General features: G+C 69.3%; 107 protein-coding genes (2 of these 107 running past the window's edge). 44 read left to right on the top strand and 63 right to left on the bottom strand.

The annotated features are described in order from the left end of the window. The 5 genes in view from O3I_RS15585 to O3I_RS15565 are tightly spaced (at most 31 nt apart) and all read right to left on the bottom strand, a layout consistent with a single transcriptional unit that may run on beyond the window. On the bottom strand, positions 1-676 hold the 5' portion of the coding sequence (locus tag O3I_RS15585; RefSeq protein WP_014983894.1) for a daunorubicin resistance protein DrrA family ABC transporter ATP-binding protein. It extends 293 nt beyond the left edge of the window; 676 of the gene's 969 nt are visible here — the first part of the coding sequence; it begins with the start codon at positions 674-676; the stop codon falls past the left edge of the window. Next, on the bottom strand, positions 673-1,917 hold the full coding sequence (locus O3I_RS15580; protein WP_014983893.1) for a glycosyltransferase: 1,245 nt from the start codon (positions 1,915-1,917) through the stop codon (positions 673-675). Before O3I_RS15580 ends, O3I_RS15585 begins: the two co-directional genes overlap by 4 nt. Positions 1,918-1,948: 31 nt before the next feature. Beyond that, on the bottom strand, positions 1,949-3,295 hold the full coding sequence (locus O3I_RS15575) for a hypothetical protein (protein WP_014983892.1): 1,347 nt from the start codon (positions 3,293-3,295) through the stop codon (positions 1,949-1,951). A 31-nt stretch (positions 3,296-3,326) separates the two neighbouring features. Further along, positions 3,327-4,751, bottom strand: a complete 1,425-nt coding sequence (locus O3I_RS15570; RefSeq protein WP_014983891.1) for a condensation domain-containing protein — start codon at positions 4,749-4,751, stop codon at positions 3,327-3,329. Beyond that, the gene (locus O3I_RS15565) at positions 4,748-6,178 is read right to left on the bottom strand and encodes a condensation domain-containing protein (RefSeq protein WP_014983890.1); all 1,431 of its coding nucleotides are present in this window, start codon (positions 6,176-6,178) and stop codon (positions 4,748-4,750) included. Before O3I_RS15565 ends, O3I_RS15570 begins: the two co-directional genes overlap by 4 nt. A gap of 354 nt (positions 6,179-6,532) precedes the next feature. Here O3I_RS15565 and O3I_RS44490 point away from each other — a divergent pair, with 354 nt between their 5' ends. Together O3I_RS44490 and O3I_RS15560 are read left to right on the top strand one after the other, a co-directional pair. After that, complete coding sequence (locus O3I_RS44490; protein ID WP_014983889.1) at positions 6,533-6,673, top strand: hypothetical protein; 141 nt, start codon at positions 6,533-6,535, stop codon at positions 6,671-6,673. Next, on the top strand, positions 6,674-7,342 hold the full coding sequence (locus O3I_RS15560) for a DNA alkylation repair protein (protein WP_014983888.1): 669 nt from the start codon (positions 6,674-6,676) through the stop codon (positions 7,340-7,342). Positions 7,343-7,349: 7 nt separating this feature from the next. Here O3I_RS15560 and O3I_RS15555 read toward each other — a convergent pair whose 3' ends face one another. Together O3I_RS15555 and O3I_RS15550 are read right to left on the bottom strand one after the other, a co-directional pair. Then, complete coding sequence (locus O3I_RS15555) at positions 7,350-8,219, bottom strand: cyclase family protein (RefSeq protein WP_041563858.1); 870 nt, start codon at positions 8,217-8,219, stop codon at positions 7,350-7,352. Positions 8,220-8,233: 14 nt separating this feature from the next. After that, positions 8,234-9,934 carry a protein-arginine deiminase family protein gene (locus tag O3I_RS15550; RefSeq protein ID WP_014983886.1) on the bottom strand — a complete coding sequence of 567 codons (1,701 nt, stop codon included), beginning with the start codon at positions 9,932-9,934 and terminating at the stop codon, positions 8,234-8,236. Between the two features lie 397 nt (positions 9,935-10,331). Between O3I_RS15550 and O3I_RS45535 the strand changes: the two genes are divergently transcribed. From O3I_RS45535 to O3I_RS15535, 3 genes are read left to right on the top strand one after another with little or no spacing between them, the layout of a single operon-like run. Further along, entirely contained in the window at positions 10,332-10,949 is a 618-nt protein-coding gene (locus O3I_RS45535) for a PepSY domain-containing protein (RefSeq protein WP_014983885.1), read from the top strand. 56 nt (positions 10,950-11,005) lie between these two features. Further along, a complete protein-coding gene (locus O3I_RS15540; protein ID WP_014983884.1) occupies positions 11,006-12,385 on the top strand; it encodes an acyl-CoA dehydrogenase family protein in 1,380 nt (459 codons plus the stop codon). A gap of 10 nt (positions 12,386-12,395) precedes the next feature. Further along, on the top strand, positions 12,396-13,025 hold the full coding sequence (locus tag O3I_RS15535) for a hypothetical protein (RefSeq protein WP_014983883.1): 630 nt from the start codon (positions 12,396-12,398) through the stop codon (positions 13,023-13,025). A 3-nt stretch (positions 13,026-13,028) separates the two neighbouring features. On the opposite strand, the gene O3I_RS15530 is transcribed toward O3I_RS15535, so the two are convergent. The 3 genes from O3I_RS15530 to O3I_RS15520 all read right to left on the bottom strand — a co-directional run bounded on the left by O3I_RS15530 (position 13,029) and on the right by O3I_RS15520 (position 16,003). Then, complete coding sequence (locus O3I_RS15530; protein ID WP_041562635.1) at positions 13,029-14,588, bottom strand: FAD-binding oxidoreductase; 1,560 nt, start codon at positions 14,586-14,588, stop codon at positions 13,029-13,031. A gap of 36 nt (positions 14,589-14,624) precedes the next feature. Beyond that, positions 14,625-14,909: a hypothetical protein gene (locus tag O3I_RS15525; protein ID WP_014983881.1), complete on the bottom strand. Its 285-nt coding sequence runs from the start codon at positions 14,907-14,909 to the stop codon at positions 14,625-14,627. A gap of 89 nt (positions 14,910-14,998) precedes the next feature. After that, complete coding sequence (locus O3I_RS15520) at positions 14,999-16,003, bottom strand: LacI family DNA-binding transcriptional regulator (protein ID WP_014983880.1); 1,005 nt, start codon at positions 16,001-16,003, stop codon at positions 14,999-15,001. Positions 16,004-16,144: 141 nt separating this feature from the next. Between O3I_RS15520 and O3I_RS15515 the strand changes: the two genes are divergently transcribed. The 5 genes from O3I_RS15515 to rbsD are packed head-to-tail and all read left to right on the top strand — an operon-like array spanning position 16,145 to position 20,277. Then, positions 16,145-17,161, top strand: a complete 1,017-nt coding sequence (locus O3I_RS15515) for a substrate-binding domain-containing protein (protein WP_014983879.1) — start codon at positions 16,145-16,147, stop codon at positions 17,159-17,161. Beyond that, positions 17,158-18,123, top strand: coding sequence for an ABC transporter permease (locus O3I_RS15510; protein ID WP_014983878.1), 966 nt, complete (start codon positions 17,158-17,160; stop codon positions 18,121-18,123). The genes O3I_RS15515 and O3I_RS15510 overlap by 4 nt, the downstream gene beginning before the upstream one ends. Before the next feature lie 8 nt (positions 18,124-18,131). Further along, positions 18,132-18,917 carry an ATP-binding cassette domain-containing protein gene (locus O3I_RS15505; protein WP_014983877.1) on the top strand — a complete coding sequence of 262 codons (786 nt, stop codon included), beginning with the start codon at positions 18,132-18,134 and terminating at the stop codon, positions 18,915-18,917. Continuing rightward, positions 18,914-19,873 carry a ribokinase gene (locus O3I_RS15500; protein ID WP_014983876.1) on the top strand — a complete coding sequence of 320 codons (960 nt, stop codon included), beginning with the start codon at positions 18,914-18,916 and terminating at the stop codon, positions 19,871-19,873. Before O3I_RS15505 ends, O3I_RS15500 begins: the two co-directional genes overlap by 4 nt. Positions 19,874-19,890: 17 nt before the next feature. After that, on the top strand, positions 19,891-20,277 hold the full coding sequence (gene rbsD, locus O3I_RS15495; RefSeq protein WP_014983875.1) for a D-ribose pyranase: 387 nt from the start codon (positions 19,891-19,893) through the stop codon (positions 20,275-20,277). A 9-nt stretch (positions 20,278-20,286) separates the two neighbouring features. Here rbsD and O3I_RS15490 read toward each other — a convergent pair whose 3' ends face one another. Continuing rightward, positions 20,287-20,736: an SRPBCC family protein gene (locus tag O3I_RS15490; RefSeq protein ID WP_014983874.1), complete on the bottom strand. Its 450-nt coding sequence runs from the start codon at positions 20,734-20,736 to the stop codon at positions 20,287-20,289. Positions 20,737-20,958: 222 nt separating this feature from the next. Between O3I_RS15490 and O3I_RS15485 the strand changes: the two genes are divergently transcribed. Beyond that, entirely contained in the window at positions 20,959-23,481 is a 2,523-nt protein-coding gene (locus tag O3I_RS15485; protein ID WP_014983873.1) for a molybdopterin-dependent oxidoreductase, read from the top strand. 8 nt (positions 23,482-23,489) lie between these two features. Here O3I_RS15485 and O3I_RS15480 read toward each other — a convergent pair whose 3' ends face one another. Together O3I_RS15480 and O3I_RS15475 are read right to left on the bottom strand one after the other, a co-directional pair. Further along, complete coding sequence (locus tag O3I_RS15480) at positions 23,490-25,454, bottom strand: cutinase family protein (RefSeq protein WP_014983872.1); 1,965 nt, start codon at positions 25,452-25,454, stop codon at positions 23,490-23,492. A gap of 181 nt (positions 25,455-25,635) precedes the next feature. Then, positions 25,636-26,289, bottom strand: coding sequence for a TetR/AcrR family transcriptional regulator (locus O3I_RS15475; protein ID WP_014983871.1), 654 nt, complete (start codon positions 26,287-26,289; stop codon positions 25,636-25,638). A gap of 120 nt (positions 26,290-26,409) precedes the next feature. Between O3I_RS15475 and O3I_RS15470 the strand changes: the two genes are divergently transcribed. Both O3I_RS15470 and O3I_RS15465 read left to right on the top strand, forming a co-directional pair. Beyond that, positions 26,410-27,291 (top strand): alpha/beta fold hydrolase, encoded by an 882-nt coding sequence (locus O3I_RS15470; RefSeq protein ID WP_014983870.1) that lies wholly within the window; start codon positions 26,410-26,412, stop codon positions 27,289-27,291. Positions 27,292-27,388: 97 nt separating this feature from the next. Next, positions 27,389-28,264: an alpha/beta fold hydrolase gene (locus tag O3I_RS15465; RefSeq protein WP_014983869.1), complete on the top strand. Its 876-nt coding sequence runs from the start codon at positions 27,389-27,391 to the stop codon at positions 28,262-28,264. Positions 28,265-28,275: 11 nt separating this feature from the next. Here the strand turns inward: O3I_RS15465 and O3I_RS15460 are convergent, their stop codons facing one another. Both O3I_RS15460 and O3I_RS15455 read right to left on the bottom strand, forming a co-directional pair. Continuing rightward, positions 28,276-29,271: a quinone oxidoreductase family protein gene (locus O3I_RS15460; RefSeq protein WP_014983868.1), complete on the bottom strand. Its 996-nt coding sequence runs from the start codon at positions 29,269-29,271 to the stop codon at positions 28,276-28,278. Positions 29,272-29,291: 20 nt separating this feature from the next. Next, complete coding sequence (locus O3I_RS15455) at positions 29,292-29,933, bottom strand: dTDP-4-dehydrorhamnose 3,5-epimerase family protein (protein WP_014983867.1); 642 nt, start codon at positions 29,931-29,933, stop codon at positions 29,292-29,294. A 121-nt stretch (positions 29,934-30,054) separates the two neighbouring features. Here O3I_RS15455 and O3I_RS15450 point away from each other — a divergent pair, with 121 nt between their 5' ends. The 3 genes from O3I_RS15450 to O3I_RS15440 are packed head-to-tail and all read left to right on the top strand — an operon-like array spanning position 30,055 to position 33,406. After that, positions 30,055-31,494: an NDP-hexose 2,3-dehydratase family protein gene (locus tag O3I_RS15450; protein WP_014983866.1), complete on the top strand. Its 1,440-nt coding sequence runs from the start codon at positions 30,055-30,057 to the stop codon at positions 31,492-31,494. Positions 31,495-31,499: 5 nt separating this feature from the next. Further along, complete coding sequence (locus O3I_RS15445; RefSeq protein WP_014983865.1) at positions 31,500-32,474, top strand: Gfo/Idh/MocA family protein; 975 nt, start codon at positions 31,500-31,502, stop codon at positions 32,472-32,474. After that, positions 32,471-33,406, top strand: coding sequence for an NAD-dependent epimerase/dehydratase family protein (locus O3I_RS15440; RefSeq protein ID WP_014983864.1), 936 nt, complete (start codon positions 32,471-32,473; stop codon positions 33,404-33,406). The genes O3I_RS15445 and O3I_RS15440 overlap by 4 nt, the downstream gene beginning before the upstream one ends. A gap of 9 nt (positions 33,407-33,415) precedes the next feature. Here the strand turns inward: O3I_RS15440 and O3I_RS15435 are convergent, their stop codons facing one another. From O3I_RS15435 to O3I_RS42645, 4 genes are all read right to left on the bottom strand, one after another. After that, positions 33,416-34,021, bottom strand: coding sequence for a response regulator transcription factor (locus O3I_RS15435; RefSeq protein WP_014983863.1), 606 nt, complete (start codon positions 34,019-34,021; stop codon positions 33,416-33,418). Then, a complete protein-coding gene (locus O3I_RS15430) occupies positions 34,018-35,172 on the bottom strand; it encodes a sensor histidine kinase (RefSeq protein WP_014983862.1) in 1,155 nt (384 codons plus the stop codon). The genes O3I_RS15435 and O3I_RS15430 overlap by 4 nt, the downstream gene beginning before the upstream one ends. Before the next feature lie 279 nt (positions 35,173-35,451). Beyond that, positions 35,452-36,777, bottom strand: coding sequence for a lipopolysaccharide biosynthesis protein RfbH (gene rfbH / locus O3I_RS15425; RefSeq protein ID WP_051066621.1), 1,326 nt, complete (start codon positions 36,775-36,777; stop codon positions 35,452-35,454). 3 nt (positions 36,778-36,780) lie between these two features. After that, positions 36,781-37,689, bottom strand: a complete 909-nt coding sequence (locus O3I_RS42645) for an NAD-dependent epimerase/dehydratase family protein (RefSeq protein ID WP_014983860.1) — start codon at positions 37,687-37,689, stop codon at positions 36,781-36,783. 120 nt (positions 37,690-37,809) lie between these two features. Between O3I_RS42645 and O3I_RS15415 the strand changes: the two genes are divergently transcribed. The 3 genes from O3I_RS15415 to O3I_RS15405 are packed head-to-tail and all read left to right on the top strand — an operon-like array spanning position 37,810 to position 40,063. After that, entirely contained in the window at positions 37,810-38,265 is a 456-nt protein-coding gene (locus tag O3I_RS15415; protein WP_201773642.1) for a DUF1772 domain-containing protein, read from the top strand. Then, positions 38,262-39,287 carry a methyltransferase gene (locus O3I_RS15410; protein ID WP_014983858.1) on the top strand — a complete coding sequence of 342 codons (1,026 nt, stop codon included), beginning with the start codon at positions 38,262-38,264 and terminating at the stop codon, positions 39,285-39,287. Before O3I_RS15415 ends, O3I_RS15410 begins: the two co-directional genes overlap by 4 nt. Next, on the top strand, positions 39,284-40,063 hold the full coding sequence (locus O3I_RS15405) for a tyrosine-protein phosphatase (protein WP_014983857.1): 780 nt from the start codon (positions 39,284-39,286) through the stop codon (positions 40,061-40,063). The genes O3I_RS15410 and O3I_RS15405 overlap by 4 nt, the downstream gene beginning before the upstream one ends. On the opposite strand, the gene O3I_RS15400 is transcribed toward O3I_RS15405, so the two are convergent. Next, positions 40,049-40,516: a hypothetical protein gene (locus tag O3I_RS15400; protein ID WP_014983856.1), complete on the bottom strand. Its 468-nt coding sequence runs from the start codon at positions 40,514-40,516 to the stop codon at positions 40,049-40,051. The two genes, O3I_RS15405 and O3I_RS15400, sit on opposite strands and share 15 nt — an antisense overlap. A gap of 339 nt (positions 40,517-40,855) precedes the next feature. Further along, positions 40,856-42,295 (bottom strand): HNH endonuclease signature motif containing protein, encoded by a 1,440-nt coding sequence (locus O3I_RS15395; RefSeq protein ID WP_237748372.1) that lies wholly within the window; start codon positions 42,293-42,295, stop codon positions 40,856-40,858. Positions 42,296-42,554: 259 nt separating this feature from the next. On the opposite strand from O3I_RS15395, the gene O3I_RS15390 reads away from it, so the two are divergent. Further along, entirely contained in the window at positions 42,555-42,992 is a 438-nt protein-coding gene (locus O3I_RS15390) for a VOC family protein (RefSeq protein WP_014983854.1), read from the top strand. A 135-nt stretch (positions 42,993-43,127) separates the two neighbouring features. Here O3I_RS15390 and O3I_RS15385 read toward each other — a convergent pair whose 3' ends face one another. The 18 genes from O3I_RS15385 to O3I_RS15300 all read right to left on the bottom strand — a co-directional run bounded on the left by O3I_RS15385 (position 43,128) and on the right by O3I_RS15300 (position 58,608). Beyond that, on the bottom strand, positions 43,128-43,547 hold the full coding sequence (locus O3I_RS15385) for a hypothetical protein (protein WP_014983853.1): 420 nt from the start codon (positions 43,545-43,547) through the stop codon (positions 43,128-43,130). A gap of 139 nt (positions 43,548-43,686) precedes the next feature. Further along, positions 43,687-44,889 carry an aminotransferase class I/II-fold pyridoxal phosphate-dependent enzyme gene (locus tag O3I_RS15380; RefSeq protein ID WP_014983852.1) on the bottom strand — a complete coding sequence of 401 codons (1,203 nt, stop codon included), beginning with the start codon at positions 44,887-44,889 and terminating at the stop codon, positions 43,687-43,689. After that, positions 44,886-46,067 (bottom strand): glycosyltransferase, encoded by a 1,182-nt coding sequence (locus tag O3I_RS15375; protein WP_014983851.1) that lies wholly within the window; start codon positions 46,065-46,067, stop codon positions 44,886-44,888. Before O3I_RS15375 ends, O3I_RS15380 begins: the two co-directional genes overlap by 4 nt. Beyond that, complete coding sequence (locus tag O3I_RS15370; RefSeq protein ID WP_014983850.1) at positions 46,067-47,230, bottom strand: nucleotide disphospho-sugar-binding domain-containing protein; 1,164 nt, start codon at positions 47,228-47,230, stop codon at positions 46,067-46,069. The genes O3I_RS15375 and O3I_RS15370 overlap by 1 nt, the downstream gene beginning before the upstream one ends. Positions 47,231-47,242: 12 nt before the next feature. Beyond that, positions 47,243-47,974, bottom strand: coding sequence for a VC0807 family protein (locus tag O3I_RS15365; protein ID WP_014983849.1), 732 nt, complete (start codon positions 47,972-47,974; stop codon positions 47,243-47,245). Next, entirely contained in the window at positions 47,971-49,176 is a 1,206-nt protein-coding gene (locus O3I_RS15360) for an FAD-dependent oxidoreductase (RefSeq protein WP_014983848.1), read from the bottom strand. Before O3I_RS15360 ends, O3I_RS15365 begins: the two co-directional genes overlap by 4 nt. A 48-nt stretch (positions 49,177-49,224) precedes the next feature. Next, positions 49,225-50,181, bottom strand: coding sequence for an amidohydrolase family protein (locus O3I_RS15355; RefSeq protein ID WP_014983847.1), 957 nt, complete (start codon positions 50,179-50,181; stop codon positions 49,225-49,227). Next, complete coding sequence (locus O3I_RS15350; RefSeq protein WP_014983846.1) at positions 50,178-52,619, bottom strand: PEP/pyruvate-binding domain-containing protein; 2,442 nt, start codon at positions 52,617-52,619, stop codon at positions 50,178-50,180. The genes O3I_RS15355 and O3I_RS15350 overlap by 4 nt, the downstream gene beginning before the upstream one ends. A 2-nt stretch (positions 52,620-52,621) precedes the next feature. Continuing rightward, positions 52,622-52,942, bottom strand: a complete 321-nt coding sequence (locus O3I_RS15345) for an antibiotic biosynthesis monooxygenase family protein (protein ID WP_041562632.1) — start codon at positions 52,940-52,942, stop codon at positions 52,622-52,624. Continuing rightward, on the bottom strand, positions 52,939-53,289 hold the full coding sequence (locus O3I_RS15340) for an antibiotic biosynthesis monooxygenase family protein (protein WP_014983844.1): 351 nt from the start codon (positions 53,287-53,289) through the stop codon (positions 52,939-52,941). Before O3I_RS15340 ends, O3I_RS15345 begins: the two co-directional genes overlap by 4 nt. Continuing rightward, positions 53,289-54,020 carry an SDR family NAD(P)-dependent oxidoreductase gene (locus O3I_RS15335; RefSeq protein ID WP_014983843.1) on the bottom strand — a complete coding sequence of 244 codons (732 nt, stop codon included), beginning with the start codon at positions 54,018-54,020 and terminating at the stop codon, positions 53,289-53,291. The genes O3I_RS15340 and O3I_RS15335 overlap by 1 nt, the downstream gene beginning before the upstream one ends. Positions 54,021-54,048: 28 nt before the next feature. After that, the gene (locus tag O3I_RS15330) at positions 54,049-54,534 is read right to left on the bottom strand and encodes a DUF1772 domain-containing protein (protein WP_014983842.1); all 486 of its coding nucleotides are present in this window, start codon (positions 54,532-54,534) and stop codon (positions 54,049-54,051) included. Beyond that, the gene (locus O3I_RS15325; protein WP_014983841.1) at positions 54,534-55,049 is read right to left on the bottom strand and encodes an SRPBCC family protein; all 516 of its coding nucleotides are present in this window, start codon (positions 55,047-55,049) and stop codon (positions 54,534-54,536) included. Before O3I_RS15325 ends, O3I_RS15330 begins: the two co-directional genes overlap by 1 nt. After that, a complete protein-coding gene (locus tag O3I_RS15320; RefSeq protein ID WP_014983840.1) occupies positions 55,046-55,324 on the bottom strand; it encodes an acyl carrier protein in 279 nt (92 codons plus the stop codon). The genes O3I_RS15325 and O3I_RS15320 overlap by 4 nt, the downstream gene beginning before the upstream one ends. A 50-nt stretch (positions 55,325-55,374) precedes the next feature. Continuing rightward, the gene (locus O3I_RS15315) at positions 55,375-56,613 is read right to left on the bottom strand and encodes a beta-ketoacyl synthase N-terminal-like domain-containing protein (RefSeq protein WP_014983839.1); all 1,239 of its coding nucleotides are present in this window, start codon (positions 56,611-56,613) and stop codon (positions 55,375-55,377) included. Further along, entirely contained in the window at positions 56,610-57,875 is a 1,266-nt protein-coding gene (locus tag O3I_RS15310) for a beta-ketoacyl-[acyl-carrier-protein] synthase family protein (RefSeq protein WP_014983838.1), read from the bottom strand. The genes O3I_RS15315 and O3I_RS15310 overlap by 4 nt, the downstream gene beginning before the upstream one ends. 2 nt (positions 57,876-57,877) lie before the next feature. Beyond that, a complete protein-coding gene (locus O3I_RS15305) occupies positions 57,878-58,288 on the bottom strand; it encodes a cupin domain-containing protein (protein ID WP_202804938.1) in 411 nt (136 codons plus the stop codon). Beyond that, positions 58,285-58,608, bottom strand: a complete 324-nt coding sequence (locus tag O3I_RS15300; RefSeq protein ID WP_014983836.1) for a TcmI family type II polyketide cyclase — start codon at positions 58,606-58,608, stop codon at positions 58,285-58,287. The genes O3I_RS15305 and O3I_RS15300 overlap by 4 nt, the downstream gene beginning before the upstream one ends. Positions 58,609-58,706: 98 nt before the next feature. Between O3I_RS15300 and O3I_RS15295 the strand changes: the two genes are divergently transcribed. The 7 genes from O3I_RS15295 (at position 58,707) to O3I_RS15265 (ending at position 65,572) form a co-directional block, all read left to right on the top strand. Next, positions 58,707-59,810, top strand: a complete 1,104-nt coding sequence (locus tag O3I_RS15295) for a methyltransferase (protein WP_014983835.1) — start codon at positions 58,707-58,709, stop codon at positions 59,808-59,810. Next, complete coding sequence (locus O3I_RS15290; protein WP_014983834.1) at positions 59,807-60,946, top strand: cytochrome P450; 1,140 nt, start codon at positions 59,807-59,809, stop codon at positions 60,944-60,946. The genes O3I_RS15295 and O3I_RS15290 overlap by 4 nt, the downstream gene beginning before the upstream one ends. A gap of 17 nt (positions 60,947-60,963) precedes the next feature. Next, entirely contained in the window at positions 60,964-62,160 is a 1,197-nt protein-coding gene (locus tag O3I_RS15285; RefSeq protein ID WP_014983833.1) for a cytochrome P450, read from the top strand. Position 62,161: 1 nt separating this feature from the next. Continuing rightward, positions 62,162-63,319, top strand: coding sequence for a glycosyltransferase (locus tag O3I_RS15280; protein WP_014983832.1), 1,158 nt, complete (start codon positions 62,162-62,164; stop codon positions 63,317-63,319). Further along, positions 63,316-63,762, top strand: coding sequence for a pyridoxamine 5'-phosphate oxidase family protein (locus O3I_RS15275; protein WP_014983831.1), 447 nt, complete (start codon positions 63,316-63,318; stop codon positions 63,760-63,762). Before O3I_RS15280 ends, O3I_RS15275 begins: the two co-directional genes overlap by 4 nt. Positions 63,763-63,876: 114 nt before the next feature. Then, complete coding sequence (locus tag O3I_RS15270) at positions 63,877-64,578, top strand: VC0807 family protein (RefSeq protein ID WP_014983830.1); 702 nt, start codon at positions 63,877-63,879, stop codon at positions 64,576-64,578. A 61-nt stretch (positions 64,579-64,639) separates the two neighbouring features. Continuing rightward, entirely contained in the window at positions 64,640-65,572 is a 933-nt protein-coding gene (locus O3I_RS15265) for a phosphotransferase (protein ID WP_014983829.1), read from the top strand. 11 nt (positions 65,573-65,583) lie between these two features. On the opposite strand, the gene O3I_RS15260 is transcribed toward O3I_RS15265, so the two are convergent. From O3I_RS15260 to O3I_RS15250, 3 genes are read right to left on the bottom strand one after another with little or no spacing between them, the layout of a single operon-like run. Continuing rightward, the gene (locus tag O3I_RS15260; protein ID WP_014983828.1) at positions 65,584-66,762 is read right to left on the bottom strand and encodes a cytochrome P450; all 1,179 of its coding nucleotides are present in this window, start codon (positions 66,760-66,762) and stop codon (positions 65,584-65,586) included. After that, positions 66,759-68,741, bottom strand: coding sequence for a non-ribosomal peptide synthetase (locus O3I_RS15255; protein WP_014983827.1), 1,983 nt, complete (start codon positions 68,739-68,741; stop codon positions 66,759-66,761). The genes O3I_RS15260 and O3I_RS15255 overlap by 4 nt, the downstream gene beginning before the upstream one ends. Continuing rightward, positions 68,738-69,772, bottom strand: coding sequence for an LLM class flavin-dependent oxidoreductase (locus O3I_RS15250; RefSeq protein ID WP_014983826.1), 1,035 nt, complete (start codon positions 69,770-69,772; stop codon positions 68,738-68,740). Before O3I_RS15250 ends, O3I_RS15255 begins: the two co-directional genes overlap by 4 nt. Before the next feature lie 190 nt (positions 69,773-69,962). Between O3I_RS15250 and O3I_RS15245 the strand changes: the two genes are divergently transcribed. From O3I_RS15245 to O3I_RS15230, 4 genes are read left to right on the top strand one after another with little or no spacing between them, the layout of a single operon-like run. Next, on the top strand, positions 69,963-71,174 hold the full coding sequence (locus tag O3I_RS15245) for a nucleotide disphospho-sugar-binding domain-containing protein (RefSeq protein WP_014983825.1): 1,212 nt from the start codon (positions 69,963-69,965) through the stop codon (positions 71,172-71,174). After that, a complete protein-coding gene (locus tag O3I_RS15240; protein WP_014983824.1) occupies positions 71,171-72,466 on the top strand; it encodes a condensation domain-containing protein in 1,296 nt (431 codons plus the stop codon). The genes O3I_RS15245 and O3I_RS15240 overlap by 4 nt, the downstream gene beginning before the upstream one ends. Continuing rightward, a complete protein-coding gene (locus O3I_RS42640; RefSeq protein WP_014983823.1) occupies positions 72,450-73,355 on the top strand; it encodes an arylamine N-acetyltransferase family protein in 906 nt (301 codons plus the stop codon). Before O3I_RS15240 ends, O3I_RS42640 begins: the two co-directional genes overlap by 17 nt. Beyond that, positions 73,352-77,032, top strand: a complete 3,681-nt coding sequence (locus O3I_RS15230) for an SDR family NAD(P)-dependent oxidoreductase (protein WP_014983822.1) — start codon at positions 73,352-73,354, stop codon at positions 77,030-77,032. Before O3I_RS42640 ends, O3I_RS15230 begins: the two co-directional genes overlap by 4 nt. On the opposite strand, the gene O3I_RS15225 is transcribed toward O3I_RS15230, so the two are convergent. The 13 genes from O3I_RS15225 to O3I_RS15165 all read right to left on the bottom strand — a co-directional run bounded on the left by O3I_RS15225 (position 76,990) and on the right by O3I_RS15165 (position 92,737). Next, positions 76,990-78,774 (bottom strand): AfsR/SARP family transcriptional regulator, encoded by a 1,785-nt coding sequence (locus O3I_RS15225; protein WP_014983821.1) that lies wholly within the window; start codon positions 78,772-78,774, stop codon positions 76,990-76,992. The two genes, O3I_RS15230 and O3I_RS15225, sit on opposite strands and share 43 nt — an antisense overlap. Before the next feature lie 241 nt (positions 78,775-79,015). Next, positions 79,016-80,173, bottom strand: a complete 1,158-nt coding sequence (locus O3I_RS15220) for a glycosyltransferase (RefSeq protein ID WP_014983820.1) — start codon at positions 80,171-80,173, stop codon at positions 79,016-79,018. Then, positions 80,170-81,534 (bottom strand): glutamate-1-semialdehyde 2,1-aminomutase, encoded by a 1,365-nt coding sequence (locus O3I_RS15215; RefSeq protein WP_014983819.1) that lies wholly within the window; start codon positions 81,532-81,534, stop codon positions 80,170-80,172. Before O3I_RS15215 ends, O3I_RS15220 begins: the two co-directional genes overlap by 4 nt. 17 nt (positions 81,535-81,551) lie before the next feature. Next, positions 81,552-82,142, bottom strand: coding sequence for a YdcF family protein (locus tag O3I_RS15210; protein WP_167829141.1), 591 nt, complete (start codon positions 82,140-82,142; stop codon positions 81,552-81,554). Positions 82,143-82,146: 4 nt separating this feature from the next. Next, complete coding sequence (locus tag O3I_RS15205) at positions 82,147-83,502, bottom strand: glycosyl hydrolase family 28-related protein (RefSeq protein ID WP_014983817.1); 1,356 nt, start codon at positions 83,500-83,502, stop codon at positions 82,147-82,149. Continuing rightward, positions 83,499-84,839, bottom strand: coding sequence for a polysaccharide biosynthesis tyrosine autokinase (locus O3I_RS15200; RefSeq protein ID WP_014983816.1), 1,341 nt, complete (start codon positions 84,837-84,839; stop codon positions 83,499-83,501). The genes O3I_RS15205 and O3I_RS15200 overlap by 4 nt, the downstream gene beginning before the upstream one ends. Further along, complete coding sequence (locus O3I_RS15195; RefSeq protein ID WP_014983815.1) at positions 84,830-86,218, bottom strand: hypothetical protein; 1,389 nt, start codon at positions 86,216-86,218, stop codon at positions 84,830-84,832. Before O3I_RS15195 ends, O3I_RS15200 begins: the two co-directional genes overlap by 10 nt. Before the next feature lie 36 nt (positions 86,219-86,254). Further along, on the bottom strand, positions 86,255-87,259 hold the full coding sequence (locus O3I_RS15190; RefSeq protein ID WP_014983814.1) for a CgeB family protein: 1,005 nt from the start codon (positions 87,257-87,259) through the stop codon (positions 86,255-86,257). Then, complete coding sequence (locus O3I_RS15185; RefSeq protein ID WP_014983813.1) at positions 87,256-88,557, bottom strand: lipopolysaccharide biosynthesis protein; 1,302 nt, start codon at positions 88,555-88,557, stop codon at positions 87,256-87,258. The genes O3I_RS15190 and O3I_RS15185 overlap by 4 nt, the downstream gene beginning before the upstream one ends. Next, on the bottom strand, positions 88,550-89,701 hold the full coding sequence (locus O3I_RS15180; protein WP_014983812.1) for a glycosyltransferase family 4 protein: 1,152 nt from the start codon (positions 89,699-89,701) through the stop codon (positions 88,550-88,552). Before O3I_RS15180 ends, O3I_RS15185 begins: the two co-directional genes overlap by 8 nt. Continuing rightward, positions 89,698-90,765, bottom strand: a complete 1,068-nt coding sequence (locus O3I_RS15175; protein WP_041563835.1) for a glycosyltransferase family 4 protein — start codon at positions 90,763-90,765, stop codon at positions 89,698-89,700. Before O3I_RS15175 ends, O3I_RS15180 begins: the two co-directional genes overlap by 4 nt. A 29-nt stretch (positions 90,766-90,794) precedes the next feature. Continuing rightward, positions 90,795-91,643: a glycosyltransferase family 2 protein gene (locus tag O3I_RS15170; RefSeq protein ID WP_014983810.1), complete on the bottom strand. Its 849-nt coding sequence runs from the start codon at positions 91,641-91,643 to the stop codon at positions 90,795-90,797. After that, the gene (locus O3I_RS15165) at positions 91,643-92,737 is read right to left on the bottom strand and encodes a methyltransferase domain-containing protein (RefSeq protein ID WP_014983809.1); all 1,095 of its coding nucleotides are present in this window, start codon (positions 92,735-92,737) and stop codon (positions 91,643-91,645) included. Before O3I_RS15165 ends, O3I_RS15170 begins: the two co-directional genes overlap by 1 nt. A 74-nt stretch (positions 92,738-92,811) precedes the next feature. Here O3I_RS15165 and rfbC point away from each other — a divergent pair, with 74 nt between their 5' ends. Next, positions 92,812-93,384, top strand: a complete 573-nt coding sequence (gene rfbC / locus O3I_RS15160; RefSeq protein WP_014983808.1) for a dTDP-4-dehydrorhamnose 3,5-epimerase — start codon at positions 92,812-92,814, stop codon at positions 93,382-93,384. Here rfbC and O3I_RS15155 read toward each other — a convergent pair. Genes O3I_RS15155 through O3I_RS15140 form a run of 4 tightly spaced genes read right to left on the bottom strand, consistent with a single transcriptional unit; the run spans position 93,368 to position 97,063 of the window. Beyond that, entirely contained in the window at positions 93,368-94,396 is a 1,029-nt protein-coding gene (locus O3I_RS15155) for an NAD-dependent epimerase/dehydratase family protein (RefSeq protein WP_041562631.1), read from the bottom strand. The genes rfbC and O3I_RS15155 overlap by 17 nt on opposite strands. 2 nt (positions 94,397-94,398) lie before the next feature. Continuing rightward, on the bottom strand, positions 94,399-95,049 hold the full coding sequence (locus O3I_RS15150; RefSeq protein WP_014983806.1) for a PIG-L deacetylase family protein: 651 nt from the start codon (positions 95,047-95,049) through the stop codon (positions 94,399-94,401). Then, entirely contained in the window at positions 95,046-95,843 is a 798-nt protein-coding gene (locus tag O3I_RS15145; protein ID WP_014983805.1) for a sugar phosphate nucleotidyltransferase, read from the bottom strand. The genes O3I_RS15150 and O3I_RS15145 overlap by 4 nt, the downstream gene beginning before the upstream one ends. After that, a complete protein-coding gene (locus tag O3I_RS15140; RefSeq protein ID WP_041562630.1) occupies positions 95,840-97,063 on the bottom strand; it encodes a class I SAM-dependent methyltransferase in 1,224 nt (407 codons plus the stop codon). Before O3I_RS15140 ends, O3I_RS15145 begins: the two co-directional genes overlap by 4 nt. Before the next feature lie 509 nt (positions 97,064-97,572). Between O3I_RS15140 and O3I_RS15135 the strand changes: the two genes are divergently transcribed. Both O3I_RS15135 and O3I_RS15130 read left to right on the top strand, forming a co-directional pair. Further along, on the top strand, positions 97,573-98,865 hold the full coding sequence (locus O3I_RS15135) for a sugar transferase (RefSeq protein WP_141692317.1): 1,293 nt from the start codon (positions 97,573-97,575) through the stop codon (positions 98,863-98,865). Positions 98,866-98,867: 2 nt separating this feature from the next. Then, complete coding sequence (locus O3I_RS15130) at positions 98,868-100,205, top strand: polysaccharide pyruvyl transferase family protein (RefSeq protein ID WP_014983802.1); 1,338 nt, start codon at positions 98,868-98,870, stop codon at positions 100,203-100,205. 11 nt (positions 100,206-100,216) lie between these two features. Here the strand turns inward: O3I_RS15130 and O3I_RS15125 are convergent, their stop codons facing one another. Further along, positions 100,217-100,678, bottom strand: coding sequence for an SRPBCC family protein (locus O3I_RS15125; protein WP_014983801.1), 462 nt, complete (start codon positions 100,676-100,678; stop codon positions 100,217-100,219). A 130-nt stretch (positions 100,679-100,808) separates the two neighbouring features. On the opposite strand from O3I_RS15125, the gene O3I_RS15120 reads away from it, so the two are divergent. Beyond that, on the top strand, positions 100,809-101,840 hold the full coding sequence (locus O3I_RS15120) for an LLM class flavin-dependent oxidoreductase (RefSeq protein WP_014983800.1): 1,032 nt from the start codon (positions 100,809-100,811) through the stop codon (positions 101,838-101,840). On the opposite strand, the gene O3I_RS15115 is transcribed toward O3I_RS15120, so the two are convergent. Continuing rightward, the gene (locus O3I_RS15115; protein WP_014983799.1) at positions 101,830-103,290 is read right to left on the bottom strand and encodes a carboxylesterase/lipase family protein; all 1,461 of its coding nucleotides are present in this window, start codon (positions 103,288-103,290) and stop codon (positions 101,830-101,832) included. The genes O3I_RS15120 and O3I_RS15115 overlap by 11 nt on opposite strands. A 105-nt stretch (positions 103,291-103,395) precedes the next feature. Then, positions 103,396-105,189, bottom strand: a complete 1,794-nt coding sequence (locus O3I_RS15110) for a sugar-binding protein (RefSeq protein WP_202804937.1) — start codon at positions 105,187-105,189, stop codon at positions 103,396-103,398. A gap of 330 nt (positions 105,190-105,519) precedes the next feature. Between O3I_RS15110 and O3I_RS15105 the strand changes: the two genes are divergently transcribed. Both O3I_RS15105 and O3I_RS15100 read left to right on the top strand, forming a co-directional pair. Then, on the top strand, positions 105,520-106,179 hold the full coding sequence (locus tag O3I_RS15105) for an MspA family porin (RefSeq protein ID WP_041562628.1): 660 nt from the start codon (positions 105,520-105,522) through the stop codon (positions 106,177-106,179). A 143-nt stretch (positions 106,180-106,322) separates the two neighbouring features. Beyond that, positions 106,323-106,856 carry a hypothetical protein gene (locus O3I_RS15100; RefSeq protein ID WP_141692316.1) on the top strand — a complete coding sequence of 178 codons (534 nt, stop codon included), beginning with the start codon at positions 106,323-106,325 and terminating at the stop codon, positions 106,854-106,856. A gap of 7 nt (positions 106,857-106,863) precedes the next feature. Here O3I_RS15100 and prcB read toward each other — a convergent pair whose 3' ends face one another. Then, positions 106,864-107,682, bottom strand: coding sequence for a proteasome subunit beta (gene prcB / locus O3I_RS15095; protein WP_014983795.1), 819 nt, complete (start codon positions 107,680-107,682; stop codon positions 106,864-106,866). A 442-nt stretch (positions 107,683-108,124) separates the two neighbouring features. Between prcB and O3I_RS15090 the strand changes: the two genes are divergently transcribed. The 7 genes from O3I_RS15090 to O3I_RS15060 form a co-directional block, all read left to right on the top strand. Then, the gene (locus tag O3I_RS15090; RefSeq protein ID WP_086006278.1) at positions 108,125-108,604 is read left to right on the top strand and encodes a hypothetical protein; all 480 of its coding nucleotides are present in this window, start codon (positions 108,125-108,127) and stop codon (positions 108,602-108,604) included. Positions 108,605-108,789: 185 nt separating this feature from the next. Then, positions 108,790-109,935 (top strand): GGDEF domain-containing protein, encoded by a 1,146-nt coding sequence (locus O3I_RS15085; RefSeq protein ID WP_014983793.1) that lies wholly within the window; start codon positions 108,790-108,792, stop codon positions 109,933-109,935. A gap of 92 nt (positions 109,936-110,027) precedes the next feature. Then, on the top strand, positions 110,028-111,620 hold the full coding sequence (locus O3I_RS15080) for an AMP-binding protein (RefSeq protein WP_014983792.1): 1,593 nt from the start codon (positions 110,028-110,030) through the stop codon (positions 111,618-111,620). Between the two features lie 168 nt (positions 111,621-111,788). Next, positions 111,789-113,099, top strand: a complete 1,311-nt coding sequence (locus O3I_RS15075; protein WP_014983791.1) for an FAD-binding oxidoreductase — start codon at positions 111,789-111,791, stop codon at positions 113,097-113,099. 273 nt (positions 113,100-113,372) lie between these two features. Then, on the top strand, positions 113,373-114,614 hold the full coding sequence (locus O3I_RS15070; protein ID WP_041562627.1) for an oxygenase MpaB family protein: 1,242 nt from the start codon (positions 113,373-113,375) through the stop codon (positions 114,612-114,614). Between the two features lie 103 nt (positions 114,615-114,717). Next, complete coding sequence (locus tag O3I_RS15065) at positions 114,718-114,939, top strand: hypothetical protein (RefSeq protein WP_014983789.1); 222 nt, start codon at positions 114,718-114,720, stop codon at positions 114,937-114,939. Between the two features lie 111 nt (positions 114,940-115,050). Further along, positions 115,051-115,343 carry the 5' portion of a PepSY domain-containing protein gene (locus tag O3I_RS15060; RefSeq protein ID WP_014983788.1) on the top strand. The gene runs 13 nt beyond the window's last position, so only the first 293 of its 306 coding nucleotides appear in the window; the start codon lies at positions 115,051-115,053; its stop codon lies off the right edge, out of view.

Genomic DNA, 115,343 nt, shown 5'->3' with positions numbered 1-115,343 from the left:
GATCGTCGGCACTGCCCTCGGCGACCACGGTGCCGTTGTCGATGACGGCGATCCGGTCCGACAGCATGTCGGCTTCCTCGAGGTATTGCGTGGTGAGCAGCACCGTCACGCCCTCGGCGACCAGCGCGCGGATGGTGTCCCACATCCGCATCCTGGTGTGCGGGTCGAGGCCGGTGGTCGGCTCGTCGAGAAACAGCAGCGGCGGCGGAATGATCAGGGAGGCAGCCAGATCCAGCCTGCGCCGGGTGCCGCCGGACAGGGTGCGCGCGGGCCGGTTCTGCGCCGCCGTCAGCTGGAACTGCTCGATCAGTTCCGTGGCCCGCGCGTTCGCCGCCCGCCGGGACAGGCCGAGCAACCGGCCGAAGATCTGAAGATTCTCTGTGGCGGAGAGGCTTTCGTCCACCGAGGCGTACTGCCCGGTGAGCCCGATCATGGACCGCACCGCGGTCGCGTCGGCGGCCACGTCGTAGCCGAAGATGCGGGCGCTGCCCCGATCGGGCCGCAGCTGGGTCGCCAGCATCCGCACGATGGTCGTCTTCCCCGCGCCGTTGGGTCCGAGCAGCGCGAACACCGTGCCGCTGGGCACCCGCAGGTCGATCGCGTCGACCGCGCGCACGCCGCCGAAAGACTTGCCGAGCCCCTGCGTTTCGATCGCGATATCGGTGGCCGCGGTCATCGGAGTCCCCCTGCGTTCGCGATGTCGGACGATCGGACGGGTAGCGCCTCGATCAGGTCGGCCGCCACATGCACACCCGCTCCGCGAAATCCGGTGGCGAACCGGGCGGCGCGCGCCGTGACGCCGGGACCCGTCACCTGATCCAGCGCGGCCGCCAGCTTCGCGGCGGACAGGCGCGAAAACGGCAGTGCTACACCGAGACCCAGCGCCTGCACCCGCTGGCCCCAGTACGGCTGATCGGCCATGAACGAGCACACCACCGCGGGCACGCCCGCCCGCAGTGCCGCCGCGGTGGTGCCCGCCCCGCCGTGGTGCACCACGGCCGCGCAGCGCGGCAGCACCGTCGCATGGTCGACGCTGCGGAGCAGGGCGTACTCCGCGGAATACTCGCTCGCGGCGGCGGTGGCGCCCGAAACGAACAGCAGCCGCCGGCCGGCCTCGCGGCACGCGACCCGCACCTGTTCGATCGTCGCGTCGATATCCGGAACCGGCATCGAACCGAACCCCACGTAAACCGGCGCAGGCCCGGCCGCAAGCCAATTCGTCAGCTGCGGATCTTCCTCGGCCGCATCGCCGGGTGGCTGGGTGAAGAAGCCGGTGAACGGCCGGTCCGGGCCCCACTCGTCGCGCAACCCGGGAAACAGCCGATCGTCGTAGGCCTGAATCGCGATGTCCGGCAGCGCCGATGCCCGCGGCGTCGCGCCGTACAGCTGCTCGATATCCGGCGCGATCGCCCATGCCCGCGCCGCGCCCAACGCCGACCAGCAGCGTCGATTCAGCGCACCGGGCAGCTTCGCGCCGAATCCGTTCGGCACCACGGGAACCGCTCGGTTGGGCCGGATCGGGAAGTAGTGCACCGCCGCGAACGGGACTCCGGCGCGCGCGGCCACACCGCGCGCCACCTCCTCGTTCGCCATCGCACCGACGATCAGGTCCACTCCGGCCGCGGCCGCGAGCAGGTCCGCGGCCATCTCGGCGAAGCCCTGCCGGTTCACCGCTCGCAACGCGCGCACGCGGGCGATCGGCCCACCCGCCCCGGCGTTCTCGAACTGGGCGCGCAGCAACTCGTCGGTGTCCAAGCCGAAAGGTGTTGCGGGCACTCCACTCTCGGCCGCGAGCCGGACCAGGTTCGGCGACACGGTGAGCCGCACGTCGTGTCCGCGCCCGATCAGCTCGCGCGCCAACGCGATACCGGGCTGCGCGTCACCCCGGCTGCCGCCGAAGGCCAGCAGTGCTTTCATCGACTCACCTCGTGTTCTGGGACAGAGCCCGTTACAGGAAGACCGGGGCGAGCCCGTAGCCGTCCAAAACCGATCCGACCGCAGCCGAGAGCTGCTGCCGGTCGAGTGGGTGCGGCGGATGCAGCCCTTGGATCCGCAGGCAGATGGCGTCGTTCGACGCGACGAAGCCGCCGAACAGGTAGCCGCCGCACCGGTGGACCTCGTCGAGCGCCTCGAGCCGCTGGGTGATCAGCCCGAGGCTGAAGATGCTCGCGGGAACGCCGGCCACCGTGCGCACCGACGGATCCGGGCAGGTGACGTACGAACAGCCGGTGGTGACCTGATCCTTCGTCAGGTCCCGCGCCAGCTTCCGGAACACCGAAGGCGGCAGTACCAGGGCCAGTTTCAGGAGCGCGTCGTAGGCTCGCCCATCCGCCTCGCGGCGTTGCAGCTTTCGTTTGACCTCGGCCCGGATCTCGGTGAGGTCGTCGCTCGCGCCGGTCCGGTCGACGACGAGATCGATGGCGCCGAGCGCGTTGCCCCGGGTGTCGTGCTGCGGCTGCCGGATGCTGACCGGCATCGCGATCCGGGCACGACCCTGCGCGTCGGTGCGACCGACCCGTGTCGCCAGCTCTGCCATCACCGCGACCGCCAGCGACGCGTCGTTGCCGCCGCGCGCCTCGGCCTGTTTGCGCCACTGCTCGGCGGGCACCACCGCGAGCACGAACGGCAAGGTGAAATCGGTTGGCGGCGTTGCGGTCAGCGGCACCGGCGGGGGTGCCACCGAGCCGTGGTGCGGCTGCTGCCGGGACTCCCGGATGAACCGCGCGACCGTCGGCACGGCGGGCGCCAGGGCCACCAGGCGGCGTACCGCGGCGAACAGGTCGGAGACGAAGAGCCGGAACCGGCCGACCCGGTCCGATTCGAACGACCACGCCCGCGGCGAGGACGCGGCGGCTTCCTCGAGCGCCCGGATCAGTGCCAGCCCGTCGGTCAGGGTGTGCGAAACCAACAGGGACACAGCGGATCCGCCGTCGTCCAGGGCGGTCACGGAGAGCCGCCAAGCCGGGCCGCCGTAGGTGTCCAGCTCGCCGCGCGCCTGCTCGGCGATCCAGTCGGTCACGTGCTCTCTGGGCAGCGCGCCCGCATAACGCTGCACCGGCGCGAACGCGTGCGCGCGCACCCAGCGGTCGCCCGCGGTGCCGATGAACGGGGTCGCGGCCACCCGGCCGAGCACGCCGCGCTGCAAGAGCCGGTGGAACCGGTCGAGCGTCGCATCGCTGACTGCGGTGTCGAACAGCCAGATCGCGTGGATCGACACGGTGTCCGAGCGAACCTGCGTGCGCGCGCTCGCACAGTCCAGATCCGCCATGCGGTGCGGCACGATCACTCCGACCATCGCGGTGCTCCTTCCGATCGATGTGCCCGCGTCACTGCCAGATGCCGGATATCGCGGCGAGCGGACACGCGCTGCGGTAATCCCCGGTCTCCGCGATCGAGACCAGGATCCGGCGTAGCCGCTGCACGTAATCCCCGGCCTGTTCCCAGGTTTCCGGCAGGTCCGGCGCTCCGATGCAGACGAAGTATTCGGTGTTGTTGCGCCCCAACCAGATCGACACCGTCGAAGTGGTGCCGTCGGCGGTCAGGATGCGGGTGTCGGCCTCCGCGCCCAGCGCCTCGTCCACGGTGCGCAGATCGAGCAGGGTGACGAAACTCGGCTCCCGGGTGACCAGGTCGGCGCCGTACCCGCGGGCGAACAACTGCGCGATCGCACCGTGTGCGGGCAACCGCGACATCTGCCTGCCGCGCTCGAGCGCGTCCCGCGCGATCGGCAGCGTCGCGGCGAAGCTCGGCACCGGCGGCAGCTCGAACGAGACCGGGACGAAGTTGCAGAACCAGCCCTGCGCGGTGCGGAAGCGCGCACCGAAACGGGTGGACAGCACGTTCAGCGACCAGTAGAACTCGCTGCCCGTGGTTTCGAAATCGGCCAGCGCCAGCACGCTGAACATGGCCGCGGCGACGCTCGCGCCGGTGCGCGCGAGCGCCTGATCGAACGCCTGGACCAGTTCGGCGTCGAGCAGTACCGAGCCTTCGACCCGGCGGCGATGCCGTTTCGGCGCGGGACCGCCGCGTTCGATCGGCGACACCGGCAGCCGAAAGTCGTTCTCTGCCAGCGCGTCCTGCCAGAACGGATACAGATCCGCCGCGAGCGCGTCCGAGGCACGGGCCCGTTCGTCGGTCGCGTAGTCGGCACTCGACCCGCCCGGACCGGGCCAGGCCGCGGCTCGCCCCGCCGTCCTGGCCCGATAACGCTCGGTGAGTTCGAGCGCCGCCAAGGCCTGCGACATGCCGTCGCTGAAGGCGTGATCGACAGCGAAGACCACCTCGAACCCGTCCTCGCCCGGCAGGACGGCGAAGGCCGCGCTCGGCCACTGCAGCGGCGAGGACACGGCGTCGAAGTAGTCGGTCAGCGCTACGGCCCAGTCACCTTCGGCCCCGGCCAGTTCCCGCGTCCCGAACCGCACCTCTTCCGGCGCGAGGATATGGCGGACACAGCCCAGCGCGGTCGGCTCGAACCAGGTGCGCAGACCGTCGTGCGCCCGCACGAAATCGGTGATCACCACCGTGAGCGCCGCCAGATCCAGCGCACCGGAGATCCGCGTGACCATGCCCAGATACACGCCGTCGGACACGCCGCCCAGCACACCGTCCAAGTGGTCCTGCTGCAAGAACGAGGGCGGCACCGCGGAGGCCGGCGCGGATTTCGCGGCTCTGGCGGTCGCGGCGGTGGGCGCCACGATGATCGGGCGGCGCGTCGGCCGCAGCGCGAAATCCACGCCGCCGATGCGGATCACGCGGCCCCGCAGCCGACCGCGGCGTCGATCACCTCGAGCGCCGGGACCGCACCGCCGGCGAATTCGCGCAAACTGCCGACGAATTCGCCGATGAACCGGTCCATCTCGCTGAGCGGGAACGAGGCCGGGAAACGCGTCGAGATGTTCAATCCGTCCACGGTGCGCCCGACCCAGAAGTAGACCTCGTCCGGCGAATACGACTCGGCCCGCAGCAGGCGGTGGCGCAGACTGCCGATCGTGTCGACACCGGGCACCCGCCGCATGTCGACGAACGACACACCGAAGCGTGGCGTGTCCGCGATCTCCAGCAGTTCACAGACCGGCCCCGCGGGCACCAGGATCAGCGGCCGGACCGCCTTCAGCGAAGCCGCGGCATCGTGCAGCGCGGAGTCGAAACTCCGGTCCGGGCCCACCGTGATCGAGAGCGGCACGATGTTGACGAACCAACCCATCGACTCCGCCCACTGCGCGCTCGGCCGGGTGGCCACCGGCATGATCGTCCGGAATTCGCTGGTGCCCGACACGCGATACGACGCATAGGCCAACGCCGCGAATATCACGGCGGTGAGCCGGTAGCCGCGGGCGGTCGCCGCCGCCTCGATCAGATCCGATTCGGGATTGTCGAGCAACCAGCGAGAAAAGCTGTGCTGCTCGGTTTCCCGGGCCGTGTCGTGCACCGTCGCCGGCAAGGGCGGGAAACTCGGAAACTTTCCGTCGCTGGAATCGAAGAAATTCCGCCACGCCAGCGTCGCCGGGCAGTCCGCGGTGACCGTTGCCGCGGCCTGACGCTCCAGCACGGCGTAATCCGCAGAACTCGCGCACGTGGTCAGGGCTTCGATGCGCGAACCGTCGAGCAGCGCCCGGTACAGCGCGCGGAACTCGTTGATGATCAGCGCCTGCCCGTAGGCGTCCATGACCGAGTGGTCGGCGGCGACCAGCACCGTGAAATCGTCGGTGTCGCGGTGCTCGACGGTCGCGACCAGGCAGTGCGGCCAGGCCGCCGGGGACAGCCGCCGTTCGAACTCGGCCGACAGGTACGGGCCGAGCTCCTCGCCGTCGGAGACCGTGTCGACCACTTCACGAATGACCTTGACCCCCAACGCCGAACAGGTGAACCGCGCCGGGCGGGCACCGGGCGCCGCCACCCGCGCCGTGGTGCGCAGGCCCTCGTGCCTGGCGTGCCAGACCCAGATGAGATCGCGTACCGCCCGCCGATCCAACGGCGCGTCCATCTCGAATATCGTCCCGATCCACTTGCCGCGCCCGGGCCGTTCGTCGAGCGAATCGAATTCCCCGCAATACTTCTCGTGCTGACTCGTCAGCGGCCGATTATCCAATTCCCAGGCCTCGGCGGTTTCCGCCTCCGTACGCCACAGGGTGAGATTTCCCGATCGGATGGGAAAATCGGACAGGCAGGTATATTCCATTTCGCCCTCATCTATCGATCATCCTCGGACAACTTCGCCGGGCCGAGGAGGGTGGCAGATTCAGAGATGATCACGCGTGAAATGCAATTCTTGGTACCGCTCGATGAGGATATAGCACGATCCGACGGCCCAGCAGCGTGATGCCCGTCACCCGTTTGCCCTGCGGAAACGCATTCGAAACCATTTTTCAGCAATGTTTCAGCTCATTCGGATATGCCGGACGCTTGCGACTAATTGGACATTTCCGCAGACCCCATTGCACACCCGAAGTTGAATCACACCTCCACCAGGTTAATTCTGGATGAAAGGATTGGTTTCCGGTCGCCGTGGCCCGCGGTCAGCAGCGACCCCTACATGGCCTCGCCGACCGACTTCCCCACGATGATCCCGCACGCCATCGGCACCGCGGGCGGCCCGTGCGAGATCATGGGTATCTCCGTCCGCTACGCCGGGCGCGGACGACGCACTGATCCCCTGGACGAACGGGAGGCCTAGGTGGGCGAGACAGCGGTGGCCGACGTGCTGGCCGAGTTGGCCGGCCTGGAAGATCCGAAGATCCGGGCCGTCAACGAGAAACACGGCGACGAGCACGGGGTGAATCTCAGTCAGTTGCGCGCGGTGGCGAAGCGGCTGAAGACGCAACAGGAGCTCGCCCGCGAGCTGTGGACCACCGGGGACACCACCGCCCGGCTGCTGGCGACCTTGATCTGCCGTCCCAAAGCGTTCGAGCGCGACGAGCTGGACCGCATGCTGCGCGCGGCGCGCACCCCCAAGGTGCACGACTGGCTGGTGAACTATGTGGTGAAGAAGAACCCGCACGCCGAAGAACTACGCCGGTCCTGGCTCGCCGACCCGGACCCGGTGGTGGCGAGCGCGGGCTGGGCGCTGACCACCGAACGCGTCGCGAAAAAGCCTGACGGCCTGGACCTTTCGGGACTGCTGGACGTGATCGAGGCGGACATGCAGGACGCGCCCGAGCGCCTGCAGTGGGCGATGAACCATTGCCTGGCCCAGATCGGCATCGAGCACGCCGCGCACCGCGCCCGGGCGATCGACATCGGCGAACGCCTGAAGGTGCTCGAGGACTACCCGACACCGCCGAACTGCACGTCGCCGTTCGCCCCGATCTGGATCACCGAGATGGTCCGGCGGCAGGGCGGTTGACCACTCGTCAGAAGATCGCGACGGGGTTGACCGGCACTCCCGTCATACCGTGGATGCGCGGCGGCGCGACCGAGAGCAAGAAACTGTAGCGACCGAGTTCGGCACAGACCGTGGCGAGCTCGTCGGCGTCGACCGCATCGATCAACGGCAGCCCCAGCCGCGGCAAAGCCACTCCGTGCATGGCGGGCGGTCCGCCGGGCAAGGCCGGGTAGGCGTCGGCGAGGTCACCGGCGTACAGCGAAACACCGCGTTCGTGCAGCCAGCGCACCGCGTCGATGGTCAGACCCGGCATCGGATCACCCCGATAGCGCTGCGCCACCCAGCCGAACCGCACGACCAGCGCGTCCCCGGATTCGAGCCGGACGCCGTCGCGCTGCTCGGTGGCTTCGAGATCCTGTGCGGTGATTCCGCGGTCCGCCGGCACCGGGCCGTCGATCGCGAGATCGAGCAGCACTCCCCTGGTCACGATCCCGGCGGCGAAGGCGGTGGTCGAGCCGTGCCGGACACCGGCCATGGTGACGCTCTCGTGCGCGGGCCGGCCCGGATACACCTGCCCGTCCACCGCGATGTGGGACAGCGCGTCCAGGTGGGTGGACTTGGTGTGATGGTTGGTGACCAGCATGACGTCGGCGTGCGCGAACGCCGGAGATCCGGTGTAGGCCATGATGAGCCGCACCGGCGACACTTCGGCCGTCAACGGCGCGAACGGCCCGCTGACCACCGGCTCGGCGTGGATCGGCACCGCGAGCGAGACCGCGCGGCCGGTGCGCACCTCGCAGGCGGCTCGTGCCCGCACCTCGTCGGTGATCAGGTTCAGCGTGCCGAGTTCGTCGTCCGCGCCCCACCGGCCCCAATTGCTCGGCAGCTCGACCGACATCGCTTTCTCCTTCGCTACGGTGCGGTCCACCGCTGCTCGATTTGTCGTAGAACGTTTGATCCGCAATGGATTTCGCCGCCACCCAGGTGGAGGGACTCCCAGTCGTCCACGTAACGCACCGTCAGGCCCACCGATCGGTATGCCTCGGTGACCGCGGCTTCGAAGACATCGCGACCGTCGACGATCGGGCCCCACTGGCGGGGAGCGACGTAGTTCGAGGCGTTCATCAGCACGCCGTTGATGGCGCCCGGGTAGAAGGCAACCAGACCCTCGGGCGCTTCCGGAATACCACCGGATTCGTAGAGCCCAGGGATCCGGACGAACTCTTCCGGCCGGAAGCCGACCTCACGGACCAGGCGCTCGACGTTCTCGTCGATCTTGCGGGCGGCGACTTCGTTTCGGGCGACGAACTTTTCGTCCGCGAGCACCTCGTCGATGGTGCGCTCGGAGACATCCGGCCGCGACAGTGCCCGTTCGCCGCCGTGCCCGCCGCGCTGCAGTTCGCGCAGGATCTCCAGCCCGCGCCGGGGGTCGGAGACGGCGGGCCGCCAACCGCGACCGCCGGTCGCCGGCAGGAACTGGACGAACTCGTCGACGTGGCCGACCACCAGCCATCCGGCGTCCAGCAGCACCGGCGTCTGAACCTGCTGCGCGGCAAAGAATTTCTCCAGTTCCCCGCTGCGCACGGCAGGATCGTCCGCGTTGCCGGTGCCGATGATCACCCGGCCGGTGGGAAACTCGCGCCCGTTGTGGATATGCGGCGGTATCGTTTCCACGTTTCCGAACGCGTCCACCAGCCGGTTGTCGAAGCCGCCGAGCTGAATCGCGCCCACGCCGGGGCCTTTGAGGTCGAACACGGCGCGGCCGCCCTCGCGCTCTGGCTGCGGCGAGCGGATCGCGATGCGCAGCGAGACGTTCTTGCCGCCGGGTCCGGGCATCGACACGTAGCCGATCTCCACGAAGTCCTGACCCCAGGTATCGGTGGTGCGCATTCGGACCAGTGGCGCGTCGATCCCCGAAGCCTTTGCGGCCGCGCCGAATTCGCTCACGAACTGCTCGTGCGATCGATCGTCGCCGCTCTCGGGCACCAGCACCGACTGTGCGGGCTGGGTGTGGTTGTGCAGGACGACGGGCGCGACGCGGAGCACGACATCGTCGGTCTCTGTGCGAGCGCCCCGTCGAACGGTGAACCGCACCGTGACCGTGCCATCCCAGATCGTCTTGTCACGCACCACGTCTCGGGCGTCTACACCGAGGGTCGCCCCATTTCGCAGCTCGATCTCGGTCAGGTTCGTGTCGGGTCGCAGCGGTACCCACGTGTCCTGTCGTTTGACGAATATCCGGATCTTGTCCGCCCCGGCGCCTACTGCCGCCACCTGTCCCGTCGCGTCCGCCGGGTCGCCGATCGGCAGCGTCACCAGTGGCGCCAGATATTCCGGTGCGCGGGCCACCTCGTCGGCGGCGTCGTGACAGGCCGCCAGCTCCGCATCGGGGAGCTGACTCGTGCTCGACGGGCAACGCCGCGCGACATCGCCGATATTCGGCAGGATTATCGCGCCGTTCATCTCGGCACCGGCATCCTTGTCGTCGACGACCCCGTCCCGATTGCTGTCGGCCCGGATCTCCGCGACGAGCCGCTCCGCGGTGGGCGCCGAACAGCCGGACAGTGCCACCGCCGCGACGCCGGCGAGCAGGCAGAACCTGCGATATGCCATGACAACTCACTTTCGGTGTCCGCCGAGGGCGTCCGCCGGCCTCGACCGGTATCGGTCGGCCCGGTGCGTCGCCACCGAGGGAGCGCTGTGGCATCCGAGGCCGGCGGACGGAAGTGAACGGCCGTGCCGCGCACGGCGAAACCCGAGGGGGGATAGCTGGTTTCGCCGCCCTGATATGCAGGGTCCCGGCCGATCACTGGTTCCCACAGTAGGGCGCGCGCGCCCGCCCCCACACCCGCCGACCGGGTGTTTCGACCAGCCGACCGGCTGGTGCGGGATCCGCCGCCCGCGGGTTTACCACCGCGAATGCCGGGCAATCGAGTGCTGTCGTGGCGCCACCGCCACCGATTCTCGGCGCATTCCGATGTTGACTTGTTCGAGCAGGAGGAATAGCGAAATGAAAGCAGTACTGATCATCCCGTTCGCGGCCGCCGTGGCCGTGGCGACCGTGGCCTGCGACGACGACGGGTCGCCGGCCGCCACCGGTACGACGACTGCCGTACCGGCCGTGAGCAGCTCGGCGCCCGCGGGCACCGATACCGCGCGAGTGGACCTCGCGACCCACAAGTTCCCGATCAGCGCGCAGAACGCCCTGGAGGCGGCCCGCAAGAAGTTCGACGGCACGTTGACCGGCCTGGAGCTGGAACCCGAGGGCGTCAACACCCGCGACACCTACGTGTACAAGGTGAAACTGACCTCCGACACCGAGAAATACACCGTGCAGCTGACCGCCGACGCAGGCACGGTCGTGACCGAACATCGGGAGAACCTCGACGCGGACGAGCAGCGCACCGAGCGCACGCGCGAGGCGATCAACCTCGACGCCGCCGTGCCGCTGAACCACGCGATGGCCACCGCGACGAAGGCCCGGTCCGGCCGGGTCGAGAAGTGGAAGATCGAGGGCAAGGACAACGCGGCCCAGTACGAATTCGACATCCAGGCCCCCGGCGACACCGACGAGGACTACGAGGTCCAGGTCGACGCGTACACCGGGCAGCTCAAGACGGCAGGATAGCGCGCCGGGGTCGTGTCCGCGCGAGTCGACGGGCGTCGGCTGGGTATCACCCACTCGTGACCTTCGACCTGACGCCCACGGCCGCCCAGCACGACCTGGCCAAACGTGCACACGAATTCGCGCGGGACTGCATCAGGCCGGTGGCCGCGCACTATGACAAAGCCCAAGAGTTTCCGTGGCCGGTACTCGAAGAGGCCGCCGAACGCGGGTTCTACAGCCCGCTGTTCTACCGCGACCTGATCGGCGACCCCACGGGGCTGTCCCTCCCCATGTTCATGGAGGAGGTGTTCTGGGGTTGCGCCGGGATCGGGCTCGCGGTGGTGATGCCCGCGCTGGCCCTGTCGGCGATCGGCAAGGCCGCCACGCCCGAGCAGATGTTGCGGTGGGCCCCCGAGTGTTTCGGAACGCCCGGCGATCTGAAGCTGGCGGCGCTCGCGATCTCGGAACCGGAGGGCGGCAGCGACGTCCGTAATCTGCGCACCCGGGCGACCCGCGACGGCGACGACTGGATCATCGACGGCCACAAGATGTGGATCGGCAACGGCGGCATCGCCGACGTGCACGTGGTCAACGCGGTGGTGGACGAGGAACTCGGGCATCGCGGCCAGGCGCTGTTCGTGATCCCCGGCGGCACAACGGGTTTGGAGCTGGTCCGCAAGCTCGACAAACTCGGTTGCCGGGCCTCGCACACGGCGGAGCTGAAATTCGATCGGGTGCGGATCCCCGGGGACCATCTGCTCGGCGGCCTGGACAAGCTCGAACACACGTTGGCCGCGCGCCGGGCCGCGGCCCGCGGCAACGGGCGTTCCGGCTCGGTCACGCTGGGGACGTTCGAGCAGACCCGCCCGATGGTGGCGGCGCAGGCGCTGGGGATCGCCAGGGCGGCTTTGGAATACATGACCGGGTACGCGAAAGAACGGGAAGCGTTCGGCGCGCCGATCATCGACAACCAGGGCATCGCCTTCCCGATCGCCGATCTGGCCACCCAGCTCGACGCCGCGCGGCTGCTGACCTGGCGTGCCTCCTGGATGGCGGCCAACGGGGTGCCGTTCGAACGCGGCGAAGGATCGATGTCGAAGCTGGCGGCCAGCGAGGTCGCGGTGCGCGCCACCGAACGCGCGATCCAGACCCTCGGCGGCTGGGGCTACATCACCGATCACCCGGTGGAGAAGTGGTACCGAGATGCCAAGCTGTACACCATCTTCGAGGGCACCAGCGAGATCCAGCGGATCGTGATCTCGCACGCACTCGGCGCGGCCGAGGGTCGGCCGCCGCTGCACGTCGACCTCGCCCCCTCCGGCGGACCCCTCAGCAAGGTCTTCGGCCGCGGCACCGCCACCAGAACCAAAGCCGCAGCAGCAGCCCTGAACCTCAAAGACCGCGTCCCCCAACCCATAGTCCAGGCCGCGATGCGCCTACTCCGCCCGCCTCGCTGAGGCGGCCGCCGTGCTCGACCCAGCCCAGATCACCGCGTTCATCCAGGACGGATTCCTCCGCATACCGTCGGCGTTGTCGCCGGAACTCGCCCGGCAGTGCCGGAAGGTCATCTGGCCCGACACGGGTTGCGATCCCGCAGACCCGGCAACCTGGACCGAGCCGCTGGTACGGGTGCCTGAGCACACTACCGAGCCGTTTCGCAGGGCGGTCCGAATGCCTTTGCTGGAGCAAGCTTTCGACCAGTTGGTCGGCCCCGGCCGCTGGGTCCGCGGATCCGGGCTCGGCAGCATACCGATCCGATTCCCCCATGCCGACCCGCCGGCCGACGACTACTGGCACTTCGAGGGCAGTTACCTGCCCGACGGCGAAGCGGGTATCGACGCCACGCGGATCGAGGAGACCGGCGTCCTGGCGGCCACTGCCGACCTCCCGCTCGCCTATGCCACCGGCAGCGCCGGCGATGTCTATCTGTGCCATCCGTTCTTGATCCACGCGGCCCAGGCGCATCGTGGCACGACGCCGCGCTTCCTGGCACAACCCGCACTGGCGCCCGCGGTACCGCTGGAAGTCGACCGTGCCGACGGCGCGTACTCCCCCGTCGAACGCGCCATCAGGATCGGGCTCGGCAGACCGAGCTGAAGCCTACGGCTCGATGGCCAAGGGGTGGTGGAAGATGTTGTGCGGGTCCCACTGTGCTTTGGCGCGTTGGAGGCGGGGGTAGTTGTCGCGGTAGTAGAGGGTGTGCCAGGGGGTGCCGGAGGTGTTCCAGTGGGGGTCGCACAGGTCCGGGTCCGGGTAGTTGATGTAGGCGCCGCCGTCGGTTTCGCCGGGTACGGGGACGCCGCCGGTCGCGGCGTAGACGTCGCGGTACATTTCGCGGGCCCAGCGCAGGTAGGCGGCATCGTCGGCCGCGTTGCGCCAGGCCGCGTGGATGAGCATCTTCATGAACGAGTCACGCACCGGCATGGCGGTGGCCGTGGCGGGTCTGGCGTTGATCGCGCCGCCGAAAGGCAGGAATTCCAGCTGGGATTCGCCCAGGAAGCGCAGGTCGGTCAGGTACCGGTACAGCGTCCGAACTTGCTCGGAGGTGTACGGCCGACGCAGGTACGCCGCTTTCACTTTCACGCGCGGCGGCAACGGACCTTTGGCGTAGTACACCTGAGATACCGTGTCCAAGTACGACTTTCCTTCGAGTGGTGGAACGAGCGGCGGCGGCCACACCCCGTCCCCGACGGCCGCGACGAACTCGTCGTAGCGCGCCGCGGCGTCGTCGGGTGCACCGTCGAGCAGCACCAGAATGTCGCACGCACCACCGGGTTTGACGTGCAACGGCGCGTAGAGACCCGTGAAAGGACTGTCCGGCGCGCTGTTTCGCGCGAAGAAGTCCAGATAGTTGCCGACGAACCGCACGAACGACCCCTCGCTCGTGATCGGTAGCACCAGCCGGGCGTGCAGCATGCTCGCGGGCGGCCGGGGCAGCGGCCGAGCCGGATCCGCATCGGGTGAGCGCAGCAGAAACCGCGTCACCACACCGAAATTGCCGCCCCCGCCGCCGGTGTGCGCCCACCACAGATCCGGGTGCGGACCGTCCGCGGTGGCGGTCCGCACCGACGCCGTGCCGGACGCGTCGACCGTCACCACCTCGATGCCGTACAGGTGATCGGCGGTGAGCCCGAGCCGCCGCGACAGCGGACCATACCCGCCGCCGCACAGAAACCCGCCCGCGCCGACGCCGAGGCAGATCCCGGCCGGCACGGTCACCTCCCAGCCGCGCGCCAACCGCTCGTACATCGTGCCGAGTTCCACACCGGCGCCGACGGAATAAGCATGGTGCCGCTCGTCGAACGTCACGGCGTCGAGCCGGCTCAGATCGATGAGCGCCTGGGTTTCCGGATTGTCGACCAGGCCGTCGAAGCAGTGCCCGCCCGAGCGCACCGCGATCCGCAGCCCTTCGGCGACCGCCTGCTGTACCGCGTCGCGCACCTGCGCCGCGTCGACCGGCACGAAGATCTTGCGTGGCGCGGCGACGAATCTGCGGTTGTATCCGCGCATCGTGAGCCGCGCGTATTCCGCATCACCGGGCACGACGATCTCAGGCCCAGCCGCCTCCGCGTGCGCGGCACCCGCCAGCGCACCGCCGACCACGATCCCCCCGGCCCCAGCTCCCGCCGCGCCGAGGAATCGCCGCCGCGACCATGGCATCCGCACACCCTCTCGTTCGAGCCGAGCGACGGACGTTCAGTCGTTGCGGAAGCCTTCCGCACGATGCGACAGCCGTTCAGCGAATGTTTCCGACCATGCCACCGATTCCAGTTCGTCGGCCACGCGCGGCGTGCGCCGTACCGCGGGCGCGCGCACGGCGGAATGGTGCCGTGCGGCACCCTCCGGCCTGGATTCCAGCGCCAGCAGCCGCACACCCCAGCAGACGTACGCCTCCAGGCTCATCCCCGCACACTCGGCCGCATACTTCAGAGCGCGCCACTCGCTCTTGTCCACGGTCACCGTGATATCCCTGGTTGCCATGCGCAACCACGGTAGTCCGACAAGGCCGCGCGCAAGGCGGTTCGCGCTTTTGTCGCCGGACGCTAGGCGTGTCCGCATGGGCTGATCTGCTAAAACGCGTCGGGGCAGCCGCACGAGCCGCGGGTCTCGAGTTCCGCGGCCAGGCTCACGACGCCGGGCTCGGCCGCCCCGGTGTCGATCTGGCGCAGCAGCAGTTCGACCGCGAGTTCGCCCATCTTCCTGGTCGGCTGCACCATGGTGGTCAGGCCCGGCCTGGTGTATCGGGAGTACTCGATGCCGTCGAAGGCGACGACCGCGAGATCGTCCGGGACGCGCAGGCCGGCGTCGTAGGCCGCCCGCAGCATGCCCATCGCCTGCAGATCGCTCGTCACGAAGACCGCCGTCGGCGCGGGCCTGCCCGCCATCAGCCTGCCGAGCGCGTGGTAACCCGCCGCGCCGCCGAATTCGGTACGCACGATGACACTTTCGGGCAGCCCGGCCCGGTGCAACGCCTCGCGATACCCGGCGACGCGCTCTTCCGCGGTGGATACGTGCGGCCCACTGAGACAGGCGATGTCGCGGTGCCCGTGCGCGATCAGGTGCTCGACCGCGGTGCGCGCGCCCGCGACGGAATCGCACATGACATGCGCGCACCGGAGCGGGTCGATGATCCGGTCCACCGCGATCAGCGCCATGTCCGCCGCCGCGCACGCCTCGGCGACGCCGGATTTCCAGGACGACGAAATCGCGAGCAGCCCTTCGACTCTGCGGTCGATGAACGAGCTCACGTACGCGCGCTCGCGCGCCTCGTCGCCCGCGGCGTTGCCGACGATGAGCGGGTAGCCCCGGGCGAACGCCGCCGCCTCGATCACGGCGGACAGTTCGGCGAAGAACGGGTTCGCGCCGTCGGGGATGACCATCCCGAGCGCGTGCCCGCGGTTCATCCGCAGGCTGCGCGCGGACAGGTTGGGCCGGTAGCCCAGTTCCTCGATGGCGGCCTCGATCCGCGCGCGGGTGGCGGGCGCGACCTGGCGCGGACCGCCGTTGATCACATAGCTGACCAAGGCGGGTGAGGTGCCCGCCCGCCGGGCGACATCGGCTCGGGTGACTGCCATCGCGATTTCTCCTGTCTGCCTTGCCATTCTCGCGAACTGGCCGGAAGACCCTTGACAGCTCGTGACACAGGTCACACACTACACATCAACACGTGTTGTCAACACGAGTTGAGAATGAGCCCAGGATAGGTCGAACACCAGATGAACTCACGATTCAGGTACGCGGTCGCCGGCATGGCCCTCGTCAGCGCGGTCGCGCTCACCGCAGGCTGCGGCCGTGGCGATAACGCGTCGTCCGATTTCAAGATCGCGGTCGTCACGCGCAACTTCACCAACCCCTACTGGGCCGCGCTGCGCGACGGCGCGAAGGCCGAGGGGGCGCGGCTCGGGGTCGATGTCGCGGTGCAGGCGGGGCAATCCGAGACCGATGCCGACGGCGAGAACGCCCAGATCTCCACCCTCGCGGCCCAGGGCTACGACTGCTTCGCGGTCGTGCCGGTGAACGGCACCAACGTGATCACGCCGCTGGTCCCGGTGGCCCGCAAGAACATTCCGATCCTCAACCTGGACACCCAGATCGACGCCGAAGCCTCGAAGCAGGCGGGTGTCGAGTACGCGAGTTTCATCGGCTCCGACAATCTGGCCGCGGGCCGGATCGCGGCGGAGAAAATGCTGGAGGCACTCGGCGGCACCGGGAAAGTCGTTGTGCTGCAGGGCATCGCCGGTGAGCAGAACGGCATCAATCGAGACAAGGGCTTCAGCGACGCGGTCGCCGGCAAGCTGGAGATCGTGCAGCGCACCCCCGCCGACTACGAGCAGGACAAAGGCCTCACGGTCACCGAGGCGATCCTGAAGGCGCACCCCGACATCACCGGCATCTTCGCCGCCAACGACACGATGGGCCTCGGCGCCGCCCAGGCGATCAAGAACGCCGGCCGCACCGGCCAGATCAAGGTGATCTCGGTGGACGGCATCCAAGCCGCCCTCGAGGCGGTCAAGGCGGGCACGCTGTACGGCACGGTGACCCAATATCCTTACGCCGAGGGCGAACTCGCGGTGCAGGCGTGCCTCGCCAAGCACCAGGGGAAGGACATTCCGGCGCGCGTGGTCGCCCCGATCGCGTTCATCGGCAAGGACAACGTCGAGCAGCAGATCGCCGCATTCCCCAGGCCCATCACCGCATTCGACAATCCGCTCGCCGGACTGGTGCACAAGTGAGCGCTGTCGCCGCCGTCGCACCCGATCGGGGTGGGGACCGGCGCGTCTCCGCCCGGCTCGCCGAGTTCGCGGCGCCCATCGCCCTGGTCCTGGTGTGGGTGGCGTTCTTCATCGCCACCCCGAACTTCTTGACCGCCAGTAACATCGATGATCTGCTCGTCGCCTCGACGATTCTGACGGTGCTCGCGCTCGGCCAGCAGTTCGCCGTGGTCGTCGGCGGCATCGATCTCTCGGTCGGCGCGACGCTGCCGTGGTCGGCGGCCCTGCTCGGTTATCTGACCAGTCACGGGTATCCGGTGACCGTCGGCATCGTGGCCGCGATCGCCGGCGGGCTGGTCGTCGGGGTGGTCAACGGCGTGCTGATCGGCCGGTTCCAGATGACCGATTTCGTGGTCACGCTCGGCACACTGAGCGTGCTCAGCGGCTGCACCCTCCTGCTCACCAACGGCAACAGCGTCGCCGTGAATTCACCCTTCCTGCAAAGCCTCGCGCTCGACGGAGCGGGCCCGTTCCGCTGGTTCTGGCTGCTGGCACTGGTCGCGGCGCTCGGCGTGGCGGGCATCCTGTTCCGGACGCGGCTGGGCACCCACCTGCTCGCCACCGGCGGCAATATCGACTCCGCGCGCGAGACCGGCATTCCGGTGCAACGCATCCGGTTGATCGCCTACCTCGCGTGCGGGCTGCTGTGCGGCGTCGCCGGCGTCATGCTCGTCGCGCGCAACGGCGGCGCGGACCCCTCGCTGCAGACCACCTATCTGCTGAGTTCCATTGCGGCCGTGGTGCTCGGCGGTTCCTCGCTCAGCGGCGGCAAGGCCTCGGTCCTCGGCACCGTGTGTGGCGCGATTCTTTTCACGTCGCTGATCAACGGGTTCACCATTCTCGGGATCTCGCAGTACTACCAACCGGTCGCGGTGGGCGCGGTACTGCTGCTCGCAGCGGCGATCTCGCGCTTCCGAAAGTAGTTGATGTGATGACCAAGCCGATGTTGGAGGCGCACGGCCTCACCAAGTCGTTCGATTCCGTCCGTGCACTCGACGGCGTCAGCCTGACCATCCCCGAGGGCGAGGTCACCGCACTGGTCGGGGACAACGGCGCGGGCAAGTCCACCCTGGTGCGCTGCCTCACCGGCGTGCACCCGCCCGATAGCGGGGAGATCCTGTTCCGCGGTGCGCCGGTGCGACTCGGGTCGCCGGAGGACGCCAGGAGGATGGGCATCGAGACGGTCTACCAGGACCTCGCGCTCATCGACGATCTGGCGGTCTGGCAGAACCTGTTCCTGAATCGTGAACTCGTGCACCGGATCTGGCCTTTGAAGATCCTCAACCGCACGGCGATGATCGCGCAGAGCGTGGATATCCTGCGCGACCTCGATGTGGACGTCCCCTCCGTCCGGACCACGGTGCGCCGAATGAGCGGCGGTCAGCGCCAGAGCATCGCGATCGCGCGAGCGGTCGCCTGGGGTAAAGCCATGGTGATCATGGACGAGCCGACTGCGGCGCTCGGCGTGCGGGAGACCGCCGCGGTGGAGAAACTGGTGCGCGGACTGCGCGACCGCGGGGTCACCGTGCTGATCATCAGTCACGACCTCGCGCAGGTCATGCGGGTCTGCGACAACGTCGTCGTGCTGCGCCGCGGCCGCTCGGTGGCCGCGCATCCGGTGCGGGAGATCGACGGCGACCGGCTGGTCGCGCTGATCACCGGTGCCGCACAGGGCAATCTGGAGGCGAGCGCCGCCACGAAGACGGAGGTGCCGTGACGGGGCAGGTCGCCGTGATCGGCTCGATCAATCAGGACATCGTCTGCGAAGTGCCCGCGCTGCCGGGCCCGGGCGAGACCGTTCTGGCCGTCGCCGCACGAACCAACTTGGGCGGCAAGGGATCCAATCAGGCGGTAGCCGCGGCGAAGGCCGGCGCGACGGTGCAGTTCGTCGGGCGGATCGGCGGTGACTCGGCCCTGTCGCGCTGCCGCGAAGCCCTGACCGGCATCGAATCGGCCACGCTGCGTGAGGTTCCGGGAGCCCGGACCGGGACGGCCTACATCACGGTGGCGGCGGGCGAGAACCAGATCGTGGTGGACCCCGCGGCCAACTACCACTGGGAGCCCGCGGCCGTCCTGGACACCATGCCGGAGGCCGCGCTGCTGACCGGCGCCGCTGTCGTGGTCGCGCAACTGGAGATCCCGCTCGCCGTGGTCGCCTGGGCGGCGAGCCGCGCGCGCCGATTCGTGCTCAATGCCGCTCCGGCCGCGGCTCTCGACGACGCGTTGCTGCGCCGGTGCGACCCGCTGGTGGTGAACGAGCACGAGCTGGCACTGATCAGCGGGCTACCGACCGGCGACCGGGACCGGTCCGCCCGGGCCGCGCGCTCGCTGTGCCTGCGGGGCGCGCGGTCGGTGGTCGCGACCTTGGGTGCCGCCGGTTCCGTCGCCGCACACGCCGACTCCAGCGTCATGTACCACGAAGCGCCACAGGTGGACTCGGTGGACTCCACCGGTGCCGGCGATGCCTTCGTCGGCGCCCTCTGCGCCGCCCTCGCCGATGGGCTCGACCTCGATGCCGCCGTCACCTACGCCACCGCCGCCGCGGCGCTGTCGGTCCGGTCGCCCGGAACGCACGCGTCCTATCCGACCCGACCGCAGATCCTCGCCGCGCTGGCCACCGTGCCACGCCCCGTTCCGCTCGACCTGCCGGACCCGGCCGCGAGCCCCCTTTAGCCCAGATTGGAATCCGCATGCGCACAAGCGGTCTGGTCCACGCCGAGCTGATCTCGGCCCTGGTCGCCCTACGCCACACCGACACCTTCGCGGTGAGCGACTCCGGACTTCCGGTGCCACCGGGTGTCCGTGTCATCGATCTCGGAATCAGCTACGGGCTGCCACGTTTCGCCCAGGTGGTAGAGCTGATCCTGGACGAGGTCACCGTCGAAGCGGCGTGGGGCAGCGCCGAGGTCACCGCGACCAACCGGGAAGCCGCGGATCTGCTCGCGCGGCTCGACGCCGAACTGCTCGACCACGAGACGTTCAAGCAACGAATCGGGCAGTGCCGCTTCGTGGTTCGCACCGGCGAGGCCCTCCCCTACGCCAACGTCCTGTTCCGCGCGGGTGTGCCCTGGCTGTAACCGCGTCGCTCACTGCGGTGCGAGCCGCGCGGCATGTGCGGCGAGGCCGTCGGCCATCTGCTGCATCACCCGCGGCATCGTGCTCTTCATCAGCCAGCCCATGCCCCATCTGGGGGTGTAGGTGCCGTGCCAGTGGATGGTCGTGTGGCCCTCGGGGGTGCCGGTCAGGTCGATGACCGCGCGGTAGTCGCGGATGGCCGGATTGAACGCGTCCTCGTAGGTCAGCTGCTTCTCCTCGACCAGGCCGGTCAGCCGTTCCCCGGTCACGACGCGCCCGGTGCGGAACGCCCGCACCGCTCCGACCGGATCGTGGCCGTCACGGTCGAGCCCGCGGGAACGTTCGACTTCCAGGCGGTCCACTGTCGACCAGACCGGCCAGGTCCGGGCGTCGATCAGCAGGGCCCAGACCACGGCGGGCGGTGCGGCCGCGGTCGCGACCGCATCGTAGCTCTGCTTCATGAGGCTCCTTCCGCCTGCGCGAGTTGTGGCACCGGCTCGAACCTATCGCCGCGGTGGTACCGGGAACGATGCGCGGAATTGCCCGGTCTCGATCAGTTCTTGCGCCCAGCGAACGGACGTACGCGTTACCGCTTGTAACAAGCAGATTCCTAGTAGTACGATCGGTCTATTCATGCTCCGGCAGCTAGCAATCGTGTACGAGGCCCATCGCAGGAGGAATCCGTGTCCGCAGAGCAGACGCGTCGCCCAGAGCCCGAGCAGCCCGCCGGTCCCGCCGCGGACGACTGGCACAAGTCCGCCTGCATCCTGTGCGAGTGCAACTGCGGTATCGAGATCAAACTCGACGACCGCAAGCTCAGCCGGATCCGCGGCGACAAGGACCACCCCGCCTCCGGCGGCTATACCTGCGAAAAGGCCCTGCGCCTGGACTTCTATCAGAACGGCAGGCACCGGCTCACCACTCCCCTGCGCCGCCGCGACGACGGCACCTACGAGGAAATCACCTGGGAGACGGCGATTTCCGAGATCGCCGCGAAACTGCTGGCGGTCCGGCACGAGCACGGCGGCGACAAGATCTTCTTCTACGGCGGTGGCGGACAGGGCAATCACCTCGGCGGCGCGTACGGCAAGTCGCTGATGGCGGCGCTCGGCGCGAAGTACTACTCGAACGCGCTGGCACAGGAGAAGACCGGCGAGATGTGGGTGGACGGCAAGCTGTACGGCGGCCACACCAAGGGCGACTTCGAGCACTCCGAGGTGGTGCTCTTCCTCGGTAAGAATCCGTGGCAGTCGCACAGTTTCCCGCGGGCGCGCCCCACCCTGAAGGCCATCGTCGCCGATCCGCAGCGGGCGATGATCGTCATCGATCCGCGACGCAGCGAGACCGCGGAGATGGCGGATTTCCATCTCCAGGTGCGGCCGGGCACCGACGCGTGGTGCGTCTCGGCCATGCTGGCGGTCCTGGTCGAAGAGGATCTGCTCGATCACGAATTCCTGCGCGAGCACACCCGCGACGTCGCGCCGGTGCTCGCCGCGCTGGCCACCATCCCGGTGGCCGAGTTCGCCGCGCACTGCGGCGTACCGGAAGACCTGCTGCGCAACGCGACTCGGCGCTTCGCCGCGGCCCGCAGTGCCACCACCTACGAGGACCTCGGCATCCAACAGGCCCCGCACAGCACGCTGGTGTCGTATCTGAACAAGCTGCTCTGGATCCTCACCGGCAACTTCGGCCGCCCCGGCACGATGTATCTGCATTCGACCTTCGCCGCGGTCGCGGGCACCGGCGGTGCACCGAAGGGCAAACCCGCCTCCGGTGTCCGCAAGCAGCTGAAAAAAGCGACGTCCGAAACGATGTCACGCGGCGCGTCCGCACTGTCCGCGCTGCTGCCCACCCTCGCTTCGGCCCCCGTGACGGCCGTGCCGACCCGGCGACTCACTCGCACGCTGCTGCGCACCGCCGTGCCGGCCCTCGCGGCCGGACTCGGCGGACTTCCCGGTGGCAGCGCCGCGGGCGGCAAGACCACGCCGGTCACCGGCGCCCGCATCATCGCCGGGCTGGTACCCGCCAACTCGATCACCGAGGAGATCCTCACCGAGCACCCGGACCGCTTCCGGGCGATCTGGATCGACAGCTCCAATCCGGTGCACTCACTGGCCGATTCGGAGCGGATGCGCGCGGCCATGCGCAGCCTCGAGCTGTCGGTGGTGATCGACGTGGCGATGACGGAGACCGCGCGGGTCGCCGACTACGTGCTGCCCGCGAGCAGTCAGTTCGAGAAGTGGGAGTCGACCTTCTTCAATGTCGAGTTCCCGCACAACACTTTTCAGCTGCGCCCACCGGTGCTCACCCCGCTGCCGGGCACGCGGGCCGAATCCGATATCTACACCGGTGTCGTGCGCGCACTGGGATTGGTCGATCCGGCGCTGGTCGACCGTCTCGTCCGGGCGCGCAAGGTCGGCAAGGACGAATTCGCCCTGACCTTCTTCAGCGCCGTCGCGGGGAACCCCGCCCTGATGAATCTCGCGCCCTATCTGCTGCACGAGGCGCTCGGCCCGCACCTGCCCTCGGGCGCGGCCAACGCGGCGACGCTGTGGGGGGCCGCGCACCTGTGCGCGTTCGCCAACCCCGCCGCGGTGCGCCGCGCGGGATTCACCGGCACCGGAATCGAGCCCGGCGAGAAGCTGTTCGAGGCCGTGCTGACCCAGCACGCCGGTGTCACGTTCACCGTCGACACCTGGGACGACGTCTGGGCCTACGTCAAACGGCGGGACCGGCGGTTCACCGTGCACATTCCGGAGCTGCTCGCCGAACTCGATCAATTGCGTACCACGCCACCGGATTTCACCACTGCGGAGTATCCGTTCACGCTGTCGGCGGGCGAGCGGCGCTCCTTCACCGCCAACACCATCATCCGCAATCCGGAATGGCGGCGCCGCGGTGGCGCGGGCGAACTACGGATAAGTCCCGGCGACGCCCGGGAACTCGCCCTCGACGACGGAGCGCGCGTCGCCGTCGTCACCGAAACCGGCCGGGCGACAGCGATCGTCGAGATCAGCGCCATGATGCAGCAGGGCCATATCTCGCTGCCCAACGGCATGGGCCTGGACACCACCGACGGCAGCGGGCAGCCGATCCGAACCGGTGTCGCCGCAAACGAATTGACCTCCGTGGAGCGCCGCGACCGGTTCGCGGGCACGCCCTGGCACAAGAACGTGCCCGCCCGGATCGAGCCGATACGGGACTGACTCGCGTCCTACTTGACCCGGCCGATGCGCTGGTTCATCCAGTCACCGAGCCACTGCACGGCGTTGCGGCCGGAGTCGTCGACGATCAGCGCGCCATAGTTGGTGTGCGCGCCGGACGCGACAAAGCTTGCGGCACTGAGCCCGTCGCGGATGAGCGTGCCCAGGTTCAGGTCACGGAAGCCCAGCAGTCTGGTGAACGGCGCGATCGGGTCGTCGGTGACGGTGTCCGGCGCGGCGATGGAGCGGGCCGGGACATCGGCGCGCCGGCCCAGTACGTTCGGCGGCTGCTGCCGCGGCTTGGGCCGGAGCAGATCAGCGGCCGCCGCGGCCAAGTCCTGCCCGATCGGCAGCAGGCCCGACAGCGCGACGCCCGCGCCCACCAGATCCGGGGCCTGCCCCGGTGCCGGGACCAACCGCTGCAGCACCGACCACGCGACGTCCTGAATCCGGCCCACGAGCTCCGCGAGCCGCTTGATATCCACCCCGGCCAGGATCGAGGTCACCGTCGCGGCGACTCCGCTGAAGCCGAGCGCGTCCGGCAGCACCGCCAGCACCTGCGAGATCCAGCCGAGATCGACGGCGCCGACGAGCCGGACCAGCGGCTGCAACTGGCCGCTCAACGCGCCGGCGACCTGATGCACGCCCTCGGCGTCCATCGCGATCACCCGCTGGGGCAACAGGGCCAGGTTGGCGATGATCGCGGGGAGATCGAAGCCGGTGACCGCGGCGGCGACCTCGAGGGCTTGATCGACGAGCACAGTGGGTTTGAGCAGCGACAGGGGTCGCGTCGCCGCGCCGAGCACCTCGGGTGGCGTGGCTGCCAGCGGCGTGATGCGGTCACTGACCGCCGTGGCCGCGGCCCGCAGTGCCCGCGCTTTCGGATCGCCCGGCCGGAGTTCGCCCACGCCGCGGCTCAGCATCTTGTCCGCGATCTCGGCGACCTTCGCGACCACAGCGGCGACACCGGGCAGGTTGGACTGCGCCGCCCGGGACAGCACCTCGCCCGCCTGCCGGTCCGCGGTGCCCTCCGGCGCCGCCGACAATGCGGCCGTGGCAGCGGGATTCGCCGCACCCGAGCCGAGCAGATCGACGAGCGGAGTGAGGGTGTGCAGCACCGTGCCCGCGCTGGTGCGCACCCGTGCCACGTCGACGCCCGCCGGGGCGCTCAGCGCCGCGGTCAGTCCGGCGATCGCCGGCGCCAGGCCCGGCAGATCGGCCCGTGCGAAGTCCGCGGTCAACGCCGAGGCCAGCGGGAATCCGGCGTCGGCGGGCAAGGTGCCGCTCAACGCCTTGCTCAGGATCGAGCCCAGCGCGCCGAGCAGCGGGTTGTTCCCCTTCTGAATCGAGCAGTACAGGTCCTTCGGATCGCAGATCGAGGTGACGCGCCCGGTCAGTTTGCCCATGCCCTGCGGGCGCGGGTCGGCGATCCCCGTGCCGCCCGCACCGGGGCCGACGGCGATCTCCCCGTTGGTGCCCGCGCCGGGATCGGAGAGCAGTCCGACCGCCAGTACCCGATCGGCCGGGATCGGCCCCCGATCGTTGCCGATATCGGCCGCGATATCACCGGCCGCGTCGGCGCCCTGGCTGTAGCCGTTGATGGTGAATCGCGCGGCGGGGCAGCGTGTTCCATAGTCGAGCAGCACGGAACGCGCATTGTTCAGGGCGGTGCTCTTGCTGTCGGCGTAGGTGTAACCGTTGTCGAAGGCCCGGGCCATATAGGGCGTGAAATAGATCGCCGAATTCGCGCCTTGCCGTTGCTGGATCGCCTCCGCGATCGGCGCGAGCATGCCGACCGGGCGCGCCGGATCGGCGTCCTCGTCGGTTTCCCAGGTGCCCGGAATGAACAGATTCATGGTCGCCACGCAGGGGATCGGCTCCGCCCGCGCGAGCCCGGGGTCGGCGACCACGGCCGAGCCGACGGCGACGCCTACGGTCATCAACATGGTGGTCACATACCGTTTCGACGAACGCATGACAGGTGTCTGCCCCTCACTACAGTGCTGATCGATGCTTGTTTCCGCTGGCCGGACCGGCACCACGGTAAAACAATTCGCAACGATTCGAGGGTTGGGCAGTGCCCCACTTACTGTGCTTAAGAAGCACTTTCAGAAACAGCGGCGCAATTCTTAAGGCGCGGCTACAGTCCGGGACGACTCAGTCCCGCTCGAGCATCGGTGCGAGATAGCGTCGCGCGAATGCCCTGGCCTGTTCCGCGGTGTCGAGTTCGATGACCGTTTGCGGCGTCAGCATCAGCGACAGTGTGATCCGGATGTGCAGTTCCGCGACGGTCCGCAGATGCTGTTCTCTGTCTGCCGAAATCGGTGCATCACCGTAGAGTTCGCGTTTCCACAGGGCGAGGCAGAATTCGCGGAAGGCTTCGAGCAGCAAACCCGCGTCAGTGGTGAGTGCGGGCAGGATGGCGTCCGGCTCGGTTTCGAGCAGCCGCCGCACCAGCGGATGGTTCCGCAGGTATTCGACTGTGTAGGCGGTGCTTTCGGCCATCCGATCGGCGATATCGGTGCGTCGGGCGACGGCCGCGGTGCTGCCCGCGAGATAGTTGCGGAACTCGCTGTGCAGCACCGCCTCGGTGAGCGCCGCTTTCGACGGGAACCGCCGGTAGACCGTCGCGCGCCCCAGCCCGGCGCGTTTGGCCACGTCCTCGACGGTCGAGCGGCGCCAGCCCGCGACCCGCATCTGCTCGATCGCGGCGGCGAGGATCCGCTCGGTGATCTGATCCGCGTCGTCCAGCAGGCGCAGCACCGCCGCGTCGGGCGCGGTCAGTTTGCTGAGCAGCGTGTCCTCGGTCACTCGCAGCACAGGCCTCCTTGTCCGGGTCTCGACCTCACTATATCGTCGGGATACAAGGAGACGAAATTTGTCTCACATGTATCGAAGCTCTCTGAGCAATGCAGCTGGAGGCAATGCGTCATGACCACGTTCGCGAACATCCAACCGTCCCGGATCGTCACCGCCACCGACGGTGTGCAACTTGCCGTGTACGAATCCGGGACCGCCGAGCTGCCCACCGCGCTGCTCGTGCACGGCTGGCCCGACGATCACCGGGTGTGGGACGGTGTCGGCGCGCTGCTCGCCGATCGCTTCCGGGTGATCACCTACGACGTGCGCGGCGCGGGCAACTCCGGGCGGCCCGATTCGACTGCCGCCTACCGTATTCCGCAGCTGGTGGCCGATCTCGCCGCCGTGCTCGACGCGGTCGCGCCCGACGGCGCGCACCTGCTCGCGCACGACTGGGGATCCATCTTCGCCTGGGACGCGATCGCCGACCCGGAAATCGCCTCCCGGACAAAGTCGTTCACCAGCATCTCGGGTCCGTCGCTGGACATGATCGGCACCTGGCTGCGCGGTATCCGCCGTAACCCACGCGACGTGCTGACCCAGATGCGGCACTCCTTCTACGCCTTGCCGTTCCAGCTGCCCGCGCTGCCCGAGTTCGCCGTGCGGCGCGGCCTCGTGTCGCGCATCGTCGCGGCGTCGAGCGTGCGGGGCGAGCCCGAAGCCACTACCCCGCACACCATCGCGCTGGCCGACACGCTCGACGGCATCGCGCTCTATCGGGCCAATATGGCTCGGCGCGTGCTGTTTCCGAAGCCCCGCCCGGTCACCGTCCCCGTCCAGGTGCTCGCACCGCGCGACGATATCCACGTCTCGGTGGCCTGCCAGACCGAGGCGCCACGACCGTTCGCGACGAACCTGCGGACCCACGAGATCGACGGAAACCACTGGGTCCTCGCGCAACGTCCGGCCGTGATAGCCCGCTGGTTCAGCGAATTCGCCGACGCACACCGGTGATCCGCCGACCCGCGCACTGCCAAATCTCCTGACATGATCGCGATCCCCGGAGAGCTAGGGCCCCGCTGCGGCCCTCCTTCCGAGAGAATGCCATCCGATGACTGACATCGACCGACACACGCAGGGGATCGCGGACCGGGTCACCACCCGGGACGGGCGGCAGCTGTACGCCATGTGGCTGCCCGGCCCGGAGACCGCCGACCGGACCACACCGACAGTCGTATTCGAGGCCGGCGCCGGCGCCAGCCGATCCAGCTGGGCCCTGGTGCAGCCGGCGGTCGCCCGGCACGCCCGGGCGATCGTCTACGACCGTTCCGGATTGGGCAACAGCGCACCCGACCCGGGCGCCCGCACCTTGAGCGCCATGGCCGACGACCTGAACGACGTGCTCGACCACTTCGCGCCCGGCCCGTTCCTGCTCGTCGGCCACAGCGCGGGCGGACCCATCGTCCGGCTCGCCGCTGCCCGGCGCCCCGACCGGATCGCCGGGCTGGTGCTGGTCGACCCGACCGACGAGGCCGCCGCATCACTGTTCGGCGCCGGCTTCCGCCGCACCGAACGCAGGATGATCGCCACCGCCGCCGTCCTGGCCCGGCTCGGTCTGCTCAAAGTGCTGTACCGCAAACAGATCCGCGCCTCGCCGCCCGACGTGGGCCGCGACTTGAAGCGGGAGGGCTTCGGCCCCGGCGTGGCCCGCACCATGCGCCAGCAGGCCCGCACTTTCCTGGACGAACTCGCCGCCTGGCGCGACAACCCGCCCGACGACGCCGCCATCCCGGTCACCGTCATCTCGGGCGGTCAGGCGGGCGACGGCATGAACGCGACGTGGCGCGCCGAGGCCAATGCCGCGCACGCCCACCGCGCCGCCCGCGCGCGGCACGGCCGCTACGTCGTCGCCGAACGCTCGGCGCACGTCGTCCCGCTCACCGAGCCGGAGGTCATCGTCCGCGAAATCACCGACCTGCTGCCGTAAAGCGTTCGCGGTCAAGAAATCTGGAAGACGATCTTGCCCGCGACACTCGCGCCGAGCATCGCCCGGAAACCCGTTGCGGCGTCCCGCAGCGTGAACTCGTGGGCGATGCTCGGGCGCAGGCCCGTGCGCACGAGAAAACTCATCAGTGCCGCCAGATCCTCCGCGGTACCCATGCCGGAGCCGACCAGGCGATGCTCGGCGAAGATCAAGGTGTGCAACGCTCGCGCGGCGGCAACGGTATCGAAGCCGGTGATCGCGCCCGCCCGGTAGCCGGAGCAGACGATGGGCGCGCCGGGGCGCAGCACCTCGATCGGCCACCACCAGTCCGCGACGTCGATGCCCGCGTCGAACGCGGCGTCCAGGCCGCTCGGCAGCGGCTGGTCGGCGGTTGTCACGACGGCTGCGCCGCTGCGCCGCGCCAACGCGTGATCGGCGGCGTCGGCCCGGACGCAGACCTCGACGCCCGCCGCGGCGGCGAGCGCGATGAGCGCCGTCGCGATGCTGCCCAGACCGCGGCGGCCGCGCACCACGATCGTCTGGCCCGCACGAACCCCCGCGGTGACGAACAACATTCGATAGGCCGTCAACCACGCGGTCGGCAGGCACGCGGCCTCGGCGAAGGAGAGTTCGGGCGGTTTGGGCACCGCGTTGCGGCGCGGAATCGTGGCGCTGCCCGCGAACGTGCCCTGGTGGTAGGAGCCGAGCACCATCCGGTCCGGGTCGCGCGCCTCGGGTCCGGTCCATCCCGCCGACCCCACCGACGCGTGCACCACCACTTCCGAGCCGTCGGCGAGAACGCCCGCGCCGTCGTTGCCGAGGATGAGCGGATAGGCGTGCGCGGGCACGCCGATACCGCGCAGCGTCGCGATATCGCGCATGTTCAGCGACGCGGCGCGCATCCGCACCGTCGTCCACCCGACCGGCTGCGCGGGCTGCGGGCGTTCCCCGAACCGCAGCGCGGCCAGCGGGTCGGCGGGGTCGGGGCGCTGACAATAGACGGCGTCCATCACGGCGGTCTCCTCCGGCCTCAGCGTGGGCGGTAGTGCGGCAGCAGATCCTGGTCCAGCAGTTCGGCCAGCGTCGCCGCGCCGCGGTCGTTCTCGGAAAGGATGGGTTCGAATCCGGTGGTCAACGGCAGACCGAGGGCTGGATCGAGCACGTTCACCGCGAGTTCGCTGCCCGGCGTGTACAGCGTCGAACACTGATAGAGCACGCGGGTGTCCTCGGCGGTGGCGACGAACGCGTGGCCCACCCCGGGTCCGAGATAGACCCCGGCCGCCATCCGCTCGTCCAGCGCGACCAGCTCGAACTGCCCGAAGGTCGGCGAACCGACGCGCAGATCGACGGCGATATCGATGATCGAGCCGCGGACACAGGTCACCAGCTTCGACTGTCCCGGTGCCCGAGCCACCACGTGGATACCGCGGATCACCCCGCGGTGCGAGACCGAGATGTTCACCTGCTCCAGCCGGACCGGGTAACCGGTGATCTCTTCGAGCACATCGGTGCGGCTGAGTTCCTGAAAGTGCCCGCGCTCGTCCGGAAACCGGCGCGACCGCAGCAGATAGACATCCGGCAACCCGAGCGCGGTCGCGACGATCGTCGCCGGTCGTGCGGCGCCGCGCGGCCCGGCGTCCGGCGCCGCGGTGTCACCGTCTCGGTGGGGCATGGCGGCGAGGCTAGGGTGGCGCGCTCGAGGATCTTTCGGGGCGCGCTCCAGCCGCGCCGAGCGCCGCCGGGCCCCATCCGCGTCCCAGTGGTTCTCGAACGACCGGCCGGACCCTGTCCGCATGGGGAATGCCGCACAGGTCGAGCAGCAGTCGGTGGCCACCTTCGACGACGAGCTGGCCTGGCGGTTCGCCCGCTCGGCCGCGGTCACCGCGACACCGCTGTGCTCGGCCGAGGGCTTCCGGGACTGGTTCGCCGCCTGCCGCCGCGCCGATCAGCTGGCGGTCGAGCGGATACCGTTCGCGGACCTGGTCGGCTGGCAGTTCGACGACGACGGGAATCTGCGCCACGACAGCGGCCGGTTCTTCACCATCGAAGGGCTGGACGTGCACACCGATTTCGGTTTCGTCGAGCACTGGCAGCAGCCCATCATCAACCAACCCGAGATCGGCGTGCTCGGCATCGTCGTCAAGGAGTTCGACGGGGTGCTGCATTTCCTGATGCAGGCCAAGGCCGAACCGGGAAATATCGGCGGCGTGCAGCTCTCGCCGACCGTGCAGGCGACGCGGAGCAACTACCTGCGGGTGCACCAGGGGCGCGGGGTGCCCTACCTCGAGCATTTCCTCGACGCGAAGCCCGAGGCGGTCCTCGTCGATGTGCTGCAATCCGAGCAGGGCGCGTGGTTCCTGCGCAAACGCAATCGGAACATCGTGGTGGAGGCGACCGGTCCGGTCGAGACGCTACCCGGCTTCTGCTGGCTCACCCTCGGCGTGCTGCGTGAACTGCTGCGCCAGGACAACACCGTCAACATGGACGCGCGCACGGTGCTGTCCTGTGTGCCGTGGCGCATCAGCCCGGCGCAGGCCGCCGCCGGTGACGAGTTCACCCGCGCGTTGGCGCGCGGCCTCGATCCCGGCGCCGCCGCGCGGCACGGCGCCGCCGAAATCCTGCACTGGCTCACCGATTTGAAGGCCCGGCACGAGTTGCGCCAGCGTCTCATACCGCTGGCCGCGGTCGCCGGCTGGCAGCGCGGCGCGGACGAGATCGCCCATGCCGATGGCAAATACTTCCGGGTGATCGCCGCCCGGGTGAGTGCCGGTCAGCGCGAGGTGGATTCGTGGACCCAGCCACTGCTCGCCCCGGTCGGCCAGGGCGTCGCCGTCTTCCTCGCGACCGCGATCGACGGCGTGCTGCACCTGCTGGTGAACGCCAAACTCGAAGCAGGCGTGCTGGATGTCGCGGAGCTCGCCCCGTCGGTGCAGTGCCAGCCGGCCAATCATGAAGACCTGCCCGTACCTCGGCAGCCCGCATTCCTGCGCGACGTGCTCGACGACGGACTCGGCACGGTGCGCTACAGCGGGTTGCAGTCCGAGGAGGGCGGCCGCTTCCAGCACGCCGACAATCTCTATCAGATCCGCTTGCTTCCTGCGGATTTCCCGATCGCCGAGCCGCCGGGGTTCCGCTGGATGACGCCCGCGCAGATCACGAACCTGCTCATCCACAGCAACTACGCGAATGTGCAGGCGCGCAGCCTGATGGCCTGCCTGCTGGCGAGTTGGTGAGCCCGATGCTGCGCTGGGGAATCCTGGGTACCGCACAGATCGCCGAACGTCGCATGATGCCCGCGCTGTCCCGGCACCCGGCCGCCGAACTGGTCGCGATCGGCAGCCGCGATCCGCTGCGCGCCGCGCAGTGGGCGACCCAGCACGGGCTGCGCATCTGCGGCGGCTATCAGCGGATACTCGACGACGACGCGGTCGACGCGGTCTACCTGCCGCTGCCGAACGCGCTGCACGGCGACTGGATCGAACAGTCCCTGCGGGCGGGCAAAGATGTCCTGGTCGAGAAGCCGATGCTGCCGCCCCGGCTGGACGGAACCGAAATCGCCACGGCACGCAGGCTTTTCGCCCTAGCCGCCGACCAGGGCCGGACGCTGATGGAGTGCATGACCTTTCCCCGGCACCGCCAGCACACCGCGGTGCGCGAGCTGGTCGCGGCGGGCGCGATCGGCGAGTTGCGGCAGCTCACCGTGCGCTTCACCATCCCGGAGCGGGCCCCGGACGATTTCCGGTATCGGGCGGACCTGGGCGGCGGCGCGCTCGCCGATCTAGGTTGCTACGCCTTACGGGCCGCGCAGTTCTTTCTGGGATCGGAGCTGCGCGTAGAACATTCGCGGATGCGACGGGACGACCGTTTCCCCGGTGTCGATCTGTCGGGTTCGGCGCGGTTACGCGACGCGGCGGGCGCACTGGCCGATCTGGAGTTCGCGATCGGCGCTCCCTACCGCTGCGAATACCACCTCGCGGGCACCGCGGGCTCCCTGTCGGTGGAGCGCGCGTTCACCCTGCCGCACGATCTCGCGCCGCGCGTGTTTCTGGATCGAGCCGGTGACATCCGGCAACTCGACCTGGCGCCCGACGACCAGTTCGGCAACATCCTCACCGATTTCACCGCCGCCCACGACGGCGAACAGCCCGACGCCGCAGCGACATTGCGCACGATGGAGCTCGCCGCGGCCGTCCTCGGCCTGGGTTCGCGATGAGCGAGTACACGCCGCGGCGCACCGCCCTCGTGCTCGGCGGCACCGGGTTCGTCGGCGGGCATATCGCGAACGCGCTGCGGGACAACGGCTATCGCACCGTCACGGTATCGCGCCGACCGGCGTCGACCGGCACCGCGCACTGCGCGCTCGACCTCGAAACGGGTGACGCGCAACCTTTGATCGAGGTGCTACGCGCCCACGAACCGGCCCTCGTGGTGAACGCCGCCGGGTCCTACTGGGGCCTGGACGAACCGCAGTTGCACCGATCGTTCGTCACCGCCACCGAGACCGCACTCGCCGCGTTGGCCGCGCTGCCCGACCGGCGCCCGCGCTACGTCCACCTGGGCAGCGTGATGGAGTACGGTCCGCTACCCGAGCTGGGCGCGGTCGACGAATCCGTGCCGACCGAGCCCGAATCCGCCTACGGGCGGACGAAACTGGCGGCGACCGAGCTGGTCCGCGCGGCGATCGCGGCGGGCACCGTGGACGGCGTCGTGCTGCGCGCGACCAACAGCATCGGCCCCGGCGTGCATCCGGGCAGCCTGATCGGCAAGGTCGGCTCGGCACTGGCCGCGAACCGCGACGGACGCGCCCGGATCGAACTGTCGCCGCTGGCCGCCCACCGCGACTACCTCGACGTGCGCGACCTGGCCGAGGCGGTGCTCGCCGCGGCGCGCACCCGCGACACCGTCGATGTGGTGAACATCGGTCGCGGCCAAGCCCTCTCGGTGCGCGAGCTGGTCGATCGGCTGGTCACCATCAGCGAGGTGCCGGTCGATATCGTCGAGTCCGCGGCCGCACCGACCGCACCGGGCACCAGCTCGATCTGGCTGGAGGTGGCCACCGAAACCGCCGCGCGGACACTGGGTTGGCGGGTGACCCGCAGCGTCGACCAAGCGCTGCACGACTATTGGCGCACGCTCACCCGCTGAGCGCAGCGCTCACAGCCAGCCGTTGTCCTCGGCGAACCGGATGGCCTCGATCCGGTTGCGCGAGCCCGTCTTCGAGATCGCCGCGGTGATGTAGTTGCTGACCGTGCTGACCGACAGATGCAGATGCGCCGCGATCTCCGCGACCGTGTCGTGCGAGCGCGCGGCCACCAGCACGTCGCGTTCCCGTTCGGTCAGCGGGTTCTGTCCCACCGACATGGCGGCGCGCAGCTGCTGGTCCTCGATCAGCATGCGGCCCGCGACGACCTCGCGGATCGCCTGCGCGATATCCCCGACCGGCGTGTTCTTGGTGAGGTAGGCCCGCACGCCCGCCTCCAGCGCGCGGCGCACATAACCGGGACGCTCGAAGGTGGTCAGGATCATCAGCAGCGGCGGTTCGGGCCGCCTGGCCAGTTCTTCGGCGAGCGCGAGCCCGCTCTCCTCGCCCATCTCGATATCGAGCAGCACGACGTCTGGCTCGGTCTCGTCGACCATCTCCGGCACGCCTGCCGACGACCCGAGGTCAGCGACGACCGTGAGATCGGGTTCCAGCTCGAGCAGCGTGCGGATGGCCCCTCGCAACGTTGCCTGGTCCTCGACCAGCGCCACACGAATCATGCCGACGATTCTGCCGGTCGGGTCGCGGGCAGCGGCACCGACACCGCGAGCCGGAAGCCGCCGTTCGCCGTCGGTCCCGCGGTCACCGTGCCGCCGAGGCCGCGGGCCCGCTCGGCCAGGCCGAGCAAACCGTGCCCGCCCCCGGTGGACGCGCGGCCGAACAGCTCGTCGTTGTCCACCGTCAACTCGACCGAGCGCGGCTCGTCGTGCACCCGGACCGTGATGGCGCACCGGCTCGCGTCGGCGTGCCGCAGCACATTGGTCACCGCCTCGCGCACCACCCAGCCGAGCAACGTGTCCACCCGTTCGTCCCACACCCGTTCCGGAATGCGCACGGTGAGTCCGTCGCGCAGCAGGGCAAGGCTCTGCTTGGCGCGCGCCACCTCGTCGGCGAGGGTGGTGGCCCGGTAGCCGCGCACCGCCTCCTGGACCTCCAGCATGGTCTGCCGGCCCACCTGCTGCACCTCCGCGGAGGCCGCCGCCGCGGCATCCGGATCGATATGCGCGAGCCGTTGCGCCAGTTCGGCTTTCACCAGCATGGTGGCCAGGCTGTTGCCGAGCAGATCGTGCAGGTCCCGCGCGATCCGCAACCGTTCGTCGCCGACCGCGGCCGCGGCCATCGCCTGCCGGGTGGCCCGCGACTGCACGATCTCCAGCAGCAGCCGGCCACGCAGCACCGCGATCATGCCCGCGCCGAACACCACCAGCGCCGCCCCGCCCTGGCCGAGGACCGCCCAGGTGAGGCTGCCGACCGCGATCACGCCCAGTACCGAACCGAACACCAGCGGCAGCAGATTGACGCACGCGACCGCGGTGAGCATCAACGCGACCACCCAGGACGTGCCGAACACGGCGGTACCCGCACCCGCCACCGCGGCCATCGCCGCGAGCAGTCCCACCCGGAAGCCCATCGGACGCCCCGCCATATCCGACTGACTCCAGACGAACAGCGCGCCGAATCCGGCGACCGCGGCACCGGACGCCGCCAAGCGGCCCACCGGCCACGTGCTCGCCTCCCACAGCGGCAACGCGAGCGCGATCAGCAGCACATACATGCCGCCGGGCCCGGTGTCGCCCACGCCGACACCCAGGTTCCAGATCCGGCGACGTACCTGGACGACCACTGCTTTCGCGCGATCAATCGGTCGCATACCGCGAATCTACCGGCCGCGTTCGTCCCGATGCAGGACCGAGAGCGCCGATAGGAGAAAACTCCGCCCCGATTGCGGATCTTCCTCCATTGTCGAGCACCGCCCGCGCCGCCGATACTTTCCGGAGTCGATCATGTTGTCCAGCAGGAGGTACGGATATGAGCGGGCCGATGCAGGGGCTGATTCTGGCCATTATTCTGATCACCTTGTTCGTCATTTCCCAGATCATTCAGCGGCGGCGGAAGCAGAACCGCAAGGACTGAGCTCGCAGACCCCGCGTCAGCGGACCCGATGGACCGGGCGGGTGGCGAATTCCCGGATGACGGTGACCATATAGTCGATCATCTCGTCGGTCAGCCCGGGATAGACGCCGACCCAGAAGGTGCGCTCGGTGACGATGTCGCTGTTGGTCAGGCGGTCCGCGATGCGATGCGGCGCGTGCCGATAAGCGGGCTGGCGCAACAGGTTTCCGGCGAAGAGGAATCTGGTGTGGATATTGCGGGCGAGCAGGTGGTCCACGATCGCGCGCCGGTCGAACGGCGCGTCCTCGGCCACCGTCAGCACGAACCCGAACCAGCTCGGATCGCTGCCCGGCGTCGCGTGCGGCAGCAACAGCCAGGGGACACCGGCGAGCCCGTCGCGCAACCGAGCCCAATTGCGCCGCCGCGCCGCCACGAATTCCGGCAATTTACGCAATTGACTCAGGCCGAGACCGGCCTGGATATCGGTGGTCTTCAAGTTGTAGCCGATATGGGAGAACACATATTTGTGGTCGTAACCCGAAGGCAGCGCGCCGAAATCCTGGTCGAACCGCTTACGGCACCGGTTGTCCTCCCCCGGCTCGCACCAGCAGTCCCGCCCCCAGTCCCGCATTGATTCGACGAGTTTTGCCAGCACCAGGCTGTCGGTGAGCACACAACCGCCCTCGCCCATGGTGAGGTGGTGCGCGGGATAGAAGCTGACCGTCGCGAAATCACCGAACGTCCCGGTGGTCTGGCCTTGATAGGTGGACAGCACCGCGTCGCAGTTGTCCTCGATCAGGAAGAGTTCGTGCTCCGCCGCCAACTCGGCGATCTCCGCGACCGGGAAGGGATTACCGAGCGTGTGCGCCATCATGATCGCCTTGGTGCGCGGGCCGATCGCGGCGCGCACCCGGTCCACCGTCGTGTTGTAGGTGCCCAGTTCGATATCGACGAACACCGGGACCATGCCGTGCTGCAGGATCGGGTTCACCGTGGTCGGGAAGCTCGCCGCCACGGTGATCACCTCGTCGCCGGGTTTGAGCGCGCGCTCCTCCAATTCCGGGGTGGTGAGCGTCGCGAGGGCGAGCAGGTTCGCCGACGAACCCGAGTTGGTCAGGTGCGCGCGACGCACGCCGATGGCTTTCGCGAACAACCGCTCGAAACGCAGCGCGGTTGCCCCGGACGCGATGCGCAGTTCCAGTGCCTGCTCCACCAATGCGACCCGATCGTCGGCGTCCAGCACGGCCCCTGAACTGAAGATCGGGGTCACGCCGGGCTCGAAGGCCGGCGGCCTGCGCCGGTGGTGCAGTGCGCGCACCAGTTCCAGGACATCGTCATCCGCCGGTATCGGCTCACTAGGCACAACTCATGTGTTACTCGCACCGGTTCGAGCCTCACTGGTGTAGCGCCAGAGCGCCCGCAGCGCGTCATCGAGACCGAAACGCGGCGCCCAGCCCAGATACCGACGGGCCTTCTCGATCGAGATCGGCGGCGCACCGCTCGCCGCGCGCGGCGAGCCACCGCCGCCGGTGCACACCACCTGGACAGCCACACCGCTGACCTCGATCAACCGGCGTACCGCGAACTCGATCGGCACCGCAGCGCCCGAGGCGATATTGACCACCTCGACGCCCGGCGCCGCGGCCGGCACGTTCGCCGCCGCGAGCACCGCCGCACCGAGATCGCGCAGATCCAGCACGTCGACCGTGCCACGCAGCGTGGGCAGTTCGAGCACCTGCGGCGCGGCCGGGTCCGCGGGCGGCGTGGCCAGCCGATGCGCCACCGAGCCGAGCAGACCGGCCCGCGGTGCGCGCGCCCCGACCACCGTCGAGCAGCGCAGCACGACACCGGAACCCGGCCAGTGCCGCATGGCTTCGGTGGCGGCGAGTTTGGTTCGGCCGTAGACGGTTTCCGGATGCTCCGGCGTCGACTCGCGCACCGGGCCCGCATGTCCCGGGCCGTATTCATACACCGAGCCGAGCTGCACGACCCGGGCGGGCCGCGCCTGCCTGCGCACCGCCTCGAGCAGGCGTTGCACCAGCACGGCATTGGCGGCCGCCATCTGCTCGTCGGTCACCTGCCACAGCGCGCCGGCGGCGTTGACCACGACGTCGGCGCCGGACAGCAGCTCGGTCAGCGCCGCGATCGGCTGGGCGAGCACATCGAATTCCGTGCGCCCGAGCGGCACCACCTGGAACTCGTGCGCGGCGAGCAACTCACCGATGCCCTGGCCGAGATACCCCGTGCCGCCGAGCACCACCGCCGTTCGTGTCACCGCCGCCTCCGCTCCTGGTCTGCGGTGATCGTGTCCGCCCGCGATCGAGAACGATCGGAGCGCGAATCCAGTGGCGCTCGAGACGCCCCTGTCATGGTGTGGTCTGCGAAAGGAGAAACCGTGGTCAGGGTTGTGGCGACTGTCGTGGTGGTGCTCGGCAACGGGGTGCTCGCCGGGGTGCTCGTGGCGGTGGCGATCGGGTTGGTCCCGATGTTCGCCGCGTTACCGGCGCCGGATTATGTGCGGGTGCACACGCTCGCCGGACGATATTTCGACCGGATCATGCCGCCGATGGTGGTGTGCAGCATCGCCGCGGACATCCTGCTCGCCGTCGACACCGATTCGGCCGCGGCCAGGCCGCTGTTCGCCGGTGCCGCGCTGACCCAGCTGGGCGTCTCACTCGTCTCGCAGTTCGGCAACGTGCCGCTGAACCACCGGACCCGCGCCACCGACCCGGCCGCCATCCCGCCCGGGTGGGACGATCCACGGGCACGCTGGCGCACCCTGCATCTGCTGCGCACCGTGCTCGCCCTCGTCGCCCTGCTCGCCAACGCGATCGCGGTGGCAGTGCGATGACGCTGCCCGAACTGCGCGACGCCGCCGCCATCAAACAACTCGCCAACGCCTTCTGCCACGCCAAACTGCTGCTCACCGCGCACGAGGTCGGCGTGTTCGACTGGCTGGCCACCAACGGGCCCGCCGACGCGGATCGGATCGCCGCGGGCACCGCGCTGCACCCGCGCGGCGTCGGCGACCTGCTCCGTGGCCTGACACTGCTCGGCTTGCTGGTGGAAGACCCTGCGGGATACCGGAATTCGCCGCTCGCCGCGCGCACCCTGGTGCCCGGCACACCCGAGTACCTCGGCGGCTTCCTGCGCCGCGCCGACCACATGCTGTATCCGACTTGGGGATCGCTCGACGCCGCGCTGCGCACCGGAGCGCCCCAGGCCGCCGGAGCCGGACCGGAAGCCTTCCTGCGCATGCTCGGCGATCCGAAACAGCGGGCCCAGTACCTGCGCATGATGGATTCGGCCTCGACGCCGGTGGCGCACCGGCTCGCCGAGGTGGTGGACTGGTCGCGGTACCGGACGGTCGCCGATATCGGTGGCTGCCGGGGCAACCTCGCGGGCATCCTGCTCGCGCACCACCCCCATTTGCGGGCAACGGTTTTCGACCTCGCACCGATGGGCCCGGAACTCGACGCTCACCTTTCCGCGCAGGGCGTCGCCGACCGCGCGGCCTTCGTCGCCGGTGACTTCTTCGCCGATCCGCTGCCGGAGGCCGACGTGCTGGTCCTCGGTCACGTGCTGCACAACTGGTCGAGTGCCGAACGAGCGAAGCTGGTCGACAAGGCTTTTCAGGCCGTGCGGCCGGGCGGGGCGCTGCTCGTCTACGACGCCATGTACACCGGCGAGTCCGCCGATCTGGCGCGGGTGCTGGTGAGCCTCAACATGCTTCTGGTCACCGAGGGCGGCTCCGAGTATCCGGTCGCCGCGGCCGTCGGCTGGCTCACCGCCGCAGGGTGCACCCGCCATACCGCGGTGCCGCTCGGTGCCGCGGACACGTTGGTGATCGCGCACAAGGACATCGAGCGATGATCGAGAACGGCGGCGGGCCGCTACTGAACCGGCGAACGGCGTTGCGGCTCTTCGCTGCCGCGGGCCTCGCCACCGCGGTCGCCCGCACACCCGCCCAGGCGGCCCCGGAATCGTTCCTCGATATCTCGCTGAATCTCCGGGACATCGGCGGATATTCGGGTGCCGACGGTAGGCGCATCGTCACCGGCTCCGTATACCGTTCCGCCGCACTGTCCCAGGTGACCGATCAGCAGTTCGCGGTGTTGACCGAGCTGCGACCACATTCGGTCGCCGATCTGCGCTCCACCCAGTCCCGCGCCATCCACGGTCCCGACCGGTTGCCGCCCGGCGCCGTCCCGATTCTCGCGCCCGTCGGTGATCCCGATCCCGCACCGCTGAAGAACAAACTCGCCCAACCGGATTCGGACACCCTCGCGGAGTTCCGGAGCTACGTGACCTCCGCGTCCAACCGGGCAGCCTTCGGCCGGGTACTGAACACACTGTCGGCCAGTGGACGGTCCGGCTATCTCTACCACTGCAATTCCGGCACCTACGTCACAGGTTGGACCACCGCCATCCTCATGACCCTGCTCGGTGTCGCCCGCTCCGCCGTCGACAGCGAATTCCAGCTGTCCAACGAGGCGTACGGCGCGATCGTCGCGCGCACCGAATACCTCGACGCCGCCTTCGACCAAATCCGCGTCACCTACCAGAGTTTCGACAACTACATCGCCGACGGACTGGGCGTGCCCGGCCCCGCGGTAGCGCGCCTGCGTGACGTGCTACTCGTCCGCTGAGCGCTTCTGGATCCGCCTGCCCGCCGCCGCCCGAACGCGGCGCGTCCGTCCCCGGTCGGCGAGCAGCATGCGAACCGGGAGACAAGCGGCGACCTCGGCGGCTTTGCGCTGAAACCAGTCCGAGGCGTCGAGGATCTCCTCTTCGGTCCACGCCTGCCCGGTACTGATCGCCCGTAGCAGGGTCCATTCACGAAGACGCCGGGCCATGAAGGCGCGTCCATCGATGACCTCAGCGACGCGTGCGGCCCAGTCCGGAAACGTTTCGTCGGTGAGCAACTGCGCAGCCCTGCGGTCGATGTGGTGGACGATCGCAGCCTCCGCCATGACAGTGTCCGGATCTTCGAGAACCACGCCCATCGTCGCCATCTCGGTCTGTGCAGACGTCAGCGCCAGCTCGTTCAGGTAGCGGACGTATCGGAGGTGCTCCGCCGGTTCTGGCTCATCCGCCGCCACTGGACCGTTCACACCGGCCCTCCGCGGAGCCGCGCACCAACTACCGGCCGCGCTCGAAGTCGCGAAGTCGCGAAGTGATTCTAGTAAAGATCGATTCGTTTGGCTGCACAGCGATCCAGTTCCCCGTGTGACATCTGGACTCCAGCAATACCACGTCCCCGCCGATCCGCACCATCACTTTTCGGACTTGCCAGCATGCTCCGCATCACCGCGGTGATGCGGGTGGAAGTGTGCTCGGGTTTGCCACGGGCCGTCTGCGCGAATTCGGCGGTACAGGAGGCGAATTCGGGCCGCGTTACCGCGGGAGCGTTCCGAGGTAACGCGGCCTGGGCAGCGTTTCTACACCACGGCCGGGTGTGACGTGGTGTGGGCAGCCGATAACAGGCGCTCTCGGCGGGACAGCCAGGCGCGGTGGTCGCGGCGTTGCCGGGTGTCGCGGTCGTGGATGTGGGACAGGGCTTGGGCGAGGAGTTCGCCGGGGTGGTGGCGGTGGTTGACGCGCGGGGTGCGGGTCGGGTCGATGTGGGCCGGGGCGATCCAGGCGGTGCGGCCGGCGTGTGCCGAATCGCTGCCCAGCACAACCGTTTTCCAGCCGTTTCGGCCGTCGTTGACCATGGCGTGGCAGCGGTCGCAGGCGAGTGTCAGGTTGTCGATATCGGTCGCGCCGCCTTTGGCGTATTCGGTGACGTGGTGGATCGCGCACAGCGAGGCGGGCGCGTCACAACCGGGGCGCGAGCAGCCGCGTACGGACGCGATCAGTGCCATCCGCTGTGCCGGAGTCGCAAGGCGTTTCGCGCGTCCTACGTGCAGCGGCATCCCCTTGTGGTCGAACACCATCAGAAATGGTTGTGCTTGTTCGGCCAGCGCGAGCGCCTCCGACATCGGCACGAGGCCACCCGTCGCCGTGGTCGCCACTCCAGCGGCTTTTTCGACGTCGTCGACGCTCATGGTCAGGATCGCCGCGACGGGCAGACCGCGGTGCGAGCCGAGCGCGTCGACTCGAACGCCGGGGCTGAGCAGGGCGAGCAGACCGTCGTGGGTGCGTTGCGCGGCGGTTCTGGTGTCCCGCGCCGCGGCGGCGACCATCGCGTTCCGGTCGACGTATTCGCAGTCACCGGAGGGGCTTTCGGGATCTTCGGGGTTGTTCATGCCGGGCCGCGCACACTTGGCCATGACGGCGTCGAGGAGCCCGCGCAGGGTCGGTGTGATTTCACCGTGGATGGTGGACATGCCGTCCGGGCGCTGCGAACCTATGGTGATGCCGCGCATACGCTGGCGGTCGCGGTCGGCGGTGAGGTTTCCGTCGGGGTCGAGGTGCGCGAGAATCGCTTCACCCACGGCCGGAATATCGTCGGGGGAACCGGTGCGTGCGAAATCCGCCAGAATCTTTTCTGCCGCTTCCCGTTCGGTGCCGGTAGCCCCATATGGGATACGCTTCATCACCGCCGCAATACGAGTAGCGTGTTCGCTGGAAATCTCACCATCGGATTGCGCTGCCGCAGTATGGAACAGTTGTGGGTCGTACGAACCACCGTTGAGATCGTGCCAGGTGCCGAGACTGCGCGCCGCAGCGTAACGGCGGGCGGCCTCTCGGCTGGACAACCGCAGGGTCTGCATCAAGAATCGCTTCGTATCTCCCGCACCGACATTCGCGGGTATCGACCGCTCGGCAGTCTCGACGATAACCCGATTCTGCACCGCCGCGAGCTTGCGCGTCACACACTCGAGACCACCAAGCAAATCAGTGATCTCATTGTCACTCAACACCGTCAAACGCATACCGAGCAAATCGGAAACGGCATCCAGCAGTGGCTGCACCACCCGCGTCGCCGGAACTTCCCCCTCCGATTTCATAACTAAATTCTACCCCATCCACCCCCAACCTCTAATCCCAAATCTCTGCCAAATCCGCCCCATCTCCAATTCGTCCTCACACGCATTCTTCAGCGCCACAACGAATTCGAATACATCGAGCCCGAGTCACCAGCCCCGGCTCACCCCCAGAGCCACTCTCCCTCAACTCAGTACCATGCACCGCATGCCCATCAAACTCGAGAACATCGGCATCACCGTTCGCGACCTCGAAGCAGCAATCGCCTTCTTCACCGACCTAGGCCTCACAGTCGTCCACCGCGACACAGTCAGCGGCGAGTGGACCGACACCGCCGTCGACCTCGACAACAACCACGCCAACATCGCCATGCTCCAAACCCCGGACGGCAACAACCGCCTCGAACTCTTCGAGTACCTCCACCCCGAAGCGATCGAAACCCAGCCCACCCGCCCCAACGACATCGGCATGCACCGCGTCGCCTTCTCCGTAGACGACATCGACAAAGCCCTCGAGACAGCCGCAAAACACGGCTGCCATCCACTCCGCGGCGTAGCGACCTACGAGGACCTCTACAAACTCACCTACGTCCGCGGCCCCAGCGGCATAATCGTGATGCTCGCCGAGGAACTGAAGAAGAACTGACGTCCGATCGGACCAAATCAGAAGCGCCGAACCCGCCCCGGCCTGCCCTGGCTGCGGGCAACGCCGGCCTGCGCCGCCACACCCAGGCCGTCACCCGACCGACCTGACCGCCGCCCTGGGTCCGACCCGCTCCCATCAATTCTTCACGGTGATCGGAACCAGACGCTCGTTGACAAACCACTCACAAGCCGATTCCCCGCACTGCTTGGCTTTGATCTTCGTCGACCCGGAATATTGTGGGCTCCAGACGACATCCGCGACGTAACGCCCACCATGAGCGTTGATTCGCGCGCCTCCCCCACCGATCTCCTGCCCATACGTGCTGTCGAACATATTGAAGAAGAACACGAACCCATAGGTGGTCAGCTGCCCACCCATTACTGCCCTGACGATATAGTTCCCGCCTACCCGAAGGTCGTTGGGATCGACCGCATTCCCCGCGAAGTCCGAGAACTCGATCCCTTGGACCTCTGCCTGTGCAACAGGCGTCCCGACCGATATGGCCGCCGCTACAGAGATCGCCAAGATCCCCAGAACGCGCAATACCTTCTTCATCGAATACCCCCCAGAGCTCGGCACCCAACCACACGAGGAACGAATCACCCTCGCGGACAGTTGATTTCACCTGGCAACAACGGTACCGAAATATCGACCTTTCAGTCAAGGACCGGAACCGGACGCCGACGCAGCGCACCTACGCCGCTCGCCCACTGCTCCCCATCGCCGCGCGGATGTCGAAACCGTTGGCGGCGATGAAAATCAGCAGTTCGCAGATGCGGGTGATGTCGCGGGGTTCCAGGTCGGTGCCGGTGGGGAGGACGAAGGTGTCGCGGGCGACGCGGTCGGTGCCGGGAAAGGCGCGCTCGGTTCGGTACGGTGCCATGCGGTGGCAGCCGGGGTAGAAATACCTTCTGGTGTAGACGTTTTCGGCAGCCAGGAGGGCGAGGATGTCGTCGCGTGTGACGCCGATCCGTGCGGTGTCGCAGTCGACGACGAGATACTGGTAGTTGCTGCGCTGAGACTCGTCGATGTCCAATAGGGTGAGCCCGTCGATGCCGCGCAACCCCTGCCGGTACCGGTGGTAGTTCTCCCGGTTCCGGGCGACGAAGTAGTCCATCGAGTCCAGCGAGGTCAGTCCCATCGCCGCCGCGGCTTCGCTCAGCTTCGCGTTGGTGCCGACCGACACCACGTTGTCGCCACTGGAGATGCCGAAATTTCTTAGACGGCTCGCCTTTTCGGCCAGTTCCGGATCATCGGTGACCAAAGCTCCACCCTCGAAGGTGTTCACGAATTTGGTCGAGTGGAAGCTGAACACCTCGGCGGTGCCGAAACCACCGATCGGCCTGCCCGCGTATCCGCAGCCGAACGCGTGCGCCGAGTCGTAGATGAGCGCGAGTCCGTGCCGGTCGGCGACGTCCTGCATCGCTTCCAACGCCCTGGGCCTGCCCCAGATGTGCACGCCCAGAATGCCGGTGGTGTCCGCGGTGATCAGTTCTTCGACGCTGCGCGGGTCGGCGCTGCCGGTGCACGGGTCCACGTCACAGAACACCGGCGTCACGCCGAGCCAGGCGGCGGCGTGCGCGGTGGCGGCGAAGGTGAAGGCGGGCACGATGACCTCGCCACGCAATCCCGCTGCCTGCACAGCCAGTTGGAGCGCGGAGGTGGCGTTGCACGTGGCGACGCAGTAGCGGGTGCCGGCGAGTTCGGCGACGCGGCGTTCGAATTCGCGGCTGAGTTCGCCGCCGTTGGACAGCCATTTGGCGTCGAGCATCCGATCGAAGCGATCGAACAGCACGGCCCGGTTGCCGATATTGGGCCTGCCGAACACGACGGGCGACTCGAAAGCCGGTGTGCCGCCGAACATCGCGAGATCGGCGCGGCGCTGTTTGGTCGTCACAGGAGGGCCTCCAGATCGTCGAGCAACACATCGACCCCGGGCAGGGCATGGATCTGGCGTTGCAGGCGGCGCGCCGAGCGGCGAAAGCCCGGCTCGGTCAGTGTTCGAGTGCAGGCGAGCGTTATCGCGTCGACCGAGAGTTGTTCCAGGGGAACCACGGTCGTGGTTCCGGTGGCCGCCGCCTGCACGGCGTTGTGCCGATGGTCGTCGAGCACCGGGATGTTCACCATCGGCACGCCGAGCCGCATCGCCTCTTTCATGCTGTTCAGCCCGCCGTGCGTGACGAAAAGGTCGGCGCCTTCGAGCATCAGCGGCTGATCCACGAACTCCACCAGCCGGACGTTCGACGGCAGCGCACCGAAGGCCTCGGTCTTCCCGCCCGCGCCGACGGCGAGGACCGCGGTGCAGTCGACCCGTCCCAGGGCCTCGATCACCGTGCGGACGAACGTATCCGCGCCGGGCAGGCCGTAGACGATGGTGCCGAACCCGGCGAACACGAACGGGCGATCCAGGTCGAGTTCGGCGAGCCAGCCGGGCAGCCGGTCGCTCTGGAATCCCGCGTTGGGATGTCGATAGCACCGAGTGTTGGGCAGGATCATCTCCGCGGCGGAGTATTCCGGCGGCAGGAAATTGGCGTGCAGGTAGTGGTAGAGCCGCGCTCCGGACGGGTCGGGCGGCAGACCGAACCGAATCCGCCCCTTGTCCAGCGGCGCGGCCAACTCGGCACCGGTCATCGCCTCGACGCCGCCGAACGAGGCGACCGAAACATGGGGAATGCCCAGCACTTCCGCGGCCAGGTAGCCGCCCAGCTCGTCCAGTTCGCGGATCACCAGATCCGGTTTCCACTGCTCGGCGACTGCCAGCAGATCCGCACAGGTGGCCTGCCCCATATGGCCCGCGAAACCCTGAGACATGCGGCGGCCGAGAGCCCGGAACACGTCGGCGGCCGCGGGGAATTCCAGTTCGCCGAGGTTCGCGGGCAGCCAGCTCGCCACCTCAGCGCGCCAGTCGTAGCCGCCGACCAGCTGGGGCAGCCCGTAGGCGTCGATCTCGGCGGCCTGTGGCTGCGGCGCGAGCACGGCCACGTCGTGACCCCGGACGCGCGCGGCCCTGGCGATCGGCACGAGGGGACGCAGATGCCCGCTGGCCGGTTGGGTGGTGAAGACGATGCGTGCCATCAGCGGGCTCCGGCCAGCTCGGCCAGTGCGTCGACCACATGCGCGACCGGGGGCTGCGCCCGCATCTCGGCACGCAGCCGCTCGGCCCGCACCCGGAACTCCTTGTCTTCCAGCAACTGCCGGACCTCCTTGCGTACCGCGTCCGGTTCCAGCGCCCCGCCGAACAGCCACCGGCAGGCACCGGCCGCCGCGAGCTGCTCGGCGTTGGCGACGTGGTCGGTGAACAACGGTGTGAGCAGTTGCGGCAGCCCGTAGTACAGCGTGGTCATGAGCGCACCGCCGCCACCCTGATGGATGACCAGCGCGCAATCGGCGAGCAATAGATGCAGCGGAGTGGGGCCGAGGAAGGTGACCGTCTCGCCGTCCTCGGTGAACGCCGGTGCGGCAGCGGGATTCGCCAGCACCAGCGTCTCCACCCCGAGTCCCGTCAGCCCGGGCAGGACCTGGTCGACGAACGGGATCGCCCGTCCGGCAAGCTGTTCGACCGCGCTGCTGCCCAGCACGCAGACCCGGGGCCGCCGAGGTCGCGGCAGACCGATATCGGCGGCCGCGACCGGTCCGTTGAAGGGGGCGAACCGAATCGGCAGCGTCCGCACCCCGGTGTCGTATTGCAGCGACGCCGGGCACGGATCGACGGTGGCCGCGCCCAGCGTCTCCACGGTGTCCAAGCCGAGCTCGGCGCAGAGTTCACGCAGTGCCTCGGGCTCGAATTCTCTTGTCCGATAGGTGTAGTCGATCCCCCAGATATGCCGGACGGCCGGAATGCCGAGCACCGCGGCCACCAGCGGTCCCGCGTAGGTGGTCGGATCGAACACGATCAGATCCGGTTGCCAGCGCCGGGCGAAGGCCAGCAGCGGCCCTACCGCGCGCTGCGCGATCACCCGGTAGGTAGCGACGTTGCCCGCGCCCCAGTGCCGAATATCGTGCCAGCGCACCGGCCCGTCCTGCTCGACCAGCCAGCTGAAGTACTTTCCGGCCTGGGCGTGCAGGTCGACATCCGCGCCGACGACGACAGCGGTCAGCCCGGTCTCGCTGATCGCGGACGCCAATCCGGCGGAACTGGCCACCACCACCTCGTGCCCGCTCGCGCGCAGACTCCAGCCGAGGTGCACCAGCGGAGTCAGATGGGATCGCCACGCCCACGTGCAGATGATGACGCGCATCCACTCCCCCTCTCAGGCTTCGGCGATCGAGTCGCGTTCCACCGCAACCGAAGTGCGCGCGAAGCTGAGTTCGCGGACCGGTATGTCGACACCGCCGACCGGCTCCTGGCGCAACGCCGCACGCAACGGTCCGGACAACCGCACCGTCGTGAAGATGAGGACCGGCAGCGTGACCAGCGTCGGCAGTTGCCCGGCGAAGACGGCGACCTCGAGCGGCGTGCTGTAGATGATGACCACCCTGGCGATCGCCGAGATGATGAAGCCCACCCCCCACAGCAGATTGATCAGCCGCAGCCGGTCGCGGAACTGCGCGTCGTGTGCCCAGCCGCCCTCCCATGCCGCCACCAGCCCCGGTTCGCCCTTGGTCACGAACGGCGCCACGACGTCGAAAACCACTGCGCGCCCGACGTAGTTGGTGACCAGCCCGTACACGCCGCCGACGAACGGCATCACCGCCGACTTGGCCAGCACCAGCCGCGGGTCGCCGGTGATGAACACCAACAGCAGCGTGGCGAGCAGCATCACCAGGATCATCACCGAGAACGCGTTCAGCCGGCGTTCGGTGAGCACCCGCCACACGGTGCGCAATCCGGCCACGACCGCGCCGATCGAGAGCGCGATGACCGGCGAGACCCCGAACACGAGGTGCAGCACCACGAAACTGACCACGGGCGCGGCCATATCGAGTGCCATCGGCGCGGCCGCGGCGAGCGCGGGGTAGCGCTTCTTGACTGTCGGGCTCATCGGGCACCGCCTTCCACCAGAGGTCCGGTCCGGAACAGTTGTTCGGACCCGTGCAGCGAATTACGCACGGCCGCATAGCCGTAGTCCCGCATCTCCGCCTCGTACCGGCCGATCGCCACGACCGGGTCCACCCCGTCGACGAGTGCCAGGGCGAGATGCTCGCTCAAACCCGCCGCGTCACGCAGCGCGGTGTTGGCGCCGATCCCGCCCACCGGCGCGGTCGCGTGAATGGCGTCACCGAGCAGGGTCACCCGGCTGGGCGACCAGTGCACGCCGGGCTCGGTGACCCGGATCGAGAGGGGAAAGACCTCCGCCACCAACGATTCCGCCATGATCCGGCGCAGCAGCGGACTCCAGTCGGTGGTGTGTTCGAGTGCCAGCGCGTGCAACTGCGCGGGTGTGAGCGCGAAGAAGGCCGACTCGTCGATACCGAAGACCTCCCGCGGCGCGACCAATGTCCACTTCAGGTAACTGCGCACCGGATCGATCGCGCTGCCGGGTGCGAACCGGCGCACCGCCTCGCCGATCTCGGTCTGCGGTTGAAAGATGCCGCACGCCAACGTCTTCGGACCCGGAGCCAGCACCGGGCGGGATCCGCCGAACAGCACGGGCGGCACCCAGGAGAGGTTGTCCAGGTCCAGGTTCATCTGGCCGTAGATCGCGCGCAGCCCGGTGTCGAGCAGGCCGGCCTCGGGGAGCAACTGCCCGCGCACCGCGGATCCGATGCCGTCCGCACCGACCAGCACGTCGGCCACCCAGGTGGTTCCGTCGGCGGTGTGCACCCGCACCCGGTCGCCGGTCTCGTATCCGATTACGGCGGTGCCGAAGTGGACGTGGTCGCCGAGCCCGGTCAGCAGGATCTGGCGCAGGGTCTTGCGATTCACGACGGTGCTGGCGCGCGCGGGATCGACGGGGCCCCCGGGATGCTCGACCGAGAAGATCTCGCGCAGTTGCTCGTCCAGCCCGATGCCGCGGGACATGTAGAGCGGGTTGGCGGTGGCCATGGCCAGCTCGTAGAGGTTGTCGGGCAGGCAGGCCGCCAGGGCCGCGCGCCCGTGGGCGTCGATGCGCAGCCGCAGACCTTGGAACCGCGCGTGCGCGGTCGGGTCGCGCTCGAGCACGGTGGCCTCGATCCCGTTCTTGCGCAGCCCCTGGGCCAGGCACAGTCCGCCGACGCCGGCGCCCGCGATCACCACATGCATCAGCTTCCAGTTCCTTTCGCTCGGCCGGACATGGTCATACGGTGCCCGCTACTGTTCGGACATCACTGGATCCGGACTCGGAGCCGCGTGGGCGGCCCAGCCGGTGAACAGCCGCCGGGCGGTCCGCTCCCCGGCCGCCGCCGCGCCGGGCAACCGCGCGTACTGCTGTTCGAGGGCGCGGCCCGCGGCGGTGACGGCGGCGTGCGGCGCGGCGCACCAGTCGGTCCCGAACAGGATCCGGTCCGGCGGCACCGTGGCGAACAGGCCGGGCAGCGCCGACGGACCGGCCAGCGCGGTGTCGTAGTAGAAGCGCCCCAGCTGTTCGCGGATCCGGACCGGATCGGCGCCGAAGAACCCGTGCGCCAACGCTTCCACCCGGAACGCCGCGTACGGCAGGAAACCGCCCGCGTGCGCCAGCACGAACGAGATGTTCGGATAGCGGTCCAGGGCATCCGACAGCACCAACCCGATCGCGCCCCGCGTGGTGTCGAGCAGGAAGTCGGCGAGCACAGCGGGCACCGACGAGCCGGCCGAGTCCGGCGGCATCATCGGGTGCACGAGAACCACCGCACCGCGGCGGTCGAGTTCGGCGAGCACCGGCTCGAACAGCGCGTCACCGAGATAGTCGGACCCGGAGTGCGGGATCAGCACGAACCCGTCGGCGCCCAACGTCTCATGCGCGTACTCGATCTCGGCCAGGGCGGCATCGATGTGCGGGATCGGCAGCGCGGCAAGCAAACCGAACCGCCCCGGGTGCGCGGCAGCGAACTCGGCGACGGCTTCGTTGGCTTCCCGGCAGAAGAACTTCGCCGTTTCCGCGTCCGGGAGGTATTCCACCGGAATGGGATTGGATATCACGGCATAGTCGATGCGTTGTTCGGCGAGCACCTCGAAGGTCTCGGCGAGGGTCCACGGAATCTTGAACGGCGCGCCCATGCGGCGCATCAGCGCGGCGATCCGCGGCACGATGGCGTGATGGTGGACGTCGATGCGGCCGGGTGTCACCGGACGACTCCGCCGTCGGCGTCGAGCACCCGCACCACCCCGGCGGTGCCGTCGACCTCGACCAGTTGCCCGTCCCGCAGCCGCTCGGTCGCGCCCGCGGCCGCCACGACGGCCGGAATGCCGTACTCGCGGGCGATGATCGCCGGATGCGAGAGCAGGCTGCCGTTGTCGGCGATCAACGCGCCGAGGCTGGGAAACACCACCGACCACTGCGCGGTGGTCTCCGGGCACACCAGCACGTCACCGGCGCGAATCTTGCCGAAGTCCGCGGCTCCCAGCACTATTCGAGCAGGCCCGCGGTACTTTCCCGCGGCCGCGGCGACACCGGCCAGCGTGCCGTCGGCAGCGCTCGCGTCGCCGCGTTGCGCGCCGAACAAGCTCATCGACCAGGTCGCGATGTCCATGACGCGGGACGCGGCCGCCGAGGGCGGCGTCATCCCGGGTTCGAGCACCAGCGGCTGCGGCGGTGTCCCATAGTGTTCCGGCCCGGGGTGCGTGGCCGCCCACAGGTGCCTGCCGCGTCCGTCTCGCACGCTCGCCGTGCGATCGCCGATCTCGGTGAGCGAGGTCAGCGCCGCGCGGTGGTCCAAGTAGAAGACGTCGTCCACACGGTCGATCACGCTGTGCGCGACCAACCTTCGGCCCAGGTCCAAGACGGCGTAGCGGACCAGCGCCCACGCGGACACCGCGAGATAGACCTTCTCGTCCCGCACCGGGGCCACCGCTTCCGCCGCCGCCACGGCCCGCTGGAACTGTTCGCGCTGCTCGGCCGAGGCGTCGGCGAGCCCTGCCGCTGCCGCGTCCAGTGCCTTGTCGATCCGCGCACGCAAGGCCGCCTGCTCTCGCTCGAGGTCGAACGGCGCGTCGATCTGCGCGAGCACCAGATTCAGCAGGATCTCGGGCTGTTCGGCGAAGGTCGGCTCGGTGAGATCGAATCCGAGCGTGCGATGTCCGTGCGCGCGGACATAGTCGGCGAAGGCCGCCGCGAACTCGCTGTCGAGCTGCGGCAGCCGGACGGCTGCCTCGCGGGTTCCCGCCGTGAGGGCCTCGCGCACAGCGGGTTTCGTGGCGGCCAGCCGGGCAAGACCCCCGAGGCCCACGGCCGCCGCCATGTGGGCCCCGGTCAACCCACCACGCAGGGCCAGGGTTTCGGCGGCCGACCAACCGAGCAGTTCCCCGGCGAGCACGCCCAGCTGCCCGTTGAGGCAGACACCCGCGCCGGTGAGCCGGAAGTAGGCCATGTGCAATTCGGTGAACAGCTCCAGTAGCGCGGCGAAATGCGCACGGAAGGCGTCGTCGTCCAGCTCGGACAGGGTGAACGACACCGTGCGCAGTGCCACGATCCGCTCGGTGAATTCGCGCCGCTGCGTCGAATGCCAGTGGTCGACAAGCTGTTCCGGCGCGCCGTCGGCGAGATCACCCGCGATGCGCTCCAGCCGCTCGATCAACGCGGGCATGGTGTCCGGGGGCGTCGTGGTGTAGATCCAGCCGCCGATCGCGTGCACCGACAACGGGTTTCCGGTGGTGAAGGCGAACACGCCGGGCGCGGCGGCGGCGAACACCGGCAGGAAGATGGATTCCTGCACGGGCGTCCACGGCGCGCTCACCCGCGCGTCGCGCACCGAGAACCCGTCGGGCACCACCACCGGAATCGGCACCGGGGTGACCGCCGCGGTCAGGGTGGTGATCGGCCGCGCCTGCACGAGCCACAGCCCGGTCTCGTCCTGTGCCCATTCGATGTCCTGGGGCGCTTCGAATTCGGCTGCCACCCTGGTGGCCAGTGCGGCGACCGCGGCGGCCTCGTCCGGAGTCAGACCGGCTGCCCCGGTGCCCGAACGCAACGTGGCTCGTCCGTCCCGCACGGCCCATTCGTCGGCGATGGCAGAACCTTCCATCAACTGTTCGGCGAGACCGGACACCGCACTCACCACGGCCTCGTCCGGATCGCCGGTCACCGGGTTCACGCTGAACGCCGCGCCCGCCGCACGCGCTTCGACCATGCGCTGCACCAGCACCCCCATCCGCGGCGACAGCTCGTCGGCGGCGGCCGACCCGCGGTACACGGCGACCCGCTGTGCGCGCGCCGAACGCCAGCAAGTGTCCACGGCGGCCAGCACGGCATCGATCCCTTTGACGCCGAGGACCGACTCGTACTGTCCCGCAAACGATTTACCGGCGAGGTCTTCTTCGATGCCGGAGGACCGCACGGCGACGCCGACCCCGTTCGCGTCCAGCTCAGCCAGCGCGGTCGCGATCTCCGCGACGAGTTCGGGCACCGCCGCGGCGCTCTCCCCCGCCGTCGCCGCCTGCCAATCGATCGCGAAGCCATCCGGCACCGGATAACCCGCACGCCGTAACCGGGCCAGCACGGCGGCTTTTCGGCCGACGCGCGCGGTGTCGTCGAGATCCAGCTGCGCGAACGCGATGACGTGGGCCACGACTACTCCGCTCCCGGTGCTCGATGCGCGGCGGCCACCTCGAACACCTCGAACACCTTGCCGCGCGAGGCATCCTGATACGGCCGCAGCGGCGAAGTGGCGCCGCGATGCGCCATCCCGTGCTCCCACGTGCGGAACGCCGCGAACGACTCCCACTCGCTCAGCACCGCGCCGCTGTCACCCGCGCCGCGCAGCAGTTCGTTGCCGAGCAGCCCCGGCGTGCCCGCCAATTCCGTGCTGATCCGGTGGTAGGCGTCGGTGACCGCCGCGGCGTCGGCCTCGGTGATGGTGAGGTACACCAGCACTCGAACGTGCCCGGTCACGGTGTGGTCCCCGGCCGGACGGACGCGGCGCCGGTCAGGGCGTGCAGCACCGTGGCCACCGCCATGGAGCCCTTGCTGCGGTACGGATGCAGCCGGGCACGATGGTGCAGATGCTGTTCGCTGCGCTCGTAGACCCGGAACGAGGCCTCGTCCACCCAGTCGCTGACGATGTAGTACACCGCAGCCTCCTCGGTGCTGCGGGACAGCCACTGCCCCAGGTTGGCCGGCTGATCGGTGATGATCGAGGCGCCGTCGAGCCAGGCTTGCTCGAAGGCGGTCTCCTGCCCGGGGATCACCTCCATGCGCAGCATCACCCGGAACACCGTGCCCGCGATCGTGTCGGTCATCAGATCCCTCCGTCGACGTGAATGGTCTCGCCCGTGACGTAAGCGGCGCCGTCACCGGCGAGAAACGCGACCACGGCCGCGATGTCGTCGGTCGTGCCGAGCCGGCGCAGCGCGGTCATCGCTTCGTAGCGCGCGGTAACCTCGGCGGGTAGTTCGACCTCGGTGGCGGTGACGCCGGGCGCCACCACGTTCACCCGGATACCTTGCGGTCCGAGCTCTTTCGCCAGCGACCGGGTCAGCCCGATCAGCCCGGCCTTGGCCGCGGTGTAGTGCGCGCGCAGCGGAATGCCGACGGTGGCGACGCGGGAGCCGATGTTGATCACCGACGCGCCGCGGTCCAGCAGCGGCAGCACCTGCTGGGTGACGTGGAAGGCGGCGGTCAGGCCGGTGTCGAGGACCCGATGCCATTCCGCCAGCGGCAGTTCCGCGAACGGCACGTGGCTGATCGCGCCCGCGTTGTTGACCACCACATCGAGCCGGCCGTAGCGCTCCCGGCAGGTCTGCGCCAGCGCGACCACCTGAGCGGGATCGGTCACGTCGGTCAGCACCAGGTGGTGGTCGCCGCCGATCGCGGCGAGTTCCTTCGCCAGCACGTCGACGTGCTCGCCTGGCGTGTGATAGCAGGCGATCACCTGGGCCCCGGCCTCGGCCAGGGTCTTGGTGATCGACGCGCCGATACCGCGCACGCCACCGGTCACCAGCGCGGTCTTGTTCGCCAGTGCTTGCACCATCTCGACTCCTCTTGAACTCGGGCCGGTTTCACCCGGCGAGCGCGGTGGTCAGCACCGCGACGACGAAAGCGGTCAGGGCCGACCCGGTGCGCACGACATTCCAGCGCCGCCAGCGCCTGCGCGGGTCGCGGTCGGCCCAGTCCACCGGTTGATGCGCCGGATCCAGGCTCGCCACATAGCGATTCACCGGCAGGTTCTTCGTGACGGAGATGCCGACGGTGCACAGCAGCAGTGCCGACGAGGTCGCGAAACCGAAACGCGCCGTGGCGGACTCGTCCAGCACGACCGCGTGCACCAGATATGCCAGCAACGCGGTGATGTTCAGCAGCGGCATGGCCGGATCGAAACGCGGCCACATGAATCGCACCCCGCTGACGTACTCCCGGTAGGACTGCACGCCCTGGTAGGGCGCGACACCGATCACCGTGGCGAGCATGATCCCGGTCCCCAGCCCGTTCGCGGCGAGCCCCGCCGCCAGCAGCAACGCCCCCGCCGGGCCCGTGGACGCGGACATCAGCCCGCGCCGCCCGCGGTATGGCGTGCCTCCAGGATCTGCTTGATCCGGCGCATCTCCCGCGGCGAGTTGACGTTGATCCGCTCGGCCATCTGCTCGTCGCTGATCGGCGCGGTCGGCTTCAAGCGGAAGCGCTGGCTCCAGCGCATCCGCACGCCGTCCGCGTCCGGCGTGTATTCCCAGCGCAGGTACATGAATTCGAACGGTCCGGTCTCCACCCGCCGGGCATGCACGACCCCGCCGTCGGCGTCGAGCAGTCGTTCGGAGACCCAGCTCCAGACCGCGCCGTTCGGATCCGGGTGCATGGTCAGCCGGAAGCGCACGTAATCCGTTCGCTGTTCCAGTATTTCGACCGCCGCGTACTCGCTGAACAGTCCCGGCCACGCGGACACGTCGTTGGTGTCGGCCCAGACCAGCTCCAGCGGCGCCTTGATCACCACCGCGTTCTCGGTGACCAGGCCGCCGGTGGCCGCGTCCGCGAAGACCGCGCCGATCTCGCCGCCGTCGGTGCTCATTGCGGCCGCGCCGGGACGAGTTCGGCGGCGAGCTGGGCGTTGACCGCCGCCACCAGGTCCGCCGGGGTGCTGGTGCCGACGACCTGGCCGTCTTCCAGCCGCACCCCGAACCGGCGCCGGATCAGCGCCTGGGTTTCGATCAGCGCCAGCGAATCCAGGCCGAGTTCCTCGAACTCGATATCCGCGATGTCGCCGGTGGTGTCGAACTCCTCGTCCAGCTCGCCGAAGGCCTGGACCAGGATCGGTCTCAGATCGTCGATCGTGAACTCTGCCATCGTCGTCCCTCCTGTTACCTGTGCAACGAGATATGGTGTGGCCGTGCCGTTCACGACGGCCCGGCCAGCACGAGTGCGGCGGCGAAGCCGCCGTGGCCGCGGGCGAGCACCACCGCGTGCCGTAGCGGACGCGACCGTGGCCGGTCCACCACCAGGTCCAGTTCGGGGTAGGCCGAACGGATCGCACCCGGTGTCGGCGGGATCGTCTGATGCCGCAGTGCGAGCAGCGCGGTCGCCACGTCTAGCGCCGAACCGCCCGCGTACAGCCGCCCGGTCAGGGTTTTGGGCGCGGTCACCGGCACCGCACGCCTGCCGAACACCGCGGTGAGCACCGCCGCCTCGGCGGCGTCCAGTTCCGGCACGGCCATCGCGTCGGCGAACACCACGTCCACCTCCGCCGGCGCGCAACCGGCATCGGCCATGGCGCGCACCAGCACTCGGAGCAGCCCGGTGCCCGACGCGGGCGCCGCGTCGAAGGCGGCGGCGTACCCGGCGATCCGGCCGTAGCCTTTCGCACCGCGCGCGGCCGCCACGGCGGCGGGCTCCACGGTGAACATCGCGCCGCCCTCACCGGGGACGTAGCCCGCGGCCGTCGCGTCGAACGGAAGATAGCCGCGCTCGGGATCGCTTGCCGTACTGAGCAATCCGCTTGCGAGCTGGCACGAATAGGCATAGGGGGACAGCGGCGCCTCGGTGCCGCCGGCGAGCATCAGCCCGGTGCCGCGGCGCAACTCCCGGCGGGCCTGACCGAGCGCGTCCAGCCCGGCCGCCTGCTCGGTGACCACGACCGAACACGGCCCCTTGGCTCCGTTGCGAATCGAGACCTGTCCGGTGGTCGCCGCGTAGAACCAGGCGATCGACTGGTAGGCGCTGACCTCCGCGGGCCCGCCGGACCACAGGCTCGCGATCTCCCGCTGGCCGAATTCGTTGCCGCCGGAAGAACTCCCGGTGACGACGCCGACGGAGTCGCTCGCCGTCGCACCCGGTTCGAGACCGGCGTCGGCGAGGGCCGCCGCCGTGGCGGCGAGCCCGAAGCCGGTCCAACGGTCGGTCTGCACCGATAGTCGGCGCGGAATATGTTGCTTGGCAACGAATTCGGTAACCGGCGCATGCAGCACGCTGGGGTAACCGGCATCGCGATACTGCGCGCTGACCTGAATCCCGCTGGTGCCCGACAGGCACGCCCGCCAGTGCGCGTCCGCACCGATCCCGGTCGGCGCGATGACACCGATCCCGGTCACCACCGCGTCCGCCGTACGCGGGCGCGCAACGGCCAGTTCGACACTCATGCCAGCGCCCCCACATCCGACAGCACCATCGCGGATTGGAAGCCGCCGAACCCGCTGCCGACGGTCAGCACCGAGCGCAGCCGTACGTCGCGGGCGGTGCGCGGCACATAGTCCAGGTCGCAGAACGGGTCCGGTTCGGCCAGATTCGCCGTCGGCGGCACCACCTGATGCCGCAAAGCCAAAGCGCAGGCGGCGATCTCGATCGAGCCGATCGCGCCGAGCGAATGCCCCACCATCGATTTGATCGAGCTGACCGGCACCCGATACGCGTGCGCCCCGAGCGCCCGCTTGAGCGCCATGGTCTCGTGCCGATCGTTCTGCTGGGTGCCCGAGCCGTGCGCGCTCACATAGTCGACGGCGGTCGCGTCCAGCCGGGCGGCGTCGAGCGCCGCCCGGATCGCGCCGGCCAGCTCCAGCCCGTCCGGTCGCAACCCGGTCATATGAAAAGCGTTGGCCCGCCGCGCTTCTCCGGGCAACGCACAGTAGATGCCGGCACCGCGACGGCGGGCCCGCCCGGCGGTCTCCAGCACGAACATCGCCGCGCCCTCGGCCAGCACGAAGCCGCTGCGGCGCCGATCGAACGGCCGCGAGGCGCTCGCGGGATCGGCGTCGTCGGCGGTGGTGGCCAGGATGGCGTCGAACGAGGCGGACGAGATCGGCGAGATCGGGGCCTCGGTCGCGCCGGCCACCGCGACCTCCGCCGAGCCCTCCCTGATCAGTTCCGCGGCATGGGCGACCGCGTCGATCCCCGCGGTGCAGCCCGTCGAGATCAGCGCGCTCGGTCCGCCCGCGCCGACCGCGCGCGCGACCTCGGCGACCGTCGCCGACGGCACGAGATAGGAGTAGGCGTGCGCTGACAGTGCCGTGGGATCGACCACCCAGCTCGCGCCGGACCCGCTGATCCCGACGAACTCGCGTTCCAGGCTGGTGGTCGCGCCCACCGCGCTGCCGATCACCACGGCGGTCTCCGCCGCGCAGTCGGCGAGGTCCAGACCGCTGTCCGCGACCGCCTCCGCGGCGCTGACCAGCGCGAACTGGGTCATCCGGTCCAGCTCCGCGGCGCGGCGCGGGTCCAGGCCGTGCGCCGCCGGATCGAAATCGACCTCGGCCGCGATCCGCGAACGGAAGCCCGACGCGTCGAACAGGGTGATCGGCCGGGTCGCGGTGCGCCCGTCGACCAGTAGTTGCCAGAAGTCCTTGCTGCCGATTCCGCCGGGCGCCACCACCCCGAGTCCGGTGATCACCGGCGTCCGCTCGTCCATGACTAGCCGGACACTTTCGGCTGCGCGGCGTCCGGATCGGGCAGCGGCTCGGTGTCGACATGGCCGAGTGCGGGTTCCGGGGCCAGCGGCGCCAGCTGGAACACGGCCTCGGCCGGTGCCGAGCCGTCGTTCTGCACCCGATGCCGGACGCCGATCGGGACGAAAACCGCACTGCCCTGGGCCACCTCGACCGGCGCGCCGTCCAGCAGCACGGTCAGCGAGCCCGCGACGACATAGAGGAATTCTTCCGAATACGGGTGATAGTGCTCGCTGACGAACTCCCCCGGCGCGAGCCGCAGCACCCCGAGGAAACCGGAGGTCGACTCGACCGTGCGCGGGCTGAGCAGCACCCGCAGGTCGCCCCCGCGCCGGGCATTCGGCGCGATATCGGCCGCCGCCACCACCCGCGTCACGGCCGCGTCCACTGGTAGAAGGTCCGGGCCATTGCGTCGGCCGGACTACGCCAGCTCGGCGAATAGGGCTGGATGAAGGGCAGCAGCCCCTCGTTGATCTCCTGGAACAGCGGGTGGTCGCGCACCTCGGCGACCCGCTCGGCCACCGCCGCGTCGGCCTCGATCAAATGGAAATACAGGTCGTGGAAGGTGAACAGGGTGCGCCGCCGCACGCCCACCAGGGCGGGGAGTTCGGTCTGGTCCGAGCGCGCGAACAACTCGGCGACCTGCTCGCTGTCCCCCGGTCGCATCCGCGCCACGATCAGACTGAGCTCCGACATCTCGACCTCTCCTCATGTTGCTCAACTGGCCCAATGAGATTCGTGGACTCTGGCACCCCGTGATCGAGGCGCACTGTGGGAGCGATCGAGGACACCCCGTGCGCAGCACGATCGAGGACGGCACCAGTGATCGTGGAGCGCGCGAACCGACGATCGCTGCCATGTCGACCGAGATCACCGCGCGTGGGCAGGCGCAGCAGCAGCTGCTCGGATTGCTGGCCGGGAAGATGGTCTCCGCGACCATCTGCACGCTGGCGCGGATCGGCCTCGCCGATCACCTCACCGAGGGGCCCCGCCCGGTGTCCGAGCTGGCCACGGCCACCGGCACCGACCCGGACATGCTCTACCGCTTCCTGCGCACCGCCGCCGGGGTCGGCCTGTTCAGCGAGCACACGGACCGGTCGTTCGGACTCACCGAGACCGGCGCGCTGCTGCGCTCGGACGTGGACGGTTCGCTGCGCTACCTGGCCTACCTCTACGGCGAGGAGAGCGTCTGGAACTGCTTCGCCTACGCCGCCGACACCCTGCGCACGGGTAAACCCGCGGGCCCGGCGTTGCGCGGCGGGCGCGGCTGGTTCGAGTACATGGCCGACAGCCCCGAGTACGCGGAGGTCTTCCACCGCGCGATGACCGGCGTGAGCAACCGGGCGCCGGAGGTGGCCGCGAGCTACGACTTCGGCCGGTACCGGACGATCGCCGATATCGGCGGCGGGCAGGGCCGGCTGCTGTCGGCCATCCTCGCCGCGAATCCGCAGCAGCGCGGCGTGCTCTTCGACACCGAATCCGCCATCGGCGGCGCGGATCCCGTGCTCACCGAGTTCGGGGTGCGCGACCGGGTCGACTGTGTGGTCGGCGACTTCTTCGACAGCGTGCCCGCGGGAGCCGACGCGTATCTGCTCAAGGCGATCCTGCACGACTGGAACGACGCCGACTCGATCCGCATCCTGCGCAACATCCGCGCGGTCAGCACCGAGGACACCCGGGTCTACGTGATCGAGGCGGTGGTGCCCGGCGCCGGCGAATGGCATTTCAGCAAGGCGATGGATATCGCCATGGCGGTGAGCCTGGGCGGCAAGGAGCGCGAACTCGCCGAGTGGCGAGACCTGTTCGCGCAGGCCGATTTCGAGCTGGTCGACACGGTGCGCACCGCACCGCCGCACTGGTTGATCAAAGCCAGGCCGATACCGCGGACGCAGCGATGAGCGGCTGCCCGTTCCCGTTCGCCTGGCCCGCAGGCCCGGCCCAGCCGGACGCGCTGCTGCAGGCACACCGCGACCCGTTCCGCACGGTCACCCTGCCCAGCGGCGACGACGCGGTGCTGGCCACCCGTTACCAGACCATCCGGGCCTTGCTCGCCGACCCGCGAATCAGCAAGGACCGCAACCGGTCCGGCGTGGCGAAGATGACCACCCGGCCGCAGAAGGTGTTCCAGCGCCGGATCGACATGTCCCCGCCCGCGCATGCCCGGATGCGGCGGCTGATCGCGCGCGAATTCACCGCCGCCCGAGTCGAAACCATGCGCCCGCGGATCGCCGCCATCGTGGAGGAGTTGCTCGACCGGATGGCGGCCAATGGCGCGGCGGAGCCGGTGGATCTGAACACCGCCTTCGCCTTCCCGCTGTCGATCCAGGTCATCTGCGAGCTGCTCGGCGTCCCCGCGCAGGAGCGTCATCATTTCGGCGACACCAGCAATCCGCCGTGGGACTACATCCGCGAGCTCATCGAACGCAAACGGCGGCAACCCGATACGGATCTGATCAGCGCGCTCGTCGCGGTGACCGACGCCGAGGACGGCCGCCTCACCCCCGACGAACTGCATTTCTGGTCGACCCTGTTGCTGCTCGCCGGGTACGAAACGACGGCGAACCAGATCGCGGGCGGTGTCGTGCTGCTGCTGCACCATCGCGACCAATTGGCACTGCTGCGTGCGGATCCGGCGTTGATCACCGGTGCGGTGGAGGAACTGCTGCGCTGCCAGGTGGTCGGCACCTCGCTGTCCATGCTGCGCTACGTCACCGAGGACGTCACCGTCGACGATCGCGTTATTCCGCAGGGCACCAGCATCATTCCCGCGCTCGAATGCGCCAATCACGATCCGGCGGTCTTCGCCGACCCGGGGCGGATCGACCTCACCCGTCGCGACGCGCAGCAGCTCACGTTCAGTGCCGGCCGGCACTTCTGCCCCGGCGCGCCGCTGGCGCGGGCCCAGTTGCAGATCGGTATCGGCGCATTGATCGAACGCTTCCCGGAGCTGCGACTCGCGGTCGCGCCCGAGCGCCTCGACCGCGTCGACGACCATTTCTTCCAGGGCTTCCGCACGGTTCCCGTGCGCTGGTGAACAGCAGGAAGGTGCGCATGACCGCCGCAGAACCCGTCCCCTATCCGTTCACCCGGCCTGCCGCGCTGGAACCGCCGCGCGAGCTGTTCGGCTTGACCGGCTGCCCGATGGTTCCGGTCCGGCTGCCGAGCGGCGACGACGCGGTGCTGGTCACCCGGCACGCCGATATCCGCGCGCTGCTCGTGCATCCGGCGGTGAGCCGCAACCTGAACCGGCCGGACGCCGCGCGAATCAGCAAGCACAACAGCATGTTCCAGGATTCTAAAATGGATCCCGATCCGCCCGAGCACACCCGGGTGCGCCGGCTGGTCATGCAGGCGTTCAGTCCGGCCCGGGTCGCGGCGCTGGAACCGTTCGTCGCCGAGGTGGTCGACGAACTGCTGGACGCGATGGAAAAGCACGGTGGGCCGGTCGATCTCAATCAGGCGCTGGCGTTCCCGCTGCCGATCCGGGTGCTGTGCCGGCTGCTCGGGGTACCGGAGCAGGACCAGGCGCGCTTTCGCGGCTGGACCGAGCACTTCCTGTCGGTCAGCCAGTTCAGCGGCCCCGAGATCGGCGCCGCGATGCGCGAGTTGAACGAGTACATCGCGGCGTTGATCGAAGCCAAACGTGGTGCGCCCGGCGATGATCTGGTCAGCGACATGATCGCCGCGCACGACGCCGACGACGGCAGGCTCACCGGTTACGAATTGCACTGGTGGTGCCGGCTGCTGCTGCTCGTCGGCTACGAGACCACCGCGAGTCAGCTGGGCGGCACGGTGGCGCTGCTGCTTTCGCGACCCGATCAGCTCGCGCTGGTCCGCGACGATCCGAGCCTGGTGCCGCGCGCGGTCGAGGAGGCGTTGCGCTGGAAACTCGTCGGCTCCTCGGTGTCGATGCTGCGCTACACCACCGCCGACATCGACCTGGACGGCTACACCATCGCGGCGGGCACCAGCGTGATTCCCGCCGTCGACGCCGGAAACTTCGATCCCGCGGTGTTCGATCACCCCGAACGCTTCGACATCACCCGCACCGACAACGATCACCTCACGTTGAGCCGGGGCCCGCACTTCTGCATCGGCGCCGGACTCGCCCGTGCCGAACTCACCACGGCGATCGGCCGATTGCTCGCCCACTTCCCGACCCTGCGACTCGCGGTGCCCGCCAACGAATTACGCAGACAAGAGGGCGCGCTGCTGGAGGGCTTCCTCGGTATCCCGGTGGAGTGGTGAGATGCGCGTTCTCTGTGTGAACTGGGCGTGGCCGTCGCATTTCATGCCGCTGGTGCCCGTGCTGTCGGCGCTGCGGGCGGCGGGCGCGGAGGTCCGGGTGGCGAGTCAGCCACTGCTGCAACGGATCGTCACCGACGCCGGGCTGCCTTTCGCGCCGGCGGGCGCCGACGTCGACCACTCCGCGGTCCGGGCCCGCGCGGCCGCGGCCGCGCCGCCGGTGGCCGATATCTGGAACGTCGACGAAAACGCCAGAATGACACAGGTTTTCGCGGTCTTCGCCGAGCGTGCCCGGCTGATGCTCGACGACACCGTGGCCCTGGCCGAACGCTGGCAACCCGATCTGGTCTTCTTCGAGCCGACCAGTTTCGCGGGACCGCTGGTCGCCGCGCTGCTCGGGGTGCCCGCGATCCGGCACATCCACGGCGTGGACATGACCTATCGGGCCAGAGGCGCGACCCCGGCTTTGGTGGCGCCGCTGGCCGAGCAACTCGGCATCGCGCTGCCGAACCTGCTCGGCAGCCACACCGTCGACCCGTGCCCGCCGTCGCTGCAGATCGCGACCGACACCACCTCGACCACCGTGCGCTACATCCCGTACAACGGGCCCGCGACCATTCCGGCCTGGCTCGCCGAACCGCCCACCGTGCCCCGCATCTGCCTGACCTGGGGCACCACGGTCACCGCGCAGGGCGGGGAATTCCTGCTGCCCGAGGTGCTGGCCGCACTGGACGGGCTCGAGCTGGACGTGGTCGTCACGGTGCGGCCCGCCGAGATCGAACACCTCGGCCCGCTGCCGAGCAATGTGCGCGCCGTCTCCGGGCTCGCCCTGCACCTGCTCATGCCGTCCTGCGCATTGGTGATCCATCAGGGCGGTTTCGGCACCATGCTCACCGCGGTCGACGCCGGCGTGCCGCAACTGCTGCTGCCGCAGTTCCCCCATCACATGCTGCCCGCCGAGCAGTTGCGCGGGACCGGCGCGGCGGCGGTGCTGCCGGTCGCCGACTTCGATCGCGCCGTGGTGCGCGACCTGGTGGTCCGGCTCGTCGGCAACGGTCCCGAACGCGCCGCGACCCAGGTGCTGCGCGCCGAGCTACGGGCCCAGCCGACCCCCGCGCAGATCGCGCCCGACCTGCTGGCACTCGGAAAGGGAACACGGTGAGACAACAAGCAGCCCCGCGCGCACTGACCGACCGCAAACAGCATGTCCTGGAGTTGCTCACCGGACCGGGACACCTGTGGCTCGCGACCGCGGCCGACTCGCTTCCGCACCTGGTGCCGCTGGCCTTCGCCTACGGCGAGGGCGACCTGCTGATGGTGACGAAACCCGGCACCAGGTCCGTGCGCAGTCTGCGCGACGCGGGCCGAGCCAGGGCGGCGCTCGGCGATACCCGGGACGTGGTGCTCATCGACGGCACCACCACATTCTTCGATCCGCAGGCCGTCACCGGGCAGCTCGGCGCGCTGCTGGACACGCTGCCGATGGGTCGGCGGGTGCCGGGCAGCGTCGGCCTGCGGCTGCGGCCCGACCGGATCCAAGCGTGGCAATCGATGGCCGAGATCGGCGACCGCACCCTGATGTCGGGTGGTCGCTGGCTGGTCTGAGACCGCCCGCACAGGAGATAACTCCTGGCCGAATCGGCGGTTTCGTCTCTACAGCGCGCCGACCTCGGCCAATAGCCTGAAATCGCCACCACCCCAACCGATCAGGAGACCGCGATGACGGCACCGACGCCGAAGAAGACGAGCCGGTTCAAGGCGCTGTTGCCGCTGTTCGGCAACGTGATCGTGTCGACCGTGCTGTATTTCGTGCTGCGCGCGATCGGCTTCAGCGAGATCTGGTCGCTGGCCATCCCCGGCATCGTCGTAGCCGTCACCACCACGGTCGGCAGCATCCGGCGGCGCTCGCTGGACGTGATCGGCGCGCTGGTGCTGGTGGAACTCGTCGTCTCGCTCGGGCTGGCCTTCGTCACCGACGATCCGCGGATCGCGGCGATCCGGCCCGCGCTCTACATGCTGACCACCGGTGGTTTCTTCCTCTTCACCTGCGTGGTCGGCAAACCGGTCATGTACCTGCTCGCCACGCCGATGGCGACGAACGGCGGCGAACCCCGCCGCACCGAGGCCTACCACCGCGCCTGGGACGAAGAACCCCGGTTCCGCAAGCTGGAGCGGCTGATGACCCTCGGCGTCGGGCTCACCATGTTCCTCGATTCGGGTCTGCGCATCGGCATCGTCTACAGCTCCCCCGCCAGCGACCTGGACCGTTCCTTCCTGGTCTCCAACGGCGCCGCGATCGTCATGGTCGTCCTGGTCATCGTCATCATGGTCGCCTTCATCCCCCGCCTCTCCAAGATCGTCGACCAGGTCCAGCAGCGCGTCCCCGAGCCCGCCCCCACCGCCGAGGTCCGCGCGCACTGATCGCCTACGGGCCTGCGCCCGAGGACAGTGCCGCGGTCCACGCCTGTGGCAGGATCGCGCGATGGACGAATTCGCGAGCAGGACGGGGAGTGCGGTCGATGCGGCGGTGGCGGTGGGCCGCGAACTGGGGCTGACGGTCACCGATGCCGTGGTGCTGCACGATTTGTTCTCGGTGGTCGTCCATCTCGCGCCCGCGCCGGTCGTGGCACGGATCCCGGTGGTGCTGTCGCCCACAACAGACCTCGCGACCTTGGCGCGGCGGCAGCGGGCCGAGCTGGACGTAGCCCGGTGGCTGAACGAACAAGGAACACCGGTGATTCCGCCCAGCCCGCTCGTCCCGCTGGAACCGGTACAGCGCGAAAGCTTTTCGATGACGTTCTGGCAGTTCGTCGTCGAGGATCGCGACAAAGTACCCGATTACGCGGCGAATTCGGAGCGCGCGGCCGACCTGCACGCCGCGATGCGCGACTACCCGGGAGAACTGTCGTTCCTGTCCTCGGCCGAACCGCGCTTCGTCACCGAAAGCCTTGCGCTGCTGCAGGAGCGCCCGGACCTGATCGATCCGTCCGACCTGGATCGCGCGCGCCGCGAGTGGCGGGTGCTGGCACCATTCGTCCGGTCCCGCGAGGCGTTCGAGACCCGGTTCCCCGGGATCGACGTGCAGCCCATTCACGGCGACTCACCGCCGGCGAACATCTTCAACGGGACGGCCGGTGACCTCTATTCCGACTTCGAACTCGTCACGCTGGGCCCGGTCGAATGGGATCTCGCCGCGCTCGGCACCGATCTCGAAGCCGCGTATAACCGTGGTGCGCAACGGAACGGCATGCGGCCGCTGGACGACGAGGTGCTCCGCTTCGTGAACGCCGTCGGCGTACTGCGCGCGATCGCCGTTCTCACCCTCAGCCCGCAGCTGCCCGCCCTGGTGGAGTTCCTGCAACCGCTCATCGACCAGTGGCACGGCATGCCGTTCGCGGGCGGACTGGCCGGCTGACCGGGTCGTCGTCACCAGGTGACCGGCAGCTCGTGCAGGCCGAACAGCACCGAGTCGTATTTGACTGCCGCATCGGGCAATTCACCGTTCAGCCGCAGTTCGGGCAACCGGGCCAGCACCGTGCTGAACACAATGTCCAGCTCGAGCTGGGCCAACGCCGCGCCCATGCAGGCGTGCGCGCCGTAGCCGAAAGCCAGGTGCCGCTGCGCGTCTCGATGGATGTCGAGCACCTCGGGATTCGGGAACACCGTGGGATCCCGGTTGGCGGCGGCGGCCAACGGGATCACGCCTGTACCGGCCGGGATGGTGGTGCCCGCGACGTCGATGTCCCGGGTGGCGGCGCGGCAGGTGGCCAGCTCGGCGACCGAGGTGTAGCGCAGCAGTTCCGCGATGGCGCCGGGCATCGCGGACGGGTCGGACCGCAGCGCCGCCACCTGGTCCGGATGACGCAGCAGCGTGAGCAGGCCGACCGAGATGGTGTTCGCCGTCGTCTCGTATCCGGCCAGCAGGATCAGGATGAGCACGATGGTCAGCGCGCGCAGTTCCAGGTGACCCGGTGCGACGTGCTCGCGCAGCACGCGGGAGATCAGATCGTCCGCGCTCGATCCGTGTTTGCCGCGTACCAATTGCTTCACGTAGTCGACCAGCGCTTCGAAAGGCGCTGCACCGCCGTGCGTGATCACGCGCACGGTGAGTTCCTCGAACGACGCGGTATCCGCTTCCGGCACACCGAGAATGCGGCCGATGGCCAGCGCCGGTACCGGCAGCGCGAGCGTGCGCACCAGGTCCGCGGGCGGCCCCGCGTCGAGCAATCGGTCGATACGTTCGTCCACGCACCGCTGGATGTAGGGCCGTAGCGCGGCCACCTTCCGCGCGCTGAACTCGGGGGTGAACATCCGCCGGTGCACACCGTGCTCCGCGCCGTCCATGCCCACGAAAACCTTGATCCGGCGCAGGTATTCCGACTCCGCGGTCAAGAACGGGAAGCCGGGAGCGCAGCGATCGGCGCTGAGACCGGGGTCGGTGAGCACGGCCCGGACGTCGGCGTAGCGGGTCACCAGCCGGACCGGCCGGCCGTCGCGCAGGGTCGCCCGCCCGACCGGGCATTCCTCGCGCAGGGCGCGATATTCGGCGGGCAGATCGAACGGGTTCGGCCGGCGCATCGGGAACGCCGGGTCCGCCGCGGTCATCCGAGGCTCCCCTGCTCCACCAGTGCGGGCACCGGCCCGGCGCGACGTCGTGGCGGTCCGAGCGCCGCGACGAATTCCGCGAAAGTCGGGTGCTCGTAGAGCAACCCGACCGGCACGCGGCGGCCGAGCGCCGCGCCGAGCGTGGCCACACACCGCACCGCCGCCATCGAGGTGCCGCCCGCGGCGAAGAACGAGGTGGCCGGGCGGGGCGGATCGCCGAGCAGATCGGTCCAGACCTCGGACACCTTCGCGGCCAGCGGATCTCGGCGGCGCACGAGCGAGACGCGATGGCGCACCTGCGTTTCCGGATTCGGCGCACGGTGCCCGGCACGCAGGCGTGCCCGCTGGATCTTGCCGGTCGCCGTCCGTGGAAAGTCGGCGGCCGGCAGGACGCGGACCTCATCGACGGCGAAGCCGAACCGCAGCGCGACCCGTTCCCGAATCGCGTCCGCCACCTCGACATCGGGGCGCACGCTCACGAACACCGCCCGTCGCGGCGGGCCGTCCGGGTGCTCGAGCACGGTGAACGCCGCATAACCGTCCAGCACGCCGTCGACCTGCGCCACCACCGCTTCGATCTCCTGGCACGGGATATTGCCACCGTTGATGACCACCACATCGTCGTCGCGTCCCGTCACGACGAGGGCGCCACCGGTGACGAAACCTTGGTCACCGGTGGTGAACCAGCCGTCGCGCAGCGCCGCGTCCGCGCCGAGGTAGCCCGCGAACAGCGTCGCACCGCTTACCTGCACCGCGCCGAGCTGATCTTCGTCGCATACCGAACCATCGGGTCGCACCACCCGAATCCGCACGCCCGGCACCGGCGTACCGGTCACCGCGAGCTCCAGCGCCCCGGCCGAACCGGGCGCCGCGTGCCGCACGCGGTCGTCGGCGGTCATCCGCACCCGCACCGCCGGGATGCCCGGCTCACCCGGGGACGGTCGCGAATAGACCACGCCCGAACCGGTTTCCGACATCCCCCATGCGGGCCGGAACGCGGCCCGGGAAAGTCCATGCGGTGCAAGCAGATCGACGAACTCGTCGGCGACCGCCGCCACCACCGCCTCGCCGCCGTCGAGCACATGGCGCAGCCGGTGCAACCGCCACCGCCGCTCCGGCGCCCGCCGCAGCGCCGAGCAGACCAGTGCGAAACCGAAGTTCGGCGCCCAGGTGGTGCCGGCACGGTGCGCTTCGAGCAGGTCCAGCCAGGTGAGCGGATCAGCGAGCACGCGCGCGGTGTCCACCTGCACGAGCGAGCAGCCGAGAAAGACCGCCTGCGTCGCCCACATCACGATGCCGCCGACATGATCGAGGGGCATCCAGTTCAAGGCCACGTCCGAGGCGCGCAGATCGTTGAATTCGGCCGCCGCCCAGGCACGGTGGGCCAGCGCGGCGTGGGTCAGCAGCACGCATTTGGGCCGTCCCGTGCTGCCGGAGGTCAACAGTCCGATGGCGACATCGGCTGCCATCGGTGGTGCGGCCGTCCGGTCCGCCGACTGCTTGCCGAGCGGTCGCGCCGTACCATCCGCATCGACGGCGATCTGATGGTCCACCGCGACGGCGGCCACCGGGTCGTCCACGAGAACCACCGGGTTACCGAGCAATTCGTGTGCCGCGCGAATACGTTCGCCCACCGCGCGCACCGCGCCCAGCGCACCTGTCCGCCCCACCGGGACCGGCACTGCTCCCGCGAGCACGCAACCCCAGAACGCGGTCAGCTGCACCCGGGCGTCACCGGCGGCGATCAGGACCGGCGTCCCGGGTGGCAGCTGCTCCGCCAGGTATTCGCCCAGTGCCCCGGCCGCGCGACGCAGGTGCCCATAGTTCTGAAACCGTTCCAGCCCTTCGTCATCGACGTAGGTGATGCCCCGGCTGAGGTCCTGCGCCGCTCGATCCAGAGCCGCCGGGAGGGTGCGGGGCCAGTCGGCGGGCGGTTCGGTCGTGTCGCCGATCAACAACGCGCGATTCGTTCGGGTCACCGGCTGACCCCCTGTGCCAGGTCCAGCGCCTGTGCGGCGGTGCGCAGTACGTCGACCTGGTCGTCGAAATCGGCGGCCAGCAAGGTCAAACCGAGGATGGTCACCCCGGCCGCCGCGTACTCGGACATGCGCGCGCCGATACTGTGCGCGTCGCCGAGGAGCGCGGTGCGCCGGATCAGGTCCAGCGGTACCGCCGCTGCCGCACCGGCCCGGTCACCGGCCGCCACCAGCCGATGGACCCGCTGGACCTGCTCGCCGTAACCCATATCGGTCGCCACGCCCGCGTAGACGCCCGTACCTCGCCCGAGCGCAAGGAAATTCGCGTAGTAGGGCCGCAACGCGACGGCCGCGGATTCGGCATCGGGTCCGACGCCGATGGGGATCGAGGGCAGCACCCGGAAGCCGTCGAGGCTCGCGCCGGCGCGGGAACGGCCGATCCGGACGTGGTCGAGCGCCCACGAGATGCGTTCGGGTGAGCAGAACGCGCCGATCCAGCCGTCGGCGATCGCACCGGCCAGCTCGAGCGCGCGCGGACCGACACCGCCCAGAAGTATGGGCAGTTCGGGGCGTGGTTCGAAGGCGCGCAACTGGGCGACGGCCGCGGTGCCGTCCGGATCGTCCGGTGGCAGCCGCCAGTGCTCGCCCGCATAGCGCACCGGTGCGCCGGACAGCGCGCAACGCACCACCTCCACGTATTCACGCAGCCAGGCCAGGGGCCGCCGCAGGTCCGCCGCGTACCAACCCCGCGCCACGTCTGCGGCCGATACGCCGAGACCCAGTTCGAACCGCCCGCCGGACAGTTCGTCGAGAGTCAGCGCGGTCAGCGCGGTCAGCACCGGGCTGCGCGCGGGCGCCTGGAGCAGCCCGGAGGCCAGGGTGAGCCGCGAGGTGACCGCGGCGGCGGCGCCGAGCACGCTCACGCCGTCACCGCGGAACCCTTCGGGTGCGAGCGCGTACTCGAGCCCCAGTCGTTCGGCGGCGGGAGCGAGGCGGAGGGCGTGTCGTGGGGTCAGGAACACCGCGAGCCGCATCGTTTCTCCTCGTCGTGCCGGGTACTGCGAGGTCGAACGATCCGCCGCGGCACTCAAGGATCAACCGTGCCGCACTCGACGAGGCCGCTGCCGGACCCGAGCCGCCGGGGCCGCACAGCGGTGCTGGAGTGATCTTCGAGCGGGCCCGTGGACGCTGTGCGCACCGACTCTCTCTCGGACGGAGGCAAGGATGCGCGTCCTGCTGGCGACGTGGAACATGCCGGGCCATCTGTACCCGATGGTGCCGCTCGGCTGGGCATTACGCGCCAGCGGTCACGACGTCGTGGTGGTGAGCAACCCGGATCTGGTGCCCGCGATCGTCGGCGCCGGCCTGCCCGCGCTGGGCGCGGGGCCGGAGTTCGACTCCTATGCCCGGCTGCGCGACGAACTCGAGCGCCGCTCCTGGAAACCCGCCGCGCCCGAGCCGACCTCGGACCCGGTCGCCGCCGCGGAGCGGGCCCGGCGCAGGCGGCTCAACGGATTCCGGCTCGCCGCGGCCGCCGCGCAGGCGCAGGCGCCCGAAGCGGTCGCGTTCGCGCGGCGCTGGCAGCCGGATCTGATCGTCTTCGAGCCCGCCGGTTTCGTCGGCCCGCTGATCGGGACCTTGCTCGACGTGCCGACCGTGCGACACCTGTGGAGTATCGATTTCACCGCGCCCATCGCGGAATTCGAAGAGGACCTCATCGGGGAACTCGCCGCGCCCTACGGCCTGACCCGCATCGGGGTGAACGGCGACAGCACCCTCGATCCCGCGCCGACGCGCCTGCAGGTCGCGGATCGTCAAGTGCGCGAACCGATCCGCTTCGTCCCCTACAACGGCCCCGCGGTCCTCGAACCATGGCTGCTCGAACCGCCCGCCCGGCCCCGGGTGGGCATCACTTGGGGTACTTCGCAGAGCCGCCTCGGTTTCGACCACATGGTGCTCGCGCCCCGCGTGGTGCAGGCACTCGCGCGGCACGACGTCGAGCTGGCCGTCGCGGTCACCGCGGACCAGCGCAAGCTGTTCGAGCACGTCCCCGACAATGTGGTCCACCTCGGCCCGGCACCGTTGCATCAGCTCGCCTCGACCTGTTCGGTGCTGGTGGACCAGGGCGGCGCGGGCGGGGTGCTGACCGCCCTGGTGAACGGTCTACCGCAACTGGTCATTTCGCAGATGCCGGACGAGGTCTTCCACGGTCATCACGTGCGCGACAGCGGGGCCGGGTTGAACCTGCCCGGCACGGATCTCGCCGACGCCGATATCGCGGCCGCGGTGGATCGGCTGTTCGAGGACGAATTCCACACCGCAGCAGGCGAGTTACGCGACGATATGCTGGCCCGCCCGACTCCGCTGGCCGTGGTCGAGCAATTGGAGCGGCTGGCACGCGCGGGTGCGCCCCAGCGAGTGGACGCTCCTCGATGACCGACACCTCGGGCATTCGCTGGCTGGCCGGACTCCCGGTGCCGCAGTGGCGGTTCTGGTATCGCGAGCAGAAACAGCCCGGCTATCGCGACGGCATCGATACCTTCGTCTTCCGGATCGGCGGCGAAGTGTCCGCCGACGCCCTGGATCGGGCGTTGCGCTGGGTGATCGCGAGCCATAGCGCGTTGCGCACGAAAATAATCCGGGTCGGTGCTCGGGACACCAGGGTCGAGGTGCTCGCACCGGAAGCGACGCCTTCGGTGCTGACGGTGCGCCGGATCGACCCCGACGCCGACTCGGCGGCGGTCCGTACCTTCGCGGCCACGCCCTTCACGCTGGCTGCCGAAGTGCCGATCCGCGCGCTGCTGTGCACCGGCGACAACGACCGGCACCTGCTCGCGGTGAGCGTGCACCACACCGCGTTCGACGGTTGGTCGGCGATCATCCTGTTCGACGCGCTCGGCGCGGCATATACCCGTGCGCTCGCGGGCCGACCTGATCCGGTCCCGGCACCCACCGATTTCCGCGCCAGTTGGGCCGAACAGGAGCGCTTGGCTGGCCCGGACGAACAGGACGAGCTGTTGCGCTGGGGGCGCCAGCTCGTCGGGGTGCCGGATCTGCCGCTCCCGCATCCGGAGTCGGCGGGCACGGAACTCAGCAGCGGGGCCGTGGACGAGTTGTGGTTCGCCTTGCCGGGCACGGCGTTTCGCAATATCGGCAGCACCACGCCGAGCATGGTCATGCTCGCCGCGTGGGCGCGGGCACTACGAACATTCACCGGCGCGGCGGATTTCGCGATCGGTGTGCCGGTGAACGGCCGGGCGGCCGAATCGAGCATCAACGCGGTCGGCTGCTTCGCCTCGGCGATCGCGCTGCGGTTCCGGCACACCGGTGCCGATGATCCGCGCGCCGACCTCGCCACCGCGACAACCGGTCTGCTGCACGCGATGGACCACCAGTTCATGCCGCTGGAGCAGATCATCCGGCTCGACCCGCAGCGTGATCCCCGCCGGATGCCGTTCTGCCAGGCCGGGTTCGTCGTGCAGACCGGCGCGAGTGTCACCCTGACGCTCGCCGGCACCGAGGTCGAATACCTGCACCGGCCCAAACAGGAGTCGTCGTACGAGTTGACCCTCGAGGTGTGGTCCGGCGCGGAGCCGAAGGGCCGCCTCTGGTACCGCACCGACATCCTGACCCGCGATCGCGTCGAATCGCTGCGCGAGCTGTGGCTCACCGAATTGTCCCGCTGCACGAGCGCGTTACGGGAGGTTCAGCATGTCCGCAGCCACTGACGACCCACGGGTCGGCGCTTACCTGCGCAGGCTCGGATTCGACGGGTTCCCCGCGCGTTCGGCCACAGCTCTCGCCGAGCTGCATGCCGCCCACGCCGCCCGGGTGCCGTTCGAAACACTCTGGCACACACCGTCGATCGCGGTCGACGATGCCGTCGACCGCATCGTCGAGCAGGGCCTGGGCGGCATCTGCTACCACCTCAACGGCGCGTTCGGCTGGTTGCTGGACCGGCTCGGCTACGACGCACGACTGCGTCCGGCGGCCACGCAGAGCCGGTTCGCGCCGAGCGCCCAGCCGCCCACCGGCACGCACGTCGTGCTCACCGTCGACAACCTGCCCGCGACGGACAATCCGGGCGGCCGCTGGCTACTCGATGTCGGTGCGGGCGAAGGCTTCTCGCGGCCTATTCCGCTGATCCCGGGCGACTACGCGCGCGGCGAGTTCCGCTATCGGCTGCGTCCGTCCGAGCTCGACCCGCGCTGGTGGCGCTTCGACTACGACCGGCACGAGTCCTGCCGTGGTGTCGATTTCGCGCTGACCGAGGTGGCCTACGCCGAACTGGCCGAGATCTACACCCGGATGGCGGAGACCGATATGGCGATCTTCTTCCGCTACGGCTGGGTGAAGCGGCACGACGAGTCCGGTTTCGACGAGTTGATCGGCACGCAGCTGTCGAAGGTCACCGCGGCGGGGCGCGCCATCCGCACGATCGGCGACCAGGACGACTATTTCGACACCCTGGCCACCGTCTTCCAGCTGACGATCCCTGAGGCGCTCGACGAGCGGGAAGCGTTGTGGCAGCGCGTGGTCACCGAATGGTCGGCGCAACGCTTCCGGGACGACTGGGCTCCGGCCCGCGCCGGAGCCGACGCCGACGCGACCCGATGAGCACCGCCTTCGTCCAGCAGATCTTCGCCAGGCCGGACGTACTGGACTGCCTTGCGATTCCCGCCGAGGTGCCCGGCGAATACCACGTCTACGTCGTGCCCTCGGCCGACGCCGATCCGATCGAAGTGCAGCGGGAGCTGAGCCGGACACCGAAGATCGCGGTCCGCGTGCTGCGCCGGATTCCGCGGCGGCCCGACGGCGAGCCCGACCTCGCGGCACTGCCCGAGGCACAGGCGGCCGAGGACTGGGTGCCGGTGCGTTATCCGCTCGGCCATCGCCGCGTCGGGGTCCACCGCCCCGCGCAGGACCACACGGCGTCCACGGTCCGTCGTCTCGCGCAGGCGGCAGGTCCCGAACTCGTTGTCACCCGGACCGATCCGCGCACCCTCCCGGCGGCGCTGCGCGCGGCGGCGGCCACCGCGCATTCGGTGGTGACCGTCGGGCCGGACGGCGAAACCCGCATGCCGTACGACCGATTGCTCGAGCGCGGACTGCGGCTCGCCGCCGGGCTGTCCGGGCGGGGGCTGCTGCCCGGTGCGAAAGTCGTACTGGCGCTGCACGATCTCGCCGATTACGTCGTGGCGGTCTGGGGTTGCCTGCTCGGCGGCTTCGTGCCGGTCACCGCGGTCGAACCGAAGCGCGACGACGCCGGTGTGCTCGTCGCGTTGTCGCAACGACTGTTGGATGCACCGATACTCACCTCCCCTCCGCTCGCCGAATCGCTGGAGCTGGGTGTCACCGTCGGTGAATTGTGCACGGCGGCAGCGCTACCCGTCGCCGAGGTGCACGCACCCGACCCCGACGACGTCGCGGTGCTCGTGCTCTCCTCCGGTAGCACCGGGCGCCCCAAGCTGATTCAACTCACCCATCGCGCGATCGTGGAGAACGCCCTGGCGGCCCGCCAGGTCGACCTGATCCGCGCCGGTGAGACCAGCCTCAATTGGCTGCCCTTCGACCATGCTCCCGCCCTGGTGATGTATCTGCTGCGGGACGCCGTGCTGGGCTGCACGAGCGTGCACGCGAGCACGAGCTACATCACCGCGGCGCCGCTGCGCTGGCTCGACTTGCTGGAGCGATACCGAGTGGCGCACACCTGGTCGGCCAACTTCGGCTACCGGATGCTCACCGCGGCCCTCGAACAGGCGCCGCGGCGTCAGTGGGATCTGTCGGCCCTGCGCACCCTGCTCAACGCCGGGGAACAGTGCATCCCGGCGGTGGTCGACGGATTCCTCGGAGAGCTGGCGCGTTTCGGCGTCACGGCGGCGAACTTCGTGCACATGTGGGGCATGGCGGAGACCGCGACGGCCGCCTCGTGCGCGTACTTCGACGCCGCGGACCATATCGTGACCCACTCCGGTATCGACTACATCAGCATGGGTGCACCCGCGCCGGGCAGCCGGCTGCGTATCGTCGACGAAAACCTGCTCCCGCTGGACGAATACACGATCGGCCGGCTACAGGTGCGGGGCAGCCGAGTGACGCCCGGGTATCTCGACAGCCCGGAGGCCAACGCCGCCGCGTTCACCGTCGACGGCTGGCTCGACACCGGCGACCTGGCGTTCCTCGCCGACGGCAAACTCGTGATCACCGGTCGCGCCAAGGACGTGGTGGTGGTCAACGGGGCCAAGTATCACAGCCACACCATCGAAGAGCTGGTGCACGAGATCGAGGGCGTCCGGCGCGGGTACGTCGCCGCGGTGGGTGTCGCCGATCCCGAGCTCGGCACCGAGCTGCTCGGCATCTGTTACGTACCAGCCGATTCCGGTGACCAACGGCGGACCGCGGCACGGATCACGGCGACGGTCGGCGAGCGGCTCGGCCTGCCGGTCGGCATGATCGCCGCGCTCACGACCGCCGAATTCCCGCGTACCACCGGCGGAAAGATCCAGCGGGCGGTCCTGGCGCGACGGCTCGCCGACGGCGAACTCGCGGCCCGCGTTGTCGACGGGGTCGGCGGTGCGTCCGGTACGACACCCGATTGCGTCTATGTCACTCGGTGGCGGCCGGTGCCGCCGTCGCCGCGGCACGCCACCGGTTTGCGCGGACCCATCGTGCTGTTCGCCGACGCGTCCGGTGTCGCGGCGGAATTCACGAGGCAGCTGCCGGATGACTACCTGCTCGTCCGGCAGGGCACCGACTTTCGGCGTACCGAGGACGGCTTTGTCATCGATCCGGACCTCGATCAGCATTGGGCGGCGGTTCGGGCGGCGCTCGGCACGCCGCAGACGGTCGTCTACCTGTGGAGCCTCGCCGCCGAAACAGATTCGTATGCAAAGCATCTCGTCAGCGCGATCCAGTGCTGCACGCACGACGGCGCCGGTCTGAGACTGATCACGGTGAGCCGGGGCGCGCACGTGCTGACCGGAACCGAGTCCGGCATCGTCGCGGCCGCGGCCACCGCGGCCGTCACCGCGGTGTACCGGCAGGAGTATCCCGGTAGCGAGGCGGTGCACATCGATCTGGCCGAGAGCGCGCCCGAACGCACCGCCAGGGACCTGGCCATCGCACTCGGCGATCACAGCACCGCCTACCCGGAAGTCGCCTGGCGACAAGGCCGTCCGTATCTACCCGCCCTGACTCGGGTCGACGCGCCGGTCACCGTACCGAGCCCCCTGCGGACGGATGGACGCTACGTCGTGCTGGGCGGCGCGGGCGGTATCGGCACCGAGTTGGTGCGTGATCTCGCCGCCACCTTGCGCGCCCGGTTTCTGATCGTCGGCAGGCGCGCGCTCGACGGACCGAATAACACAGCATTGCAGGACAATTGGCGCAAACTTCGCGACGCCGGCGCACAGGTCGAGTACGCGGCCGTCGATCTCCGCGACGAGTCCGCCGTACGCGCGGCGGTGACGGCCGCCGAAAACCGGTGGGGTGCACCGCTGGACGGTGTGATCCAGCTGGCGGGCGAGTACCGCCTGCGCACGTTGCGCGCCGAGCAGCCCGCCGACTGGGACCTCACCGCCACTGGTCACCTGCGCGGGTTGCTGGTGGCCGCGGCACTCGTCCGGGAGCGCCCCAGCTCCCAGTTGATCCTCGGCTCCTCACTGATGGGTGAGTTTCCCGCGGCGGGCTGCGCGGCGTACGCCGCCACGAACGCGCTGTCGCGCGCGCTCACCGCGGAACTGCGCCGACGAGACGGCATGCCGATCACCAGGCTCGCCTGGAGCCTCTGGCGCGCGACCGGCGTCAACGCCGGGAATCGGTACGAAGCGGCCGCGGCCGCACGGGGTTTCCTGGCGCTGCGGCCCGACGACGCGGTCCGCTTGACCGTGGAGACCCTGTGCCGCCCGCCCGGCGACTATCAGATCGGCATCGACCGGCGCGGCACCGATGTGCGCGCTCTCGTCGACGACACCCGCGATCTCGCGCTGACCGAACCGGCCGGGACGGCACCGCCGGCCGATCTGGCACCGGTGGCCGCGGCGACCCTCGGGCACATGATCCGGGCGCTGGACGGCTTCACCGGCCTGCCGCTGTCGGCGCACACACCCCTCAGCGCGCTGGGACGCACCTCGGTGCAGATGGTGCAGGTGCACGCCCGCCTGGAGGGCGCGCTCGACACTGCGATACCGCATGAAATGTTCTTCGCGGCACCAACACTCGGCGCCCTGGCCGGCGCTTTGCACGAGTCGGGTCAACAAGCCTCGGTGTTCGGGCCCGCCACCTCGGCCACATAGCAGCCGACGAGGTCCGGGATGTCGAAGCTGTCCACCCCCACCACACCCCAATTGCAGCGCACCAGCCCGTTCTGGATCAGCTGCTCGATGGCGTTGTCCGCCGACCACTGCCCCGGCGCGCACAGCTGTTCCGCGCGCGTCATGGTGAGCGTGCGCGAACCCGCGGCGATCGCGGCGTTCAGCAGCGCACGCGCGGGCGCGTCCAATTCGCGATAGCCCGCCGACACCGTGCGGGTCATGCTCCAGTCGAGGAACTCCAGCTGGTGCAGCCGCCGCCGCGGATCCGCGAGCCGGTCGGCGAGCATGGACAACGACAGCAAGCGATTGGTCACCAATTTCGCGCCGACGATGCGCAATGCCAGCGGGTTTCGATCGCAGTAGGCGATGATGCGTTCCGCGGCATCGGTTTCCGCGCTCATCCGATCGGGACCGATGATCGCGGAGAGTATCTCGTTGCTCTGCCCCGCGTCCGGCGCTTCCAGTTCGATCGGCGCCGCGCCTTCGATACCCGCGACCGCGCGAAAGGTGCCGGTGATCAGCACCGCGCTACCGGGGCCGCCCGCGAGCAATTGCCGCACCTGGCCACGAGTCGTGACATTGTCCAGCACAATGAGCACCCGGCGGCCCGCAGCCCAACTACGGAACAACTCCGCGCGCTCGTCGAGTTCATCCGGCAAATGCCCGGCGGCGAAACCCACCGCGCGCAGGAACCTTCCGAGAATGCGGAACGAACCGTGCGTGCCTTCGCGGAAATCGACATAGAGCTGACCGTCCGGGAAATGGCTGCGCACCGAATGTCCCGCGTGGATCGCCAGCGCGGATTTACCGACACCGGGCCCGCCGGTGACGGTGACCACGGCGGCCGTGACGGCCACGTCACTGGTCAGTAGTTCGGTGAGTCGTTTCTTTTCGTCGGCGCGACCGGAGAAATCGGACAGATCGCGCGGCAATTGCGCGGGCGCCACGGCGGTGCGCACCTCGGCGGTGGCCTGTTCCGGTGCGCCGTCGAGCAATCCGCGCTGCAACTCCTGGATGACCGCGGACGGTTCGATGCCCAGCTCGGCGCTCAGATTGGACCGCAGCAGGTGGTACACCTCGAGCGCCTCGGACCTGCGGCCGCAGCGATGCAGGCAGGTCATCAGGTTGCCGTGCAGCCCTTCGTGATAGGGGTGCTCGCCACACAGCAGCTTCAGCTCACCGATCAGATCCCGATGATGGCCCAGACGCATCCGCGCCTCGACCCGCAACTGCGTGACCTGCAACAACGACTCGCGCAACCGGTTGATCTCCGGTTCCAGGATCGGGCCGGCGCAGATGTCGTACAGGGGTGTGCCGGTGCACAGCGCGGCCGCGTTCGAGGCGGACTGCAAGGCTTCCACCACCGCGCCGTCGGACAGCTGGTCGCGCGCCCGTTCGGCGAGCTGCTCGAACGCGGCGATATCGAGTTCGTGGTCGGCCAGCCGGATTTCATAGCCCAGCGGATGCCAGCGCAACACGTCACGCCCGTTGGCGCCGTGCGCCTGCAACAGTTTTCGCAGTTGATAGACGTAGGTCTGCAAAGTCGCGAGCGCACTGATCGGCGCTTCGTCGTTCCACAGTTCTTCGACCAGAACGCCGGTGGGCACGATTCGGTTTCGCCGCACCGCGAGCAGCGCGAGCAAGCTGCGCAACTTCGGCGCCGTCGGTGTAATCTCACCGTCGTCCACGGTGACTTGCAGTCTGCCGAGCGTTGAGACGAACATCCAATCTCCTGGATCTTCCGGCAAATCCCACTGAAACCTGATACTTAGCCCCGCTCAGCACATTCGAACATGACGACAACCGGACGACTACCAGCAAATCGGACAATGTGACGCGGATTACATCTCCGATTCCGTAATTTTGCTAACGCGATGACAATCGAATTAGAAGAACATATAAGCGGTTTCACGCACGCCCAGGATAATTCAGACAATCCATACAACCGCGACGTTCAGCGGCCTCTCACCGCGACGATTCCAGGGCCGTCCGGGTGAGGGTTTGGGTGACTGTGGCGGATAGGCGGGTGCGGAAGGCGGTGGGGGTGAAGGTGGTGGCGTGGGTGCGGATGGTGGCGGGATCGTAGGTGGTGGAATCGAAAGCGCGCATGTGGCGGGCGAGGCTGTCGATGACGGACTGGTCGTCGCCGGGGGCGAGATATTCGCCGGTGGTGCCGGGTAGGACGGTGTCGAGCGCGCCGCCCGCGCCGACCGCGAGGACCGGGGTGCCGCACGCCATCGCCTCCACCGGGACGATGCCGAAATCCTCGACGCCCGGCATGAGCAGGGCCTGGCAGCGGCGATAGCTGTCCAGCAGGACCGCGTCGGAGGCAGCGCCGAGAAATGTGGTCTCCGGTCCGGCGATGGATTCGAGGTAGGGGCGGTGCCTGCCGTCGCCGAGCACGACCAGCCGGCGGCCCGCCTGCCGCGCCGCCCTGATCGCGAGGTCTGCCCGTTTGTAGGGCACGAGACGACCGGCGAACAGGAAGAAGTCCTCGCGCGACAGCGACGGGTCGGGGGTGAACCGATCTATCCGCACGGGCGGATTGATCACGGCGGCGGGCAGACCCCACCAATCACGTACACGGTCCGCGACCGCGTGCGAGTTGGCGATCACCTGCGCCAGCCGCGGCGCCGCCCGCAACTCGGCCCGGCGAGCGATATGGCCGAGGGCCGCCAAAGCGAGCTGACCGGACCGTCCACCGGCCTCCTGGGCGCGAAAAGCGCTGTCCCACGCCCAGCGTGCCGGACTGTGCACATACGCGATCACCGGTGCGTCCGTGGCGAATACGGCCTGAGTGGCGAACGCGTGATGGCTGACGACCACCGCGTCGAACCGCCCGGCCAGCGGCAGGCGACGCAGCGCCCGGGGCACGAAGGGCAGCAGCGGGGCGTGCGCGCGGGCGCCCAGCGCGGTATGCACTCCGCTGAGCCAGCTGTCCTGAATCGAATCCAGCTCTCCCGCACCGCATTGCGCCGCGAGTGCGGCCTGCCCCGCACGACTGACGATCGGCGCGAACACCGAGGCTCCGGGCCAGGTGCGGAGGAACTCCGCCACCACCGCTTCGGACCCGCCGTATTCGGTGAATCGCTCATGCACGAGCCCGATTCGCGGCGCGGTCACGAGTGCTGCGCTCCACCTTGCGATGCGGCGGCGATCCGGCGCGGCGCGGCGGTCCGCCGGAGCGCGGGCGCGACCGGACGTCCTACCAAAAGCCCTGTGACACTGCCCTGTTCGAGCGCGCGCCGATAAACGAGCGCTGCCTCCCGGCAGGCGGAGACAGTCACGTCGACAGCGTCGTCGGTGTGCGCCGCCGAGGTCACGAACGATTGCCCCAGCACCCCGCGGGCCAGCAATTCCTGCAGGAACAGCGTCCGGAACGCTTGCGACGGCCTGCCGCGCGGGTCTCTGGTGAGATAGACCAGGCACGACGGCCGCCCGGCGACCTGAAGGAAATCGGCGATACCCAGCTCGGCGGCAGTGGCATTCACCGCGTCGGCGAGCCGCCGCCCGGCCCGTTCCATCCGGCCGATCGGATCGGTGTCCGCGTAGGCGCGAACCACCGCGCGGAACGCGGCCAGCCCCGCGGCTTCCGGCCCGTGGGTGGTCGACAGCAGGAACACCCGGTCCCGGTCCGTTCGCAACCCGCCCAGCTCCATGTATGCGCGCTTGCCCGCCAACGCCGAGATCGGGAACCCGTTGCCCATCGCCTTCCCCCAGCACGACAGATCCGGGCGCACGCCGTACACCTGTTGCGCCCCACCGGCCGACCAGCGGAACCCGGTGATCATCTCGTCGAACACGAGCAACGCCCCGTACCGATCGCACAGGGCGCGAACACCGTTCAGATACCCGCCGCCGGGTTCGGCGAGTGCGGTCGCCGCCTCCATGACCACGCACGCCACCGGCACCGCGGCCAGGACGTCGGCCAGTGCGCCGAGATCGTTGTACGGGAACTTCACCGTGGCGGTGTCGTCGGTGCCGCTGTCCATCTCGGTGGTGCCGATGAACCAGTCGTCCACGGAGAAGAACGGTTGATCACACACCGCGACGACCACCCGGCCGGTGGCGGCGCGGGCCAGCCGGACCGCCGCGGTGGTCGCGTCCGAGCCGTTCTTGGCGAACTTGACCATGTCGGCCCCGGGGACCAAGGACAGGAAGTCCTCGGCGGCAAGCAATTCCAATTCGGTGGGCCGGGAGAAGTTCACACCGTCGGCGATGGCGGCCGTCACCGCCTCGACCACCGGCCGATAACCGTGCCCGAGCGTCACCGAGCGCAGGCCCATGCCGTACTCGACGTACTCGTTTCCGTCGCTGTCCCAGACCCGGCAGCCGTTGCCGCGCACCAGAATCGGGGCCATGTGTTCCGGGTACTGATCGGCGCCGCGCGCATAGGTGTGCGCGCCACCGGGTATCAGGTCGTGCAACCGCGCCTGGATGCCGTTGCTACGAGCGAAATCACGTCGACTGTCGAGACTCGTCACGCACGTTCCTCATTCCTTCAACACCCGCGTTCGGTGAACGCTTTGAGATAGCCGGCCGATTGGCGCACGTACATCCACGCCCAGAACGCCGGCCCCGACGGACTGGGGCTGGCGACCATCGTCACCTCACCGGCGAAGCACTTCTGCACGATGTACCGCGCGCGCGACACATGCGGGGTGAAGGTCACCACGATGATGTGCCGCCAGCCGTATTGCTGTGCCCTGCGGCCGATTTCCTGCGCTTCACCCTGGGTGGTCCACGGGTCGGGGACGAAACAGCTGACCTGGAAATCGAAGTGCCCGGCACAGTATTTGTCCATGGCAGGGTCGTCGGCACCGGTGGAGCGCGAGATCAGCAGTTGCCGGGCGTAGCCACGCCGCGCGAGATCGAGTCCCACGTCGAAGCGTTCGTACGGCGTGCCGCCGAGCACGACGATGGCGTCGGCGGGTCGCAGCGGATCCACCTGCGGTCGCACGTACGCCGGCCAGCCCAGCGCCGCCAGCGCGGCGACGACGGCGATCACTGCGACGACACCGAGCAATGCGCGCCGGATCCGGCTCGGCGGGCGCCGGGGTACCTCGGGTGCAGCCACGGCAGCGTTGTTCACGGCGTCACCTCGTCGGCCTGTCCCGGCCCAGCGGCACGGCGCTCACCGCGCCGGTGGGCGCGACCACCAGCCGCCAGTACCCGCCGTCCGCGTCCTTGAGCACCATGCCGCCCTCGGCGCGATCGGAAAGCCAAGCGCCGCTGGAGAGTACCGCCGCCGCCACCGCGCCGTCGGCGGCCTGCACCTGGAGGATGTCGGTGTCCGGACGGCCCGCCTGTGCGACCGTGGTCCCGGCGAACCGTGCCCCCAGCATCCGATCCCGGCCGATCACATGCCATCCGGTGGGGAACACCGCGGGATCGATATCACGGGCCGAGCTCGAAATGAGGTTCACCGCAGTGCCTTCCGGGCACCCCCGCCCGTCGATCCGCAGTTCGGTGGGCGGCTGGTCCAGGTCCGCGTCGAACTGTACGTTCGCCAAATACGGTTGGCGGCAATAGGTCAGGTCCACGCAGCGGGTCCGGGCCGCGATCTTGCAATTGACCAGTCCGAACTGTGCGGGCCCACCACGTTCCAGGTGCCCGATCGACAGTGCCGTATCGGCACCCTCGAACCAGACGTTGGTCAGCCACCAGGCGTTGGCCGCGCCGTCCACCACCAGGTGCCGGTCGGTGGTGCGCGGGTCGGTATCGGAGACGAATTCGACGTTGCTCAAGGCCAATCCGGCGTTGTGGTCGCCGCCGGTGCCGAGCACGCTGATCCGGTTGTTGGTGAATTTCGACGAGGTCACGTAATTCTGGATGCACGAGGTCACCAGCCCGTACCCGAAATTGTTGATATCGCAGTTGACGAACGCGGTGCCGCCCGTGTTCTGATCGAGCACGACGCCGCGCTGTTCGGCATACCGCGGAAAGTTCTCACTGAGGTGATTGCCGCGCAGCACCACCGATTCGAACGAACACCGGAAGCATTCGGACAGCGACACGGCGGTCACGGCCGGGTCGGAGACGAAGATGCCGAGCCGGGCGAAGCGCACCCGCTGCCGCTTGTGCAGGGCGATCAGCGTGCCACCGCCCGCATAGTTGATCATGCTGACATCGCCGCCGTCGCCGAGCACCGTGGCGTAGTCGGGTAATTGGGGCCAGGACGTCACCCGGTACTGGCCGGCGGGCAGATACAGCACCAGCGGTCCGTCGCCCACCGCGGCGGCTTTCGCGAGCGCGGCGGTGTCGTCGGCTTTCCCGTCGCCCACCGCACCGAAATCACGGATGTTGCGGGCGGCGGGCGCGTCGGTGACCCGCGGTGAGCGGAACTCCTCGTCGTCGTCGGAGCGGGCGGCGCACGCGGTCAAGGGCAGCGCGGCGGCCGCGCCGAGCGAACCGGCGAGCAGGCGACGACGATTCACCGAGTCTTCGCTCATAGGCGCAACCTTCGACTGAGGCGCGGTCGGTCACCGGGCCGCGATACCGCGATGACGCCCACCAGTGCCGCGCCCGCCGCGCCGAAGGTCGCCAGCGCGCCGCGCACCTGGGCCGCGTCGGTGGCGCCGAGTTCGACGACGCCGATCGTCGCGTCCCCGCGCGGGGCGACCGACAGCACGTCCGCGGCGGCGGTGACCGGCGCCACCTCGACCACCACATGATCGAAATCGCACCGCAGGTCCGCCAGGATCGTGCCGAAACGCTCGGTGGTCAGCGCATCCGGCGTCCCGGGATCGGGCGAGCCGAGCGGCAGCAGATCGATGCCGTCGTCGGGTAGCCGCACCACCGCATCGCTCGATCTCGGCCCGCCGCGCAGGACTTCGGCGAGCCCCGGACCGGTGTGCGCCAGCAGTTGGCCGGAGCTGCCCGCACCGGTGGTGTCCGCGTCCACGAGCACTACCCGGGCACCGGTAGCCGCCAGCGATCGAGCCAGCCGCGGCCCGATGTCAGGGGCCGACCGCGCGGAAAAGCTGGTCAGCACAATCGTTTTCGGACTCTTCCCGGCGGCGGCATCGGTGAGGCGGGCCCGTAGCCGCCGCGTCTCCCCCAGCTCGCCCGGCAGGCCGATGTCGAGTATCGCCAGAATCGGCACCGCCGGCCGCTCGGGTGCGCCGGGCCCGCCCACCCGAACCGGTTCCGCCAGTACCGATTCCAGCTCGGTGGAGGTGCGCAACCGGCGGTCGAGCCGATCGCGCAGCAGGGCTGCCGCGAATCCCAGTGCGAGGCCCGCGCACAGGCCGAGTGCCAGCAGGCGCGTTCGTCGCGGGCCGCTCGGCGCGGCGGGCAGCTCCGCCCGATCCACCACCGCGACCCTGGTGGCGGGTGCCGCACCGAGTTCGGTGGTCTCCAATTCGTCCACCAGCCGCCGGAATTGCGCCACCACGGCGTCGGCGAGATCGCGTGCCTCCGCGGCGGCGGGCGCGGTGACGGTGGCGACGAGCACGGCGGTCGCGGGCGGCGAACTCGCCGAGATCCTGCTGCGCAGTTCGCCGACGCTCAACCGCAAGCCGCGATCGTCGATGACCCGCTGTGCGACAGTGGCGCTGGTGAGCAGGTCCAGATACGACCGGACCCGCTGTTGCGCCGCCAAACCGCCCTGGTACGAGTCGTTCACCGACGTTCCGGTGGACATCGACACGTACATGCTGCTCGAGGCTTTGTACGTCACGGGAATCGTCTGCGCGTAGCCCGCGGCGGCGAGCAGGCACACCAGCACCGCCGCGACGACGACGATCCAACGGCGCCGCAGCACGCGCCAATACTCGATCAAACCCATTGCCCGGTCCTTTGTGTAACGGGGACAACGGATTCGGCCCGCTCCCACGATCGACGCGCCGATAACTGCCCGCGCGAACCGCGGTACAAACCCACCAGCAGATAGATGAACCACACCAGTACGACGGCCTGGAGATACTTGCCGAGCATCTCCATGCTGCCGAGAATTCCGCGCTCGAAGATCACCGGTATCTCGATGAGCGCCAGCCCCAGCACGACGAGGGCGATATGCCGCGAGTACAGCGCCCGCGCCCAGGAGGCCAAGAGCGCGAACGTGAATGCGGCGCCCACCATGATCCCGGTGTATCCGCCGAGCAGATAACCTTCGCTGATCCCGCCCTCGGCCAGCGATACCGACACCTGGCTCATGTCCACCGAGGCGCCCCGGACGTCGGCGGCCCACGCGGTGCCGGAGCGCAGCTTCTCCGAACCGAGCAGCTGCGCGGGAATCAGGCTGCGCGCGGCGTTTTCGGCGGCTTCGGCCGGGGACAACCAGGAGCCGGGCGGGGTGTAGTACACGTCGGTCGCCGCCTCCAGCAGGTCGAACCGGCGCAGTACGCTCAGCATGGGCCGGACCGCGGCGGGATACGCGGCATCGGTGACCGCGGCGTCGGCCCGCAGCTGCCCGGTGGCCTTCAGCGACTGCAACCAGCCGAAGCCGCCCATGCCGAGGATCGAGACGAGCAGAATGGCAACGATTTTCGGCCGCGTCCAGCCGCCGAGTGCGAACCGCACGCCGATCGCCAACGCGGCACCCATGATCGGGGTCTTGGATTCGACGGCGACGGTCCAGAGCAGTTCACCGGCCAGCAGCAGACCGACAGCGGCCACCGTGGCCCGGGCGCTGGCCAGTCGCACGAAGACGATGAGCCCGATCGCGCCGATCGTGCCCAGCATCGTCACGAAGGTCAATGCGGGACTCGATGTTTCGACCTCGCCCGCCTTGCCCGCGGTGCCCGTGGCGACCATCGCCAGGCGCCCGAGCGCGCCCAGGAAATACAGCACGCACAGGGTCGGCACGAAGTTCGGATCGTCGGTGATCGCCGCTCGCCGGGGCGCGCGGCGACGGCGTAGCCAGATCGCGAAGGCGACGACGAGGCCCGCGTACACCCACAACCCGAACACCACCGGACGCAGCACCATGGCGATGCCGTGGTCGTAGCCGAGGGCGGCCAGGCGCGGATCGGCCACGTTGTCGCCGAACCGCGGTTCGGGCTGCACCCACAGCAGCACAATGGGTCTGGCGAGATAGGACATCGCCCAGTAGAGGGCCTGTGCGATGAGCAGCACCCTGGCCACGCCGGGAACGGTCAGCGCAGCGACCACCATCGTCGCGAGTGCCGCGGCGATCATGATCAGTGCGGTGACGGCGGCGGTCATCGGCGGACTCCGACGGCCGCACCGGGTCCGGCGCATTCAGGTGAGCGCATCGATGATCTCCTCCGCCCGGTCGACGTAGCGATGCCGCTCGCCGGTGATCCGCCGGTAGCCGGCCGCGGCGACCTGCTCGACCGCCTCCGGCCGGCGCACGCATCGAGTGAGGATCTCGCGCAACTCGCTCCGATCGGAGAACAGGAAGCACTCGGTGCCCTCGTCGAGCAGCTCGGCATGTTCGGTAGTCCGCTCGCCGACGAAAAGACCGCCGGCGGCCGGTATTTCGAACGACCGGCAGGTGTGCGTGTCCCGGTTGTCGGAATTGAGCAGCACCAGGTTCGCGGTGATCGAGGCGACGGCCGCGGCGAAGCGCTCGCCGTACACTCCCCCGCCGAGTTCGGCGGCGGTGCCACGCAATTGGCGCACCCGCCGCCAATCCGGCCCGCGCACCAGGAAATCGGGACCGTGCTCCCGAGCCAGGTCGACGAGCAGCGGCGTGCGGTCGGGGCGGCGGGCGCCGATGAACCCCGCCAGGAACTGCCGGGCGCCCCGGCGGGCGCACGGATGGTGCCAGGCCGGGTCATAGGCGCTGCGCACGAACCGCACGCCACGCGCGCCGCGCGCGTGCAACTCGGGCACATTGTGACGCTTGGTGGTGACCACCAGATCCCACTCCGACTCGTACGCCAGGTAATCCGCGCTGGTGTTCGCGGGATTCGAGACGTCGTCGGGGCTGTAGTGCACCCGCAGGTCGGCGGGCGTGCTCAACAGGCGTTGCTGGTCCAGGTGCACGGCTTTGAACGCGAACAGCAGGTCCGGCCCGAATGCCGTGGCGGCACGGTCGATTCGGTCGTGCAACGCGGCGGTCGTCCAGCCGGCCCGCCGACCGGCGGCCTTGGCGTACAGCCAGCTCGGTGACAGTCGCGCGGGCAGCGTGACCGGGGTGGAATCGATTACCACCACCTCGTGTCCCGCCTGACGGAATCCGTCGGCCAGCGAGCGCGCGTTGCTGCCGATCCAGTCGTCGCCGACGTACAGAATCTTCATCGCACCGGCTCCTGTCCGGCGGGCACGGCGGCGGCGCGCTCGCGCACGATCAACTGCCGGACCCGGAAGAGGTACCAGAGCGCCACCGCGATCTCGGTGAGCACGGTGCCGTAGACGAGCGCCCACACCGAGTTGTTCCGGAAGGCGATGGCCAGGGCGGACGCCGCCACGCAGGTCCCGATGAGCGCGCCGATCAGCACGCCCACCGTGTCCTGCCGCACCGGCAGCAGCGCGGTGGTGATGAAGGAGGTCACCGTCATCGCGGGCAGGATCAGCACCTCCACCCGCAACAGCGGTATCGTGCCCTCGAATCCGCTGCCGAAGATCAGCCGGATCAGCGTCGGCGCCAAGAGCCACACGCCTGCCGCGGCCAAGCCTGCGATACCGGCGCACATGGTCAGCACCTGTATCGCGTTGCGCCAGAACCGGTCGTGCGCGCTGCGCCGGGCCATCCGCGGCAGGAACGCGAATCCGACCGTGTCCAGCAGTGATTGGATGGCGCGCACCAAACGGTCACCGGCCGAGTACAACCCGAGCGAGGCGGCGTCGAGCACCGCCGCGTAGACCACCGGCGCACCCTGGCCGTAGCCGGTGACCAGCAGCCGGGACGCGAAAACCGGTGCGCCGAGCCGCAGGATCGCGCGGACCGCGCGCGGCCGGGCCGGTGGCCCGAAGCGACGCCACGCGTCCACCCAGGTCGCCGCGACCGTGACGACGGCCGAGCTGAGCAGGCACAGCAGCGCTACCGACGCGCTGGGCCAGCGGGGCAACAGCAGCACGAGCAGCAGCAAGTAGACGATCCGTCCGGCGCCCTGGTACACCGCCGAGGCCCCGAACCGGCCCTGACCGATCAGCAGCCAGTCCTCCGAGATCGACCAGACACCACCGGCGAACAATCCCAGCAGGACCATGTGCAATCGGGCGGGCGCTGCGGCCATCATGCCGAGCGTGAGCAGTGCGCCGAGACCACCGAGAATCGTCAACCTGATCGCCAGGTAGTCGCCCCGTAGCTGCCCGATTCGCTGTGTGTCCGTGTGCCTTTCGTGCACCCTGGCGGCCAGGAAGGATGTGATCCCCAGATCCACCACCAGCGAGCCGATGAAATAGGCCGACATGCCGATCGCCAGCAGGCCGAGCCCTTCGGCGCCGAGCACCCTGGCGATGATCGGCAGGGTCACCACCGTGATCAGGTACTGCCCGTACTTGCCGAAGCTGACGAAACCTATGTCGCGCAGCAGCACGGCCGTCCCGCGCCGGCGGCGCGGCGAAGGTCGGGTGGCGGTACCGGTCTCAGCCATGGCGCACCCGCGCCACGGTGGTCAGGAAATCCGCTGCGACATGGGCGGATTCGACGATGTCGAACTCGCGGGCGCGCAGCACGCCCGCGGCCGCGAGCTTGGTGCGCAGCGCGGGATCGGTCATCAGCAGGTCCAGCGCGGAGGTGAGCTGGGCGGTGTCACCGCCCTCGACCAGGACGCCGTTCACGCCGGGTTCGATGATCTCGGCGGGGCCGCCGGGCCGGGAGGCGATCACCGCGCAGCCTGCCTGCAATCCCTCCACGACGACCTGTCCGAACGGCTCGGCCAGCACCGAGCAGTGCACCAGAATGTCGGCCTGGCGCAGGTGGTTTCGCGGATCGTCCACATGCCCGGTGAAGGTCACGGGCAACCGTAGTTCGCGCGCCGCGCGTTCCAGTTCGCGCCGATAGGGCTCCTCGTCGAACAGCGTGCCGCCGATCAGGAATACTTGGCGCGGCGGCACTTTCACTTCCGCCAGCGCCCGCAGCAGGACGTCCTGCCCCTTCCACGGTGTCAGGCGGCCGACCATCGCGACCACCACCTCGGCGGGTGCGCGCTGCGGTGCCCGTTCGGCCGGCGGCGCCGGATCGGGTTCGATGCCGGGGTACACCACCGCCACGGGCCTGCGCCAGGTGATCAGCGAACTCGCGGTCGAGCGGCTGTTCACCAGGTATCCGTCGCTGACCGCCCAGCCGAGCAGGCGAATACCCCAGGCCAGCCACCGGCCGAAATATTCGCTCGAAACCCGGTCGTGCACCGACCAGATCAGGGGGACGCGGGCGCGCCGCGCCGCGACGGCACCCATCAGCATGGCCTTCGTGCTCCCGGCGACCAGCACCTGTACGTCGAGCCGCCGGGTTTTCGTACCGAGCCTGTGCCCCAAGCGGATCAGAGCGAGCGCACCGACGAGCACCCTGCGCAGGCCTGCCGCATCGATCGTCAGCGATCGGCTGTCGAACCCGTTGGGCAGCACCAGGGTCCGGATGCCGCGGGACCGGACCCGGCGCACCATGGGACCGTTCTCGGTGAACAGCATCACCGGTTCGACGGCGGTGCGCTCGCTCAGTGCGGACAGCAACCGCATGGTGGCGAGTTCGGCCCCCGACGGTGCCGCGGTGTGTGCGAGGAACAGCGCCCGGATCATCCGCGTAGCTCCGTGTACAGCGCGTGATGCCGGGCGGCGGCCACCGTCCAGGAGAACGACTCCGCGTGCGCGCGACAGCGTTGCGGCGTGGGCACCGCACCCGCGAGGGCGGCGACGATACGCGCCGCGAGCGCCTCGACATCGCCCGCCGCCACGATCAACGACGGATCGAGCCCGCGTACCGCGTCGGGCAGACCGCCGCAGTCGGTGACGATCGGGGCGCGCCCGCAGGCCAGGGATTCGAGGGCGATCAGTCCGAAGCCTTCGAGTGCGACCGATGGCACTACGGTGCAGTGCGCTTGTTCGTACTGGGCCGCCAGCTGATCGTCGGAGAGATGCCCGGTAAACGTGACCGAGCGCTGCAGACCACTCGACACCACTTGCTCCCGCAATTCCCGCTCGGCGCTACCGGTTCCGACGATCACCAACCGCGTGCCGGGGCGCGCGGACAGCACCGCGGGCCAGGCCCGAATCAACCGGTCGATGCCCATCCGGCGTTCCAGCCGCCGAATGCACAGCACGACAGGCGCTTCGGCCGAGCCCCGACGCGGCGCCACCCCGAATCTGCCGAGATCGACACCGGGAGCGATGACCTCGACGCGTTCGGCGGACACCCGATAGTCGGACACCAGCACCTGCCGGAACTGCTCGGACAGCACCACGAAGCGCTCGGCACCCGCATAGCGCATCCGCTCCACGAGATACTTTGCCCGCGCGGTGAATTCGGACGCGCCCGCGAGCCGGCTCTCCGCGGCCCACGGACCGTGGAAGTGCACGACGAGTCGCGGACCGCGGGCGCGACCGACCACCGGCGGCCCGTACAAACAGAAATGCCGGTCGAGCACAGCGGGACGGCGCGGGGCCGGACGCGCGGCGACCGAGCGGCTCGCACGGTGCAGCGTGGAGCCGCCGAGCCCGCCCCATGACCGTCCGCCTGCGGGCGGATCGCCGAAGGCGGCCGCCGACACCTCGGTATCCGGATGCCGTCGCAACGCACCGAACAGTTCGGTGAAGTACCGGTTGAGTCCGCCCGCCGCGGAGCCGAACCACTCGGCACCGGTCATATGCACCGTCATCGGATCGGCGCGCGCGGTCATGTCCGCGTCCTTCGCGCGCGGGCCGCCAGGTCCCCGGTCACCGCCCGCGCACGCACATTCGCCCGATGCAGGGCGGTCCGCAGCAGCCGACCGTCGGCGGCCAGCACGTCCCGGTGGCCGACGTGCTGCGGATACTCGCCCGCGATCCGGTGATGGAAGCGGAACAACTCCACCAGTTTGCTCACCGTCGAGGTCTGGCTGCACAGGTTGAATGTCGAATTACGCCATGCGGCAAGCACTCCCGGCATCCCGAAGAAGTGACCCAGCGCGGCGATCCGGCCGAACAGATCGACGTCCATCGGGAATACCAGATCGCCGCGCAGGCCGCCGACCTGATCGAAGTGCGCCCGCCGGAACATCGCCGCGGCCGTCGGGCCGAATTCGGCCGGGCCCGCCCGCACGATCGTGCGCAGGACCGGCCCCGCCGGATGCGGGCCCAGCAAGCCGGGCAATCCGAGTCCCGTCTCGAGGACCGCGCCGCCCTCGTCGATCACCTGGAACTTGGCCGAACTGATCGAGATCGCCGGATCGGCCATGACCGCCAGCTGGGCCGCGAGCGACCCAGGCAGCAGCACGTCGTCGGCGCAGACCACCTTCACCAGCCGCCCGGTGGCGTGCTGGATGGTGGCGTTCCAGTTGGCGCCGATCGGCAGCACCCGCTCGTTGCGGAACACCCGAACCCGCGCGTCGTCGAACGACCTTGCGATAGTGGGTGTTTCGTCCGTGCTCGCGTTGTCGAGCACGACGAGTTCGCACTCCACGTCCTGCGCCAGGATCGACCGCATGGTCGCCGCCAGGGTTCGGCCCGCGTTGTAGGCGGGCACGCAGACGGACAGCTCGGTCATCACTCGGTTTCCTCATTCGTCGGGGCGTATTCGGCGCCGATCCAGCGGCCGGCCAAGGCCGGGAAACGGGCCTCCAGCTCGGGCTGCAGATCCGGCAGGGTCAGCAGCACCCGGTCGGGCGCGGCCCGCACCAGTTGCGCCGGCGAGATGATCGGCACGTCGGTACCCGGCATCCGGCTGCCCTGTTTGGCGGGCGAAGCGTCGGCGACCGCCCGCACCAGGCCGCGATGGATCCCGGCCAGGGCGAACAGCGCCACCGCGCGCGAGGCCGCACCGTAGGCGTAAACGGAACGGCCCGCGTCGATTTCGGCCGTGAGGCGACGGCGCAGCGCTCGTGCGTGCGCATCGGCCGCCGACTGCAGTCCGCCGACCACCTCGGGATCGGTGATCCCGGCCTCCGCGTCGAGAATGCTGCGCACCGTGGCGTCCGGCGCACGCACGCCGTGTACGGCCGCCACCAGTACGGTGCCGCCGTACAGCGCGAATTCCCAGGCCGTGGCGACACTCATCCCCGCGCGGCGCAGCAGCTCGTGCAGCGCGGTCAGCGAGTAGTAGGCGAAGTGGCCGTGGCGCAGGGCATTCCACTGGTGCTGCCGGACGATCGTGTGCAGCGAGTGGAACTGCACGAGCAGCACCCCGTCCGGCGCAGTGGCTTTCGCGCGTTCGACGAAGGCACCGTGCTGGTCGGCCTCGTGCATGAGGCCGAAGCAATCGAGCACCACATCGGCCGTGTCCGCGACCGTCTCGAAGCCGTGCGCCGTCAGATGCGGCAGCCAGCTGCCGCCGTGCGGGCTGCCGAACTCACGCACCGTCGCACCGCGCAGCCAGCCGTCCGCCCGGACCCGGGCGACCGCCGCGGCCGCCTGGTCTCGCAGCGCCTGCGGCTCCACCCCGCGCGGTTCGGCGGTTCGCGTATCGTCCGCGGCGAGCTGGGCGAGGCCGCAGCCAAGGCACAGCTGCATCGCGAGCGGATGCGCCGCCTCGTCCGGCCGCACCGGTGCGTCGGCACGGGGGAAGTGATCGGCGGCGGGCATACGGCCCAGGTCCAGCACCCGGCGCAGTCGGATATCCGCGCACGCGCGGCACTCGTTCATCGCGGTTCCCCGGCAGGCGGGCGAATCGGCCCGCGCGATGGCGCGCCGCGGGTCTCGTCGGGCACCATGGCCTGGTGCGCATCGAGCGGAGTGACCTCGCCGACGTCCTGGTGCTCGTCCCGGAGCCGTTCCGGGACGAGCGGGGCCTGTTCACCCGGACCTTCGACGCCGTCGAATTCGACGACCACCTGGGCACGCCGGGGAAGGCCGCGACGTTCGTCCAGGATTCGCAGTCCCGCTCGGCACGCGGCGTGATCCGTGGCCTGCACGGCCGCGCCGGGCGCGGCGAGGCCAAGCTGGTGCGCTGCGCGCACGGCGCCGTGCACGACGTACTGGTCGATATCCGCCCGCAGTCCCCGACTTTCGGGCAGCAGCAAGCGTTCCTGTTGGACGACAACGACTTCCGGCACCTGTATGTACCGCCGGGGTTCCTGCACGGCTTCCAGGCGCTCACCGAGGTCGCCGACGTGTGCTACCGCATCGACCGTCCGCACGATCCGGCCGAAGACCTCGCGGTGGCGCACGACGACCCGGACCTGGCCATCGCGTGGCCGCACCCGGTGACGGTGGTCTCGGCCCGGGACGCGGCCGCGGGCAGCTGGCGGGCGTTGCGCGCGACGCTGGCGCACGCTACGCCCCGATCCTGATTCGGCACAGCGAGTCGTCCAGCACGCCACCGTCTTTCAGTGCGGTCAGGCGCGCGAGCCGGGTGAACCGCTGGAAGAACCCGTCCGCCGTGAGGCCGCGGGTCAGGTACTCCCGGTACAGCTCCGCGGCGCCGTCCGGGACGCTCCACTCGGCCTGGAAAGCCAGCTTCTCGCGCGCTTTCGTGAAATCGACGCGATAGGACCGCGCGTCGGAACCGGACGTACCCGCGATCACCAACCGGGCACCGGGCACCGCGTCGACGACGGCACCGGCGATCTCGGCCACGGTCAGGTTGTTGACCTCGGTGCCGATGTTGTAGGCCACGCCGTGCACCGTCTCGAGCGGGGCGACCAGGCAGCGGGCGAAGGCGCGGGCGATGTCCTGCGCGTGCACCAGCGGCCGCCACGGCGTACCGTCCGAGAGCACCTTGACCTCGCCGCTCAGCACCGCATAGCCGACCAGGTTGTTCAGCACGATGTCCGCGCGCAAACGCGGCGAGAAGCCGAAAGCCGTTGCGTTGCGCAGGAATACCGGCGCGAATCCGGAATCCCCGAGCGCGAGCAGATCGTCCTCTACCCGGACCTTGCTTTCGGCGTACGGCGTCAACGGCCGCAGCGGCGCGTCCTCGGTGACGAGTTCGTCGCCCGCCGCACCGTAGACCGAACAGGTCGAGGCATACAGGAATCGGCGCACCCCGGCCGCTTTGGCCAGGCGGGCGAGCCGCACCGAGGCGTGATGGTTGATGTCGTGGGTGATCCGGGGCGCGAGCGCGCCCAGCGGATCATTGGACAGCGCGGCCAGATGCACCACCGCGTCGAACCCGGTGAGCTGATCCACCGTGACCTCGCGCAGGTCGACCGCGATCCCGGGTGGATCCGCCGGTGCCGGACCGAGCAGGCAATCGGCGAAATAGCCGACGTCCAGCCCGGTCACGTCGTGTCCCGCGGCGCGCAGGACCGGCACCATGACCGTGCCCAGATAGCCCTGATGTCCGGTGACGAGCACACGCATCTTCACATACCTCCGAAACTGACGACGGTCTTCTCGGCCACGAAGGCCTCGGCGTATTCGGCGTGGCACTGCACCCCGCGCACCCGGGCCGCGGCGAGGAAGGCGTCCTCGTCGAACCAGTCCCGATCATGTTGCGAGGGATAATGTTTCACCAGCAGCCGGGCCTTCTCCGCGGCGACGCCGGCGGGCAGCGGATGGAACAGCGTGGGACGCGGGGTGTCGGTCTCCCACTTGAGGATCTCGTAACCGAGCGTCAGGTGATCCCGGAATTCGGTCGGTGCCAGTTCGGCGAGCAGGCGGTGATCCTGGTGCGCGTCGGCGCGATTGGGCGCGAACACGACATCCGGCTCGCCGCGACGGCGCAGCGCGGCCACCGCGTCCTTGACTCGGTCCCAGTGCGCGGGCGCCCGGCCGTCGGGGATGTCCAGCACGGTCAGCTCTACCGTCGCGCCCGCGCAGATGGCCGCGAGCGCGGCCCGCTCCTCGGCTTCCCGGGGGGTGCCGCCGCCACTGAGCACCAGTGCCCGAACCACCAGTCCCGGCGCGTCTTTCACCAGCGTGAGCAGGGTGCCGCCCAGGCCGATGGCGATGTCGTCGCAGTGCGCTCCCAGCACCGCGACCTCGGTGATCCGCTGCGGGCGTAACACCTTCACGAAACGACCTCGAGGCTTTCGCTGCCCTCCCAGATCATCCACGGCCGGTCGCCGCGGTGGTAACCGTCGTCGAGTTCCGCGCGCTCCTTGAATGTATCGGCGGGCTTCCAGAATCCGAGGTGCTGATAGCCGAAGAGCCTGCCCTGGCTCGCCAGCGCACCGCAGGCGTCCTCGACCAGATCGCCGCCGGGCGGCAGCAGGTCGAGCACCTCCTGGGTCAGCACGAAGTAGCCGCCGTTCTCCCAGATCGGCAGTCGCGCAACAGGTGTGATGTTCTTGATCTCGCCCGCGGCATTGATGTCCACGCAGTGGAACGACGACTGCGGCGGGACGATCAGCATGGACGCGGCCGCACCGGACGCGGTGAACTTCTCGATCATCTGGTCCAGGGGCGCATCGGTGAGCACGTCGGCGTAGTTGGCGAGGAAGTACTGCTCGCCGCCCAGGTGCCCGCGGACCCGGCGCAATCGTTCGCCGATGGCCGAGTCGACGCCGGTGTCGACGAAAGTGATTGTCCAGTCACTGATATCGGACTGCAGCAGTTCGACCTGCCCGTCCCGGATGACGAAATCGTTGGACACCGATTCCTGATAGGTCAGGAAGTAGTTCTTGATGTGGTTGGCGCCGTAGCCGAGGCACAGGATGAAGTCCTTGTGGCCGTAGTGCGCGTAATACCGCATGACATGCCAGATCAGCGGGCGTGGACCGACCATCTGCATGGGCTTGGGGATGACGTCGTCGGTGCCGTTGCGCATGCGCATGCCGTAGCCACCACAGAACAGGACAACCTTCATGAGAGCTCCGCGCGACGCAGGGTGGGCAGTGGATAGACGAGTTCGCCGCCCCAGTCGCCGATATGGCGGAGCTGCGCGGTGATCTCGGTTTCGAGGTTCCAGGGCAGGACGACCACGACATCGGGCCGGTCGTGCTCGATCCGGTCCGGCGGATGGATCGGGATCCGGGTGCCCGGGGTGAATCGCCCGTGCTTGTACGGGTTTCGGTCCACGGTGTACTCGAGCAGGTCGGGCCGGATGCCGCAGTAGTTGAGCAGGGTGTTGCCCTTACCCGGCGCGCCGTAGCCGACCACCCGCTTGCCCTGGCCACGCGCGTCGAGGAGATAGCGCAGCAGATCGTGCCGGACCGCCTCGGTGCGCGGGCGCAGCGCGGCGTACCCGCCGACCTCGTGCAGGCCGGCCTCGGCTTCCACCGCGAGCGCCTCGGCCACCCGCCGGCCGGGGATCGCGACCGCGTCGGGCCGGGCCCAGATCCGCAGCGAACCTCCGTGTGTGGCCAGATGTTCGACGTCGACCACCGTCAATCCCGCGGTGGCGAGGGCCCGTTGCGCCGACAGCACCGTGTAGTACTGGAAATGCTCGTGGTAGATGGTGTCGAACTGCCCGAGCCGCACCAGGTTCAACGCGTGGTGCACCTCGATGGCCAGCCAGCCGTCGTCGGTCAGCAGCTCGCGCAGCGAGCGGGTGAAACCGAGCAGATCAGGGATGTGGGCGTAAACATTGTTCGCCACCACCAGATCCGCGGGACCGTACTCGGCCCGGACCTTCGCCGCCGTCTCCTCGTTCAGGAACGCCGGCATCGTCGGCACGCCGCGGGCCAGTGCCGCCGCGCCCACGTTCACCGACGGCTCGATCCCCAGGCACGGCACACCGGCCGCGACCGCGTGCTGCAACAGGTAGCCGTCATTGCTGGCCACCTCGACCACGAACGATCGCGGGCCGAGCTCGAAGCGGTTGATCGCCTGATCCACAAAGGCTTTCGCGTGCCGCACCCAGCTGTCGGAGTAGGACGAGAAGTACGCGTACTCGGTGAAGGTGTCCTGCGGCGTGATCAGGGCGGGGATCTGCAACAACAGGCAGTTCGCGCACAAACGCAGATGCAGCGGATAGTTCGCTTCGGGGTGATCGAGTTCCGCCGCGGTCAAGAATTTCTCGCAAGGTGGACAAGCGCCCAGATCGAGCACGCTTACCAGCGGGGATTCACAAAGCCGACAAATCACGCATGCTCCCACTCGGATCGACCAGCGCCTGAAGCGGCGGCAACGCCACAACAAATCGGGTGGAACAATACCAATAACCGCCATTCTCCCCGAGCTAGCATACTCACAGCAAAGATCGCGCTTTTTTGGGCTTCTGCACACCACGCGAGCTCGGCGCAACCATAACCTCATCGAAACCAGCAGGCAATAGGAACCTTTCACACCTGCTAGAACTGACAGTAGCAGCGGGGCGCGAACCACTCCGCCCCGTTAAGCTCCACCTGAAATCAACGCTTCAATAGTCACAGCTTCACTACACCCATAAACCAATGGCCAGCGAGATTTCGCAAAGATATAGCTATCATCTCTCTCTGTGATGTGCGTCGCACTGGATTGTGCGCCCGTTCTCATCCAGCGATCGATCTGCAACACTCGCTTCGCGGTTCTGTTCGGAAGCAATTCCCCGGCGGTTTCCGGGGAATCGCTTCAGCGTTTATCGCCACGCTCGTCGATGAAATAGGAACGTCTCCATGCGTTTAGATATGTGCGGGTCAGGGGTTGCTGCCGATCCGCCTTCGGCCGCGCGGCGAGGACTGCGCGCCGGCCGGGTCCGAGCCTCGGGCACAACAGAGTTCGCGGCCGTCTGCACTGCGTCGCTCTACCTGTTCGCCTTGGTCGCGCTCGCCGCACTGGTGTTACCGCTCGATACCACCCGCGACTTGCTGGCGCTTGCGCTGCCGGTCGGCATCCTCGGCCTGCTGGGCAGCCGGGCACTGTTGCGCCGCCGCGCCGAACGCGCCGGCACCGATCGGCCACACCCCACGTCCGTCCTCGTGGTCGGCAATGCCGCAGCCGCACAGGCGGTCAGCGCAGCCTTCACCGCCGATCCGGCCGCCAACTACCGGGTGATCGGCGTGTGTACCCCCTCACCGGTCTGCGCCTGTTCCCACGGCACCGGCGCCGCCGGCCTGCAGGCGCCGATCGTCGGCGACCTCCGATCGGTGACCGAGGCGGCCTATCGGACCCGCGCCGATGCCGTCGTGCTGACCGGGGGCGATGTCTGCGCGCCCGACGAATTCCGCAGGCTCGCTTGGGATCTCGAAGCGCTCGGCGCCGAACTGCTGCTGGCGACCGGCTTGATCGACGTCGCCGCGGGCCGGGTGACCAGGCACTCGGTGTCGAACATGACGGTCCTGCATATCGCGAAACCCCGCCATCCCCTGGCCAGATCGCGATCCAAGGCCGTCTTCGACCTGTGCTTCGCGTCCCTGGCACTGCTGGCGACCGCGCCGACGCTGCTCGTCATCGCGCTGCTGATCAAACTCACCAGCCCGGGCCCGGTCTTCTACCGTTCCGAACGGATCGGCATGCACGGCAAGCCTTTCGCGATGATCAAGTTCCGGAGCATGTACCTCGACGCCGACGACCACGTGGGGGCGCTGATCGACGAGGCGGGCGGCAACCCGGTGTTCTTCAAGCTCGAACACGATCCGCGCGTGACACCGGTCGGCCGGATACTCCGCAAGTACAGCCTCGACGAGTTGCCGCAGTTCCTCAATGTCCTGCGGCGGGAGATGAGCGTGGTCGGCCCGCGCCCGCAGGTGCAGCGCGAGGTCGACGCCTACGACGACACGATGCGGCGCAGGCTCCTGGTCAAGCCCGGGATCACGGGGCTGTGGCAGGTGAGCGGGCGGTCCGATCTCTCGCTCGAGCAATCCATGCGGTTGGACGTCAGCTACGTCGACAACTGGTCGATGCGGCTCGACCTGATGATCCTCGCCAGCACGATCGGCACCGTGGCCAGCGGCGACGGAGCGTACTGACCGTGCCGGGCGGCGACCCGATCCGGGTGCTGGTCGAGAACGGCGAGTACGCCCTGCGCAACCGCGGCGATCTCGCGATGATGGCGATCACCGTGCGGCGGCTGCGGGAACGCTGGCCGGACGCGCGCATCGGGATGCTGACCGACCAGCCGCGGGTGCTGCGGGCGCTGCTGCCCGAGGCGGAACCGGTGTGCGCGGCGTCCGGCGGGCATTGGGCGCGTTCGGGTTCGGCGAGCGAGGCCACCCGAGTAGCCGGCACGAAGATGATCGGCCCCGCCGCACTGCACTGGCGAGCGACGTCGGACGTGCCGAAAGAGCGGCTGCGCCGAATCCGCGCGGCGGCGAAGACGAGGATCCGGCCGTCCGGCGGCAACGCCCCTGCGCCGGATCGCGCGGCGGCGCAACGTCCGGCGGCACTTGCCGACGCGTCCCTGGTGATCGCGCAGGGCGGCGGCTACCTGACCGATGTCGACCGGTACCAAGCCCACCGCGCCCTCGATCTGCTGGAACAGGCTGCCGCCCTGGGCATTCCCACCGTCATGCTCGGTCAGGGCATCGGTCCGATGCGGGATGCGGGGCTGCGCAAGCACGCGGCCGCGGTCCTGCCCGGCGTCGACGTCATCGCACTGCGCGAGGGCCGGCGCGGACCCGGCCTGCTCGCCGATCTCGGCGTCTCCCCCGGGCGCATCCTGGTAACCGGTGACGACGCAGTCGAATTCGGCTACGAGCTGCGCCGGGCCGGACTCGGCACCGATCTCGGTGTGTGCCTGCGGATCGCGGACTACTCGCGGGTGGGCGACGGTGCCCGGGCCGTGCTCGCAACCGTGTTGCATTCTTGTGCAACAGAATTCGATGCGGCACTGGCGCCGTTGATCGTCAGCGAGTACGACTCCGAGGACCGTCGCGCTACGCTGCCGCTGCTCACCGGCGCCGGTCACGTCCGTTCCGCGGTGCGCCGAGCCGGGACGGCTGCTGATGTCGTGCGCCAGGTCTCCGGGTGCCGCGTCCTGGTGACCAGTACCTATCATCTCGCGGTTTTCGCGCTGTCCCAGGGAATTCCGGCGGTCGCCCTCTCTGCGTCGCAGTACTACGACGACAAGTTCCACGGCCTGGCGGGCATGTTCGGCACCGGCTTGCGCATCGTCCGGCTCGACGACGGTGCCTTCGAGCAGCAGCTGACCGACGCCGTCCGGGAGCTGTGGACGGCAGCGCCCGCATTGCGTGATCGTTTGCAGGACAAGGCGACCGAGCAGATCGCGGCCGGACGGATGGCGCTGGAGCGGGTGTTCCGGCTGGTCGAGGGAGGCACGCCCGCTCCGCTCTCGAGCCGGTCACGCTGAGCGCAGCGCGCTCACTGCTGCGCGCGGGCCTGAATCTCCGCCAGGTTGGCACGCATGCCCGCCGACCACTCCTCCAGCCGGCGCGCGACGATGCGCCCCTCGAGCTGCGGCGTGGCCGTGATCGCCACGACCAGCCCGGACGGCGCGGGCCCCATCCGCGCCCACTGCCGCACGATCACGCCTTCGCGCGCTTGGTCGATTTCGAAACCCCAGGTGGCACTGACGCCGTCGGCACCGACCACGTTCCACACCCAGCGGCGCTCGGGTTCGACCTCGACGACCTCGCACACGGTTTCCCAGGCCCCGAGCGCGGGATGCCGGCTGTGTCCGCGGAACCGCGCGCCGAGGGCGACCCGGTCGGCGTCGCCTTCCCAGCTCACCGCCTCCAGCTCGGGAGAGCAGCGCACCGGCAGCTCGATGTCGGTGACCAGGTCCCACGCCGTCGCGGCGTCGCAGGAAATCCGTTCCGCCACTTCGATAGTGGGACAGTCGCGATACCGCACCGCACCCCTTCCCGCCTGCTCCGCGCCGGCTGCCTTATACGCTATTGCATAGAACATAGAGGAGGGACCGGGCTCCGGTCCACCAGGCCGAGGAGGCACAGTGCGTATCGGGGTGCTGATCGAACCGCGGTTACCCGGTGCGGTCGAGTTCGCGGTCGCGGCGGAGGCGGCGGGGGCCTCGTCACTGTGGGTCGCGGAGGTATGGAGCTACGACGCGTTGACCGGGTTGGCCTACCTCGCGGCCCGCACCTCCTCGATCCGGCTGGGCACGTTCGTCGTGCAGCTCGGGTCGCGCAGCCCCGCGCTCCTGGCGACGTCCGCACTCAGCCTGCACGAGCTCTCCGGTGGCCGGTTCGATCTCGGCATCGGCGTCTCCGGACCGCGGGTGATGGAGGGGTGGCACGGCGTCCGGTTCCGCCGCCCCGTACGTACCACTCGCGAGACCATCGAGATCATCCGGACGGTGAGCCGGGGCGAACGGCTCGCGCACCCCGGCGAGATCTACCCGCTGCCGTTGCCGGACGGGCCGGGTCGAGCGTTGCAGCCCATGGTCCGCCCGGCGCACGTGCCGATCTACAACGCGGCCATGGGACCGCAGAACCTGCGACTGACCGGCGAGCTGGCCGACGGCTGGCTCGGCAACGCCTTCATTCCCGAAGCCGCCGAGGTGTTCCTGGATCCGTTGCGCGAGGGCGCGATTCGCGGCGGGCGCGAACTGGCCGAACTGGATCTGGTGGCGCCGGTCGCGGTCGAGATCACCGGGGACGAGCAGGCGAGCACGCGCATGATCGACAAGCACGCCGAGGGTTACGCGTTCACCATCGGCGCGATGGGCGTCGGCGGCCGGAACTTCTACAACGACGCCTTCGCCCGGCTCGGCTTCGGCAAGGAGATCGAGCAGGTCGCCCGGCTCTGGCAGGCCGGTGACAAGGACGCCGCCCGGCGCGCGGTGCCCCGCGAACTCGGCGCCCTGACCAACCTCATCGGCACCCCCGCTGACATCACCGAACGGCTGCGGCGCTACCGGTCCGCCGGAATCACCAGCCTGCTGGCCAAACTCGACGGCGACTACGCACAGCAACTCGCCACCTTGCGGACCTTGCTCGCGCTCGCTTCTCGCCTCACGGACTGACCGGGACCCCGCTCGCAGGATGCGCCGGTGCGTCGAACACCCGCACCGACGGGTGTTCGGCACTGTCCTGCGGCCAGCCCGGGTCGCCGGTGCGCGCGAAAGCGACCCAGGCGGCGTGCATCTCGTCCGCGACCGACTGCGCGGGATCCGGCCCGACCAGCGCGGGCACCGCGGCCAGCGTGTCGAACACGAACGGGAGTTCCAGCGCATGGAACGCGCCGAAATCCTGATCGACTCGGCGCCAAGCGAATTCGAAGGCGAAGACCGGCGTGCCGGTAGCCGCCTGGGCGTGCGCCAATTGCCTTGCCGGGAAACGAAACGCGTGATCGGTGAGAACCGCGGCCAGCAGGTCGCCCGCCGAAGCCCGGGGCTGTTGCGCGATATACGGCTCGAGGCAGGACGCGTCGAGTTGATACCGCGCCAGCACGAAAGGCAGCGCATCCATGGTCAGCGCGGCGGCGACGCCGGTCGGGACGATGAAGAGCCGGAATTCCTCGCTGGTGTGCCCGATGAGCAGCGGGATCCCGCGGGCCGACCCGGCGGCGATCGCGTCGATCGGCCGCTCGTGCAGCACGACGCCGTCCAGCACCGGAAACAGGCTCATCGAGGCGAGTCCGCCGGTGATCACCGACGCGCCCCAGCGCGCCGGATCGGTATCCGCGATCAGGTCCGCGACCGTCTTCTCCTGCGCGGCGAGCAAAGCTTCCGGCGGCACCGCCGCGAAGTCCGCCGCGGTGGGCGCGATCGCGAGCGTCGCGGCGATCTCGGCGGACACCTTGCGCGCGTCGGCCTCGGACGCCACGACCTCGCCGTTGCCGCTCTGCATGATCGCCTTGGCGAACAGTCCCGCCGAACTGGGTGCGGCGAGCAGCGCGGCGATGCTCATCGCGCCGGCCGATTCGCCGAAGACCGTCACGTTGTCCGGATCGCCGCCGAACCCGCGAATGTTCTCCTGCACCCACGCGAGCGCGTACTGCTGGTCCAGCAGACCACGATTGGACGGGGCACCGTCGAGCACCGCGAAACCCGCTGCGCCGAGCCGGTAGTTGAGCGACACCAGCACCACACCGTCGCGCGCGAACGCGGAACCGTCGTAGGCGGGCAACGCATTCGAGCCACGGGTGAACGCACCGCCGTGGATCCACACCATGACCGGCAGTCCGGACCCGCCCGGATCCGGTGTCCAGACATTGACATTGAGCGCCTCCGCGCCCGGCACCGTCTGGACGCCGAAGATCGCGGCGAGCGCCGGCGGGTACGGCGCCTGCGGGCAGCTGCCGCCGAATTCGACCGCCGCCCGCACCCCGTCCCATGGCACCGGCGGCTGCGGCGCCTGGAACAGCGCCGCCCCGACCGGCGGCGCCGCGTACGGCACACCCAGGAAAGCGCTGATCCCGTTGACAGTCCGGCCGCTGATCTTGCCACCGGTCACCGCGACGACAGGTTCCATCGGCACTCCTCACTTCGCGCACGTCGCCATCCATTGCGGGCGATGAACATCCTGTCTACCGCGTCCCGAGGCGACGCGATACGGAAAGCGCGGATCCGGTGCGGCCTAGCGGCTGGTGCGTGGGTTTCCCGCGATCGGTATCCCGATGCGCTCGGCCTGCGCCACCGAGGCCGGTGAATCCGCACTGCGGGCGGCGGTTCGCGGCAGCACCGGCGGCTGCGCGACCACGGAAAATCCTTCGGGCGGTTGATAATCGGCGAGCACGGCGGTCCCCCACACGTACGGGTCGGCCTGCGGACTGCCGAACGGCGACCAGGCCAAGCGCGTATGCCCGGTCTTGTCCGCGGTGTCGGAGTCGTAGACGAGGATGTTCACGGCGAACCTGCCGGGATCGACCGGGGCCGGAAGTTCGGCCAGCGGGATCTTCACCTCGACGGTGTAGCCGCGATACGGTTCGCTCACCCGGGCGGCGACCCGCATACCCGGCGCCGTCTCGCCCGCTGCGCCCTGATCGTTGTCGGCGTCGCGCTCGGCCGCGGGGCCACCCGCGCTCGCGGTGTAGGGCAGGATGCCGGTTTTGAACGTGGTCGACGTGTCGTCGGAGTCGCCCCGGGGATCGAGCGCGATCTCTACCGCGTCGGTGCGCCAGTGCCGCTTGACGTCGTCGGCGGCCAACGTCGCGCCCTTGCGGTCGTCGGTGACATCGACCAGCACGTACAGGTCGTCGGCGTGCCTGGACAGTTTCGCCGTCGCCGTGCAGTCGCCGCCGCCCTGCCAGACCGCCAGCGGCAGTGCCGGACCCGGGTATTCGCCCGGGCCCTCGACGCCGTCGAGCACGGGCGCGACCGGCACCGCGGGGACCACCGTGCGCGGGTTCGGCGGATACCCGGGCTGGGCGCGATTGGCCAACCAGGGCAACCCGATTCGCTCGGCCCAGTCGCGGAATTCGGCGTACAGCGGCCGCAGTCCGGTCTGCCGCAGCACCGGCGCCTCGACGAAACGGCCGTCCTCGGCGAGCACCGTGAACCAATCCGAACCGAGCTGCCGCGGATCCGCGGGCACGCGCGGCGGCAACGCGGCGAAACCCTGCGTCAGATAGCGACGTGCCGCATCGCGTTCGACCTGCGCCCAGCTGGTGTCGTGCGCCCGCGACAGTCCACCGGACCAGACGCCGAGGACCGGCAGGCCGCTGGCCGGATCGATCTGCCGTCGCTCGGCCACATCCGGCCCGAGCAGTGTGTCGAATCCATAATTCTGCGCCAGCAAGCTCCGGGGCTGCCACACGCGCAGTCCTTCGTCGGCGAGCTGGCCCGGAAAGGCTCGCGGGTCGCCGGCCGAGCGGAACGCCTCGATGCCGAGGCGGGCCGAAAGCTGGTGCCCACCATGCTGATCGAACGGGCGCGGGTCCATCACCACGATGGTGTGCGGGGTGGTCGACCGAACCAGTCGCACAAGGCGCGCCAGCGTGTCCTCGGCACCCCAGACGCGGGCGGTCAGCGGAGCGGAGAGGGTGTACCAGAAGTCGGGCTTGTCGAGGTAGTAGATGTTCTCGATGCCGACCGACGCGGTGGCCCGGCGTTCCTCGATCTCCCGGAGCAGACCCAGTTCGGGCCCCTCCTCGAGGCCGGCCGCGTTGCCGCCGCCCTCGCCCCGGGTGATCGTCACGACGCCGGTGCGCCAGCCCAGTTCTTCGCGCCAGCGCCCGAAGGTGGACAGATTGCTCGACTCGTCGTCCGGGTGCGCGCCGATGAACAGCACGTCGGTGTGCGCCGGATCGGTCTCGGCACGCCGTGGCGCGGCGGCGGACGCGTCGGCGACGAACCACGTCGCGGCGACTCCCGCGGCCAGCACGGCACGCCGGCTCAGCCGTGCCCCACAGCCTGCCGCTGCACGCCCCACCCATGCCTCCCGTCCGCCGCACCGCACGAAACCAGAGATAGTAGAGCAGCCGGTTCCGGTCGACCCTGGTCCGGCGCACGCTGATCGGAACGTCCGACGCGGATAACGAGCATTGCGTGACGTACCCCACAAAACGGCGGTTGAATTTTCGACCACCCACTCCGGCCAGCGGGACTCGGATATCGAAAAGGTCAACAGACGATCACGGCGACACGCCACCACTCGGGAAAGGTTGCCAGAAGTTTGCCATTAGGTTTTCCTTTACCTCGAAGGGGAACCCATCTTTGCGGGTTCGAAGCCAATACACGACCCGACAAGGATCAAAAGATTATGAAGAGGGTTGCCTTCCGGCGCGGACACGCCGCCGCCGCGGCATGCACGAGTGCGGTTGCAGTCGGATTGCTCGTAGGCGCACAGGGGATCGCCGCGGCCGACGCCGTCACCGACCGGTCCCGCGTCGTCACCACCGACGACGGCTGGACGCTCACCGTCACCAAAACCGGCGAAACCCTCGATCGCTACCCCAACCTCGCGGCCACCATGTTCACCCGCGAGGGATTCGTCTCGCTGAAAGCCGTCGCCGAGATCACCGGCAGCGGCAGCCAACCCGTCAACGCCGGGCAGGTCAGCTTCGGCTACCAGATCGGCTGTCAGATCGACGTCTCCTCCGGACTCACCACCAGCCTCGGGTTCTCCGTGGGCCCCAACGCCTCCCTCAATATCTCCTACCCGCCCAGCGTCAGCCTCGGCGTCAACGCCTCGGTCTCCCCCAACCTGTCCACCACCCTCAAACCCGGCTCCATCGCCACCGTCGAATTCGGCCGCAAGCAACTCGCCACCGGCCGCGCCTCGATCGCCATGGACCAGGTCGAAGTCAAGGTCGACGCCTGCATGGGCCCGGTCTCGCTCCGCTCCTTCGCCACCGCCACCATCTCCACCCCCACCGCCGACAACACCACCACCGCCTACGGCGACCCCATCTGGCTCTGACGCCCGCGACGGCAGCCCTGTCGCGACGGGGCCTCGACCGGCGGACGGCGAACCGCATGGCATGACGGCCTGTTCGACCAGAAAGGTGCGTGATCGACCATGGATGTTCCCGCCGCGCTGACCACCGTGCGCGCACAGACCTGATGACGTTGCCTGCCAAGGACCTTCGACCTCGACGGTGGGCGGGGTGGGTCGTCGCGGTCGCGGGGGTGCTGAGTTTGGTTGCGGCGCAATCCACGCTGGCGGTCACCTGGTTGGTGCCGGTCGCCGAGTCGGTGCGCGGCGGTGATCGCCTCGGGTTCGACAACAGCCGCAAGCTGCCGGAGGTCGACGTGACTCCGTGGTGGGCGCCGAGCGGCTATCCGTACGGGCTCGATCACCTCGGGGTCGTGCTGGTCGTTGTCGGCGCGTTGGGTGTACTTGTCGCGCCGGTGCTACGGACGCGCTGCGCTGCCACGTCGGTCGGGCGAGCCGCCGGGCCGATCATCGCGGCGGCGCTGTTGCTCAGTTCGGCGACCTCGGTGTACCTGGTGCTGCGGTTGCGCAACTATTGGCAGGACCGGATCGCCACCGGCGGCGGATTCCGGTTCGGCCCGGCCTTCTGGACGCTGTCGGCGGCCGCCGCCCTGGCCGCTGTCGCACTCGGCCTGTACGCGTCCACCCGAACAGACGAATGAGTGCTGTTCAGGACGTGGTTCGCTCGGCGGTGCGGGTGGCGAGGAGCGTGCGGGTGATCTCGACGAGGCGGGGTTCGGGGACCTCCTGGGCGCCTTCGGCGTCGACGAGCACCGCGCGGGGGTAGATGCCGCGGACCACGTCGGGACCGCCGGTGGCGGTGTCGTCGTCGGCGGCGTCGAACAGGGCTTCGACCGCGATGTGCAGGGCGCGATCCGCATCGATGTCGCGGGTGTGGGTCTTCTTCAGCGACGACTTCGCGAACAGCGAACCGGAGCCGACCGCGGCGTAACCGAACCGTTCCTCGCTGCGGCCGCCGACGACGTCGTACGAGAAGATCCGGCCGGCCCGATCGGGGTCGGTGGCGTCGAGGTCGTAGCCGACGAGCAGCGGGACGACCGCCAGGTCCTGCATGGCCGCGGGCAGGTTGTCGCGCACCATCTTCGACAGCCGGTTCGCCTTGCCCTCGAAGGTCAGCGGCGCGCCCTCGATCTTCTCGTAGTGCTCGAGTTCGACCGCGAACAACCGGATCATTTCGACGGCCGTGCCGACGGTCCCAGCGAAGCCGGCCGCCGAGTAGGTGTCGGTGATGAAGACCTTCTCCATGTCCCGGGTGGCCAGCAGATGACCCATGGTGCCGCGCCGGTCGCCGGCGAGCAGCACACCGCCGCGATAGGTGACCGCGACGATCGTGGTGCCGTGCGGCGCGATGTCCTTCCCCGTGCTCGCGCGGCCGAACCGGTGCGAGGGCAACAGTTCCGGTGCGTTCCGGTGCAGGTATTCGGAGAACGAGGACGATGCGTGCCCTTCGTCGAACCAATCCGCCATCGCAGCCCTCCTCGATACCCAACGCAGAATCCGGGTATCGACCCTACCCGCTGCACGCGCACCGCACGCATCGTGCGCGTGCCGGAAGATCCCGGCGCTCAACCCGATTCGCACCGGATGTGACCCAGCCGACCCACCCGTCGGCCGGACGGTGCTGACCTGCGGCGTTACCGAACACCCCCGGACTCGTGTCGGGGTCCCGTACACCGTCAGGTATGACGCGGGCGCACCCGTGTCCTCCCAAATGACGACCCCGCCAGCGACCCGCGGGCGATGCCCCGCACGGGCCTGACCACGCAGAATCTGTGGTGCCGGTCGTGATCACAAGCATTCTGTAGGAAAACTGTTAGCCGCAGCGGATTTGATACAGGTGCGACAGATGCGGGTGCCCACCACGACCCCGCCCCAGAGTTCTCGAGCCACCTGATGAATGGAGAAGACAGTGCCTGCGACGTTCCAGAGTCCCGTCACCGTGGCCACCGTGAACGCAGCGCACGACTACTGCGACCGTGGCTGGACCGTCACCGAAACCGCCAACGGCGTCTGCCTGATCACCGACGAGCAGGTCGCCGCCGTCGAGTTGACCGGCGCGCTCGCCGGTGAGGTCTCCCGCTTCCTGCACGCGAACAACCTGCTCGGCCCGGTGGTCGAACTGCCGGGCGCGCAGCGTCGCGAATTCCACCTGGTCGTCGGCGCCGCGAAGGCGGCGCTCGCCATCGCCGCGCTGCGGGACGCGGGCGCCATCGTGCACACCGACGGCGCGAGCATCCCGCTGCCGCCGACCCGGCTCGCCAACGGCGCGGCCTGCTGGAAGATCGCTCCCGACGAGGCCCGCTGGGTTCCGCCGGTGGTGGCGATCGCCGCCGCGGCCCGCGCCAGCGCCGCCCACCGCGCGCGACAGCTCACCACCGTGGCCTGCTGAGGGGGTTCACGCCACGCAAAAACGGCTACTGGCCCCCAGGTGACGGTCCTCACATCTCTCCGCATCAACGGTCCACCGACAGCTAATACTCAGTTACTGTGCAGTGACAGTAGACGGGCACGAATCTTGTCGGGGTGCACAAACAGACCGGAGACTCTCTTGCCGACGTGAGGGCGGTGGCTTTGGTGACCAGCAGCCGATCGATGGTGCGCTCCTGGTGGCGGTACCGGGTCGATTACCGATGGCTGATCGAGACGTTCGAGGCGCACTCGGCGCTCGGGCCGTTGAAGTTCATGATGGGCTGGGGCGGCATCGTGATGGGGTCGATCACCCTGCTGGCGCTGACCTCCCAGGGCGGCCAGCGCGGCGTCGCGGGTGATATCCAAGCCATCGTCGTCGCCGTCACCGCCGGATTGTGGACCCTGCGCTGGTGGCTGTTCGCGTGGCCGCGCGAAACCGAATCGCTGATGTGGGTCGCCGTGGTCGATATCGCGGTGACCGCGAACAACGTGATGGTCCAGGACCGGTTGCTCGGCGCGATGGGCTGCGTACTGCTGGTGACGACCGGCGGGTACATCACGATCTTCCACGGTCCGCCGGTGCTGGCCCTGCACGTCGCCTTCTCCGTGCTGTCGATCCTCGCGCTGGCCGCCATGATGGTCGCCGGCGGGCCGGGCGGCAGCGGGCACGGCCGGGGCGATCTCGCCCTGGGCGCGGTGGTCGTGCTGGTCATTCTCGTGGTGACCGGCGTGGTGCTGCCGGTCGTCCAGTTCTGCAACTGGCTGCTACGCCTGGACGCACTGTCCGATCCGCTGACCAAGGTGCTGAACCGGCGCGGCCTCGATTCGCACCTGTCCCGGTTGTTTCGCGCACGGGGCCGCGATCACGGCGTCTATGTCGTGACACTGGACCTCGATCGGTTCAAGTCCGTCAACGACACCTTCGGCCATTCGTTCGGTGACGAAGTGCTGGTGCGCACGGCCGAATGCCTGCGCGCCGCCGCACCGCCCGGCGCCGTCGTCGTGCGCACGGGCGGCGAGGAATTCGTGGTCGTCGGCCGGCTGCACGGCGCCGACCTCGGCGCCGTCGCGGAACGACTGCGGCAGGCGGTCGAGTCGATGCCGCGGCTGCCGCAGACCATCACCGCCAGCGTGGGCGCGGCCCGGATCGACCCGGTCCGCACCGGGGACCACCGGCGCGTCCCGATCGACCGCACCGTGTTCCACACCGCCGACTCGGCGATGTACCGCGCAAAACAGTTGGGCGGTAATGCCGTCGTGATCGCCGAGCCCGTGCCGCGGCCGGAACCCGTGCGCCGGGAGCGACGGTGAGCGGGCAGGTCTACGTATTGCCAGAATTCGCACAGTCACATTGAGTCAATTGTCAATAGCGCGGTGTGTGCGCGATGCATTGGGATTGACCCATGGAACGAGTGCACCTGCCGTTTTCCCGAGGCGCCCGCACGTTGCCGACCCAGCTCCGGCAGGTCGCGGTGCTGCAACGGGCCGGGGTGATCGACCTGCGCCGCCCCGATCAGATCGTCCGGACGAGCCGGTCGGTGCGGACGCTGGGACCGATCGCGGGGACGGTGGAGATCGCGGCGCTGCGCTTCCCGGACCGGATCGCACTCATCGACGAATCAGGTCTGCTGACCTATCGCGAGCTCGCCTACAGCACCAACGCGCTGGCGCAGGCCTGGCTGACCCAGGGCGTGTCCGCGCGCACGCCGATCGGCGTACTGTGCCGCGATCACCGCGGCATGGTGCAGGCCCTCATCGCGGGCGCGAAGATCGGCGCTCGGGTCGTGTTGCTGAACACCGGCTTCGGCGCGACCCAGCTCTCGGACGTCGTCGCCAGGGAGGGCGTCGGGGCGATCCTCGCCGATGACGAATTCGACACTGCCACAGCCGCTCTCGGGCCGGAGGTCCGGCGTCTCGACTTACGCGCCGCGAAGAACAGCGTCGTCACCCGACCACCCGCTCCGGCCACCCAGGGCGGCTTCGTCATCCTCACCGGCGGCACCACGGGTACACCCAAGGGTGTGCCGCGCAAGGTCGAAACCCCCTTGGCCGCAGCGCAATTCCTGGACCGCGTGCCCTATCGCAACGGGGGCGTCACCCTGCTGTGCGCTCCCCTGTTCCACGGGACGGCGTTGACGCAGTTCATCATGTCACTCTCGCTGGGCTGCACGGTGCTGCTGCACGGCCGGTTCGACGCCCGCCGCGCCCTGGCGCAGATCCAGGAATACCGCTGTACCGCACTCGTTCTGGTGCCGACGATGTTGCGCCGAATACTCGATCTCGGCGCCGCGGAGATCCGCGGCTTCGATACGAGCAGTCTGCGCATCATCTTCTCCGCCGGCGCCGCGCTGCCTTCGGCACTCGGGTCCCAGGCCATCGAGCTGTTCGGTCCGGTGCTCTACAACTTCTACGGCTGCACCGAGACCGGCACCGCCACCATCGCGACCCCGCAGGACTGGATCGCGGCGCCGGGCACCGTCGGCAAACCACCGGTCGGCATCGTCGTGCGGTTGTACGAGAACGGACGGCCGGTGACCGAGCCTGGAGCCAAAGGCACTGTGTACGTGGGCAATTCGATCGCCTTCAGCGGCTACTCCGGTGGCGGCGGCAAGAACATCGTCGACGGCCTGATGAGCACCGGCGACGTCGGGCATTTCGACGCGGCCGGCCGGCTGTTCATCGACGGCCGCGACGACGACATGATCGTCTCCGGCGGCGAGAACGTCTTCCCCGGCGAGGTCGAGGATCTGCTCTACCGGCACCCGAAGATCACCGAAGCCGCCGTGATCGGCGTGCCGGACGAGGAATTCGGCCAACGCCTGGCCGCGTTCCTGATCGCGCACGGCGATCTCAGCGGCGACGAGGTCCGCGCCTATGTCCGCGACCACCTCGCCCGCTTCAAGGTCCCCCGCGACGTCCGATTCGTCGAGGACCTGCCCCGTACACCCACCGGCAAGATCAACCGCAGCGCCCTCGCCGCGCTGGCCCTGACTTGACCTGACCTGAGCGTCCGCCGGACGCGCTCCGACCTGGCGCGATCTCGGCCGTGTCACACTTTCCTGCGCTCGTTCGTCAATGCTGCGCCGGGCAACGAACGGCCCGTTTCCCCGGCGCGGACCGATACCGCGCCACCCGAACGTATTCAGGAAAGTCAGGACGCCACGATGACATTCGCCGATCTTCGCAACGCCGTGCAGGGCCGGGTATTGGTTCCCGGTGACGCGGACTTCGCCGCTGCCGCACAACCCTGGAATCTCACCGTCACCCAGCCGGTGGCGGCGGTGGTCGAGGCCGCCGACGTGGCCGATATCGCGGCGGTGGTGCGCTACGCGCGCACCGCGAACATTCCGGTCGTCACCCAGCCGACCGGCCACAGCGCGACCGGCAGCGTCGAGGACGCGATCCTGCTGCGTACCGGCCGCCTCGACAGCGTGGCGATCGACGCCACGGCCCGCATCGCCCGCGTCGGCGCGGGTGCGAACTGGGGGCAGGTACAGGTCGCGGCCGGCGCGCACGGACTCACCGGACTGGCCGGCAGCAATCCGGTGGTCGGCGTGACCGGCTACACACTCGGCGGCGGGCTCGGCTGGTTCGGCCGCAAACACGGCTGGGCCTCGGACGCGGTGCGCGCCTTCGAGATCGTGACCGCCGACGGCACGCAGGCCCGGGTCACCGCCGCCGACGATCCCGCGCTGTTCTGGGCGCTGCGCGGCGGCGGTGGCGATTTCGCCGTGGTGACCGGACTCGAATTCGACCTGTTCCCCGCGCCCGGACTCTACGGCGGCCGGACAATGTGGCCGGGCACCCGCACCGCCGAGGTCTTCGACCTGTTCCAGACACTCACGGCCGGTGCGCCCGACGAACTCTCGGTGACGTTCCATCGCTTCCAGTTCCCCGACGCCCCACCCATGGTCGCGCTCGATGCCGCCTACCTCGGCGACCCCGAGGCCGGTCGCGCCCTGCTCACCCCACTGGACGCGATCGGCGGCGCCGTGACGGACAAGCGCGGCCCGCTGCCGGTGGCGCGACTCGGCGAGATCAGCTCGGAACCGACCGATCCCAGCCCGTCACTGTCGCATGGCGAACTGCTCACCGATCTGGGCGACGCGGTGGTCAAGACTCTGCTCGACCAGCCGGTCGCACCTCTGGTGAACATTCAGGTCCGCCACCTCGGCGGTGCGCTCGCCGCCGCCCGGCCCGGGAACGGTGCGCGCGGGCCGGTGGCCGAACCGTATCTGCTGTATCTGCTCGGGCTCGGCCTGCCGCATCTCGTGGATGCGGTGCGCGCCAAACGATCCGAGATCGTGGCGGCGATCGGCGGGCACCTCGGCGGGCAGAAGCCGTACACCTTCCTCGGCACGGACGAGTCCGCCACTGCGGCCTTCGACGAAGACACGCTGGCCCGCTTGCGCGAGATCAAGCAAGCTCGCGATCCGCACTCGGTGATCCGCGCGAACTACCCGGTGCTCGGCTAGGTCGCTGCCCGCCGCCCCGTCCGCGAGCCGCGGGCGGGGCGCTAAGTTATCGATCCTTCCTCCATTCGCGCACCACCATCACCACCCTCGCGCCGGTCAAGGATCAGCAATTATTCAACTCTTGCATCGATTTTTGCCGAAATCCCCGAAGTCGTCTCGCCTGCGCCCGCACCTTGCTAAGTTAATGACTATTCTTCCACTCGATGCGCAGATCGGCGCGACGCGACCGGACTGGCGCGGCAGGGTGGCGTCAGCTCAGTGAGGAGTATCGCCATGAGTCGAATCAGTAGGCGAAACGCGTTGAAGGTCGGTGCGACGCTGGGCGCGGCCGGCGCGATCGCGCGAGTGACACCGGCGCGGGCACAACCGTGGAGCTGGTCACCGGACGGCTCGGTGGCGGGCACCGGGGCCGGCGCGGACCCCATGACCGTCTGGGATCCCGAGGCCGATCCGGTGGTCGCGGCACTACTGGAACGCAACGAGGTAGGGCGGGTGAACGAGCTGTTGCGGACGTGGACCCGCAACGGCCAGCCGCTGCCCGCCGGATTGCCCACGGAGCTACGCGATTTCATGGAGTACGCCCGCCGGCTTCCGCAGTGGACCGATCCGGGCAAGCTCGGCACCGCGGTCGAGTTCAACAAGAAGCGGGGCCTGTATCTCGGTGTGCTGTACGGCTTGGCCAGCGGCATGATGAGCACGGTCATTCCCAAGGAGGCGCGGGCGGTCTACTACTCCAAGGGTGGTCACGATTTGAAAGACCGGATCTCCAAGACCGCGAAGCTCGGCTACGACATCGGCACCGCGAATGCCTATGCGCCCGACGGCGAAATGATCGTGACGTGCGTCAAGACCCGGTTGGTGCACGCCGCCGTGCGACACCTGCTGCCGCAGTCCCCGCACTGGGTGCATTCGGCCGAGGAAGACATTCCGATCAGCCAGAACGACCTGATGGTGACCTGGCACAGCCTGCCGACCACCGTCATGAAACACCTGCGGGCGTGGCAGGTGCCCATTCCGGCGCCCGAATCGGAGGCCTTCCTGCACTCGTGGCAGGTCTGTGCGCATATGCTCGGCGTCCGCGACGAGTACATACCCAACTCGTGGGCGGAGTCGAATTCCCAAGCGGCACAGGTACTCGACCCGATTATCGCGCCGACCCCCGAGGGCGCGGCGCTGGCCGACCGGCTGTTGCGACTGGGCGTGAACCTCGATCTGGCGATCCTCAGCAAGCCCGTGCTCGGCGCGTTCACCCGATTCCTGCTCGGCGACAAGATCGCCGACGGTTTGGCCATCCCCAGGGAACCGGTCTGGGATCCGCTACTGCGGGTGAGCTGGGGGCCGTTCATCGCGGTGCGCGAAGGATTGCTTCCGGTGGTGCCGCTCGCGCCGGACGCCTACTGGCTCTTCGACGAATTCCTGCGCCAGGCGGCCCTGATCTATCTGGCCGAACTCCGGCTGCCGATCAGCATCGAAATCCCGCAGATGAATCGGGACATGAATCAACCGCCACGCTGAATTTGCGGCTGATTCGCTCGAATAAACGGCGGGCCGATTCCCGTCTCGCGATAATCCAGGTCAACACCTGCGGCGCACCGCGCCGACCGCAAAGGAGAAGGTAATGAGCTGGAGTAAGAACAACCGGCAGCTGCATCGCTGGATGTCGATGACTTTCACGGCGACCGTCGTCATAGCGTTCGTCGCGGCCGCCCTCGGCTTGACCGAATCCGCCGCGTGGATTTTCTACCTCCCGTTACTGCCGCTTTTCCTGCTTTTGGGCACCGGCTGGTACATGTTCGTGCAGCCGTACCGGGCAAAGCGCCGTCTCGCCCGGCAGCGCTGAGAGCCCGAACGCATATAACGGAGTTCAGGTGGTAGTTCCCCCGCACAGGGCGCGGCAGCCGCCATCGGCCTCGGGTCGCGCCATCGGCGTCACCGACTGAGGAGGATCACCATGCTCTACGCACCCCGCCGTCCCGGCTCCGGCCTGCGCAAACTCACTATCGGTGCGGCACTGGCCGTCGCGCTGATCGGCGGCGGCGCGGTGGCCGGCGCGGAGCCCGCCGTCACCGAGCAGGAAGCGCTCGACGCGGCCCGCAACGCACTGATGGGCGCGACCGTGCAGTCCATCGAATTCGACACCTCGGACGGCACGCCCAAGTGGGAGATCGATGTCAAGACCAGGGACGGCGGCGGCTACGAGGTGGCGGTCGACGCCCGCACCGGCACCATCGTTTCCATCGACGA

Source organism: Nocardia brasiliensis ATCC 700358 (assembly GCF_000250675.2).
GTDB lineage: Bacteria > Actinomycetota > Actinomycetes > Mycobacteriales > Mycobacteriaceae > Nocardia > Nocardia brasiliensis_B.
The sequence above is the reverse complement of the archived record's forward strand: the minus strand, read 5'-3'. Positions and strand labels throughout refer to the sequence as shown.

Excerpts from the sequence above, each read along its gene's own strand:
- O3I_RS15250 (WP_014983826.1), bottom strand. The coding sequence starts at position 69,772 with ATGCGGCTCGCGGTGTTCCTGACCCCACGACACGCCCTCCGCCTCGCT.
- O3I_RS15245 (WP_014983825.1), top strand. The coding sequence starts at position 69,963 with ATGCGCGTCCTGCTGGCGACGTGGAACATGCCGGGCCATCTGTACCCG.
- O3I_RS15440 (WP_014983864.1), top strand. The coding sequence starts at position 32,471 with ATGAGCGAGTACACGCCGCGGCGCACCGCCCTCGTGCTCGGCGGCACC.
- O3I_RS15290 (WP_014983834.1), top strand. The coding sequence starts at position 59,807 with ATGAGCGGCTGCCCGTTCCCGTTCGCCTGGCCCGCAGGCCCGGCCCAG.
- O3I_RS15385 (WP_014983853.1), bottom strand. The coding sequence starts at position 43,547 with ATGAAGAAGGTATTGCGCGTTCTGGGGATCTTGGCGATCTCTGTAGCG.
- O3I_RS15430 (WP_014983862.1), bottom strand. The coding sequence starts at position 35,172 with ATGCGACCGATTGATCGCGCGAAAGCAGTGGTCGTCCAGGTACGTCGC.
- O3I_RS15340 (WP_014983844.1), bottom strand. The coding sequence starts at position 53,289 with ATGACCGACACGATCGCGGGCACGGTGTTCCGGGTGATGCTGCGCATG.
- O3I_RS15185 (WP_014983813.1), bottom strand. The coding sequence starts at position 88,557 with ATGGCTGAGACCGGTACCGCCACCCGACCTTCGCCGCGCCGCCGGCGC.
- prcB (WP_014983795.1), bottom strand. The coding sequence starts at position 107,682 with ATGGCGGATTGGTTCGACGAAGGGCACGCATCGTCCTCGTTCTCCGAA.
- O3I_RS15515 (WP_014983879.1), top strand. The coding sequence starts at position 16,145 with ATGAACTCACGATTCAGGTACGCGGTCGCCGGCATGGCCCTCGTCAGC.
- O3I_RS15395 (WP_237748372.1), bottom strand. The coding sequence starts at position 42,295 with ATGCGTTTGACGGTGTTGAGTGACAATGAGATCACTGATTTGCTTGGT.
- O3I_RS15490 (WP_014983874.1), bottom strand. The coding sequence starts at position 20,736 with ATGAAGCAGAGCTACGATGCGGTCGCGACCGCGGCCGCACCGCCCGCC.
- O3I_RS15565 (WP_014983890.1), bottom strand. The coding sequence starts at position 6,178 with ATGGAATATACCTGCCTGTCCGATTTTCCCATCCGATCGGGAAATCTC.
- O3I_RS15450 (WP_014983866.1), top strand. The coding sequence starts at position 30,055 with ATGGGGAATGCCGCACAGGTCGAGCAGCAGTCGGTGGCCACCTTCGAC.
- O3I_RS15135 (WP_141692317.1), top strand. The coding sequence starts at position 97,573 with ATGCGTTTAGATATGTGCGGGTCAGGGGTTGCTGCCGATCCGCCTTCG.
- O3I_RS42640 (WP_014983823.1), top strand. The coding sequence starts at position 72,450 with ATGTCCGCAGCCACTGACGACCCACGGGTCGGCGCTTACCTGCGCAGG.
- O3I_RS15525 (WP_014983881.1), bottom strand. The coding sequence starts at position 14,909 with ATGGCAACCAGGGATATCACGGTGACCGTGGACAAGAGCGAGTGGCGC.
- O3I_RS15205 (WP_014983817.1), bottom strand. The coding sequence starts at position 83,502 with ATGAGCGAAGACTCGGTGAATCGTCGTCGCCTGCTCGCCGGTTCGCTC.
- O3I_RS15280 (WP_014983832.1), top strand. The coding sequence starts at position 62,162 with ATGCGCGTTCTCTGTGTGAACTGGGCGTGGCCGTCGCATTTCATGCCG.
- O3I_RS15265 (WP_014983829.1), top strand. The coding sequence starts at position 64,640 with ATGGACGAATTCGCGAGCAGGACGGGGAGTGCGGTCGATGCGGCGGTG.
- O3I_RS15200 (WP_014983816.1), bottom strand. The coding sequence starts at position 84,839 with ATGGGTTTGATCGAGTATTGGCGCGTGCTGCGGCGCCGTTGGATCGTC.
- O3I_RS15300 (WP_014983836.1), bottom strand. The coding sequence starts at position 58,608 with ATGTCGGAGCTCAGTCTGATCGTGGCGCGGATGCGACCGGGGGACAGC.
- O3I_RS15325 (WP_014983841.1), bottom strand. The coding sequence starts at position 55,049 with ATGAGCACCGACGGCGGCGAGATCGGCGCGGTCTTCGCGGACGCGGCC.
- O3I_RS15080 (WP_014983792.1), top strand. The coding sequence starts at position 110,028 with ATGGAACGAGTGCACCTGCCGTTTTCCCGAGGCGCCCGCACGTTGCCG.
- O3I_RS15405 (WP_014983857.1), top strand. The coding sequence starts at position 39,284 with ATGATCGAGAACGGCGGCGGGCCGCTACTGAACCGGCGAACGGCGTTG.
- O3I_RS15410 (WP_014983858.1), top strand. The coding sequence starts at position 38,262 with ATGACGCTGCCCGAACTGCGCGACGCCGCCGCCATCAAACAACTCGCC.
- O3I_RS15390 (WP_014983854.1), top strand. The coding sequence starts at position 42,555 with ATGCCCATCAAACTCGAGAACATCGGCATCACCGTTCGCGACCTCGAA.
- O3I_RS15580 (WP_014983893.1), bottom strand. The coding sequence starts at position 1,917 with ATGAAAGCACTGCTGGCCTTCGGCGGCAGCCGGGGTGACGCGCAGCCC.
- O3I_RS45535 (WP_014983885.1), top strand. The coding sequence starts at position 10,332 with ATGAAAGCAGTACTGATCATCCCGTTCGCGGCCGCCGTGGCCGTGGCG.
- O3I_RS15550 (WP_014983886.1), bottom strand. The coding sequence starts at position 9,934 with ATGGCATATCGCAGGTTCTGCCTGCTCGCCGGCGTCGCGGCGGTGGCA.
- O3I_RS15065 (WP_014983789.1), top strand. The coding sequence starts at position 114,718 with ATGAGCTGGAGTAAGAACAACCGGCAGCTGCATCGCTGGATGTCGATG.
- O3I_RS15505 (WP_014983877.1), top strand. The coding sequence starts at position 18,132 with ATGACCAAGCCGATGTTGGAGGCGCACGGCCTCACCAAGTCGTTCGAT.
- O3I_RS15320 (WP_014983840.1), bottom strand. The coding sequence starts at position 55,324 with ATGGCAGAGTTCACGATCGACGATCTGAGACCGATCCTGGTCCAGGCC.
- O3I_RS15190 (WP_014983814.1), bottom strand. The coding sequence starts at position 87,259 with ATGAAGATTCTGTACGTCGGCGACGACTGGATCGGCAGCAACGCGCGC.
- O3I_RS15230 (WP_014983822.1), top strand. The coding sequence starts at position 73,352 with ATGAGCACCGCCTTCGTCCAGCAGATCTTCGCCAGGCCGGACGTACTG.
- O3I_RS15240 (WP_014983824.1), top strand. The coding sequence starts at position 71,171 with ATGACCGACACCTCGGGCATTCGCTGGCTGGCCGGACTCCCGGTGCCG.
- O3I_RS15335 (WP_014983843.1), bottom strand. The coding sequence starts at position 54,020 with ATGGTGCAAGCACTGGCGAACAAGACCGCGCTGGTGACCGGTGGCGTG.
- O3I_RS15445 (WP_014983865.1), top strand. The coding sequence starts at position 31,500 with ATGCTGCGCTGGGGAATCCTGGGTACCGCACAGATCGCCGAACGTCGC.
- O3I_RS15195 (WP_014983815.1), bottom strand. The coding sequence starts at position 86,218 with ATGACCGCCGCCGTCACCGCACTGATCATGATCGCCGCGGCACTCGCG.
- O3I_RS15480 (WP_014983872.1), bottom strand. The coding sequence starts at position 25,454 with ATGCGTTCGTCGAAACGGTATGTGACCACCATGTTGATGACCGTAGGC.
- O3I_RS15530 (WP_041562635.1), bottom strand. The coding sequence starts at position 14,588 with ATGCCATGGTCGCGGCGGCGATTCCTCGGCGCGGCGGGAGCTGGGGCC.
- O3I_RS15100 (WP_141692316.1), top strand. The coding sequence starts at position 106,323 with ATGACGTTGCCTGCCAAGGACCTTCGACCTCGACGGTGGGCGGGGTGG.
- O3I_RS15225 (WP_014983821.1), bottom strand. The coding sequence starts at position 78,774 with ATGTTCGTCTCAACGCTCGGCAGACTGCAAGTCACCGTGGACGACGGT.
- O3I_RS15180 (WP_014983812.1), bottom strand. The coding sequence starts at position 89,701 with ATGATCCGGGCGCTGTTCCTCGCACACACCGCGGCACCGTCGGGGGCC.
- O3I_RS15285 (WP_014983833.1), top strand. The coding sequence starts at position 60,964 with ATGACCGCCGCAGAACCCGTCCCCTATCCGTTCACCCGGCCTGCCGCG.
- O3I_RS15170 (WP_014983810.1), bottom strand. The coding sequence starts at position 91,643 with ATGACCGAGCTGTCCGTCTGCGTGCCCGCCTACAACGCGGGCCGAACC.
- O3I_RS15375 (WP_014983851.1), bottom strand. The coding sequence starts at position 46,067 with ATGGCACGCATCGTCTTCACCACCCAACCGGCCAGCGGGCATCTGCGT.
- O3I_RS15455 (WP_014983867.1), bottom strand. The coding sequence starts at position 29,933 with ATGCCCCACCGAGACGGTGACACCGCGGCGCCGGACGCCGGGCCGCGC.
- O3I_RS15330 (WP_014983842.1), bottom strand. The coding sequence starts at position 54,534 with ATGTCCGCGTCCACGGGCCCGGCGGGGGCGTTGCTGCTGGCGGCGGGG.
- O3I_RS15165 (WP_014983809.1), bottom strand. The coding sequence starts at position 92,737 with ATGAACGAGTGCCGCGCGTGCGCGGATATCCGACTGCGCCGGGTGCTG.
- O3I_RS15370 (WP_014983850.1), bottom strand. The coding sequence starts at position 47,230 with ATGCGCGTCATCATCTGCACGTGGGCGTGGCGATCCCATCTGACTCCG.
- O3I_RS15575 (WP_014983892.1), bottom strand. The coding sequence starts at position 3,295 with ATGGTCGGAGTGATCGTGCCGCACCGCATGGCGGATCTGGACTGTGCG.
- O3I_RS15070 (WP_041562627.1), top strand. The coding sequence starts at position 113,373 with ATGAGTCGAATCAGTAGGCGAAACGCGTTGAAGGTCGGTGCGACGCTG.
- rbsD (WP_014983875.1), top strand. The coding sequence starts at position 19,891 with ATGCGCACAAGCGGTCTGGTCCACGCCGAGCTGATCTCGGCCCTGGTC.
- O3I_RS15315 (WP_014983839.1), bottom strand. The coding sequence starts at position 56,613 with ATGAGTGTCGAACTGGCCGTTGCGCGCCCGCGTACGGCGGACGCGGTG.
- O3I_RS15365 (WP_014983849.1), bottom strand. The coding sequence starts at position 47,974 with ATGAGCCCGACAGTCAAGAAGCGCTACCCCGCGCTCGCCGCGGCCGCG.
- O3I_RS15075 (WP_014983791.1), top strand. The coding sequence starts at position 111,789 with ATGACATTCGCCGATCTTCGCAACGCCGTGCAGGGCCGGGTATTGGTT.
- O3I_RS15155 (WP_041562631.1), bottom strand. The coding sequence starts at position 94,396 with ATGCGTGTGCTCGTCACCGGACATCAGGGCTATCTGGGCACGGTCATG.
- O3I_RS15270 (WP_014983830.1), top strand. The coding sequence starts at position 63,877 with ATGACGGCACCGACGCCGAAGAAGACGAGCCGGTTCAAGGCGCTGTTG.
- O3I_RS15360 (WP_014983848.1), bottom strand. The coding sequence starts at position 49,176 with ATGCATGTGGTGATCGCGGGCGCCGGCGTCGGCGGACTGTGCCTGGCC.
- O3I_RS44490 (WP_014983889.1), top strand. The coding sequence starts at position 6,533 with ATGGCCTCGCCGACCGACTTCCCCACGATGATCCCGCACGCCATCGGC.
- O3I_RS15105 (WP_041562628.1), top strand. The coding sequence starts at position 105,520 with ATGAAGAGGGTTGCCTTCCGGCGCGGACACGCCGCCGCCGCGGCATGC.
- O3I_RS15175 (WP_041563835.1), bottom strand. The coding sequence starts at position 90,765 with ATGACCGGTGCCGAGTGGTTCGGCTCCGCGGCGGGCGGACTCAACCGG.
- O3I_RS15145 (WP_014983805.1), bottom strand. The coding sequence starts at position 95,843 with ATGAAGGTTGTCCTGTTCTGTGGTGGCTACGGCATGCGCATGCGCAAC.
- O3I_RS15465 (WP_014983869.1), top strand. The coding sequence starts at position 27,389 with ATGACTGACATCGACCGACACACGCAGGGGATCGCGGACCGGGTCACC.
- O3I_RS15555 (WP_041563858.1), bottom strand. The coding sequence starts at position 8,219 with ATGTCGGTCGAGCTGCCGAGCAATTGGGGCCGGTGGGGCGCGGACGAC.
- O3I_RS15115 (WP_014983799.1), bottom strand. The coding sequence starts at position 103,290 with ATGGAACCTGTCGTCGCGGTGACCGGTGGCAAGATCAGCGGCCGGACT.
- O3I_RS15520 (WP_014983880.1), bottom strand. The coding sequence starts at position 16,003 with ATGGCAGTCACCCGAGCCGATGTCGCCCGGCGGGCGGGCACCTCACCC.
- O3I_RS15435 (WP_014983863.1), bottom strand. The coding sequence starts at position 34,021 with ATGATTCGTGTGGCGCTGGTCGAGGACCAGGCAACGTTGCGAGGGGCC.
- O3I_RS15460 (WP_014983868.1), bottom strand. The coding sequence starts at position 29,271 with ATGGACGCCGTCTATTGTCAGCGCCCCGACCCCGCCGACCCGCTGGCC.
- O3I_RS15310 (WP_014983838.1), bottom strand. The coding sequence starts at position 57,875 with ATGGACGAGCGGACGCCGGTGATCACCGGACTCGGGGTGGTGGCGCCC.
- O3I_RS15470 (WP_014983870.1), top strand. The coding sequence starts at position 26,410 with ATGACCACGTTCGCGAACATCCAACCGTCCCGGATCGTCACCGCCACC.
- O3I_RS15260 (WP_014983828.1), bottom strand. The coding sequence starts at position 66,762 with ATGACCGCGGCGGACCCGGCGTTCCCGATGCGCCGGCCGAACCCGTTC.